Origin of the sequence: Pseudohalocynthiibacter aestuariivivens, from assembly GCF_018457175.1 — a bacterium.
Lineage (GTDB): Bacteria > Pseudomonadota > Alphaproteobacteria > Rhodobacterales > Rhodobacteraceae > Pseudohalocynthiibacter > Pseudohalocynthiibacter aestuariivivens.
In genome coordinates this window covers 169,514-282,511 of sequence record NZ_JAGFNU010000005.1, presented here as the reverse complement: position 1 = coordinate 282,511, position 112,998 = coordinate 169,514, and the positions used below count along the sequence as shown (strand labels likewise).

112 protein-coding genes, 1 tRNA gene and 3 pseudogenes (1 of these 116 running past the window's edge) are annotated in these 112,998 nt (G+C 52.7%); 74 read left to right on the top strand and 42 right to left on the bottom strand.

What is annotated here, in order from left to right; genetic code table 11:
- Positions 1 to 172 precede the first annotated feature (172 nt).
- The 3 genes from J4E70_RS10220 to J4E70_RS10210 all read left to right on the top strand — a co-directional run bounded on the left by J4E70_RS10220 (position 173) and on the right by J4E70_RS10210 (position 1,920).
- A complete protein-coding gene (locus tag J4E70_RS10220; RefSeq protein WP_213889071.1) occupies positions 173 to 937 on the top strand; it encodes a winged helix-turn-helix transcriptional regulator in 765 nt (254 codons plus the stop codon).
- A 199-nt stretch (positions 938 to 1,136) separates the two neighbouring features.
- A complete protein-coding gene (locus tag J4E70_RS10215; protein ID WP_213889067.1) occupies positions 1,137 to 1,580 on the top strand; it encodes a YybH family protein in 444 nt (147 codons plus the stop codon).
- Between the two features lie 67 nt (positions 1,581 to 1,647).
- Complete coding sequence (locus tag J4E70_RS10210; protein WP_213889065.1) at positions 1,648 to 1,920, top strand: hypothetical protein; 273 nt, start codon at positions 1,648 to 1,650, stop codon at positions 1,918 to 1,920.
- A gap of 478 nt (positions 1,921 to 2,398) precedes the next feature.
- On the opposite strand, the gene J4E70_RS10205 is transcribed toward J4E70_RS10210, so the two are convergent.
- Positions 2,399 to 2,665: a hypothetical protein gene (locus tag J4E70_RS10205; protein WP_213889064.1), complete on the bottom strand. Its 267-nt coding sequence runs from the start codon at positions 2,663 to 2,665 to the stop codon at positions 2,399 to 2,401.
- 222 nt (positions 2,666 to 2,887) lie between these two features.
- Positions 2,888 to 3,850 (bottom strand): LysR family transcriptional regulator, encoded by a 963-nt coding sequence (locus J4E70_RS10200; protein WP_213889063.1) that lies wholly within the window; start codon positions 3,848 to 3,850, stop codon positions 2,888 to 2,890.
- Positions 3,851 to 3,870: 20 nt separating this feature from the next.
- Here J4E70_RS10200 and J4E70_RS10195 point away from each other — a divergent pair, with 20 nt between their 5' ends.
- Together J4E70_RS10195 and J4E70_RS10190 are read left to right on the top strand one after the other, a co-directional pair.
- Positions 3,871 to 4,665, top strand: a complete 795-nt coding sequence (locus J4E70_RS10195; RefSeq protein WP_246531690.1) for a HalD/BesD family halogenase — start codon at positions 3,871 to 3,873, stop codon at positions 4,663 to 4,665.
- Positions 4,666 to 4,772: 107 nt separating this feature from the next.
- The gene (locus J4E70_RS10190) at positions 4,773 to 5,981 is read left to right on the top strand and encodes a M24 family metallopeptidase (RefSeq protein ID WP_213889060.1); all 1,209 of its coding nucleotides are present in this window, start codon (positions 4,773 to 4,775) and stop codon (positions 5,979 to 5,981) included.
- Positions 5,982 to 6,038: 57 nt separating this feature from the next.
- Here the strand turns inward: J4E70_RS10190 and J4E70_RS10185 are convergent, their stop codons facing one another.
- The 5 genes from J4E70_RS10185 to J4E70_RS10165 all read right to left on the bottom strand — a co-directional run bounded on the left by J4E70_RS10185 (position 6,039) and on the right by J4E70_RS10165 (position 12,576).
- Complete coding sequence (locus J4E70_RS10185) at positions 6,039 to 8,663, bottom strand: TRAP transporter permease (RefSeq protein ID WP_213889059.1); 2,625 nt, start codon at positions 8,661 to 8,663, stop codon at positions 6,039 to 6,041.
- Between the two features lie 99 nt (positions 8,664 to 8,762).
- Positions 8,763 to 9,734, bottom strand: a complete 972-nt coding sequence (locus J4E70_RS10180; RefSeq protein WP_213889058.1) for a TAXI family TRAP transporter solute-binding subunit — start codon at positions 9,732 to 9,734, stop codon at positions 8,763 to 8,765.
- Between the two features lie 84 nt (positions 9,735 to 9,818).
- The gene (locus J4E70_RS10175) at positions 9,819 to 10,706 is read right to left on the bottom strand and encodes a MurR/RpiR family transcriptional regulator (RefSeq protein ID WP_213889057.1); all 888 of its coding nucleotides are present in this window, start codon (positions 10,704 to 10,706) and stop codon (positions 9,819 to 9,821) included.
- A 283-nt stretch (positions 10,707 to 10,989) separates the two neighbouring features.
- Entirely contained in the window at positions 10,990 to 11,409 is a 420-nt protein-coding gene (locus J4E70_RS10170; RefSeq protein ID WP_213889054.1) for a hypothetical protein, read from the bottom strand.
- Between the two features lie 624 nt (positions 11,410 to 12,033).
- The gene (locus J4E70_RS10165) at positions 12,034 to 12,576 is read right to left on the bottom strand and encodes a CBS domain-containing protein (protein ID WP_246531689.1); all 543 of its coding nucleotides are present in this window, start codon (positions 12,574 to 12,576) and stop codon (positions 12,034 to 12,036) included.
- A gap of 111 nt (positions 12,577 to 12,687) precedes the next feature.
- On the opposite strand from J4E70_RS10165, the gene acsA reads away from it, so the two are divergent.
- From acsA to J4E70_RS10135, 6 genes are all read left to right on the top strand, one after another.
- Positions 12,688 to 14,433, top strand: coding sequence for an acetate--CoA ligase (gene acsA, locus J4E70_RS10160; RefSeq protein ID WP_213889052.1), 1,746 nt, complete (start codon positions 12,688 to 12,690; stop codon positions 14,431 to 14,433).
- Positions 14,430 to 16,433 (top strand): pyruvate dehydrogenase (acetyl-transferring) E1 component subunit alpha, encoded by a 2,004-nt coding sequence (gene pdhA / locus J4E70_RS10155; protein WP_213889049.1) that lies wholly within the window; start codon positions 14,430 to 14,432, stop codon positions 16,431 to 16,433. Before acsA ends, pdhA begins: the two co-directional genes overlap by 4 nt.
- Positions 16,430 to 17,611, top strand: a complete 1,182-nt coding sequence (locus J4E70_RS10150; protein WP_213889048.1) for a dihydrolipoamide acetyltransferase family protein — start codon at positions 16,430 to 16,432, stop codon at positions 17,609 to 17,611. Before pdhA ends, J4E70_RS10150 begins: the two co-directional genes overlap by 4 nt.
- A complete protein-coding gene (locus tag J4E70_RS10145) occupies positions 17,608 to 17,856 on the top strand; it encodes an acyl carrier protein (RefSeq protein ID WP_213889046.1) in 249 nt (82 codons plus the stop codon). The genes J4E70_RS10150 and J4E70_RS10145 overlap by 4 nt, the downstream gene beginning before the upstream one ends.
- A gap of 253 nt (positions 17,857 to 18,109) precedes the next feature.
- Positions 18,110 to 18,547 (top strand): host attachment protein, encoded by a 438-nt coding sequence (locus tag J4E70_RS10140; RefSeq protein ID WP_213889045.1) that lies wholly within the window; start codon positions 18,110 to 18,112, stop codon positions 18,545 to 18,547.
- 462 nt (positions 18,548 to 19,009) lie between these two features.
- A complete protein-coding gene (locus tag J4E70_RS10135) occupies positions 19,010 to 19,666 on the top strand; it encodes a dienelactone hydrolase family protein (protein WP_213889042.1) in 657 nt (218 codons plus the stop codon).
- A gap of 32 nt (positions 19,667 to 19,698) precedes the next feature.
- Here J4E70_RS10135 and J4E70_RS10130 read toward each other — a convergent pair whose 3' ends face one another.
- Together J4E70_RS10130 and J4E70_RS10125 are read right to left on the bottom strand one after the other, a co-directional pair.
- Positions 19,699 to 20,694: a zinc-dependent alcohol dehydrogenase family protein gene (locus J4E70_RS10130; RefSeq protein ID WP_213889041.1), complete on the bottom strand. Its 996-nt coding sequence runs from the start codon at positions 20,692 to 20,694 to the stop codon at positions 19,699 to 19,701.
- Between the two features lie 253 nt (positions 20,695 to 20,947).
- Positions 20,948 to 22,018 carry an aminoglycoside phosphotransferase family protein gene (locus J4E70_RS10125; RefSeq protein ID WP_213889036.1) on the bottom strand — a complete coding sequence of 357 codons (1,071 nt, stop codon included), beginning with the start codon at positions 22,016 to 22,018 and terminating at the stop codon, positions 20,948 to 20,950.
- A 341-nt stretch (positions 22,019 to 22,359) separates the two neighbouring features.
- Here J4E70_RS10125 and J4E70_RS10120 point away from each other — a divergent pair, with 341 nt between their 5' ends.
- The 4 genes from J4E70_RS10120 to J4E70_RS19325 are packed head-to-tail and all read left to right on the top strand — an operon-like array spanning position 22,360 to position 27,454.
- Complete coding sequence (locus J4E70_RS10120) at positions 22,360 to 24,765, top strand: GcvT family protein (RefSeq protein WP_213889034.1); 2,406 nt, start codon at positions 22,360 to 22,362, stop codon at positions 24,763 to 24,765.
- Positions 24,762 to 26,309: a trimethylamine methyltransferase family protein gene (locus J4E70_RS10115; protein ID WP_213889029.1), complete on the top strand. Its 1,548-nt coding sequence runs from the start codon at positions 24,762 to 24,764 to the stop codon at positions 26,307 to 26,309. The genes J4E70_RS10120 and J4E70_RS10115 overlap by 4 nt, the downstream gene beginning before the upstream one ends.
- 3 nt (positions 26,310 to 26,312) lie before the next feature.
- Positions 26,313 to 26,996 (top strand): TetR/AcrR family transcriptional regulator, encoded by a 684-nt coding sequence (locus J4E70_RS10110; protein WP_213889028.1) that lies wholly within the window; start codon positions 26,313 to 26,315, stop codon positions 26,994 to 26,996.
- Positions 26,993 to 27,454, top strand: coding sequence for an FAD-dependent oxidoreductase (locus J4E70_RS19325; RefSeq protein ID WP_246531688.1), 462 nt, complete (start codon positions 26,993 to 26,995; stop codon positions 27,452 to 27,454). Before J4E70_RS10110 ends, J4E70_RS19325 begins: the two co-directional genes overlap by 4 nt.
- 143 nt (positions 27,455 to 27,597) lie before the next feature.
- Here J4E70_RS19325 and J4E70_RS10100 read toward each other — a convergent pair whose 3' ends face one another.
- From J4E70_RS10100 to cuyA, 3 genes are read right to left on the bottom strand one after another with little or no spacing between them, the layout of a single operon-like run.
- The gene (locus J4E70_RS10100) at positions 27,598 to 28,584 is read right to left on the bottom strand and encodes a YeiH family protein (RefSeq protein ID WP_213889027.1); all 987 of its coding nucleotides are present in this window, start codon (positions 28,582 to 28,584) and stop codon (positions 27,598 to 27,600) included.
- 25 nt (positions 28,585 to 28,609) lie between these two features.
- Entirely contained in the window at positions 28,610 to 29,323 is a 714-nt protein-coding gene (gene cuyB / locus J4E70_RS10095) for a cysteate racemase (RefSeq protein WP_213889026.1), read from the bottom strand.
- A 16-nt stretch (positions 29,324 to 29,339) separates the two neighbouring features.
- Complete coding sequence (cuyA, locus tag J4E70_RS10090) at positions 29,340 to 30,353, bottom strand: D-cysteate sulfo-lyase (RefSeq protein ID WP_213889025.1); 1,014 nt, start codon at positions 30,351 to 30,353, stop codon at positions 29,340 to 29,342.
- Positions 30,354 to 30,475: 122 nt separating this feature from the next.
- Between cuyA and J4E70_RS10085 the strand changes: the two genes are divergently transcribed.
- Positions 30,476 to 31,372 (top strand): LysR family transcriptional regulator, encoded by an 897-nt coding sequence (locus tag J4E70_RS10085; protein WP_213889024.1) that lies wholly within the window; start codon positions 30,476 to 30,478, stop codon positions 31,370 to 31,372.
- Here the strand turns inward: J4E70_RS10085 and J4E70_RS10080 are convergent.
- A complete protein-coding gene (locus tag J4E70_RS10080) occupies positions 31,367 to 32,251 on the bottom strand; it encodes a LysR family transcriptional regulator (protein WP_213889023.1) in 885 nt (294 codons plus the stop codon). The two genes, J4E70_RS10085 and J4E70_RS10080, sit on opposite strands and share 6 nt — an antisense overlap.
- A gap of 243 nt (positions 32,252 to 32,494) precedes the next feature.
- On the opposite strand from J4E70_RS10080, the gene dctP reads away from it, so the two are divergent.
- From dctP to J4E70_RS10050, 6 genes are all read left to right on the top strand, one after another.
- On the top strand, positions 32,495 to 33,487 hold the full coding sequence (gene dctP / locus J4E70_RS10075) for a TRAP transporter substrate-binding protein DctP (RefSeq protein WP_213889021.1): 993 nt from the start codon (positions 32,495 to 32,497) through the stop codon (positions 33,485 to 33,487).
- Positions 33,488 to 33,565: 78 nt separating this feature from the next.
- On the top strand, positions 33,566 to 34,075 hold the full coding sequence (locus J4E70_RS10070) for a TRAP transporter small permease (protein ID WP_213889020.1): 510 nt from the start codon (positions 33,566 to 33,568) through the stop codon (positions 34,073 to 34,075).
- A complete protein-coding gene (locus J4E70_RS10065) occupies positions 34,075 to 35,376 on the top strand; it encodes a TRAP transporter large permease (protein WP_213889019.1) in 1,302 nt (433 codons plus the stop codon). The genes J4E70_RS10070 and J4E70_RS10065 overlap by 1 nt, the downstream gene beginning before the upstream one ends.
- Complete coding sequence (locus J4E70_RS10060; RefSeq protein WP_343229456.1) at positions 35,352 to 36,137, top strand: alpha/beta fold hydrolase; 786 nt, start codon at positions 35,352 to 35,354, stop codon at positions 36,135 to 36,137. The genes J4E70_RS10065 and J4E70_RS10060 overlap by 25 nt, the downstream gene beginning before the upstream one ends.
- A gap of 509 nt (positions 36,138 to 36,646) precedes the next feature.
- Entirely contained in the window at positions 36,647 to 37,642 is a 996-nt protein-coding gene (locus J4E70_RS10055; RefSeq protein ID WP_213889018.1) for an Ldh family oxidoreductase, read from the top strand.
- 56 nt (positions 37,643 to 37,698) lie between these two features.
- Positions 37,699 to 38,001: a hypothetical protein gene (locus J4E70_RS10050; protein WP_213889015.1), complete on the top strand. Its 303-nt coding sequence runs from the start codon at positions 37,699 to 37,701 to the stop codon at positions 37,999 to 38,001.
- 13 nt (positions 38,002 to 38,014) lie between these two features.
- Here the strand turns inward: J4E70_RS10050 and J4E70_RS10045 are convergent, their stop codons facing one another.
- Positions 38,015 to 38,773, bottom strand: coding sequence for an IclR family transcriptional regulator (locus J4E70_RS10045; RefSeq protein ID WP_213889013.1), 759 nt, complete (start codon positions 38,771 to 38,773; stop codon positions 38,015 to 38,017).
- 92 nt (positions 38,774 to 38,865) lie between these two features.
- Here J4E70_RS10045 and J4E70_RS10040 point away from each other — a divergent pair, with 92 nt between their 5' ends.
- The 14 genes and pseudogenes from J4E70_RS10040 to J4E70_RS09975 all read left to right on the top strand — a co-directional run bounded on the left by J4E70_RS10040 (position 38,866) and on the right by J4E70_RS09975 (position 51,367).
- Positions 38,866 to 40,215 carry a selenium-binding family protein gene (locus J4E70_RS10040; RefSeq protein ID WP_213889012.1) on the top strand — a complete coding sequence of 450 codons (1,350 nt, stop codon included), beginning with the start codon at positions 38,866 to 38,868 and terminating at the stop codon, positions 40,213 to 40,215.
- Positions 40,212 to 40,577, top strand: coding sequence for a 2Fe-2S iron-sulfur cluster-binding protein (locus J4E70_RS10035; RefSeq protein WP_213889010.1), 366 nt, complete (start codon positions 40,212 to 40,214; stop codon positions 40,575 to 40,577). Before J4E70_RS10040 ends, J4E70_RS10035 begins: the two co-directional genes overlap by 4 nt.
- 2 nt (positions 40,578 to 40,579) lie before the next feature.
- On the top strand, positions 40,580 to 41,044 hold the full coding sequence (locus J4E70_RS10030) for a CoA-binding protein (protein ID WP_213889009.1): 465 nt from the start codon (positions 40,580 to 40,582) through the stop codon (positions 41,042 to 41,044).
- Between the two features lie 24 nt (positions 41,045 to 41,068).
- Entirely contained in the window at positions 41,069 to 41,458 is a 390-nt protein-coding gene (locus tag J4E70_RS10025; RefSeq protein WP_213889008.1) for a rhodanese-like domain-containing protein, read from the top strand.
- A 54-nt stretch (positions 41,459 to 41,512) separates the two neighbouring features.
- A pseudogene (locus tag J4E70_RS10020) lies at positions 41,513 to 42,402 on the top strand (MBL fold metallo-hydrolase).
- Between the two features lie 139 nt (positions 42,403 to 42,541).
- Positions 42,542 to 43,033, top strand: a complete 492-nt coding sequence (locus tag J4E70_RS10015; protein WP_213889007.1) for an Lrp/AsnC family transcriptional regulator — start codon at positions 42,542 to 42,544, stop codon at positions 43,031 to 43,033.
- A 161-nt stretch (positions 43,034 to 43,194) separates the two neighbouring features.
- Positions 43,195 to 44,385 carry a glycine cleavage T C-terminal barrel domain-containing protein gene (locus J4E70_RS10010; RefSeq protein WP_213889005.1) on the top strand — a complete coding sequence of 397 codons (1,191 nt, stop codon included), beginning with the start codon at positions 43,195 to 43,197 and terminating at the stop codon, positions 44,383 to 44,385.
- A 29-nt stretch (positions 44,386 to 44,414) separates the two neighbouring features.
- Positions 44,415 to 44,864: an OsmC family protein gene (locus tag J4E70_RS10005; protein WP_213889004.1), complete on the top strand. Its 450-nt coding sequence runs from the start codon at positions 44,415 to 44,417 to the stop codon at positions 44,862 to 44,864.
- A gap of 23 nt (positions 44,865 to 44,887) precedes the next feature.
- A complete protein-coding gene (locus J4E70_RS10000) occupies positions 44,888 to 45,688 on the top strand; it encodes an enoyl-CoA hydratase (RefSeq protein ID WP_213889001.1) in 801 nt (266 codons plus the stop codon).
- Between the two features lie 4 nt (positions 45,689 to 45,692).
- On the top strand, positions 45,693 to 47,330 hold the full coding sequence (locus J4E70_RS09995; protein ID WP_213888999.1) for an acyl-CoA synthetase: 1,638 nt from the start codon (positions 45,693 to 45,695) through the stop codon (positions 47,328 to 47,330).
- Positions 47,331 to 47,592: 262 nt separating this feature from the next.
- Positions 47,593 to 48,414, top strand: a complete 822-nt coding sequence (locus J4E70_RS09990) for a helix-turn-helix domain-containing protein (protein ID WP_213888997.1) — start codon at positions 47,593 to 47,595, stop codon at positions 48,412 to 48,414.
- A gap of 97 nt (positions 48,415 to 48,511) precedes the next feature.
- Positions 48,512 to 49,093 (top strand): methylenetetrahydrofolate reductase C-terminal domain-containing protein, encoded by a 582-nt coding sequence (locus tag J4E70_RS09985; protein ID WP_213888995.1) that lies wholly within the window; start codon positions 48,512 to 48,514, stop codon positions 49,091 to 49,093.
- Positions 49,090 to 50,079, top strand: a complete 990-nt coding sequence (locus J4E70_RS09980) for a methylenetetrahydrofolate reductase (protein WP_213888993.1) — start codon at positions 49,090 to 49,092, stop codon at positions 50,077 to 50,079. Before J4E70_RS09985 ends, J4E70_RS09980 begins: the two co-directional genes overlap by 4 nt.
- A gap of 655 nt (positions 50,080 to 50,734) precedes the next feature.
- Complete coding sequence (locus tag J4E70_RS09975) at positions 50,735 to 51,367, top strand: tyrosine-type recombinase/integrase (protein WP_213888991.1); 633 nt, start codon at positions 50,735 to 50,737, stop codon at positions 51,365 to 51,367.
- Positions 51,368 to 51,827: 460 nt separating this feature from the next.
- Here J4E70_RS09975 and J4E70_RS09970 read toward each other — a convergent pair whose 3' ends face one another.
- On the bottom strand, positions 51,828 to 53,459 hold the full coding sequence (locus tag J4E70_RS09970) for an arylsulfatase (protein ID WP_213888990.1): 1,632 nt from the start codon (positions 53,457 to 53,459) through the stop codon (positions 51,828 to 51,830).
- Between the two features lie 24 nt (positions 53,460 to 53,483).
- On the bottom strand, positions 53,484 to 54,305 hold the full coding sequence (locus J4E70_RS09965) for a TauD/TfdA dioxygenase family protein (protein WP_213888988.1): 822 nt from the start codon (positions 54,303 to 54,305) through the stop codon (positions 53,484 to 53,486).
- Positions 54,306 to 54,395: 90 nt separating this feature from the next.
- Here J4E70_RS09965 and J4E70_RS09960 point away from each other — a divergent pair, with 90 nt between their 5' ends.
- Positions 54,396 to 55,334 (top strand): LysR family transcriptional regulator, encoded by a 939-nt coding sequence (locus J4E70_RS09960; protein ID WP_213888984.1) that lies wholly within the window; start codon positions 54,396 to 54,398, stop codon positions 55,332 to 55,334.
- Between the two features lie 147 nt (positions 55,335 to 55,481).
- Here the strand turns inward: J4E70_RS09960 and J4E70_RS09955 are convergent, their stop codons facing one another.
- The 3 genes and pseudogenes from J4E70_RS09955 to J4E70_RS09945 form a co-directional block, all read right to left on the bottom strand.
- Entirely contained in the window at positions 55,482 to 56,027 is a 546-nt protein-coding gene (locus tag J4E70_RS09955; RefSeq protein ID WP_213888983.1) for a histidine phosphatase family protein, read from the bottom strand.
- Between the two features lie 345 nt (positions 56,028 to 56,372).
- Positions 56,373 to 56,942: pseudogene (locus J4E70_RS09950) on the bottom strand (IS6 family transposase); the annotation flags it as partial.
- Positions 56,943 to 56,952: 10 nt separating this feature from the next.
- A complete protein-coding gene (locus J4E70_RS09945) occupies positions 56,953 to 57,843 on the bottom strand; it encodes a LysR substrate-binding domain-containing protein (RefSeq protein WP_213888980.1) in 891 nt (296 codons plus the stop codon).
- A gap of 152 nt (positions 57,844 to 57,995) precedes the next feature.
- Here J4E70_RS09945 and J4E70_RS09940 point away from each other — a divergent pair, with 152 nt between their 5' ends.
- From J4E70_RS09940 to J4E70_RS09895, 11 genes and pseudogenes are all read left to right on the top strand, one after another.
- Positions 57,996 to 58,514, top strand: a complete 519-nt coding sequence (locus J4E70_RS09940) for a hypothetical protein (protein WP_213888979.1) — start codon at positions 57,996 to 57,998, stop codon at positions 58,512 to 58,514.
- A gap of 6 nt (positions 58,515 to 58,520) precedes the next feature.
- The gene (locus tag J4E70_RS09935) at positions 58,521 to 60,281 is read left to right on the top strand and encodes an FAD-dependent oxidoreductase (RefSeq protein ID WP_213888978.1); all 1,761 of its coding nucleotides are present in this window, start codon (positions 58,521 to 58,523) and stop codon (positions 60,279 to 60,281) included.
- Positions 60,278 to 60,895: an NIPSNAP family protein gene (locus J4E70_RS09930; RefSeq protein WP_213888976.1), complete on the top strand. Its 618-nt coding sequence runs from the start codon at positions 60,278 to 60,280 to the stop codon at positions 60,893 to 60,895. The genes J4E70_RS09935 and J4E70_RS09930 overlap by 4 nt, the downstream gene beginning before the upstream one ends.
- 38 nt (positions 60,896 to 60,933) lie before the next feature.
- Positions 60,934 to 61,320 carry a RidA family protein gene (locus tag J4E70_RS09925; RefSeq protein ID WP_213888974.1) on the top strand — a complete coding sequence of 129 codons (387 nt, stop codon included), beginning with the start codon at positions 60,934 to 60,936 and terminating at the stop codon, positions 61,318 to 61,320.
- A gap of 5 nt (positions 61,321 to 61,325) precedes the next feature.
- The gene (locus J4E70_RS09920) at positions 61,326 to 62,285 is read left to right on the top strand and encodes a PhzF family phenazine biosynthesis protein (protein ID WP_246531700.1); all 960 of its coding nucleotides are present in this window, start codon (positions 61,326 to 61,328) and stop codon (positions 62,283 to 62,285) included.
- A gap of 221 nt (positions 62,286 to 62,506) precedes the next feature.
- Positions 62,507 to 62,653, top strand: a pseudogene (locus J4E70_RS19710) (recombinase family protein); the annotation flags it as partial.
- A gap of 198 nt (positions 62,654 to 62,851) precedes the next feature.
- Positions 62,852 to 63,475, top strand: coding sequence for a hypothetical protein (locus tag J4E70_RS19320; protein ID WP_246531687.1), 624 nt, complete (start codon positions 62,852 to 62,854; stop codon positions 63,473 to 63,475).
- Between the two features lie 894 nt (positions 63,476 to 64,369).
- A complete protein-coding gene (locus tag J4E70_RS09910) occupies positions 64,370 to 64,780 on the top strand; it encodes a GFA family protein (RefSeq protein ID WP_213888970.1) in 411 nt (136 codons plus the stop codon).
- Between the two features lie 35 nt (positions 64,781 to 64,815).
- Entirely contained in the window at positions 64,816 to 65,010 is a 195-nt protein-coding gene (locus J4E70_RS09905; RefSeq protein ID WP_213888969.1) for a DUF1059 domain-containing protein, read from the top strand.
- Positions 65,011 to 65,350: 340 nt separating this feature from the next.
- On the top strand, positions 65,351 to 65,989 hold the full coding sequence (locus J4E70_RS09900) for a DUF1326 domain-containing protein (RefSeq protein ID WP_213888968.1): 639 nt from the start codon (positions 65,351 to 65,353) through the stop codon (positions 65,987 to 65,989).
- 9 nt (positions 65,990 to 65,998) lie between these two features.
- A complete protein-coding gene (locus tag J4E70_RS09895) occupies positions 65,999 to 66,829 on the top strand; it encodes a DUF2182 domain-containing protein (protein ID WP_213888966.1) in 831 nt (276 codons plus the stop codon).
- 265 nt (positions 66,830 to 67,094) lie between these two features.
- Here the strand turns inward: J4E70_RS09895 and J4E70_RS09890 are convergent, their stop codons facing one another.
- From J4E70_RS09890 to J4E70_RS09825, 14 genes are all read right to left on the bottom strand, one after another.
- A complete protein-coding gene (locus tag J4E70_RS09890; protein WP_213888964.1) occupies positions 67,095 to 68,150 on the bottom strand; it encodes a zinc-binding dehydrogenase in 1,056 nt (351 codons plus the stop codon).
- 314 nt (positions 68,151 to 68,464) lie between these two features.
- The gene (locus tag J4E70_RS09885; RefSeq protein WP_213888962.1) at positions 68,465 to 69,253 is read right to left on the bottom strand and encodes a DUF2182 domain-containing protein; all 789 of its coding nucleotides are present in this window, start codon (positions 69,251 to 69,253) and stop codon (positions 68,465 to 68,467) included.
- 28 nt (positions 69,254 to 69,281) lie between these two features.
- A complete protein-coding gene (locus J4E70_RS09880; protein WP_213888961.1) occupies positions 69,282 to 69,902 on the bottom strand; it encodes a DUF1326 domain-containing protein in 621 nt (206 codons plus the stop codon).
- A gap of 637 nt (positions 69,903 to 70,539) precedes the next feature.
- Positions 70,540 to 70,833 (bottom strand): hypothetical protein, encoded by a 294-nt coding sequence (locus J4E70_RS09875; RefSeq protein WP_213888960.1) that lies wholly within the window; start codon positions 70,831 to 70,833, stop codon positions 70,540 to 70,542.
- On the bottom strand, positions 70,812 to 71,120 hold the full coding sequence (locus J4E70_RS09870; protein WP_213888959.1) for a hypothetical protein: 309 nt from the start codon (positions 71,118 to 71,120) through the stop codon (positions 70,812 to 70,814). The genes J4E70_RS09875 and J4E70_RS09870 overlap by 22 nt, the downstream gene beginning before the upstream one ends.
- Positions 71,117 to 71,554 carry a DUF5681 domain-containing protein gene (locus tag J4E70_RS09865; protein WP_213888958.1) on the bottom strand — a complete coding sequence of 146 codons (438 nt, stop codon included), beginning with the start codon at positions 71,552 to 71,554 and terminating at the stop codon, positions 71,117 to 71,119. The genes J4E70_RS09870 and J4E70_RS09865 overlap by 4 nt, the downstream gene beginning before the upstream one ends.
- Before the next feature lies 1 nt (position 71,555).
- Entirely contained in the window at positions 71,556 to 73,022 is a 1,467-nt protein-coding gene (locus J4E70_RS09860) for a toprim domain-containing protein (protein WP_213888953.1), read from the bottom strand.
- A 17-nt stretch (positions 73,023 to 73,039) separates the two neighbouring features.
- Positions 73,040 to 73,339, bottom strand: coding sequence for a hypothetical protein (locus J4E70_RS09855; RefSeq protein ID WP_213888951.1), 300 nt, complete (start codon positions 73,337 to 73,339; stop codon positions 73,040 to 73,042).
- A complete protein-coding gene (locus tag J4E70_RS09850) occupies positions 73,339 to 74,070 on the bottom strand; it encodes a hypothetical protein (RefSeq protein ID WP_213888945.1) in 732 nt (243 codons plus the stop codon). Before J4E70_RS09850 ends, J4E70_RS09855 begins: the two co-directional genes overlap by 1 nt.
- Complete coding sequence (locus J4E70_RS09845; protein ID WP_213888943.1) at positions 74,067 to 74,246, bottom strand: hypothetical protein; 180 nt, start codon at positions 74,244 to 74,246, stop codon at positions 74,067 to 74,069. Before J4E70_RS09845 ends, J4E70_RS09850 begins: the two co-directional genes overlap by 4 nt.
- Positions 74,243 to 74,449 carry a MerR family transcriptional regulator gene (locus J4E70_RS09840; protein ID WP_213888942.1) on the bottom strand — a complete coding sequence of 69 codons (207 nt, stop codon included), beginning with the start codon at positions 74,447 to 74,449 and terminating at the stop codon, positions 74,243 to 74,245. The genes J4E70_RS09845 and J4E70_RS09840 overlap by 4 nt, the downstream gene beginning before the upstream one ends.
- A 102-nt stretch (positions 74,450 to 74,551) precedes the next feature.
- Entirely contained in the window at positions 74,552 to 75,193 is a 642-nt protein-coding gene (locus tag J4E70_RS09835) for a hypothetical protein (protein WP_213888940.1), read from the bottom strand.
- Positions 75,190 to 76,392, bottom strand: a complete 1,203-nt coding sequence (locus J4E70_RS09830) for a tyrosine-type recombinase/integrase (RefSeq protein ID WP_213888939.1) — start codon at positions 76,390 to 76,392, stop codon at positions 75,190 to 75,192. The genes J4E70_RS09835 and J4E70_RS09830 overlap by 4 nt, the downstream gene beginning before the upstream one ends.
- A gap of 153 nt (positions 76,393 to 76,545) precedes the next feature.
- Positions 76,546 to 76,635: transfer RNA gene (locus J4E70_RS09825), tRNA-Ser, on the bottom strand.
- 269 nt (positions 76,636 to 76,904) lie between these two features.
- Here J4E70_RS09825 and J4E70_RS09820 point away from each other — a divergent pair.
- The 7 genes from J4E70_RS09820 to J4E70_RS09790 are packed head-to-tail and all read left to right on the top strand — an operon-like array spanning position 76,905 to position 83,247.
- Positions 76,905 to 77,768 carry an SPOR domain-containing protein gene (locus tag J4E70_RS09820; protein WP_213888938.1) on the top strand — a complete coding sequence of 288 codons (864 nt, stop codon included), beginning with the start codon at positions 76,905 to 76,907 and terminating at the stop codon, positions 77,766 to 77,768.
- Between the two features lie 15 nt (positions 77,769 to 77,783).
- Positions 77,784 to 78,953 (top strand): D-alanyl-D-alanine carboxypeptidase family protein, encoded by a 1,170-nt coding sequence (locus tag J4E70_RS09815; protein WP_213888937.1) that lies wholly within the window; start codon positions 77,784 to 77,786, stop codon positions 78,951 to 78,953.
- Entirely contained in the window at positions 78,950 to 79,576 is a 627-nt protein-coding gene (gene tmk, locus J4E70_RS09810; protein ID WP_213888935.1) for a dTMP kinase, read from the top strand. Before J4E70_RS09815 ends, tmk begins: the two co-directional genes overlap by 4 nt.
- A complete protein-coding gene (locus tag J4E70_RS09805; protein ID WP_213888934.1) occupies positions 79,573 to 80,700 on the top strand; it encodes a DNA polymerase III subunit delta' in 1,128 nt (375 codons plus the stop codon). Before tmk ends, J4E70_RS09805 begins: the two co-directional genes overlap by 4 nt.
- Before the next feature lie 9 nt (positions 80,701 to 80,709).
- Positions 80,710 to 81,519 carry a TatD family hydrolase gene (locus J4E70_RS09800; RefSeq protein WP_213888932.1) on the top strand — a complete coding sequence of 270 codons (810 nt, stop codon included), beginning with the start codon at positions 80,710 to 80,712 and terminating at the stop codon, positions 81,517 to 81,519.
- Positions 81,519 to 82,316 carry an MBL fold metallo-hydrolase gene (locus tag J4E70_RS09795; RefSeq protein WP_213888931.1) on the top strand — a complete coding sequence of 266 codons (798 nt, stop codon included), beginning with the start codon at positions 81,519 to 81,521 and terminating at the stop codon, positions 82,314 to 82,316. The genes J4E70_RS09800 and J4E70_RS09795 overlap by 1 nt, the downstream gene beginning before the upstream one ends.
- 1 nt (position 82,317) lies before the next feature.
- A complete protein-coding gene (locus J4E70_RS09790; RefSeq protein ID WP_213888929.1) occupies positions 82,318 to 83,247 on the top strand; it encodes an AEC family transporter in 930 nt (309 codons plus the stop codon).
- Between the two features lie 303 nt (positions 83,248 to 83,550).
- Here J4E70_RS09790 and J4E70_RS09785 read toward each other — a convergent pair whose 3' ends face one another.
- The 5 genes from J4E70_RS09785 to J4E70_RS09765 form a co-directional block, all read right to left on the bottom strand.
- Complete coding sequence (locus J4E70_RS09785) at positions 83,551 to 84,483, bottom strand: hypothetical protein (RefSeq protein ID WP_213888927.1); 933 nt, start codon at positions 84,481 to 84,483, stop codon at positions 83,551 to 83,553.
- Positions 84,484 to 84,510: 27 nt separating this feature from the next.
- Positions 84,511 to 85,824: a TRAP transporter large permease gene (locus tag J4E70_RS09780; RefSeq protein ID WP_213888925.1), complete on the bottom strand. Its 1,314-nt coding sequence runs from the start codon at positions 85,822 to 85,824 to the stop codon at positions 84,511 to 84,513.
- A 5-nt stretch (positions 85,825 to 85,829) separates the two neighbouring features.
- Entirely contained in the window at positions 85,830 to 86,360 is a 531-nt protein-coding gene (locus J4E70_RS09775) for a TRAP transporter small permease (protein ID WP_213888924.1), read from the bottom strand.
- A 68-nt stretch (positions 86,361 to 86,428) separates the two neighbouring features.
- Positions 86,429 to 87,421, bottom strand: coding sequence for a TRAP transporter substrate-binding protein (locus tag J4E70_RS09770; protein ID WP_213888922.1), 993 nt, complete (start codon positions 87,419 to 87,421; stop codon positions 86,429 to 86,431).
- Positions 87,422 to 87,619: 198 nt separating this feature from the next.
- Positions 87,620 to 89,311: a thiamine pyrophosphate-binding protein gene (locus J4E70_RS09765; RefSeq protein ID WP_213888921.1), complete on the bottom strand. Its 1,692-nt coding sequence runs from the start codon at positions 89,309 to 89,311 to the stop codon at positions 87,620 to 87,622.
- A 191-nt stretch (positions 89,312 to 89,502) separates the two neighbouring features.
- Here J4E70_RS09765 and J4E70_RS09760 point away from each other — a divergent pair, with 191 nt between their 5' ends.
- From J4E70_RS09760 to J4E70_RS09725, 8 genes are all read left to right on the top strand, one after another.
- Positions 89,503 to 90,201: a GntR family transcriptional regulator gene (locus J4E70_RS09760; protein ID WP_213888919.1), complete on the top strand. Its 699-nt coding sequence runs from the start codon at positions 89,503 to 89,505 to the stop codon at positions 90,199 to 90,201.
- A gap of 25 nt (positions 90,202 to 90,226) precedes the next feature.
- Positions 90,227 to 90,985: an aspartate/glutamate racemase family protein gene (locus tag J4E70_RS09755; protein WP_213888917.1), complete on the top strand. Its 759-nt coding sequence runs from the start codon at positions 90,227 to 90,229 to the stop codon at positions 90,983 to 90,985.
- Positions 90,986 to 91,134: 149 nt separating this feature from the next.
- Positions 91,135 to 92,064 carry a lipid A-modifier LpxR family protein gene (locus tag J4E70_RS09750; RefSeq protein ID WP_213888916.1) on the top strand — a complete coding sequence of 310 codons (930 nt, stop codon included), beginning with the start codon at positions 91,135 to 91,137 and terminating at the stop codon, positions 92,062 to 92,064.
- Between the two features lie 118 nt (positions 92,065 to 92,182).
- Positions 92,183 to 93,247: a Hint domain-containing protein gene (locus J4E70_RS09745; protein ID WP_213888914.1), complete on the top strand. Its 1,065-nt coding sequence runs from the start codon at positions 92,183 to 92,185 to the stop codon at positions 93,245 to 93,247.
- A gap of 182 nt (positions 93,248 to 93,429) precedes the next feature.
- Positions 93,430 to 94,050 (top strand): 30S ribosomal protein S4, encoded by a 621-nt coding sequence (rpsD, locus tag J4E70_RS09740; RefSeq protein ID WP_213888913.1) that lies wholly within the window; start codon positions 93,430 to 93,432, stop codon positions 94,048 to 94,050.
- 228 nt (positions 94,051 to 94,278) lie between these two features.
- Entirely contained in the window at positions 94,279 to 95,367 is a 1,089-nt protein-coding gene (hisC, locus tag J4E70_RS09735) for a histidinol-phosphate transaminase (protein ID WP_213888912.1), read from the top strand.
- Complete coding sequence (locus tag J4E70_RS09730) at positions 95,364 to 96,281, top strand: prephenate/arogenate dehydrogenase family protein (RefSeq protein ID WP_213888911.1); 918 nt, start codon at positions 95,364 to 95,366, stop codon at positions 96,279 to 96,281. The genes hisC and J4E70_RS09730 overlap by 4 nt, the downstream gene beginning before the upstream one ends.
- Positions 96,278 to 97,252: an extensin-like domain-containing protein gene (locus J4E70_RS09725; protein ID WP_213888910.1), complete on the top strand. Its 975-nt coding sequence runs from the start codon at positions 96,278 to 96,280 to the stop codon at positions 97,250 to 97,252. The genes J4E70_RS09730 and J4E70_RS09725 overlap by 4 nt, the downstream gene beginning before the upstream one ends.
- Here J4E70_RS09725 and J4E70_RS09720 read toward each other — a convergent pair.
- Entirely contained in the window at positions 97,249 to 98,232 is a 984-nt protein-coding gene (locus J4E70_RS09720; RefSeq protein WP_213888909.1) for a DUF2125 domain-containing protein, read from the bottom strand. The two genes, J4E70_RS09725 and J4E70_RS09720, sit on opposite strands and share 4 nt — an antisense overlap.
- 64 nt (positions 98,233 to 98,296) lie before the next feature.
- On the opposite strand from J4E70_RS09720, the gene J4E70_RS09715 reads away from it, so the two are divergent.
- The 3 genes from J4E70_RS09715 to J4E70_RS09705 all read left to right on the top strand — a co-directional run bounded on the left by J4E70_RS09715 (position 98,297) and on the right by J4E70_RS09705 (position 102,105).
- Positions 98,297 to 98,836: a gamma-glutamylcyclotransferase gene (locus tag J4E70_RS09715; protein ID WP_213888908.1), complete on the top strand. Its 540-nt coding sequence runs from the start codon at positions 98,297 to 98,299 to the stop codon at positions 98,834 to 98,836.
- An 83-nt stretch (positions 98,837 to 98,919) separates the two neighbouring features.
- On the top strand, positions 98,920 to 100,113 hold the full coding sequence (locus tag J4E70_RS09710) for a biopolymer transporter ExbB (RefSeq protein ID WP_213889096.1): 1,194 nt from the start codon (positions 98,920 to 98,922) through the stop codon (positions 100,111 to 100,113).
- A gap of 3 nt (positions 100,114 to 100,116) precedes the next feature.
- Positions 100,117 to 102,105: a peptidoglycan -binding protein gene (locus tag J4E70_RS09705; protein ID WP_213888907.1), complete on the top strand. Its 1,989-nt coding sequence runs from the start codon at positions 100,117 to 100,119 to the stop codon at positions 102,103 to 102,105.
- 85 nt (positions 102,106 to 102,190) lie between these two features.
- On the opposite strand, the gene clpA is transcribed toward J4E70_RS09705, so the two are convergent.
- Entirely contained in the window at positions 102,191 to 104,509 is a 2,319-nt protein-coding gene (clpA, locus tag J4E70_RS09700) for an ATP-dependent Clp protease ATP-binding subunit ClpA (RefSeq protein ID WP_213888906.1), read from the bottom strand.
- 175 nt (positions 104,510 to 104,684) lie between these two features.
- The gene (gloB, locus tag J4E70_RS09695; protein ID WP_213888905.1) at positions 104,685 to 105,452 is read right to left on the bottom strand and encodes a hydroxyacylglutathione hydrolase; all 768 of its coding nucleotides are present in this window, start codon (positions 105,450 to 105,452) and stop codon (positions 104,685 to 104,687) included.
- Positions 105,453 to 105,553: 101 nt separating this feature from the next.
- Between gloB and J4E70_RS09690 the strand changes: the two genes are divergently transcribed.
- From J4E70_RS09690 to J4E70_RS09655, 8 genes are all read left to right on the top strand, one after another.
- Positions 105,554 to 106,225: a DUF938 domain-containing protein gene (locus tag J4E70_RS09690; RefSeq protein ID WP_213888904.1), complete on the top strand. Its 672-nt coding sequence runs from the start codon at positions 105,554 to 105,556 to the stop codon at positions 106,223 to 106,225.
- 79 nt (positions 106,226 to 106,304) lie between these two features.
- On the top strand, positions 106,305 to 107,051 hold the full coding sequence (locus J4E70_RS09685) for a class I SAM-dependent methyltransferase (RefSeq protein ID WP_213888903.1): 747 nt from the start codon (positions 106,305 to 106,307) through the stop codon (positions 107,049 to 107,051).
- Between the two features lie 260 nt (positions 107,052 to 107,311).
- The gene (locus tag J4E70_RS09680; protein ID WP_213888902.1) at positions 107,312 to 107,872 is read left to right on the top strand and encodes a F0F1 ATP synthase subunit delta; all 561 of its coding nucleotides are present in this window, start codon (positions 107,312 to 107,314) and stop codon (positions 107,870 to 107,872) included.
- Entirely contained in the window at positions 107,872 to 109,410 is a 1,539-nt protein-coding gene (atpA, locus tag J4E70_RS09675) for a F0F1 ATP synthase subunit alpha (protein ID WP_213888901.1), read from the top strand. Before J4E70_RS09680 ends, atpA begins: the two co-directional genes overlap by 1 nt.
- 30 nt (positions 109,411 to 109,440) lie before the next feature.
- Positions 109,441 to 110,310, top strand: coding sequence for a F0F1 ATP synthase subunit gamma (locus J4E70_RS09670; RefSeq protein WP_213888900.1), 870 nt, complete (start codon positions 109,441 to 109,443; stop codon positions 110,308 to 110,310).
- Between the two features lie 17 nt (positions 110,311 to 110,327).
- Positions 110,328 to 111,752 (top strand): F0F1 ATP synthase subunit beta, encoded by a 1,425-nt coding sequence (gene atpD / locus J4E70_RS09665; protein ID WP_213888899.1) that lies wholly within the window; start codon positions 110,328 to 110,330, stop codon positions 111,750 to 111,752.
- A gap of 11 nt (positions 111,753 to 111,763) precedes the next feature.
- Complete coding sequence (locus J4E70_RS09660; RefSeq protein WP_213888898.1) at positions 111,764 to 112,171, top strand: F0F1 ATP synthase subunit epsilon; 408 nt, start codon at positions 111,764 to 111,766, stop codon at positions 112,169 to 112,171.
- A gap of 117 nt (positions 112,172 to 112,288) precedes the next feature.
- Positions 112,289 to 112,639: an H-type lectin domain-containing protein gene (locus J4E70_RS09655; RefSeq protein ID WP_213888897.1), complete on the top strand. Its 351-nt coding sequence runs from the start codon at positions 112,289 to 112,291 to the stop codon at positions 112,637 to 112,639.
- 81 nt (positions 112,640 to 112,720) lie between these two features.
- Here J4E70_RS09655 and J4E70_RS09650 read toward each other — a convergent pair whose 3' ends face one another.
- A protein-coding gene (locus tag J4E70_RS09650; protein WP_213888896.1) for a ribose-phosphate pyrophosphokinase crosses the window boundary here: on the bottom strand, positions 112,721 to 112,998 show its 3' end. Its footprint extends 739 nt past the window's final position; the window shows 278 of its 1,017 coding nt (coding positions 740-1,017); the start codon falls outside the window, past its right edge; the stop codon is at positions 112,721 to 112,723.

The window sequence follows — 112,998 nt, the reverse complement described above, 5'->3', positions numbered from 1 at the left end:
ATCATGCAGATGTACGTCAATCTCGCGCAATATCTTCAGCGCATCCTCATCCGAATACCGTTTCCGAGCCATCCCTTCTTCCTCCTGTGACACTCAAATAGTGGCTCAGTTTTAGGGGGCTAAGACAGATTTGCAAAGAAACGTTACCTTGTCCTTAGGAGGAGGGAGGCTGATGCCTAGTAAACGATACGGTGCTATTTGCCCGATTTCGCATGCCTGTAAAGTTGTGGAGCCGCGATGGACAATCCATGTACTGACCGAAATGTGGGCAGGTTCGACGCGGTTTAACGACATCCGCCGAGGAGTCGGCAACATCTCTCCGGGGCTACTGTCAAAACGACTGAAGGAGTTGGAAGTTGCTGGTATGGTGGATCGCGTCGAGAACAAGGCGACCGGAACAGTAGATTATTTTCGCACACAAAAAGCGATTGATCTGGAACCCGCGCTGAATGCGTTAGGGGTCTGGGCACAACAAAATATCGCTGCCGAAATCGCCCTTTGTGACACAGACGTATCTGCGCTGATGTGGAAGCTACGCCGAGAAATTCATACAGAGAAATTTCCGGCACAGCGTGTCATTTTTCAGTTTCACTTTAATGATGAGAACTTGGCACGCGATACATTTTGGATAGTGTTCTATCCCGGCGGAGAGCGTGATCTTTGCGTCACAAAACCAAGTTATGACATCAATCTTTATATAGAAACCGACCTTGTCTCCTTGGGAGGTATACTGACGGGGCGGACGAACATCGGACGCGAACTTGAAAATGGCTCTTTGTTTCTCAGCGGAGACACAAGGTTGGCGCAGACGATGAACCAATGGCTCCCATTTTCTTACTATATTGACGTTGAAGGGATAGTGCCGCTTCGCGCTAATAATGGGCCCCATGCAGAACGCTTCAGCGATAAACAAGAAAACGTCTGTATGACCGAGTGAATGTCACTTCGGGCCTGCTTATTTACGTCTATTCACGGTTTGGAGTGGAGCGTGAATTTATCAAATGTGCAGCTGAGCAACGGAGAGCTTCCGCGCGCGGAAGCCGAATTTTCTGGGGCAAAGTACCTCCGGGTACATTCTCAATCAGGCAAATTCTAGAGAGCAGTCGTGATTGGCACCTAATAAGGAAGGAAGATTTATGGGACATTTTGTCAAAACCATATTTGCGGTAATCGCAACATCGACAGTTTCTTTTGCATATGCAGGAACGGCCGAAGACATTGCTGCGCGCGTTGAAACATTTGAAGCGGCGTTCAACAGCGGTGATGCTGCTGCTGTTGCGTCGCACTATACGACCGACTCCGCACTTCTTGCTCCTGATACAGCCCGCATCGATGGGCGCGAAGCCATTCAAGGATTGTGGCAAGCTTATGTAGATGCCGGAGTGGTTGACCTGAAGTTGACGACAGTTGATCTTGATGATTTAGGCGGTATTGCAAATGAAATAGGCACATACACCCTCACAGCGCCCGATGGTAACGGTGGAATGGTCCAAGCAGGAGGAAAATACATTGTTGTCTGGAAAGCGGATGACAGCGGTGTTTGGCATCTGCATTGGGATATCTGGAACAGCACTCCTTAAGCTTAGCATATAAGGCGTTTTTAGTTGGCAATTTCAACCGTTTGGTCACGGTCGGCCATTGGTTGAAATGTCAGACGGCAAAGGGGACGTTCTTTGCCATCAAGTGAATGGCGGCTTTAGGCGTGCGTTCTGGATTTCTGAGGGTCGTAAACCAGGCTTTGAACAACGACCGCTGTGGTGTCGACCCCCTCGCCAGAAATTTGGAGAACAGTTACCTGCTCAAACTCGCAAGGACACTTTGATCATCCCTGATCCGAATGTCAGGGTGCAGGCCGTTGTTGATGGCCAGGGCATTGCATTAAATGATGCGATGGTTGTGCGTGAACTCGAGGACGGGTAACTGGTCCTCCTCTCGGATGTCGAACTTACTTCTACGGCTGTTTTCTGGCCAGACCGCGCTCTGTAAATCGCACCAAAAGAGTTGATGCCCTTATCAATTGGCTGCAGCATTTGTGAGGCTTTTGCTTTCACGTCTGATTGGCCCCAGACGCCGAAAGCCTACATACGTTGCAAAGAAGAATTCGGTCAACTTGGCTCAGAGCAGAAATTCGCTGCAATCTGATCAAACGACCGCCATGCGGAACGAACCCGCCGTTTCATTGCGGCCAGGCAGCGACAGAGTTTAGTTCAATGATCAAAACCCACGCACGTGGAAACGACAACCAAGTGGTTTCTCAACATGGCCGTAGGCGAAGTGGTTCAAGAATGAAGAAAACTGAATGGTCTGCCGTCCCAGCCAACTCTAAGCCAGCCCCGTTTTGCCAGATTCTTCCAATGCAGACGAGGCCAAGTGTATGCCCAAAACTGGCGTACTGCGCTCAGCCTCCGGGACCACGCCTAATCGAATACCAGAAGTACCCGCCAACGAATACAACGATAGCAAACCCAACTAGGATAGGAACAGGATAGTGTATACGTATGCCCCACAGGATTACGTAGACGCCACCGCCAAAGACACACAGAAAAACGACATTTCCGAACAGCCAACCCAGCCATTCACTAGCTTCGTAGCCAGCCCTCTTCGAAATAAGGCTACCGATCAAAGCGGCAACTAACAATACAGCAATCGCTGCTAGCGCGATCAACAAAGCTTCCATAATTCGAAACTACATACAATTGACGGTCAAGGAAACAGTGTTCGACACGTATGTATGCGGCGCAGAATTGGTAAGATTGGGCTCACAACAGTCGTTCTCTGCGTGATCATCCAATGACTGTAGCGCGGGACAAGGTTACCACTCACTAGCGACGGACGGTCGGCTGGATTTTTTTCTTATAGCGGAAAAGGATACACCAAGTTTTCTTAGTCAGTTCAGGCCCAAGAAATTCAGGAACATCTTGAATGTCGGGCTTTCTGCCCGAGCATTTGGAAAAACGCAGGCATAATCCTTTTTCATTGGAAGGTTTATTGCGGAAGGTGAGACCAATGAACCGGAGCTGATGTCAGAACTGACAAGAATGGAGGGGATAAGGGCGACCCCGGCTTCTTGTCTTGCTGCTGATACTGCAAGTGACAAATCGCTGACGATTAAACCCGGGTCGGAAGGATCTGAAGTCCTGTTTCCGGCCTTAAGTCGCCAATCCGACCAGTGAGGCTCGCTCGAAAAACTTGGACCCCATTTATTATGAATTAATTTAGCATCGGGAACGTTGACCAGCAATCCCTCTGGGTCCGAATACTGTTCCCAGAAGGCCGGTGCGCAGACCGGAATTGCGATACCACTGAACAAGGGAATTTGGCGGTATTCCGTGTAAAATGTTGAGCCATATGTAAGACGCAAATCGACAGCTTCCCGCTCGAAATCAATAGGATCTTCCTGAACCCGGATATCCAGAGAGACCCCAGTTTGCTCACTGAAGCGCAGCGCTTTTGGAAGTAACCATAACTCTGACAATGCTGGAAGTGTACTGACGACCAGTTGCCGGGTACGCTTGTTTCTGCGCACGATCTGGGCGGCTTCTGAAAGCTCACCAAAAGCGCGCGCAAGCTTTGGATAAATCTCCTCTCCAGCATCTGTCAGGGAAATACGGTTCCCCTTGCGAACAAAAAGTTTCTTGCCCAGATGGTCTTCGAGACTTTTTACCTGAAGGCTTACGGCAGCAGAACTGACGCCCAGTTCCTGTCCAGCCAACACGAAACTTCCGCAACGCGCAGCGACCTCGAAAGCTCTTAGTCCATTCAGAGAAGGGAGAATATGCATGGAGATCCTAGTTTTTCTTATGCTACCTAATAATTGAACTGGTTGTGATCGTCCAGCATTTGCGTTCAATTAGGGGTAATGGAGGACCCATGATGAATCATCTGCTTGATCTCGAAAAATACCCGCTGGACCGCCCGGACAGCCCAGAATACGTCGCAATGGTTAAAAAATGCCGGGCCGATCTTGCTTCCAAAGGCATGTTCAACTTGCCGGGTTTTTTCAAACCGGGTGTGGCTCAGGCCGCCGCGGACATGGCAAAACCCGCAATGAATACGGCCTCGTTTAGACATGCGCGGCGCCATAATGTCTACTTTAAGGATGCAATGCCCGGAGTTGATGACAACCACCCCGCAATGGTCAAGTCCGACACCATCAATCACACACTCTGTGCAGATCAACTGAACGGCAATCCGGTGATTGATGTTTACGAGTGGGAACCCCTTGCCGATTTCTTGGCCGCAACGATGGGCAAGGGCAAGTTGTACCCGATGGATGACAAAATGGCATGCGTGAACATGCAGGCGACACGTGCAGGCGAAGGGTTGAATTGGCACTTCGACCGTTCAGAGTTCACCACGACAATCCTGCTGCAGGCCCCTGAAACGGGTGGCCAGCTTGAATATCGCAAAGACCTGCGAACTGCAGATGACCAGAATTACGACGGGGTTGCCGCTGTGCTGGCTGGGAAAGATCCGGAAATCAAGCAAATCATGCCCGAACCGGGTGCCTTGAACGTGTTTCGCGGTGTCAACACTCCACATCGCGTTGTTCCGGTAGAAGGACGGAAGGATCGTGTGATTGCCATCTTTTGCTACTATGAACAGCCCGGTGTTGCTTTCACAGCTGATGAGCAGATGGGATTTTACGGGCGAACCGTAGCCTAGAGTAACCATGCTTTTTCCGAAGGCACCTCTGGAATGATTCCCTTCTAAACTTTCGGCGCTTTCGCAATCGTTTGCTTATGACATGCATTTCCATATCGGGGCGCAGAATGACCCAGACGCAGAACGCCTTTAAAGACGACCGAAAACTGACCTATCTGAATAGTGAAGGGTCGGACAAGCCTTTGATCAGCCCGGTCAGTCAGATCACATTGGACAAAGCCAGGGCCTATCGTCTGGGGCGGTTTCGCGAACAGATTGAATTGCACGATGTGGCGGGCCTTCTGCTCTACGATCCGATTAACATCCGCTATGCGTTCGACAGTTCTAACATGCAGGTCTGGACCAGCCACAACCCGGTACGCTACGCGATGATCCTGGCCAATGGCCCGGCGATCCTGTGGGAATTTAAAGGGTGTGAGCACCTGAATGGCGGGCTTCCTGGCATTGATGAAATCCGCACGGCCGTATCCTGGATGTTCATGACGAAGGGCGACAAGGCCGTTGAAGGGGTTGAAACCTGGGCCGATGAAATTGCCGATCTTATGCTCCAGCACGGTGGCGGTAATAAACGCATTGCCGTCGACAAACTGGGCGGCCCGGGCCTGCATGCATTGGAAACACGCGGTTTCACCTATGTTGAAGGAACCGAGCTGACCGAACGCGCCAGATCGATCAAGTCACCCGAAGAAATTGAGCTGATGCGCTGGACGATCCAGGTCTGCGAGGCGGGGATGGCGAGGATCTATGAACACTCAGTCCCCGGTGCGACCGAGCGTGAGCTTTGGGCGCATCTTCATTTCGAAAATGCACGGTCTGGCGGAGACTGGCTGGAGACCAAGTTGCTGACTTGCGGGCCAAACACCAACCCATGGTACATGGAATGCTCGAATCGAGCGTGTCGCGAAGGCGAGATGATCTCATTTGATACGGATATGACAGGCCCTTACGGTTATTGCGCTGACCTCTCCCGCAGTTGGATCTGTGGCTATAGGCCGATGACCAACAATCAGCGGCGGGTTTACGGCACTGCGCTTGACCAGATCAATCACAATCTTGATATTCTGAAACCAAGCTTGAGCTTTGCTGAGTTCAACGAAAAGAGCTGGCGCATCCCGATCAGCACGTCGACTATCGCTATTCAGTGGCCGCCCACGGCGTCGGCATGGCGGATGAATGGCCTGTCATTCCGCTTCACGTTGATTTCGATGAGAGTGCAATGTCGGGCCGGGTTGAACAAGGCATGGTCATCTGTGTCGAAAGCCTTGTCGCGGAACAAGGCTCTGAAAGCGTCAAGCTTGAAACGCAGGTTCTGGTAACGGAAACCGGCACCGAGCGGCTGGACAATTTTCCTTGGGAAGACGTTTGATCTCTCCTCAAAACGCTGGTTGAGTGGCACGTGGTCGCTGAATGGTAACGATCATCAGCAACAACAACAACGCTGGAATGAAAAATATCTCTTTTGCCATTCGGTCATTTTCTATCGCTACCGCTTCGATCTGGGCTGGTTCTTCACCGTAAAAATCATAGTCATTCGCCAGGATGTCATAGTAGGGCGTTCCGGGGAAGGGTTCGTCCAGCGTCAAAATACCGTTGTCTTCGACTACGGAGAGTCCAACCGCTTCCAACCGCTCAGCTCCAGTCCCCTCTGCGTCGGGGGTAAAGCTGACCGTTGTAGATCCAACAACGCTGGTGTCAAAGTCAGGAGCCGAAATTCGCAAACGTGCCGAAGAGCCCACAGGCAATGCTTCTAGCGCAGTGAGTGCTTCTGAACCCGTCTTTTCAGTATACTTGTCTTGCCATTGATCAAGGAAGAAATCGGGGCGGAACAGCATAAATACGACCAATAGCATGACCGCACCTTCCCACTTTCGGGATTTGGCGATGAAGTAGCCTTGGGTCACTGCCGCGAATACCAGCATCGCGACGAGTGAGACAAAGAAAACCATGACCGCTTTTGCCGGTCCAACATTGATTAACAAAAGGTCAGTGTTGAAAATGAACATGAATGGCAGAAGGGCCGTACGAATGTCATAGCTGAATCCAACAAGACCTGTCTTGATCGGATCCCCGCGCGATATCGCTGCTGCAGCGTAAGCGGCAAGACCAACAGGTGGCGTATCATCTGCAAGAATGCCGAAGTAGAAGACGAACATATGCACAGCGATAAGTGGTACAATCAAACCTGATTGTGCGCCCACGGATACGATCACTGGTGCCATTAGTGACGACACAACGATGTAGTTGGCAGTAGTGGGAAGTCCCATTCCAAGGATCAAAGACAAGACTGCAACCAGTACCAAGAGAATAATCAGGTTCCCGCCCGAGATGACCTCGATCACTTGTCCGATGATCTGATGTGCACCAGTGAGCGAGATCGTCCCAACAATGATGCCGGCTGCGCCTGTTGCGACGCCTATTCCGATCATATTCCTTGCGCCGCCTTCGAGACCCGCCACAAATTCGCGGAAGCCTTCCATAAATTGGTTTACCAAATCAGACTCACCTCGAAATACCGCCTTTATGGGGCGGTGCGTCAAAGCGACAATGATCATGGTAACAGTCGCCCAGAATGCTGACAGGGCAGGCGAAAGCCGATCAAGGTATTCGGTGCGAACCATCAAGTTCCAAACCAGAACGAAGATCGGGAGCGCAAAATAGGCACCACCCAGAAATGTAGGCGTCAGACGTGGTGCTGACACAGCTTTCGCATTTGGATCATCGACCTCAATGTCTGGAAATTTGGAAGCAACGTAAAGCAGACCCAGATAGGCAAGAGCGAGCAACGCAAGCGCGGGGTACACGGTGGCTCCGGGCATCATGGGTTCCAACATGGCACGGAAACCAACAACCAGAAATGTGATCGCGGCCATGCCAAGGAATCCCGTTATGAACAATATCAGAATCATCAGAACGCCAATTTGACGTCCTGGTTTCTTTAAACCTTCAAGGCCCATCTTTAGGCTTTCCAGATGCACGATGTATAACAGTGCGATGTAGGAAATTATTGCTGGCAGGAAGGCGTGCTTGACGACTTCGATGTAGGGAATATTCACGTACTCGACCATCAAGAACGCTGCTGCACCCATAACAGGCGGTGTTAATTGCCCGTTGGTCGATGATGCGACCTCGACAGCGCCGGCCTTTTCAGGCGAGAATCCGATCCGCTTCATCAGAGGGATCGTGAACGTCCCGGTCGTTACGGTATTTGCGATGGATGAGCCAGATATCATTCCGGTCATCATAGAAGACAATACAGCAGCCTTTGCCGGACCGCCGCGAAGCGCACCAAGCAATGATATGGCAACCTTGATGAACCAGTTGCCGCCGCCGGCTTTTTCCAAAAACGCACCGAACAACACGAAAAGGAAGATCATCGATGTTGAGACGCCTAAGGCGACACCAAAGACGCCCTCGGTTTGCATCCAATAGTGCCCCATCGCTTTACTGAATGACGAACCGCCATAGTTTGTAATGCTTCCTATCCATTCAGAATAACCACCAAAGAAAGCTAGCGCGAGGAACAGAGAGCCAATGATGACAAGTGGCAACCCAAGCGAACGAAAAACAGCAACCATCAGGGCAGCCATCCCGATACCAGACATTACAATGTCAGAGGTCGACCAAAGACCAGGTCGGTCAGCGATCTGAAACCGAAAAACAACAAGGTACAGGCACGCCGCAGAACCAAGCGCCACTAAAACCCAATCATACCAAGGCACCTTGTTTCGATGGCCAAAAATCGGAAATGCCAAAGTCGCCAGTACAAGAGCAAAAGCAAGGTGCACGTAGCGCGCTTGTGCTACGATATTTGCCATCATGCTGATGCCTGTTGCTTGGGCCAGAACACCCGGCAATTTCGACGCGATGTAGAGCTGAAACAACGACCATATGATGCAAAGACTAAAGATCAATTTTGTTACGAAGGGACCTGCGTTACGCGCGCCGGTGTCGGCTTCGGCCACCATATCTTCTGCGGTTCTGGTTGCACTATCGGTCATTCACTAACCCCCGTCGAATTACGTTTACATTATGCAAAACGCCAGCGCACCGAGGCGATGCGCTGGCGTTAGGTTTTACAAGACATCAACAGTTGTCCGCTACTGCATCAGGCCCAGTTCTCTATAGGCGCGTTCAGCCCCTGGGTGCAGAGGTGCGGACAAGCCATCACTAATCATCTGTGCAGCATCAAGGTTTGCGAAAGCAGGATGAAGACCGCGAAAATCGTCCAGATTCGAAAGAACCGCCATTGCTACAACGTATGCAACATCGTCAGAAACATTGGCAGAGGTCACGAACGTCGCACCAACGCCGAATGTTGTGGTGTCGTCATCTGTGCCAGCATACATGCCGCCTGGAATAGTCGCCGTACGGTAATATGGGTTGTCAGCGATCAGCGCATCAATTGGCGCTCCCGATACAGACAACAAATTTACATCGCAAGTTGTCGTTGCTTCCTTGATCGCGGCAGCTGGGTGACCGATGGTGTAGATCATCGCGTCGATGTTACCGTCGCAGATCTCTTTGGCCATCTCTGATCCTTTGTATTCCGTTGCAAGCGCGAAATCATCCATGCCGATACCGAACGCCGCCATGACAGCTTCCATTGTTGCACGTTGTCCGGAACCTGGGTTGCCGACATTCACGCGCTTACCAGCGAGTTCCTCAAAAGAAGTAATACCGCTATCAGCTCGTACGATCAAAGTGAACGGCTCTGGGTGAACAGAAAACATTGCCCGGATTTCAGGAAAGGGATTGTCCTCGAACTTGGATGTGCCGTTATATGCGTGATATTGCCAGTCTGACTGAGCAACGCCGAACTCAAGCTCGCCTGCTTTGATGGTGTTGATATTGTAAACCGAACCACCCGTGGATTCCACTGCACAGCGGATTCCGTGCTCTTTGCGGTCGCGGTTCACCAGACGGCAAATTGCTCCACCAGTTGGGTAGTAAACGCCAGTAACGCCACCTGTTCCGATTGAGATGAATTGCTGGTCTTGTGCAGACACGGCACCACCAAATGCAATCGAAGCTGCGGCCACAAGACCGCAAAATAATTTGCTGTGTATCATGAAATTCTCCCTGAGTGAGACGTTGAAACGCACGTCTTTTACACGGGGAGGGTCCTAAATGTGTTCGAGGATGTCACGAAAAAACTAATGTTTTTTTTGTGCGAACCAATAGGCGTTATTCTCTAATCGAAGTTTTTCATAAGATTTGATCCTGTCGTTGGCCCCAAGACCACCGCGATGCATCAGCAGGGCTAACAGTATCTCTACCACTGCGATCATACCCGAAAAACATCCGAAGTTATGCGTGCTCAGCATTGATGCGATCAATGTGTGGTCAGGATTCAGCTGAGGCGAAACAAACTCAGAATCTGTGATTAACAGGAGTTTTACGCCTTTTTTCTTGGCGAAAGCACAGGCCTCGATCGTTTCCCTGGAATAGGGAGTTACCGTGATTGCAATTAAAACATCCCCTGACTTGGCTTCATTCAAATCGTCGATAGCGCTGTTGCGATGTTGTGGAATGAGTTGCAGAGATGGCAGCGCCATCCGACCAACATAGTGTAAGTAATAGGCGACCGCATAACTTGACCTAACGGCAGTTAAATACACCGTTTTTGCAGAGAAAAGTGTATCTGCAATCAATTCTAGCTCATCTAATTGCTGACGTTCCAATGAATGTGTGACAATTGAAAGCGCATTTTTTGCGGCGTCTGCAAAGACTGGTCCCAATTCCGACTGCACACGAATATCGGTGAGCCAATCAGGGTTATTTCGCAGAGTTGCGCCAGCCACAAGCGCGTGACGAAACGGTTGACGAAATGTATCATAGCTTCGAAACCCGAGTGTTTTAGCCATATTTACAAGGGTGTATGTGCTGACGCGTGCTTTGCGCGCGGTGTCGCGAATTGGATCCAAACCGAAATCCGAGGGATGATCCAGGACATATTTTGCCGCAATTTTCATCTGAGGTGAAAACTGCATAATCCCCTCTTTCAATGCTGCAATAGTCTTGATTCTTAACGTCGGATCCATGCGATTCGTCTTGCTGCTTAGAATATAACATATGTTATATTAGTTAGGGATTGATCAGCAACGTAATTCCTAATTCCAGTGATGTCGCTGGATGTTACTGCTTTCCAACTCAGGAATAACAAAACGCGCGTCCATCGTGCCAGTTCCTAACCACATGTAAAGACGTCCCAAAGCAGCCTTTTACACCCCTCTTAGGGCCGCTGCAGCGCGGTCACGTCATCTCGGTAAATCTGGTAAAACCTCGTTCATACGGCGTGATAGGAAAGCTGTTGCATGTAGGTGTTCATTTGAGTTGCGCGTCGCGCACAAGCGAGGTGAGGCGATAAAACCCGTGCACCATCTTGGAAAATGGCATTAGCAGGAAGAAGGCCAGAATAGCACCAAGATGCAGCGTCAGGAGTGCGGGCATCAAAACTGAGCCTCCAACAGCGTAGAGCATTAGCCCGGTCACCGCGACGGCCAGCAGCAACAGGATGAAGACCATTTCACCCCCCCAGACCCGAACATCGCCAAGGGTCTTGTCTCCTTTGGGTTTGAGCCAAGCAAGCTTGCAGACCTTAACCACTTCCAAGAAACCTTTGGCGCTAACCAAATCACTCTTAAAAGGGATCATTTCTTTCCGTTTGTGAAGTTGGTTTACCAGAGCAGCAAAAATTGTCTTTCGCGCGGCATGAATGGATTTTTTCAGCTTTGTTGCTACCATTTAACTTTCCTATCGGAAGGTAGTTTCTTTAGTGCGGATTTTGATGTTTAGCCTTTACTGATTTTCTTCAGTAAATTCGATATTTTGGCACGAAATGTTAGGATGTCGGCCAACTGCATCCAGGGCATAGGTAGTTGAAATGAAATAACAACCTTCGATAGAAAAAAGAAACATGAAAACCCCCAGGTAGATTTTCGGAGTTGGTATCCGATTGGGTTGAGCGTGTCACCCTTATAAATACAATTTTAAAGAAACTATAAACCAGTAATTCTATCTAAAATAGAATTTAGTATTTGTCTTGGTGCGCTGTCTGAAGGAAATACAATTTAACATGATCGCCTGGTTAAAGGGTTCACATAATTTCGATAATCGCCGGCTTTGAATGGGCGTTACGAAGCACAAGTAAGAAAAGATTACGAGAATTGGCATCGCCAAAAAGTGCCGCATGATTTTGAATCGATACCAGTGCTATAGTGCATTTATCAACCTCGCGCGTGACAAGGACAGTCCTGGTGACCCTCGGCAAAATCATCGTCTAAAGCTCGCGTAAGATCATCCTGATAGTACTAAGTTTTTTTACTTTCCAGAGCGTAGTATTGCAGAACCTCGATCAAATCCCAGGCTTCACGAGTGGTGATCAGAAACAGCGTGCATCAATTCCCCAACCAGTTCACGGCTTACCGAATGTGAAATGTCGCCCACAGAAAGCATTCCAACAACTTGTTTTTTTTCATCCAAAACAGGTAGGCGGCGGATCTTTTTCTGGTCCATCAGATGAATTGCATCTTCTACAGTCTGGTGCGTTTCGCAGTAGATGACATTCTGGCTCATCACCTCTTTGGCACTTGTCTTCTCCGGGTCACGACCCTCAGCAGTTACGCGAAGAACCAAGTCCCGGTCAGTGATTATTCCAACCAACTTATCATTTTCCTGCACCGGAACTGCACCTATGTCGTTCTTCTTTAGTAATTTAGCGATATCGGCTACTGAAGTTTCGGTGCTGACCCAATCAGCATTTCTGTGCATAGCTTTTGAGATTTCCACGACAATTCTCCATCGAAAAACTGCTGCATTATGAACGACAGCAGGGGTTTTGTTATTGACGATGGTCAATTCGTCACTGCGTTCTTTGCCAAATTGATACCTGATTGCAGTGCCAATAGGCATTGGATTCAAAATCTTAGAAATAACGATTTGGCCCGAAATTGACTGATATCATTCACGAAGCTTTCCGATCACGTACACTTCTGCTGACTTGGTAAATTCGAGCCTTCAGCAATGGATAAAAACAAAATCATAAAATCGGAAAATATTCGCCGCTCAGCAAACTTGCCTGACTATGAAACCGCGCTCGCGACATTTTCCTGGTCGGCAGCACACGACGTGTTGGATTTTATGCCGGGTGGCGCGCTGAATATAGCGCATGAAGCGATCGACAAACATCTCATATTGGGCCAAGGCGAGAAAATTGCTTTAAGGTGGATCGCCAAAACCGGAGAGCGGACAGAGTTTACTTATGAAGAACTCGCACACCTGACAAACAAATTTGCCAATGTGCTTCAAGCGCAAGGCATAAAGAAAGGTGATCGCGTCTATTCGCTTCTCGGGCGAAAACCAGAGCTTTTTATCGCAGCCCTAGGAACACTCAAGGCTGGTTGTGTTTTCTGCCCACTGTTTTCAGCTTTTGGGCCAGAACCTATCAAAGCACGTATGGAGATTGGTGGTGCGAACGCTTTGATAACTTCAGCCAGCCTTTACAGACGAAAGGTAAAGGGGATCAGGGCCGAATTGCCAAGCCTCCGCAATGTCTTTCTGATTGACGGGGAAGCGGAAGGCACGAACCTGCTGACCGACCTGATGGACACCGCATCTGATGAGTTTTCCACTGTGCCGATGAAGCCAGAGGATATGGCGCTTTTGCATTTTACATCGGGCACCACGGGTCGGCCGAAAGGCGTTGTGCATGTGCACGAGGCGGTCGTGGCGCACCACGTGACCGGGCGGTTCGCGCTCGATCTGAGGCCGACAGACACATATTGGTGCACGGCAGATCCCGGATGGGTGACCGGTACGTCTTACGGGATCATCGCGCCCCTCGTGATCGGGGTCACGATGATTGTTGACGAAGCCGATTTTGATCCCGCGCGTTGGTATAGCATTCTGGAAACAGAGGGGGTCAATGTCTGGTACACGGCGCCCACAGCAATCAGGATGCTGATGAAGGCTGGGCGTGATATGCCAACGGGACATGAGTTCCCGCATCTGCGGTTTATGGCAAGTGTAGGAGAGCCGCTCAACCCCGAGGCAGTCGTCTGGGGTAACGAGGTTTTTGGACAGCCCTTCCACGACAATTGGTGGCAAACAGAAACCGGCGGAATCATGATTGCCAACTACGCTTCCATGGATGTGAAGCCAGGTTCCATGGGAAAACCACTACCCGGAATTACGGCTGGAATTCTGAATGTGACACCTACGGACGTGCAGGAACTTACAGAACCGCTTGCGATCGGCGAACTCGCGTTGCGCCCAGGGTGGCCTTCGATGATGCGGGCCTATCTGCACGAGGAAGCACGCTACAACAAATGCTTCCGCGGCGGGTGGTATCTGAGCGGTGATCTCGCGATGCGTGACAGTGATGGCTACTACTGGTTCGTTGGACGTAGTGACGATGTTATTAAAAGCGCCGGGCACTTGATTGGACCATTTGAGGTCGAAAGCGCGCTTTTGGAACACCCGGCCGTCGCGGAAGTTGCGGTGGTAGGTTTGCCTGATGAAACTGCGGGCGAAATCGTCAAAGCCTATGTTGCGTTAAAGCCGGGCTATCAAGCGAAGGATGGCTTGCGGCTTGATCTGCTGGGGCACGCTAGAAAAAGGCTTGGCCCCGCTGTCGCACCCAAAGAGATCGTATTTCGGAAAAACCTGCCAAAGACCCGCAGTGGCAAGATCATGCGGCGCCTTTTGAAAGCCCGCGAGCTTGGCCTGCCGGAAGGTGACATTTCAACACTTGAAAGCGATGAACAATGACTGTGACAGATGTTAAGCCACGCCTTGATCACGCACATGTTCGCGGCTTGTTAAAGGGTATGATCCGTATTCGGCGTTTTGAGGATAAGTGTGCCGAGTTGTATACGCAGCAGAAAATCCGCGGATTTCTGCACCTTTATGATGGTGAAGAGGCAATCGCCGCTGGCATCATTCCGTTACTCGAAACGAAGGATCGGGTGGTAGCAACCTACCGCGAACATGGTCATGCACTCGCACGGGGTGTTTCGATGGCAGAGATCTTGGCTGAAATGTATGGCAAGTCTGAAGGTTGTGCAGGGGGGCGAGGCGGCTCGATGCACCTGTTCAATCGTGACACCAATTTCTGCGGAGGTAACGCGATTGTTGGCGGCGGTTTGCCGTTGGCCGTTGGTTTGGGTTTGGCCGACAAGATGCAAGAGAGCGGCGCGGTCACCGCGTGTTTCTTCGGCGAAGGTGCTGTGGCCGAAGGCGAATTTCATGAAAGCATGAACCTTGCAGCCCTTTGGAAGTTGCCGGTCTTGTTCGTTTGCGAAAACAATGGCTACGCAATGGGGACAGCGCTGGGAAGATCTGAAGCAACAACTGATATCAGCGCTAAGGCAAGAAGCTACGATGTCACAGTAGAAGCTGTTGACGGCATGGATGTCGTCGCTGTTGAGGTGGCTGCCCGCCGCGCACTCAAATCAATCTTGGAAACTGGGGAACCTTATTTTCTCGAATGTCGCACCTATCGATTCCGGGCGCATTCAATGTTTGATGCGCAGCTTTACAGACCGAAGGAGGAAGTCGCTGAATGGCGCGCAAAGGGACCTATTGTTCGATTCCAGGGATGGTTAGAACAAAACGGGCTTATCAAAGCTGAAGAGGTCAAAACAATAGAGGCGGAGATTGATGCCGAGATAGAAGAGGCGGTAAATTTTGCCGAAGCGGGCACCGATGAACCGCTCTCGTCTTTGACAAAATATGTCATGGCTGAAGAACGGCCCGCACCACCCGTCGGCGTCGTGCCTGACGAGACCGCGGAAACGACCTATCGGGACGCTGTAAAGGCCGGAATTGTGGATGCAATGACCCGCGATGATCGTGTGTTTTTGATGGGTGAAGACGTCGGTGAATACGGTGGATGCTACGCGGTTAGCAAAGGTTTGCTGGATCAATTCGGGCCAGAAAGGATTCGTGATACACCCTTGTCGGAATCGGGTTTTACGGGTGCAGGGATAGGCGCTGCGATTGCCGGAATGCGACCGATTGTCGAATTGATGACCGTCAACTTCTCGCTATTGGCGCTTGACCAAATCCTCAACACCGCCGCGACACTGCGCCATATGTCAAACAACCAGTTTGGTGTTCCGGTCGTGATCCGCATGGCGACCGGTGCGGGCAAGCAATTGGCGGCACAGCATTCGCACAGTCTTGAGGGTTGGTACGCCCATATTCCTGGCCTGCGTGTTCTGGCTCCGGCAACGTTGGAAGATGCACGCGGAATGCTTTGGACAGCCCTGGAAGACCCTGACCCTGTTCTGATCTTTGAAAATGTCATGCTCTACAACCGAACGGGTCAGCTCGCGGCAAATGCCGGCCCGGTAGACATTGACCGGGCAATGGTCAGGCGTGAGGGAACGGACATCACTCTGATCACCTATGGTGGATCGCTTTTTAAAACGCTTGATGCAGCCGAAGAACTCGCAAAAGGCGGCATCGCTGCCGAGGTTGTTGACCTTCGCAGTCTTCGTCCGCTGGATATGAAAACAATTTTTGCTTCGGTTGCCAAAACTCACCGGGCATTGGTGGTTGACGAAGGCTGGAAAACCGGCAGCCTTGCCGCCGAAATCGGGATGCGATTGGCCGAAGAAGCATTCTTTGATCTTGATGCGCCCCTCGCGCGGGTCTGCAGCGAAGAAGTTCCGATCCCTTATGCAGAACATCTGGAAAGGGCCGCGATCCCGCAATCCGAAAAAATTGTTACGGCTGTTAAAGCACTAATCCGGATAACCCCATGAGCGATTTCCTCATGCCCTCTCTCGGCGCCGATATGGAGGCCGGCACGCTGGTGGAATGGCTTAAGGAACCGGGTGAAACGGTCAAACGCGGCGATATCGTTGCTGTGGTGGAAACCCAAAAAGGCGCGATAGAAATTGAAATTTTTGAGAATGGAGTGCTTGAGTCTTATCTGGTTGAGATTGGCAATAAAGTGCCCGTGGGAACGCCGCTTGCAATAATCCGAGGCAAAGACGCAACGATTGAAGAAGCGAAGCCAGAACGAAAAGCTGAGGCGGCTAAAACCGCTGAAGCAGCCGCACCACAGCCGCCGGAATGCGTTGAAAAAGCTCCAGACGCGCCAGCCAAGTCTTCTAAAACTCCTCGTATAGAAGGCGAAAGGCTACGTATTACGCCCGCAGCGCGACGTCTGGCGGCACAGTCCGGTATCTCTCTGGAGATGCTCTCGAACGCGTCGAATGATATTATCTCGCTCTCCGATGTCGAGGAACGGATTGGTGGCACAGTGGCTTCTGAAAAATTCTCGATGCGCGATGCGATTGCGGCAGCAATGTCCCGATCAAAGCGTGAAATCCCACATTACTATCTCTCACATACGACCGATATATCGGTCGCAGTAAATTTCGTTGCAGAAACAAACAAGAACCGGGCGCCTGAAGAGCGTTTACTGCTGGGTGCCTTATATCTGAAGGCGGTTGCAAAGGCCCTGTCGAAGTACCCGGAATTCAACGGCCATTTCACTGATAATGTGTATCATGAAAGCTCTGCGGTTCATGCTGGCATGGCGATCAATATTCGTGGTGGTGGCCTTGTTGCACCGGCAATCCATGACACAGAAAGCCGTGATCTGAATGAACTGATGACCGCGATGCGTGACTTGATCATCCGTGTACGCGCTGGGCGATTTCGCGCGCGAGAGCTTTCGGATGCGACGATTACGATAACCAGCCTGGGCGACCGAGGCGTCGACCAACTGTTTGGTATCATATACCCGCCCCAAGTCGCGATAATTGGAATTGGGACGCCCGCTCGCCGACCATGGGTGCACGACGGGATATTGGTACCGCGCGAGGTTGCAACACTCACACTTGCTGCCGACCACCGGGTCAGCGACGGACACCGAGGTGCTCTGTTCCTCAGGGCTATTGATAAACAACTTCAATCTCCGGAGGCGCTATGAAACCCGCAGAAATTCAAATTGCTTTGAAAGAAGAACTGCACCGTATCGCGCCAGACATTGAGGTGACAGAGATCGACCCTGCTGCTGATTTGCGAGAGGAATTTGATATTGATTCAATCGATTTCCTGACACTCGTTACCGCACTTGGAAAACGTTTTGATCTTGCAATGCCGGAAGCAGATTATGCGCATATGGGTACATTCAATGATTTACTGACCTATCTTGTCGGCAGTCTGCACAAGTGAATCCGGTGCACAAAACATCTACGAGAAAACAAAAAAACCGCCATTTGTGTCTTCTGTCCCGGCCCACAGGTTCAGTTTGCGACTGTATTACACTTTAGAACACCTCCTGCACTGTATAGAATTTGAATGGCTCAAATCGCTGGTTCAATACTGGGGGTGCAGCAAGTTTTTCGAGGACAATTGATCTAAATCAGCACCGCCTTCGTTGAGTTGGCGCATTTTGTAGCTGCGAGACAACGTTAGGAGAAAGACTATGAAACCGACTGTGACGTGGGTCATTCTTGCAAATGCGGGCGTTGCACGAGTGGTTGTGAACGAAGGGCCGGGCAAGGGGTTTGCAGCACTCGAAGGCATGACTTTTGAAAGCGAACCTCCCGCCGAGTACTCTGATGAACCCGGCATGGGACACAGCCGTTTTGGGCACGGAAAGTCAGCTGTTGCTCAGCCAGACCCGAAACGACAGGCGGAAGCCAGTTTTGCTGCGACGCTCATCGGGCGACTGGAAGATGGCTTGCGCAAGTCCGCGTTTGATCGGCTGATACTCGTTGCTGCACCGCATATGCTCGGAACGTTGCGTGCAGCCATCAAAGGTTCTCTAAAAGACAAAGTGCTTGCTGAAGTCGCCAAAGACTTGACGCATATCCCGATTGAGGACCTCTCGGATCATCTTGAAGACGTTATTGCTGCCTGAACATCAAACAGGAGAACCATAAGAGGGTGGTGAAATGGAAAGGCAATTTGCGAACATGTTAGAATTTGGACAAGATCAAACGGTGGCGTTTGTCGTTGCGCCATCTCGAATAGCTGATGCACACCACATCCTTTTAGAAGCCCAGGAAACGCCGGAGCCTCCTACACCTGAGGCCCCCCAACCGGTAGACCCTGTTCCCGAACCTCAACCTAATGAAGATCCTTCACCTACGGAGCCTTACCCGCAGCCACCAACGCCGGAGATCCCGCAACCAGTGGATCCTCCGCCTGAATTTCGAGAGGTTTGATAAAAGTCAGACCTTGATCGGACGCAGCCAGTAACTTTGTATGCGATTAATTTTTGGCAGGGCGCTGTTCTGAACGCCAATAATTCGCCCGCCGTATCGGAGTAAGCAGAAATAAGTTTCGCAGCTTCATCTGGCCGAGTTAGGAGTAAATCACCTTGAACAATGTAAAAATTGAAAAACGTAATGTTATCCTTGGGAGTAAATCACAGGAAGGCATTCTTAGATTGCCCGATGACGCACTCGGTCTTGTTGTTTTTGCACATGGTGCTGGCAGCAGCCGCCTGAGTCCGCGCAACAATTATGTTGCGGATCGTTTGGCCGAACGCAACATTGCGACTTTGCTTTTCGATTTACTGACTGAAGCGGAGGCGGCTGATCGAGAGAAGGTATTCGATATCCCGCTGCTCAGCGGACGCTTGTTAGAAGCAATTGAATGGGTCCGCGATCAACCCGAGCTTTCACAGTTAAAGATGGGTTTGTTTGGCGCGAGCACTGGTGCTGCAGCCGCGCTTGTCGCGGCGTCTTGGCAAAAGGAGTTGATTGTCACTGTTGTCTCGCGCGGAGGTCGTCCTGATCTTGCTGGTGCGGAGCTTTCTAAAGTCACGGCACCCACATTTCTTATAGTCGGGGGGGCGGACTATCAGGTGATAAAGCTGAATGAAGATGCTGCGCATCAGTTTACTTGTGACCACAAGATGACCCTCGTCCCGCACGCGACTCATTTATTCGAAGAACCGGGAACTCTGGACTCAGTGGTAGATTTGGCTGCCGATTGGTTTGTAAGAAGTTTTGCAAAATCTACGGCAGAATAGTGATTGTTCGTCGTCTGGCAGAATGCATGGATTCATGTGCCAAAGTTCGGGACTAGTACCGCTGCTCCCTGTAATCGACCGTGCTTCAGATCATCGAGTGCACGATTTGCGTCTTCCAGCGGATACGCTTGTGTCACTGTTTGCACACATGCCTTTTCAGCCAGGGGAAAGAACTCTTCACCGTCCTGCCGCGTTAGATTCGCAACAGACATTATATGCCTCTCGTTCCACAAGTCCGTATAGGGAAACGCAGGAATATCGCTCATGTGAATGCCACCACAGACGACGCGCCCGCCCTTGCACAGCGCTTTAAGCGCTTTGGGCACAAGCGCCCCGACCGGGGCGAAGATCAGTGCAGCATCGAGCAATGTGGGCGGTGCTTCGTCTGAGCCTCCAGCCCAGACAGCGCCGATCTGTCTAGCAAAATCCTGCGCAGCAATGTCACCTGGCCGTGTCAGCGCATAGATTTCACGCCCCTGCCAAACAGCTACCTGCGCTATTATGTGCGCTGCTGCCCCAAAGCCATAAATCCCGAGCCGCTTCGCATCGCCTGCCAGCCTGAGGCTGCGATATCCAATCAAGCCCGCACAAAGCAATGGTGCCAGCGCTACAGGGTCCGCATTTTCCGGCAGCGGGAAAACAAACCGCGCATCTGCTATGCATTCTTCGGCGAACCCTCCGTTTAATGTGTACCCCGTAAAACCCGGGTTATCGCAGAGGTTTTCCTTATCGCTAATGCAATAGTTGCAGGTTCCGCACGTGTGGCCAAGCCAGGGAACACCGACGCGCTGGCCAACGCGAACACCGGATGCTTCTTTGCCTATCGCAACAACCCGTCCGACAATTTCATGGCCGGGGATCAGGGGCAGGGTGGGCTTGGTCAATTCACCATCAACAATATGAAGATCGGTTCTGCAAACGCCGCAGGCTTCAACCTTGATTTGAACCTGATTGGGTCTGAGGGATGGACGTGCGACGTGTTCAAGCCGGAGCTTTGAATTTGCAGCGTGTAAAACCATTGCGCGCATAAGTGTTCCCCTAAATCTACCCGGAAACAGATTACATGCTACGCCCTTGCACAAAATTGACGGGGATCAAAATAAACCTAAACCGTTCTTTCTTTCCAAAAGATCGCGTCGGTCGCGCTGGTTACTAATTTGATGTCTGATGTTTTTGATGTAAGTAAGTATATTTCCTGGGCTCTGAAGCGTTAGCGATAGTCGTCCATCTGCAGGCTAAGATCGGCAGTGCGAGGTAAGATTTCGGCTTGGAATTCTGAGATCAGGAATTAATCGTACCCTTTGGGTTTGGCGCCGGTTTGAAATCGCGCCATCCCGGCAGAGAAGTATCCAGAAACTCTTTCAATTCATCCAGACCTGCGGCGTGTAATGCACGGTCAAGCAACCGTAAAACCCGCGGAATATGTCTAAGGTAAGTATCTTTCCCGTCGCGTCGACTAAGCCTCAAAAATATTCCGGCGACTTTTGCATGCCTCTGTGCTGCCAAAATGTAAAAGTCTTGCAGGAACGATTTCTGATCCAGTTCGGGTCGAAGATTGAAGTAGCGTTGAAGCAGATGGCTTTCCAGCCCGTCTGACAAGTCGCGCCGGGCATCCTGCGCCAGTGACATGACATCATAAGCAAATGACCCGATTAATCCGTCCTGAAAATCGAGCAACCCGCAACATGCCGCACCAGAGCGGTCGTTAAGAAGTATCAGGTTGTCCACATGAAAATCACGAAGAACGAGCGTGTCTTGCCGCGCGGCCACATCGCTGAGGGCATCGCGCCATAGCGCCTCGTATTGCGCACCAAACGTAACGAGATTGGCGTCGCGCTGAGCCTCCGGCGCGAACCATTCTGACAGCAGGTTTGCTTCTTTGATCAGGGGTTCCATATCGTAGAAGGGCACTACAACACCGGTTGCTTTGGGGTGCTCGTGCAACGTCGCAAGCACATCGATCGCCAGTTCATAGAGCGCTGCTTCGTCCCAACCGTCATTTAAAAGCTTTGTGTAAGTTTGGTCGCTAAAGTCTTCGATTAACGCCAGTCCGAGCGAGGCGTCTTCAGCATAAATTTGGGGCGCGGACAGCCCAAGATTTTCAAGGTGTCGGCCAATTTGGACATAGGCCTTGAATTCAGGAGCGTCGGCGCCTGTCACCATCAAAAGCGCTGGGCCAAACGGCGTTTCCGAGTTTCGGTAATACCGGCGCGAGGATGCATCAGCCGGTAACTGACGCCAGCCCTCTGCTTTAACACCCATGTTTGCGAGGAATGCAGCGTTTTGCCCAGACAAAGTGATCATCGGATCGTGTAGACCTTCTTGAGAGTTTCGTTGCGCGTGCAAACCCACATCCAAGCCCCTGGAAATTATACTTCTGAATCTGAAGTAGTCTCAACACACTTGCCGCGACCCATTCACAAATACAGCGCCCTTTCTGAAAGACCAAGGCGCAAATGAGGCTTTGAAATGTGAAATTGAAAACCCAAAAGTATCGGTTTCAACCGACGAGTAGTGTCATTTCTAGAATAGTGATTTCAGTCAACTCTCGGGATCATGTGTACTTTGGGACAGTCATAAGAGCGTCTGCGATCAGTTCGTTATCTAAAATTTTGTTGACGAATCTCCAAAATTGACACCCTATCACTTAGAATTGGACACAATTGTCCAGAGTGTTCGACAGGGAGAAAAAAATGAAATCACATTATCGGGTTGTGGTTATCGGCGGTGGGGTGGTTGGGTCTTCCATTCTTTATCATCTGGCGAAAATGGGCTGGTCGGATGTTTGCCTGATCGAACGTTCTGTTCTGACGGCCGGGTCGTCCTGGCACGCGGCGGGTGGTATTCATGCACTGAACGCCGACCCGAATATTGCTGCGCTTCAGGCCTATACGATCGACCTGCTACCAAAAATCGAAGAAGAGAGCGGCCAGAACATCGGCCTGCACATGACAGGCGGCCTAACCATGGCAGGAACGCCTGATCGTTGGGAATGGCTGCAATCAGCTTATCGCGTGTTTCAATCCATCGGTATCGACGACTGCCGCCTTGTTACACCAAAAGAGGCGGGGGAACTGAACCCAATTATGTCGACCGAAGGCTTGCTGGGCGGTATGTGGGCCGACCGCGAAGGTTACATCGACACCACTGGTACCGTGCATGCCTATGCCGGCGCCGCCAAAAAGAACGGCGCCGAAGTGATCGAACACAACCGTGTTCTGGAACTGAACCAGACGCTGGAAGGCTGGGAAGTTGTGACTGAAAAGGGCACGATTTCTTGCGAACATGTGGTCAACGCCGGCGGCCTCTGGGCCAAACAGATTGGGCGCATGGCAGGGGTTGAATTGCCAGTCTCGCCGTTAAAGCACCATTACCTCGTATCCGACACTATACCGGCGCTCGAAGAACTGGACTTCGAAGTGCCGATGACCGTGGATCTCGAAGGTTTCACCTATATGCGTCAGGATCAAAAGGGTTTGCTGCTTGGCATATACGAAATCAACCACGAACATTGGGCGATGGACGGTGCGCCTTGGGATTACGGCATGGAGCTGTTTCAGGAAGATACGGACCGGATAGAAAAAGAATTGATCATGGGGTTTGAACGCTACCCCTGTTTGCAGGATGTCGGCGTTAAAACATGGGTCAACGGTGCCTTCACCTTCTCGCCTGACGGCAATCCATTGGTTGGTCCGGTCCCCGGCAAGCGCGGATACTGGAGCGCCTGCGCCGTGATGGCTGGTTTCCTGCAAGGTGGTGGCGTTGGCAAAAGCCTTGCGGAATGGATGATCCACGGCGAACCCGAAGCGGATGTTTATGGCATGGACGTTGCGCGCTACGGCGTGTTTGCGGAAAACAAGCAGTACATCAAGGAAACCACCGGGCAGTTTTATACCCGTCGCTTCGTGATGACCTATCCTAACGAACAACTTCCTGCGGGCCGTCCGCTGAAGATGACCCCGGCACATTCCGAGATGACAGAAGCGGGCTGCAAGTGGGGGGCAAGCTGGGATCTCGAAGTACCACTTTATTTTGCGGAAAAGGGGTTTGAAGAAACCCCCTCACTGAAACGGTCTAACGCATTCGATATTGTCGCGAAGGAATGCAAAGCAGTGCGCAATGGTGTGGGCCTATTGGACATCTCCGGATTTTCCCGGTTTGAGGTCAGCGGGCCAAACGCCGAAAGCTGGCTGAACCGGATGTTTTCAACGAAATTACCGAAACCGGGGCGCGCAAGACTTGCCGTCATGCTGGGTCATGATGGTCGGCTGAAGGGTGACCTGACCCTGTTCAACTGGGGTGGCGGAACATGGTGGATCATGGGGTCATACTACCTTCGAGCATGGCACATGCGCTGGTTCACCGACCACATGGAAGACGGTGTGACTTTACGTGATTTGGGGGAAGATACCGCCGGGTTCTCGCTGGCGGGGCCAAAATCACGCGCGGTGATTGAAAAACTGACAGAAGGCTCTATCGGCAATCTGGCGTTCATGGGGTGCGGTGCCTTTGACATCGGTTTGATCCGCGCAAAGGTGGCCCGCATGTCCGTTGCGGGCGAACTTGGCTTTGAGATCAACTGCCGGATGGGTGATCATATCGCCCTGCGTCGGGCGCTTTTGCAGGCTGGCGCTGAAGAAAGCATTCGCGAATACGGGTTTAATGCGTTGCTTAGTCTGCGCCTTGAAAAAAGCTTTGGCATCTGGTCGGCTGAATTCACGCAAGGCTACACCCCCGGCATGACAGCGATGGATCGCTGGATCGACTGGGAAAAAGAAGCGTTCATTGGACGGGACGCTGCAATAGCAGAACGCGACGGCAAAGGACCTGCCCAAGTTCAGGTCACTTTGGAAGTTGATACCGGTGATGCTGACGCGAGCGGGTATGAGCCGATATGGAACGATGGTGTCCAAGCCGGTTTTGTAACCTCGGGCGGCTATGGTCATACGGTTGGCAAATCATTGGCCATGGCGCTGGTGAACTCGGATGTCGCCGCTGAAGGTTCAGAGTTATCAGTTCACGTGGTCGGGGTTGAACGCAAGGCACGCGTCATACCTGCTTCGCCCTTTGACCCTGAAGGAAAGGCCATGCGGGGATGACTGAGAGCGCCGCCTTGCCCCCAAAAACGAGACGAAGGCGCAGCCGCCAAGATGGCGCAACACCGCGTCGCAAAGTTAACTATCGCAACCTGCGCAATCCCTTCCCGCCGATGGATATATTTTCGGCGGACCGGATCGCTGCAATGCACGAAGCAGCATTGGAGGTTTTGGAGACTCTCGGTCTCAAAGTGCTGCTGCCAGAAGCCCGGGTGATTTATCGCGGGGGTGGCGCTATTGTGGACGAGAGCACTGAAATGGTGCGCATCGGACGCGACATGGTTTTCGCCGCGCTGGAATCTGCCCCCAGATCCATTCCAATGTCCGGAGGTGCCCCGACACGTGATATAAAGCTGGAAATAGGAAATCTGGTTTTTCAGCCCGGCGCAGGTGCCCCGCATGCGACAGATCTGGAACGGGGGCGTCGCCCCGGCACAGAGCGTGACTTTCGCGAACTAACAAAGCTAACCCAGCATTTTGATGTGTTCCACATGGTTCCGCCGCTTATAGAGCCGCAAGATGTTCCGATGAACCTTCGTCACTATGCGACGATGGACGCGCAGCTAACGCTTTCAGATAAAGTGCCATTTATCTTTTCCCGCGGGACCCCGCAGGTCTTGGAATGCTTTGAAATGCTCCGCGATTTTCGCGGACTTTCTGACGACGCGTTTCACGATGGGGCCCATAGCTATACGATCATCAACACGAACTCCCCGCGCCAGATAGACGTTCCGATGGCACAAGGGATTATCGATTTTGCCCGTGGCGGGCAGGTCTCAATTATAACACCCTTTACATTGATGGGTGCCATGGCGCCGATCACTGTGGCCGGGGCAATTACGCTTAGCCATGCAGAGGCGTTGGCCGCGATTACCCTTGCGCAACTGGCAAGGCCCGGAGCCCCGGTTTGCTATGGTACCTTTACGTCAAATGTCGATATGAAATCTGGTGCACCTGCGTTTGGCACACCCGAACACTTCAAAGCCTCGTTAGCTGCGGGGCAGCTTGCGCGTATGTTGGGGCTGCCCTGGCGCTGCGCCAGCGGAAGTGCGGCAAACCTAAGCGATGTGCAGGCCGCCAATGAAACTCAGTTCGGTATCTGGGGATGTCTTTTGGCAGGTGCCACCGTCGTCATTCATTCAGCAGGTTGGCTTGAAGGAGGGCTAACCGTTTCTTACGAAAAGCTCATTACGGATGTGGAAGTTTTGCAAATGGTAGCAGAGCTTTGCGCAGACACTGGTGCAGATGCGAGCGACATTGCGCTGGAAGCATTGGCAGAGGTGCAACCCGGAGGGCATTTCTTTGGGGTTGCCCACACGCGCGCGCGATACAAGACTGAATTTTATGAACCTCTGGTCAGTGACCTTTCGAATTTTGGCACCTGGACCGAACGTGGCGCTGTTGACACAACAACAAGGGCAACGGGTATTTGGAAAAACATTCTTGAGCATGGAGCAGGCCCCGATGTTGACCTTAGCCGTGCAGAGGCGTTGCGAAACTATATCGAAAAGCGGACGAAAGAAGGCGGCGCACTGCCAGAAAGCTGAACCATGACCAATTCAAAAGTGACGACACTCTTGCATCGGGATGACCCCGGAAAAAAGCCCCTGGTCGGCAATATCAAAGTCACCCGGCAAGATTGGCTGAACGTCGCAATGGATATTCTGGTCAGTGATGGGGTTGAACAGGTTAAGGTGCTAACACTCGGCGAAAGGCTGGGTGTCTCCAGATCAAGTTTTTACTGGTATTTCAAAAGCCGGCAAGATCTGCTTGATGCGTTGCTTGACCATTGGCAACAAACCAACACTGCAGCCATGATTAATCAGGCCGAAAGCCCGGCTGAAACGATTACGGGGGCGGTCTGCAACGTCTTCAAGTGCTTTGTAAATCCAAAGCTTTTTGATCCGCAGCTTGATTTTGCTATTCGGGAATGGTCCCGCAGATCAGGAAAGGTTCGCCGTCTGCTCGACCAATCTGATCAGCAGCGGTTAGCCGCCTTGTCGGAAATGTACGCGCGCTACGGTTACGAAACGAAAGAAGCAACCACGCGTGCGCGTATCCTCTACTACATGCAAGTCGGTTACTACGCCGCCGATTTACAGGAAACGATGGAAGAACGGTCCGATCGCATTGCGGAATATCTGCTTGGTTTCACCGGGCGCGTGCCGCTGCAGTCTGAAATTGAAGGCGCGGTGGCCTATGCGATGGCCGCCAGCAAGGGAGAATTGTCATGAAAGATAGCTATGATGCTCTCATCATCGGGACAGGTGTGATAGGCACTGCCATTGCGTTTGAAATGGCCAAAGCGGGTTGGAAGACCTTGTCGCTCGATCGAAATTCACAGATTGGCCATGGCTCGACCGCTGGATCCTGCGCAATCATCAGAATGCATTATTCAACCTTCGACGGAACGGCCTTCGCCTGGGAAGGCTATCATTACTGGCAGGACTGGGCCGATTATCTGAGGCTTCCGAATGACGCAGATCTGGCTAAGTTCAAAGAATGCGGCTGTCTTGTGATGAAAACTTCCTCCATCCCAAATCAGGGAATTTACAGGAAGTGTCCCGAGAGTCCGTACATATCTACACATTGCTGGGTGAAAGAACGGCCTATGCCAGCCGTTAGATTGGAAATTTGCGCGCGACGACTTCAGTTCGGAAGCGAAGAATTCTGTAGTTCAGTCGATGATTAAAAAATGTCCCCGCCAAAATTTTCGATCAAGCGTCGCTTGCTTTGCTGCAGCGTAAAACATGTGTGCACCTAATAAATTCCGACCAGTGGCATGAACATGTCCGGTTTGTGTCGCAAGCCCGAAGTCTTGGACAAGCTGAAGGATCAAATACCGACCCACGTCACATAACCAAGTGCCACAATCAGTAGGAAAATGGTCTCAATAATCAGAATAGCGCTGTAGCTCGGTTTGACTTTGACAATCTTTGCCAAGCTGGTCTTCACGCCAAGTGCAGAGATGGCAACGACAAGACACCAACGCGAAATATCACCGAAAAAAACTATCACTGTTTCAGGCAGAAGCCCTGAGTTTGCGAGCATGGCGAGAAGCAAAAACATAACCAAAAACCATGGCAAGCTAAGTCTCTGGGTTTGCGCACCTCTAAAACTGAACATGGCGACCAGTATAACCACGGGCAACAGGGCGACACGCAGCATCTTTACAAAAGTAGCGATCACACCCGCTTCATCGCTAATCGAGTAACCCGCACCGACCACCTGAGCCACATCATGAATCGTAGCCCCAATCAGAAATCCGCTTTCTATATCTGTCAGTCCAAGCGCTTGGAACAGCACAGGGTAAGCAATCATTGCGATGGTCGATAGCGCTGTGACGCCGATAACAACAAAGAGAGTGTCCTGCTCGCGGTCCGAACGAGGGGGCAGGACCGCAGTGATCGCCAAGGCCGCAGAGGCGCCGCAGATTGCAACCGAACCGCCAGCCAATAGGCCAAAGGCCATACGACGACCGAGCAGCAAGGACATTAACGCACCACAACCGAGGGTGGCGAGCACGAAACCGACCACGGCCAAAACGGGACCCAGCCCAAGGCTTGTCACGTCGCCGATGCTTAGCCTAAGCCCCAGAAGGCCAACACCAAACCGCAGCAGCGGTTTCGATGAGAACTCAATTCCTCTGACGCAAGACTCATCTTCCGATAAGAAATGAAATGCCATGCCGATAAGAAGTGCAAACAGCATCACTGGTGCACCATAATGCTCGGACAGAAAACTAGCGGCAATGGCGATCACGACAGCGAGGAGTATACCGCTGTAAAAACTGTTCCATCGGGCGCGGATGAAGGGTAACATTCAAAAACCTTTGAATTCAAATAATTCAGGCTGGATCATCGAGCCGAACCCCGGCGAAATTCAACGTTGCGGCCACTAGAATATCCAGCGCATCGACAATAGGGACCGTTGTTTTGATCTGCCCGCTGATCAGGGAAAACTCGGTGCACCCAACAAGGATCGCTGCAGCGCCTTGCTTGACAAGCTCGGCACTTTTTTCGTGCAGCAATGCGATGTCCGCTTCATCAGGGCCATATTGTTTGATCCGGCGGATTGCAGACAGCACGGTCCCTTCATCTTCTGGGAACAGCGCGACAAGACCCACATCATTGAGATGCGTCTGGAAGAGGCCAATCTGGTTTGTGGCGGGCGAAGCGAGGATGCCCACTTTTGAGCCTGGCGCGACTTGGCTGGCCAGTTCTACGCACGTCAGGGCCAACATGCTCAAAAAAGGGATTCGCACACGCTCTGTGACAAAGGAAGCATAGTGATGTGCGGTGTTGCAGGGCATAATCAACGCCTCGGCACCGGCGGTTTCAAGGCGAACAGCCATTTCGGCCATGACGGGCCCCGGATTGGGCCCTGTTTTTTCAATCAAATGCCGGATGCGAGAGGGCACTTGAGGGTTCATATCCACTAAAAGCGGGACATGATCAGAGTCATCTCGAGCAGGAGTGCCCGCTTGAAGGCGCTGCATTAGGGTGACGGTGGCCTCGGGCCCCATACCACCTAATACACCGATCCGTCGCAACCTGGCCATGAAGCCGCCCGCGCGATCAGGACCAACGATCTTTAAAGTCGAAGGCTGCGTCATAACCAAACAGCGCCACGCTGCCGCCGGTATGAAGGAACACGACGCGCTCGCCTTTCTTGAAATGTCCCTTGCGGATCAAATCGATGAAACCTGCTGCGCCTTTGGCGGAATAGACGGGATCAAGCAGGATCGATTCAAGCTCGGCAAATATACGGATCGCTTCAAGCCCGCTTTCAGTGGGGATACCATAACCTTCACCGACGTAATCAGTATTGGCGACGACGTCCTCACGCGCGACCACCCCCGGACAGTCCAGTTTCTCAGCCGTGGCGCAAGCAAGTTTATAGACGTTTTCTTCTTGTTTCAGCCTAGGTGCACGAACGCCGATCCCCAAAAGCGGGATTTGCGCATTAGTTGCCTTGAGACCTGTGATCAGACCTGCCTGGGTGCCCGCGCTGCCCGTGGCGTGCACGATGTGGTCGATCTTTAGGCCACGTTCGTTAAACTGGCAGAGCATTTCTAAGGCGCAGTTAACGTATCCCAGCGCGCCAGTCGGGTTTGAGCCACCACCGGGGATGGTGTAAACCTTTTTACCTTTAGCGCGGAATTGGTCGGCAACTTTTTCCATCTCGGCGTTCATATCCAGCCCGCCAGAGCATTTCTCGGTCGTCGCTCCGTGAAGGTGGTCCAACAGCACGTTTCCGTTGTTGTTGTAATTGGCATTGTTGGAGCCGGTGCGATCTTCGAGCAGGATATGGCAGGCCATGCCCATCTTGGCCGCAAACGCGGCGGTTTGACGGGCATGGTTCGATTGGGTCGCACCTTGTGTCATCACCATATCGGCGCCTTCGAGCTCGGCTTCGGCCATCAGGAATTCAAGCTTGCGAGTCTTGTTGCCACCAGTCGAAAGACCAGTGCAATCGTCGCGCTTAATCCAAATTTCCGGCCCACCCAATTCAGCGGTCAGACGATCAAGACGTTCCAGTGGGGTTGGCAGATGGGCGATAAAGCGGCGGGGAAAGCGGGCAAGATGCATCATAAGCTCCTAAATTAGTATTTATCGCAAGTTAACTCATAGTTGTGAGCAATTCTAATGCGTAATTAAGCATCTAACATGCAAAAATTGCAATTTTTAATATTGTCGGCTAGTTTGCACTTATGCGACTCGATTGGATAGAAGACATCCTTGCCGTGCTTGACAACGGATCATTGGCGCGGGCGGCCGAGAAACGCTTCCTGACGCAATCGGCTTTCACCCGACGCGTGCGAATGATCGAGGATTCGATTGGCGCAACGCTATTTGATCGCAGCCGCAAGCCGGTTGCGCTGATGCCGGGTGTTAAGGCGCTTGAACCAGAAATGCGCAGGTTGAGCATGCAATTACGCCGCCTGAAGCATGATCTCAAACAAACCACTGACCCTCTTAGTAGCGTGGTTTCAATTGCCTGCCAGCATGCCCTAACAACCACGCTTTCGTCAAAAATCGTCGGAGCGCTCACAGCAGGGGATCGGACCGTTCGAATGCGATCAGGTAATCGGGATGAATGCCTTATCCAACTATTTTCTGGTGAAGCAGACATTGCGATCACTTACCAGATACCCGGTGAGCGGACCCCTATTCTAGCGCAGGCGTTCGAGGCTCACGATTTAGGCGCTGACAGGCTCATACCTGTCTGCATTCCTGATTTGGAAGATTCGACGCATAACGGCGAGATCCCCGCTATTGGATATCCATCCGACGTATTTTTGGGGCAGGTTTTTGATCGTACGATTGTCCCCCGGCTCTCGAATAAAGTGGTTCTCTCGCCACGTGCCGAAACTGCACTGACTCTGGCCATGATCCAATTGGTGTTGGATGGGATCGGCGTGGCCTGGTTGCCACAATCCTTGATCCTCGACCATTTGGCCCAAAAAAGGTTGATTAAGCCAAGTCTGAACCTGCCGGAACAAGAACTGGAAATTAAAATGATCCGCCTAGCAGAAGGACAAAGCCCGCAGAATGATGCGATTTGGAGTCTGCTTTCAAATGATGTGTTGAAGCGGAAAACCTTATAAAGCCTCCCAAAGTTGCTGTCCCGTCTTGTCCAGACGATCTAATGAACAGAAAAGCGTTAATTTTAGAGTGGTTTGCCATTCGGGCCCGCCGACGCGTACAAGTTTTCCGCTTTGTAGTTCATCAGCGATAACTCGTTCGGACAACCAAGCTACTCCGCTTCCTGCAATCGCGCTGCGTTTTAACGCTTCGGAGTGGGCATCCATATATCGTAGAACCATCGGGGGTTGTCGGGAGCCAATAATCTGATCGACAATTGTCCCAAGATAACTTGAAGGATCATAACTTAGATAAGGTATATTCTTCACATCCTTGCTCGATATGTCCCATCCGCCTTCGGCTGCGGCCTTGGCTTCAGCAACTGGAACTAGTTTCTCAACTCCTAAGTCCTTTCGCGCCACAAGGTCTTCTTCGAAAAAAGGGGCGCCATTGTTGTGCCGATAGCAAAGTAAGAAATCACAGGTACCGTCGGAAAAAAGTTGACAGCAAGTAGGCAGATAATCGGAATATACACGGACACGCAGGTTAGGCAGTTCGTCCTCAAGCTCTTTTATTCGTTTGGTCAGATAATTTACAGAAATTGTATGCAGGACCGCTATCCGCTGGAAAGCAGTTCTTCCAAATTCTGCTCCACGAATACCTTGTCGAGTGTCAGACAGGTTGTTCACCGTTTCCTGCGCGACAGGCAAAAACAGAATACCAGCTTCCGACAATTGGACTGGATATGTCGACCGTTTAATGAGCGGAACACCCAGCCAGTTCTCCAAAGATTTGATACGGCGACTAAATGCCGGCTGGGTGATATTTCTTTCTTCAGCCGCCCGCGAAAAATTGAGTGTACGACCCAGACAGACAAAATCCTGAAGCCATTTGATATCCACAACAGCCACCTTTCCCTATGAAACCTATTGAAAAATATAAACTATGCAAGATTGGCATGAATATATGCTATGTTTGAATTGGTCTAGCTGCAAGAAGCATGAGTAATCTAGCGATGGGGTTGGAACACACATTTCAAAAGAAATTGTAAGTTGCTGTCAAGGAGCCAACCACAGGAATTAGAAGCGTTCGGGGCTGACAAAACCAGAATGTTCGTCAATCCCGCAAACAACAGGGAGTAAAGAATGAACAAGACATGGAAATGCACAACAACGGCTACTGCGCTAGTCTTTGCGGCATCAATATCTGGCGCGCATGCGGAAACAACGCTTCGTCTTTCTACCTATGTAAATGAAGCGGATATTCGCTATCAGGGCTTTCAGCATTTTGCTGAATTGGTAGCAGAAAAAACCTCCGGAAGCGTCAAGGTAGAGGTCTTCCCGTCGGGCACCCTTCACGGCTGGTCAGAAGGCGTGGATTCAGTTCAGGGCGGCGTGTCAGACATTAGCTGGATTAATGCCGACAACCGTCTGCCTTGCTATGCGGTAACGTCGTTATATCCGGCAGAGATCAGTTTGGAAAATCAGATAGAACTGGATGGTGCTTACGCCGACCTCGTTCGGGATGAAGCGGCCAAAGCCAACTTGGTTCCGCTGCTCAACTCAAACTACACCTATGACCAGGAGTGGTGGTTCGAAGAACCGATTGACGATCTTGGCAAACTTGATGGCAAACTCGTGCGTTCAATCGGACCGCTGGTCAGTCTGATGATCGAATCCTGGGGCGGCGAGCCGGTCTTCGTAGCCCCCAAAGAGGTATTCCAATCCGCCGAACGTGGTGTTGTCGATGGTATCAACATGGGTGTCGCAACTTACAGTTCGTGGAAGCTTTGGACGGTCATGCCCTACATGGTCAATGCCAACCTGTTTTATGGCAATATCAGCTACATGATGAACAAGACCAAGTTCGATGCACTGACAGCTGAAGAACAAGCTGCGCTAACTGAAGCCGCAACAGAAACAGAGACCTGGTTGCAGCCATTGTACGAAGGTTGGGTCGATCAGCAGGTTGGCAACGCCGTGATGAAAGGTGGCGGTGCCGCTGTATCAATCTCGGACGACCAGCGCGAAAGCCTGATTGCCAGTGTCAGAGGCGAGTGGGACGCCGAAGCTGATGAAGCGTGTGGTGCCGATCTGGCCGGTAGCATCCGAGATCTGCTGGCCAACCACGCCCCCTAACTCAAGACGCGTGTTTAGCGTGGCCTCCGGTGTGTTCGGGGGCCATCTACCCTTTTCATAGAACATTATAGGTGCGTCATGAACGAGACACTCGACCGTCTAATCATTGTATTTGACCGCGTTGTGGTCTGGCTAGCCGGGTTTGGTGCGATAATAGTGCTGATCCAGATGGCTTGGATATCTTATGGCGTATTCGTGCGGTATGGGCTTGGAAAACCAGATCGTATGGTGACCGAAGCAACCGCCTTATTGCTGTTTCCGGTAGCCTTTGCAGGGTTGGCCTACGCGATGCGGGAAGATGCTTTTCCCAAGGTTACTATGGCCACTGATCGGCTCAGGCCAAAGGCACGCAAAACTTTTGAGATCATCAATCACGTCCTGATGCTTGGTGTTGGTGTGTTCTTTTCTTATGCGGGTGTAAGCGCGACCATCCGCTCGTTCAATTCGGGTGTCGCCTCGGAAATCCTGCACTGGCCACGCTTTTGGTTTTGGGCGCCAGGTGCCCTCGCGCTTGTTATCTTTTCAATTTACGCAGCGCTGCGTTTGCTCGTCTTGATTCGCACACCCGCAACGTCGGAGGAATTCTAATGGAATGGTATACCGTCGGACTGGGCCTGTTAGGCTTGTTAATGCTGTTTATTGTAATCGGGTTACCAATTCCCTTTGCTTTGGCCGGCGCCGCACTGCCATTTCTTTGGCAAATTCAAGGGTGGAGCACGTCTGTGGTGTCTTCCGAGCTGAAACTCTGGGGCGTTTGGATCGATTACATCCTCTTGGCGGTGCCGTTATTCGTTTTCTTAGGGGAGCTCATAGGCAAGTCCAATATAGGACCGAACTTATACCAGTTCCTGCATCAGGGCGTACGGATCAAGGGCTCGGCAGCCTATGGGTCAATCGGTGCAAGCGCAGGCTTTGGTGCGGTTTGCGGCTCGTCAATGGTGGGCGCACTGACAATTGGTGGAGTGGCTTTGCCCGAGATGCTGCGTTTGGGTTACGGTAAACGCCTATCAAGCGGAGTTCTTGCGGCAGGTGGCACGCTTTCGGTGCTTATCCCGCCCAGCCTGATTCTGCTGTTCTACGGTATTGTCACCGATCAGAGCATCGGTGATCTCTTCATCGCAGGTGTCATCCCCGGCATCATTCTGATCACATGCTTTGTAATCGTCGTGCTTGTTTGGGGCATGCTAAAGCCTGAGGATATTCCGGGCCGTGAAGAAGCGCACAAGATGTCCTTTGTCATGATCCTCAGCACCGTCGGGCCAATTGCTCTGATCGGGTTGGTCATCACGGTGGCAATCTATGCTGGCATTGCGACACCAACCGAAGCCGCTGCCATAGCCAGCCTGTTAACTGTTATTCTGGCCTTTGGCGTGGGTGGCCTGACATGGCAGGGGTTCAAGGACGCGATTTTTGCAACAATGCGTACCATGGGGTATTTAGGCTTGCTTCTTTCGGCCGGTGTGCTTTTTGGTTTTGTGCTGACCTATTACCGCGTTCCTCAGCAGTTTACCGAATTGTTTCTGTCTTTCGATCTGGCACCAACCACCGTATTGGTCATCGTGCTGGTTTTTTACATCATTCTGGGCATGTTCCTTGAACCAGTTTCAATGACCTTCATCACTTTGCCCACGATTTATCCATTAATGAGTGCGGCAGGGTTCGATCTAATCTGGTTTGGGGTTGTTTACACGATCACCATGGAGATCGCAGTACTCACGCCGCCGGTAGGGCTGAATCTCTACGTTATCCAGGCGATCAGCCGTGAACAGGTCACGATCGGTGACGTGATCATGGGATGCCTGCCATTTATTGGCGCCATGGTTCTGCTTATCGCGATTCTCATTATTTCACCGGAGGTTGCGCTGTGGTTGCCAGATCAGATGCGCTAATGATGTCCTCCCTTGCTCCACACCGCCGCGCGGGCAAAGGAACTCCGCTTGTCCTCGTGCACGGTTTTCTTGGCGGGGCAGCGCAGTGGCAAGCAGAGATTGAATATTTCAGCGAAACCCGCGATGTGATCGCCCCGGATCTACCCGGCTTCGGTGATGCAAACGAGCTGCACGGTTGCGATCGTATAGAAGCAATGGCTGACTATGTAATCGACTTGTTGAATGAACTTGAGATCGGATCTTTTGAGCTGCTTGGACATTCAATGGGCGGCATGATTGTGCAGGCTATTGCGGCTAAAATCCCCGATCGAATAGATCGCCTTGTTCTTTACGGGACAGGACCATTGGGGGCTATGCCAAACAGGTTTGAAACCATCGCGCAATCGCGCACGCGCCTCCTTGCAGACGGCGTGGAAACAACAATCCGTCGGATTGGCGCAACTTGGTTTGTGGACCGTGAAGAAGCCCTCGGATTGCCAGTTTTGACACGCATTGGTGAACGCGCTTCACCAGAGGCGGCACTACAAGCTTTTGATGCAATGGAAGTATGGGACGGGCGTTGCTCGTTGGAGTATTTGTTTATGCCGACGCTAGTGTTGTGGGGTGATACAGATCGATCCTATCGCTGGTCACAAATTGAAGTGTTGTGGCAAACCCTTCCTAACGCATCCCTGGCCGTCATTCCGGGCTCTTCTCATGCCGCGCACTTGGAAAAACCAAAGCTGTTCCACGCCATTCTCGAAGATTTTCTTTCGGGGTAAAACACGCAGGTGGACAAAACCTCGCTATCATTGAACTCTGCCCGAATTATCTTTGATGTTTGTCGGTGAAAAAATCGGTCACAACATTATTTGTTGAGATCAGCACCCATTTCATTAATTGGCATCTTAACCGACCTCCCTTTCGATTTTAGTTGTTGCGGTGCCCTAAGCGCAGCCCTTCGACGGTCTAAAGCGAAAGCCCAGGATGTCCTCAAGTTGTCCATCCAGCCACCCAGATGCTGCATCCTCGACGAATGTCTGCAATGCGAAAACTGCACTGCAGCGACCCGTTGAAATCGCACCGCAATGCGGTCATTCGACATGCCTGCGACGAAAGCCTGTTTAAAGCCCCAAAGATACAATCTTTTACTCGATGAAGTGTTGACCGATAGATATTGTTTCGTTCACTTTGAGCCCGATATTAAAATGGGCGATAACTCAGTTCACGTTAGTGACAACAGAACGGCCCAGAACCAGCAAAACACCTAAAATGAAAGCAACGGAACCAGATGAGTACACTCTGCCTCACCCTCGATGAGATATATGAACTCACTCGTAGTACCATGTTGGCGAATGGGTGCGATGAAGCAAACGCCGCAGCGCTTGCCGATATTATAATGCGCGCAGAACGGGATGGATCACATTCCCACGGGCTGTTTCGCGTTCCCGGTTACGTCAAGTCTTTGCGCAGTGGCAAAGTTGACGGCAAAGCAAAGCCCACCGTCGTGAAAAAGACTAGAGCGCTGATCCATGTCGATGGCGGTGGTTGTTTTGCTCCGCTAGCACAGGCAGTTGGACTACCAGTGCTTGCTGAGGCAGCAGCAGAGATCGGAGTTGCGGCGCTATCACTTACCAATATCCATCATTTCGCGGCGCTGTGGCCCGAGACCGAATTCTTGGCCGATCATGGTCTGGTCGGAATTGCCTGCACCGCATATATGCCGATGGTAGCCCCTGCCGGATCGACCGAGAAACTCTTTGGCACCAATCCAATTTCCTTCGCCTGGCCGCGCCCGGGCAAACCACCAGTTTGTTATGATATGGCGACCGCTTCGATGGCGCTCGGCGACGTCCAGATTGCAGCTCGAGAGGGCAAAACGGTTCCGCTCGGAACGGGTCTTGACGCAGAGGGAAAGGAGACCACAGATCCGGCGAAGATTGCCGCGGGCGTATTGCTGCCGTTTGGCGGGTACAAAGGCTCGGCCATCGCCTTGATGGTCGAACTTCTGGCCGCCGGGCTCACTGGCGAAAACTTCAGCTTCGAAGCGGCAGAAAACGACAACCATGATGGCGGCCCGCCACGCGGCGGCGAGATTGTGATCGCATTGTCACCGGCGTTGATTGCCGGTGAAGGATGGAACGCCCACGCCGAGGCCTTCATGGAACGGCTGACGAGCCTTGAAGGTGTACGGGTTCCCGGTGCTCGACGTCATGCTAATCGGATGGACACCGGTTCGAGAACGATCAACAAATCGCTGATTGAGACGATACACGGGTTAAGCTAGAGCAGTTAAAGACACGCTAATCTGAAGGCGTCAGAAAACTGGATTTCCCGAAGCCCATGGTGAGAAGACGGGAGTTTGCTGCGGTTCAGCTCCGCAGCGATGGCCGGGTTGTTCGCAAAGCAGTCATTGGTGCAAACGGTAGCGAACGTCAGGCTCGAGCCCATCTCGGAAGTGTCGAATTTGCGCTGCGTGCGCACGCAGCGCCATTTTCGCTGCATCAGCGCAAATGTTTACGCTGCTCAGAAGAAGACAATGCGGCCATTCAGGTCAAGCGCAGCAAAATCGAAAAGGGCAATAACCGGGTCGCGGAACAAAAGGTGAGTTCGCTGCGTCCGGGCTCTAATTCCGCTTTTCGATAAAAGCGGGATACATTTATCCAGTCTGAGTCACACCATGCATTTGTAAGGCCAGCGCCACTTTGTCGGCGAGCATGCACAAATCATGCCCGATCTCAATGCGGCGTTTGGTGGTAAACCGCCTGACAGGGCCGGTGGCACCGATGCTGAAGGTTGCCCCGATATTTCCGATCCGGATCGGGGCGGCCACCGATGACACCCCCACCTCGATCTCTTCCACACATTCCGCAAACCCTGCCTGCCGGATAGAAGCGAACTCAGCCCGCAGAGCTTCGGGATTTTGCTTGGTGTTAGGAGTGTAGCTGCGCATCGGCCCCGCGAGGATTTCTTCGCGAAATCCATCCTCGGCAAAGGCGGCAATGACCTTGGAACAGGAACAGGCGTGCATCGGGCGAAAGCCAAGGCCCGGATGCACAAACGAGCGCGCGGCGTCCTTTGGGGTCTCGACATGGATGATCTCGACCCCCTTGTTGCGATAGCGCGAGAGGAACATTGCCTCGCCAAACTGATTGGCGGCCTCTTTCAACGCGGGTGCCGCGGCCTGACAGACATCGACATCCGATTGCCCGAGTAGCGCCAGCCGGACCAGCCTTTCCCCCACCAGATAGCGCCCCGGCTCGGGCTCATCCAAAAGCCGGTGTTTCGCCATGGTTTGCAGCAAACGGTAACAGGTCGGGCGGGGTAGCCCTGTCGCTTGTTGCACTTCGGGCGCCGTAACAGCGCGACCGGCGATGGCCACGTTTTCTAAAACGGTCATCAAGCGATCAAGATGCATAAAAAATCTCACTTTACAGACATTTGTCTCATGTAATAATACTTACCAGGCCAATGTCAATGAAACCGAGTCGCGCGGACAGGGAGAACAAGATGGAATGTTGTGGACCAGGCTATGCATCGCCTGCCGAGGCGATCAAGGCCCCGCGTGAAAAGTTGCTTTACACGATTGCAATCTACACCGGGACTGGCATTCAGAAGCCCGATTATCTGGCCACCGTTGATGTAGATCCCGAGAGCCCAACCTACAGCCAGGTCATTCATCGCCTTGAGATGCCCGGCATCGGCGACGAGTTGCACCATATGGGTTGGAATGCCTGCTCGTCGTGTTTCGACGATGGGTCGATGTCGCGCAAGTATCTGATCCTGCCCGGGGTGCGGTCGAACAACCTGCACATTGTCGACACCGCCACTGACCCGCGCGCACCGCGTCTGCACAAGGTGATCGACGGGGCCGAGATCAAATCGAAGACCGATCTTTCCGGCCCGCACACCGTGCATTGCCTGGGCTCCGAGATCATCATTTCCTTTCTCGGGGACGCCAAAGGCGAAGCGCCGGGCGGGTATCTGCACCTGAACAAGGATTTCGAGATTGTCGGCCGCTGGGAGAACTCGATGGGCGACATCAAGTTCGGCTATGATTTCTGGTACCAGCCGCGCCACAATGTCATGGTCAGTTCCGAATGGGCCGCGCCGAATACTTTCATGCCGGGGTTTGATTTGGAAGAGGTCGGCCACCTGAAATACGGTCGCGAGCTGCATTTCTGGGATTTCGAGAAACGCGAGCCGATTGAGAGCATGTATCTGGGTGAGGATGGCCTTATCCCGCTGGAGGTGAAGTTCCACCATGACCCGGACAGCACCCACGGGTTTTGCGGGGCGGCGCTCAGCTCCAACGTCATTCACTGGTGGAAAGACGACGCCGGAAAATGGCAATGGGAAAAGATCATCGACGTGGAAAACGAGCCGCACCCCGAGTGGCCGATTCCGGTGCCGGGCGTGATGTCCGCAATCCTTGTGTCGATGGATGACAAATATCTCTACCTCAACAACTGGCTTCACGGCGACATGCGCCAGTATGACATTTCCGACCCGCATAACCCCAAGCTGACAGGGCAGGTCTGGATGGGTGGCTTGCTGGGCAAAGCGCCGGAAGTGAATGGGGTAAAAATGGCCGGGGGGCCGCAGATGTTCCAGCTCTCGCTCGACGGTCGGCGGCTTTATGTGACAACCAGCCTGTTTTCCACCTGGGATAACCAGTTCTACCCCGAAATCCGTGAACAGGGCGGCGTCATGGTGATGATCGATTGTGATCCCGAAAACGGTGGCATGACCCTCAACCCCGATTTCATCGTGAATTTTGGCAACGAACCGGGTGGCCCTGCGCGGTGCCACGAAATGCGCTATCCGGGTGGCGATTGCACAAGTGATATCTGGCTATGACTATCTATAACGTCACCATCGCCAATCGCGACAACGCGGTCTATGAGGTCGACGCCCGCCGTCCGCTGCTGGACAGCCTGCGTGATCAGGGGGTCGACCTGCCCTATGGCTGCAAATACGGTGGCTGCATCACCTGTGCGGCCAAACTGACCGACGGCCAAGTCGATCAACGCCGGCAGGTTGCCCTGAACAACCGGCAGATCGCGAACGGATATGTCATTCTCTGTGTCGCGCGTGCCACCTCTGACATCACGCTCGAGATTGGCGTCGAAAGCCACGGGCAACTCTACCGCAATCCGTTCCTTGATCCGCTTAAGCCTCATGAACTCAAGGCGGATCTCGCCACACCTAAGGATCACTGATCATGCCTGCCACCGCACTCGATGACCTCTACGATTATGACCCGTCCTATCTGGCGGACATCCTGAAATCGGTCAAATCCATCGCCATGGTGGGGGCCAGTGCCGACAAGACCAAGTTCAGCTACGGCGTGCTGCGTGTGCTGCACGAAACCGGCTATGACATGATCCCGGTCAATCCCAACCCGAATGTCACCGAAATCCGCGGCATCAAGGTCTATCACTCGCTTCAGGAAATTGACCGTCCCGTTGATATGGTGGAGGTGTTCCGCCCCAAGGAGGAACTTTACGGCTTTGCTGAACAGGCCATTGCCATCGGTGCAAAGGTGCTTTGGGGCCAAATCGGCGTATACGACGACAAGGCCGCCCGCCTTGCCGAAGACGCGGGCCTGAAGGTTGTCATGAACCGCTGCCCCAAAATCGAACTCTTCAGACCCTTCTGGAAACCACGGCTTGATCTCAAGATCTGAGCGCCGCATCAAACAGGACATTCCATGGCACAGAACATCACCAAAAGCGCCAAAGACATTGTGAAAGAGACACTGGACACGGTACCCGCGATCAGCGTCGACGACGCGCTGCCGCTGGTGGGCAGCGACGCTCATGTCTTTGTCGACCTGCGCGACGGCTCTGAGCAGGCCAGAACCGGGCTGATCCCCGGGGCCGTGGCCTCATCCCGCGGGATGATGGAATTCCACATCGACCCCGAAAGCCCGGTCCACAAACCCGAGTTCAACCAGGCAAAAACCTATATCTTCTACTGCGCCTCGGGTGGACGATCGGCGCTGGCCGCAAAGGTGGCGATGGACATGGGCCTTTCACCGGTCGTGAACCTCTCGGGCGGCATCACGGCCTGGAAAAAAGCGGCGGGGCCGCTGGAATAGGACTAAACCGTCCGCCTACAGGCACCCGCACCGGCGCAGCCAAGGAGAAACATCATGACCGATTACCTTTTGAACATGGATGTCAAACCCGAGGTCGAAGGGTTTTTCGACCCCGATAGCAACACGATTTCCTATATTGTGAAGGACCCGCAAAGCGACGCCTGCGCGATCATCGACAGCGTGCTGGATCTTGATTACGCCGCGGGCCAAATCGTTACGCAAAGTGCGGACCGGATGATAGAAACCGTTACCACTCAAGGACTGTCACTTGAGTGGATCATCGAATCCCATGTCCATGCCGATCACCTGTCAGCCGCGCCCCATATCCAGGGCAGGCTGGGCGGCAGGATAGGCGTCGGCGCCCGGATCATGGAAGTACAGGAGGTGTTCGGCAAGGTCTTCAACGAAGGGACGGAATTTCAGCGCGACGGCTCGCAATTCGATGCGCTGTTCGAGGATGGCCAGACCTATGCAATTGGCATGATGCAGGCCTTCGCCATCGCCACGCCCGGGCATACGCCCGCCTGCATGGTGCATGTGGTGGGGATGCGGCCTTTGTCGGCGATACGCTCTTCATGCCGGATGGCGGCTCGGCCCGCGCTGATTTCCCGGGAGGCGACGCGGGCGAGCTCTATGACAGCATCCAGAAGGTGCTGGCCCTGCCGGACGATATGCGCCTCTTCATCTGTCACGATTACGGCCCCGGCGGGCGGGCTATCGCGTGGGAAACCACGATTGGCGAGCAGCGGGAAAACAACATCCACGTGGGCAGCGGCAAAACCCGCGAGGAATTCATCCGCTTTCGCACCGAACGCGATGCGCAGCTGGCCATGCCCAGGCTGATCATCCCCTCGCTTCAGGTGAACATGCGCGCCGGCGAAATCCCCCGCGACGAACAGGGCAACCCGGTTCTCAAGGTGCCCCTGAATGCACTAAAGAACTAGCAGATCTGGATTCTGATCGCCGCTTGACTACTGACGCATTGCGATCAGGTTGGCCATAGTACACCGGGGAGTTAAATAAGTTGCTACATAGGCGATGTTGCTCAATGTTGTGACAGGGCTCAAAGAAAGTTTCGATTGGATGAAAAAGAATGCTCTTGATGCAACGGATATTCGTATTCTCAGCGCGGTTCAGAAGCACGGGCAACTGAGCAAGATTAAGTTGGCAGAGATCGTCAATATTTCTGCCACCCCGTGCTGGGCCCGCCTGGACAGGTTGAAGGCTGCGGGTTTCATACGAGGATATCACGCAGAACTCGCGCTGGACCGCATCGTTGACTTTACCCAGGTCATTGTAACTGTCTCTCTGACCCATCACCGAAAGGTGGATTTCGAACGGTTTGAGGCTCATATAATGAGCTTGGACGAGGTCACCGAGTGTATCGCCACGGGAGGCGGGATGGACTATGTGATGAAGACGACGACCCCCAGCCTTGCGGCGTTTCAGTCCTTAATGGACGAACTGCTATCGCTGGACATCGAGATTGACCGCTACATGACTTACATCGCGACTCGGCGCGTCAAATCAAGCCAGCCCAATCTTGCAAAACTGGTGGTCAGGGCCAGTAATTAACCCCGCACGCCCAAACAGTCTGTTGAAGTTCAAAAATTGGTCTGATTGGTTTGTAACGTGCAGTTTTTCAGCCCGCTTTCAATAGCCATTCAAGACTAAACATTCGCCAGGTTCAAACACTCCATGGCCAGTCAGGCCACGTGCTAGCAAGGGCGAAAAACATGACACAAACTGATGACCTGAATACAGACGACCTGCAACAGGAAGATTTCGGCTTTGGTACGCAGATCCGTAAATCTCCCTATTTCGACGCAACCGTCCGTTGGGGCGCGCAGGGTTTTTCGGTGTACAACCACATGTATATTCCGCGCGACTTCGGCGATCCGGAGCAGAATTTCTGGAACCTGGTGAACGACGCGATCCTGTGCGATGTGGGGGTTGAGCGTCAGGTCGAAATCACCGGACCGGACGCCGCAAAGTTCACCCAGATGCTGACCCCGCGCGACCTGTCGAACATGGCCGTGGGCCAGTGCAAATACATTCTGATCACAAATGCCGAGGGTGGCCTTTTGAATGACCCGATCCTGCTGCGTCTGGCGGAAAACCACTTCTGGATTTCACTGGCCGACAGCGACATCCTCCTGTGGGCGCAGGGTCTGGCGGTGCATTCCGGCCTTGATGTCACGATCTGTGAGCCCGACGTGTCGCCGCTGCAATTGCAGGGTCCGAAATCGGGCGAGGTGATGAAGGCGCTTTTCGGCGACAGTATCATGGATCTCAAATACTACTGGTTGCGTGAACTCGATCTCGACGGTATTCCGCTGATCGTATCGCGCACCGGATGGTCGAGCGAACTGGGATATGAGCTGTACCTCCGCGACGGGTCACGCGGCGATGAACTGTGGGAAAAGATCATGGCCGCGGGCAAACCATTTGACCTGCAACCGGGCCACACCTCGACCATTCGCCGTATCGAAGGGGGAATGCTGTCCTACCATGCGGACGCGGACAGCAGCACCAACCCTTACGAGCTTGGGTTCGGCCGGCTGGTGAATCTCGACATAGAGGCCGATTTCATCGGCAAGGCGGCGTTGCGCCGCATCAAGGAGCAAGGTGTCGACCGCAAACAGGTCGGTCTGGTTATCGAAGGCGACCCGCTGAACGGCCCGAACACCTCTTTTTGGCGCATTGAAAAAGAGGGTGTGGTCATCGGCAAAGTCACCTCTGCCGTTTATTCGCCGCGTCTTAAGCAGAACATCGCGCTGGCAATGGTTGCGACAGAGCATGCCAATCTGGGCACACGGGTGAAAGTCGTGAACAGATCCGGCGTTGTGAACGAGGCCGGAACGGAAAATGCCGTTATCGTGGAACGTCCGTTCTATGATCCAAAGAAATCGATTGCTGCATCATGAACGCCACAATCAGACCAAAGGCGCTGAAAATGTCAGAAATTTCTGTTGACCTGCACTGGCACCGCACAGTGCCTGCTTTACAGACAGGCAAATATTCGGGTGAACATGTTGTGCAGTTTAATCACGGCAATGAAGTTCAGGTGGACGCCGCCCCGGATTACGGCGGTGATCCTGCCTGCACCAACCCCGAGCAGGCACTTGTGTCGGCGCTGTCGAGTTGTCACATGCTGACGTTCCTCGCTTTGGCGGCAAAAGCCAGCTGGCCGGTGGCCAGCTATCACGACTATGCCGTCGCTCGTCTGGGCAAGAACCCCAAGGGACAGATGTCGGTGACGCGGATCGACCTGCATCCGGTGGTGCGTTTCGACACCGGCTTTCAGGTCAGCGATGCGGAGATGGCGCAGATGCAGGATCGTGCCCATCGCTATTGCTTTATCGCAAACACGTTGGCCGACAGCGTCGAAGTCAACATTCTGTAGATCTCAAAGAAGGAACTCACCCCATGCAAAAGAGCGATATACTGCTGCGCGATCTGAATGACAGCGGCATCTTGCGCCTGACACTGAACGATGTCGGGCGACGCAATGCCCTGTCTGAGGCGATGCTGGCGGAGCTGGGTGACGCCTTTGCCGAGGCGGGTACTGATGCGTCGGTGCGCGTTATCATTCTCGCGGCCAACGGGCCGGCCTTCTGTGCCGGTCATGACCTCAAGGAAATGACCGCCGGTCGCGCGGGTCCTGATGGCGGCAAAGCCTATTTTACCAAGGTCATGACCCTATGCTGCGGCGTGATGCAGGCGATTGTGAACTGCCCCAAACCCGTCATCGCCGAGGTTACGGGAATTGCGACCGCGGCGGGCTGTCAGCTTGTGGCAAGTTGTGATCTGGCCATTGCGGCGGACACCGCGCAGTTCAGCACGCCAGGTGTTCATATCGGCCTGTTTTGCTCTACCCCCATGGTGGCTCTGTCACGCAATGTGAATAACAAACATGCAATGGAAATGCTGCTGACCGGTGATATGACATCGGCAAGTTGCGCGGCCGAGATCGGGCTGATCAATCGCTCGGTTCTGGCGGAAGAGTTGCACGACGCCACCAAGGAGATGGCTCAAAAGATCGCGGCCAAATCCAGCATGACCGTCGCCACCGGAAAACGTGCCTTCTATGCGCAGCGCGAGATGCCCCTGGCCGAGGCCTATGACTACGCCTCTCAGGTGATGGTCGAGAACATGCTTGCCCGCGACGCCGAGGAAGGCATCGGCGCTTTCATAGAAAAACGTGCGCCCCAATGGCAGGATGCCTGACCTCATGGAAACGAACCCTTACAACACAGGTCTGGACCGTAACCCGGCAAACTATCAGCCCCTGACGCCGCTGACCTTTCTGGAACGCGCCGCCACTGTGTTTCCCGACCACACGGCAATTGTTCATGGCGCGCTAAGACGCAGTTACGCCGAATTTTATGCGCGGTCGCGGCAACTGGGCTCGGCCCTGGCGCGTGCCGGCATAGTGCGCGGTGATACGGTTTCGGCGCTGCATGCAAACACGCCCGCGATGTTGGAATGTCATTACGGTGTACCGATGTGTAGGGGTGTTCTGCACTCGATCAACACAAGGCTGGATGCCTCGATCATCGCGTTTCAGCTTGATCATGCCATGTCCAAAATCGTGATCGTGGACCGGGAGTTCATGCCATTGATGCAGGAGGCGCTTTCTCTGGCCTCCGTGACGCCGCTTCTGATCCAGTACGACGATGCGGAATTCGCCGGGCCGTACATGCCTGTTGACGCGCAAAATTTTGAAGAGTTCCTCGCCGCTGGCGACCCAGATCTCGCCTGGCTGATGCCCGAGGACGAGTGGGACGCGATCTCGATAAACTATACGTCCGGCACGACCGGAGATCCCAAGGGCGTGGTGTCACATCACCGCGGTGCCTATCTTCTAGCGCAGGGCAATGCGCTGACCACGTCGATGGCCAAGCATGCGGTTTATCTCTGGACCCTGCCGATGTTTCACTGCAACGGCTGGTGTTTCCCCTGGACGCTCTCGGCCATTATCGGCACCCATGTCTGCCTGCGTCAGGTCCGGGCCGAACCGATCTGGAATGCCTTGGCCGATGAAGGAGTCACCCATCTGTGTGGCGCGCCTATCGTGATGTCGCTGATGATCTCGGCACCCGATGAGGCCAAACGTGACCTTGATCACACCGTGCAGTTCTTTACCGCCGCTGCGCCGCCGCCTGAATCCCTTCTGGCGGATATGAAAACCGCGGGCTTTGACGTCACGCATCTTTATGGCCTGACCGAAACCTATGGCCCGGCGGTGGTCAATGACTGGCATCAAGGCTGGTCCGATCTGCCCCCGGCCGAGCAGGTGACGCTGAAATCCCGCCAGGGCGTGCGCTATCTTGCTCTTGAGGGCCTTGACGTTCTGGATCCCGAAACCATGGCCCCGGTGCCGCGTGACGGCAAGACCATGGGCGAGGTCATGTTTCGTGGGAATGTCGTGATGAAAGGATACTTCCGTAATCCCAAATCGACTCAAGAGGTTTTTGCGGGCGGTTGGTTCCACTCCGGTGATCTGGGGGTGATGCATCCCGACGGGTACATTCAGCTCAAGGACCGATCCAAGGATGTCATCATTTCGGGGGGCGAGAACATTTCGTCCATCGAGGTCGAGGAAACGCTCTACCGCCATCCCGAAGTGGCCGTAGCTGCTGTTGTTGCCATGCCGCATGACAAATGGGGTGAAGTGCCCTGTGCCTTTGTCGAACTGAAAAAGAACGCAATGGTCGACGAGGCATCGCTGATCGGTTTTTGCCGCGAGAATCTGGCCGGGTTCAAGGCGCCAAAACGTGTGGTGTTTCAGGAACTTCCAAGAACGTCGACAGGGAAGATCCAGAAATTCATCCTGCGCGATCAGGCAAGAAATATTGGCGCAAAATGACATCAGGCAGATGTGCCAAATATTCGCTTAAATCAAGCTGCTCCCGCACACAAAAACTCTGACGACGGAGGCTTTTCCCATGTTTCATTCAATCGATCCAAATGGTTATGTAGCCGTCGTCGTTCTGGACGGGTTCTCAACTTTGAGTCTGGGGTCGATCATTGAGTCGTTTTCTCATCTGGCAAAATCGTTTCCAGCGATTGCACCAAGGATGATCCTTTCTGGGCTGGACGGAAGATCTGTGCGGTCAAAAAGCTGAGTGATGATCGAATGTGATGAGGACGCAGAGGCCCTGATTGTGCGCCTTGGCCGTGGGCGCACACCTGCGTCGATCATCATTTGCAGCGATACCGAGGCTCGTATCGTTGAGAAGACCCGCCTTCTGTCGCTCTTGCGTCTAGCAAACCGAAATGGCGTGCCAATCTACGGCGTAGGCGGTGCAGCCTGGCTGATAGCTGAAACCGGAATCCTCAAAGATGGCAAGGGCACGGTTCACTGGAAATCGCTCGCGGCTTTCGCGGAGCAATACAGTGACGTCTGTACTGAAGATGCGCTTTTGTCTCAAATGGCACGGTGTCGAGTTGCGCCGGAGAACTGGCCACTCTCGACATGGTGCTGGATATTATTGGCTCTATTTCGCCTCAGGCGGCGGAGGCCACGGCAAATCAATTGCTGGTTTCAATACCGCGGCGCGGGAATACCAGCTAACCCGGATCGCAGGCGCATCGGCTGCGGGATGTGCCCCATGATCCTCTCGGATGCGGTGCGGGTGGTGGCGTACAACATCGAGTATCCGTTGCAAGCAACGCAGGTCGCTGAGAAATGCGGTGTGTCTGTTCACCAGCTTGAGCGGTCGTTTCAAAACCACCTGAGCACATCGCCAATGCAGTATTATACGCAGCTGAGGCTGGAGCATGCACATAATCTGACGACGCAGACAAACATGACCGTTCTCGAGGTGGCTGTGGCCTCGGGGTTTGGCTCTACCGGGGCACTGACCAAGAATTTCGCACGCAGGTATGGCGAGACGCCGAAGCAACGCAGACAGAACGCACGACGCCTAAGTGTTGCTGAGGCACTTTGAGAGCCTTTCTTTATCGTCATCCACAAGCTCTGCCGATGCGGGTGGACGGCGCCAATATCTATAGTAACCTGTGCCTGCCGCAGGAAAGGGAACAAAAATGTATCGCATCCGGTTATTCGCTGTTCGCCACGCCCGCAGTTTTGAATGGATCTACAAATGCGTTGAACGGTTGATGGTTGCCCTTGATCCGCTGTTTTCCCGGATCGGGTACAACAGGGTCGAACGCCCCGTTGCTCTGATCGAAAAGGGCGTAAAAACCTTGCTATTCGATTGCAAAATGTGTGGGCAATGCGTTTTGTCGTCTACCGGTATGTCCTGCCCAATGAATTGTCCAAAGCAATTGCGCAACGGCCCTTGCGGCGGGGTGCGCGACGGCGGGTATTGCGAGGTCAAACCCGATATGAAATGCGTCTGGGCGTTGGCATGGAACGGGGCCAGCCGCATGAAAGAGGGTAGGGATAAAATACGCGAGGTTCTGCCTCCGGTAGAGCACACGCTTAAGGGGTCGTCCTCGTGGCTGAGAGTGAGCCGTGAGAAGGCCGTGCAGGTTCGTGAGAGCCGTGATGCGGCGCGTGCTACGCTGGCCAGGGCTTTCCCCGAAGCGCGATTGCAAGAGCCGGCGGCAGCCCCCCTGAGTGTTGAGCCGCCCAAGGCCACACTGGCGGAGGCCGAGCAATGATTGATTCTGGCGGAAACGGGGCCGATCTCCTTGCCTATTCCAGGCCACCGGAGGGCCATGTCTCACACAGCAGACTGGAGCGGGTGTTGCGCTCGGGCCGCTTTGCCGTCACGGCTGAGCTCAATCCACCTGACAGTGCAGATGCTGCGGATGTATATGAGGCCGCGCAGCCCTTGGGCGAGGTTGCGGATGCGATTAATGCGACCGATGCCTCTGGCGCAAACTGCCACATGTCGTCGATCGGGATATGCGCCCTGCTAACGCGCGCAGGCTATTCGCCCGTCTACCAGATTTCTTGCCGTGACCGGAACAGGATCGCCATTCAGGGCGATGTATTGGGGGCGGCGGCGTTGGGTGTGTCCACCGTGTTGTGCCTTACGGGGGATGGTGTGGGCGCAGGGGATCAGCCTGGTGCAAAACCGGTGTTCGATTTCGACTCGCTCACGTTGTTGCGCACGATCCGCACCATGCGTGACAAGGGTGTATTCCTGTCCGGACGCAAGATCACCCGCCCACCGCAGTTGTTTCTGGGGGCGGCCGAGAACCCGTGTATCCAACCCTATGAGTGGCGGCCAGACCGGTTGATCAAAAAGATCGATGCCGGGGCCGAGTTCATTCAGACCAACTACATCTTTGACATTCCGCTGTTCGAAAAGTTCATGGCACGGGTGCGAGACGAGGGCGCAGAGAAGCGCGTATTCATCATCGCCGGTGTCGGCCCGCTGGCCTCGGCCAAGGCGGCGCGATGGATGCGCAGCAATGTTCCGGGCATTCACGTTCCCGACCAGATCATCGCGCGCATGGAAGGAGCCGAAAATCCGTCGGACGAAGGCAAGAAAATTTGCATAGAGCTTATGCAACAATTGCGTGGAATTGAGGGCGTGGCAGGCGTGCACATCATGGCGTATCGGCGCGAGCATCTGGTCTCCAGCATCATCCTGGAATCCGGCGTTCTGTCGGGACGACGCCCTGCAAAACGACGATGAAGCTTGCTTTGGTGACGGCCTCGCGGTCGTCAGAAGTTCTGAGATCTGAGACTAGACTGAGTCGGTCATAGCCGGGTTATGAAGTTTCGTGGTCGTTTGGATGTGCGATCTATGTCTCGCGTAACCTCACCATCGCCCGTACCACTTGCCGCGATTTCGAAAACCTACTGCACTTTGCAAACTTCGACGAATAGCCAATAATTTTCATCGGTGTTCATATTATCAAAGAAACCTGCCTTATCTGCGTAAAACCGGCGTAAGTTTTTAGTGCAGCATACCGTACTTCGGGCTCTTTTCCCTTTTTCGCCGTGCCAGAGAAAAACGGCTGTTATCCCATCCAACGCTTAGAGTGTAATTTCGCCCATCTTGCAAACGACCTCATCTAGGTTTGTTTTCGACACGTCGTTCAGATCCCCCAGATACCTGCCGCGCAGTCGAGGTTATGAAACCCGTGCCGATCATTCAGTTTTCACTACAAGACTGCAGCCAATGATATGTGCAACAATTGGTAGAACGGGCTCGAAACGGCCTAATGTGAGCGCAGCGCTATCTGCTCTGAAGTCAACTGCGAAACCGATACTACGATAGCCGGTAGAATTCTAACGTCAACGCTGTGCTGATGTTTGGGTTTGGAGGGACGGGTGAAGGGCAAATTATGCCAAGAGTCCTATTTCCTGCCGTCACCACGAAACGCAAAGCCTGGAATAAAGGCCTTCTCATCGGACAAAAACGCCCGCTAATGCCAAAACAGGTTTGGGCGATCCGTACGCGGCTCGAACTCGCTGGGAATCTGCGCGATGTCGCACTTTTCAACGTCGCAATCGATAGCAAGCTGCGTGGCTGTGACTTGGTCAAACTCAGGGTGACTGATCTTGTTAAAGCCGAGCGCGTTCGCGAACGGGTGTCGGTGATCCAAAGTAAGACAAAGCGGCCTGTGCAGTTTGAGCTTACTGAAAACACCCGCGGTTCCGTGACCAAGTGGGTAGTGTCGCCGGAAATGATCGGCTGCCGCTTCATGTTCCCCAGCCGGTTTCATGACCGCCCACACATCTCCACCCGTCAGTATGGCCGGTTGGTTAACGATTGGGTAATGTCGATTGGTTTGGAGCCGAGCGGATACGGAACGCATTCACTTCGCCGGACCAAGGCGGCCGAGATATATCGGAAAACAGGAAACCTGCGTGCGGTTCAGCTCCTGCTTGGTCACACGAAGGTGGATAGCACCGTACGTTATCTGGGCGTCGAACTTGAAGACGCGCTGAGCATTGCCGAGAAATTCGACATATGAAAGTTGGGCGGACGACGCTTGCCGTTCGCCCTCCAACACCGGTAATATGTGGGCTACAAAGGCGTTATCTAACCCTCAGGGGAAACCGGTCAAACCCATACGTTTGTGTCACCAGCAAAAACGACCCTTTTGGTAAGACAGTTTCAAAGCAGTCATGGGTGTGCTGGCAACGAACGGCAGTTCCGTCCCGCTCCTCGATTGCAGGGCCAGACCTCGACGAAGAGTTGGTTTGTAAATAGCTTGGTTCGGCGTGATTGAACGACCGGTCTAGGGAACCCCGCTGCATTGCCGAAAATTCATCGCTGCGCTTGCGAAGTCTTTCTGCGTAAGCACTAGCGGCTTTCGCACAGGTCCGGTTTGTCCGTTTAGCTGACATTGGCACATAGAACGACCAATGACTGCTCGGCGGGACAGAGCGGCCTTTAGCACGATTGTCATGAACAGCGGCTAGAACCTCAGGTTATCCGTCAGGTGTTTGCATCTTCCACGCCTGAAGTAGTTTGGGGAGGGCTTCGTTCCAGTTCATGACGCCCACGCGTTTGCCCCATGTTTGGTACTGTCGTATCAGATCCCTTTCAAGCGTCAGGTTGCACCCCGCGAGATCGTACAGCTCAGTGCGATCTGCCTCAATGTCATAAAGCTCCCATGGCTGGTCGTGTAGGCGTACAAGCTTGAATTGCCCCAACCGGATGGCGGCATTGCCTTCATGCTCCCAAAAGATTGGTTGTTCGCGCTGCCAGTCCTCGCCCTGAAACAGCTTAAGCAGAGATTCACCCTGCAGGGGTTGGATTTCATGCCCCCCCACTTCGGTCTGGTAGGGGGCACCGGTGACCTCAAGAATGGTCGGCAGAACATCCACAACATGGCAGGGGGCATGGGCGGTGGTGCGCGCCTCAAACCCATCAGGCCAATGCACGACAAGCGGGGTCGAGATGCCGCCCTCATGTACGTAATGCTTATAGAGCCGGAAGGGAGCGTTCGAAACATTGGCCCAAGGCTTGTCATAGCTCTGGAAGGACCGGGCACCACCGGGCCGCAGGCCTGTGACATTGCCCATGGTGATCTGTTTCCCGTCATGTGTTTGGTCGGGATAGAATTTCGCCCAGCCATCCTCGGCCATAAATTCGGCGCAGCCACCGTTGTCGGACAGGAACATGATCATCGTGTTTTCGAACTGTCCCAGACGTTTCAACGCGGCAATGAGCGTTCCGATTGATTGGTCCATGCAGTCGACCATCGCCGCATAGGTGGCCATTTTGCTGGCCTCCCAGTCCTTGTTCCCCTCCTGCGCCCAACCATGCACAGAGCTGTCACGCGGCGAGATATCCCAGTTGCGCTGAAACACACCATTGCCATTCATCGTTTCGTGGCGGGCGGTGCGGGTGTGGTCCCAGCCCTTGGAATAAACCCCATCATACCTCGCGATGTCTTCGGGATGGGCGTGGAGTGGCCAGTGCGGTGCGGTGTGGGCAAGGTACAAAAAGAACGGCTTTTCATCGGCAACCGCGCCTTCGATCATACCGATGGCCTTATCGGTGATCGCATCGGTGAAGTAGAAATCATCGGGGACGGTTTCGACCCGACTGTCATCTTCCAACATGTAATGCGGTGAAAAGAAATGCGTCGCGCCGTCCATTATCCCGTAGAAGCGGTCAAAACCGCGCTGGCGCGGGGTGGGATGTTCGACGTCGCCAACCCGCCAACTGTCCACGTTGCGGGCTTCGAAATCACCTGCCACATGCCATTTCCCGGACATTAGCGTCGCATAGCCGCTGGCCCTGAGGTGTTCCGCAATCGTTGCGCTGTCATTGCGCAGAAAACCCTGATAGGCAGGTGCGCCCAAATTCGCGCCCATATGCCCAACGCCAGCATTATGCGGGTAAAGTCCAGTCAGAAGCGAGGCGCGCGTCGGACAGCAGCGGGCGCAGTTATACATCGCCGAGAGCATTACCCCGCCCTGTGCTAGAGCATCGATATTCGGAGTGCGAATTTCTGATCCAGTACAGCCCAGATCTGCAAAGCCCATATCATCAGCCAGAATGAGGATGACATTGGGCCGTGACGTCTTGGCGATAGTGGTGGTATCAGACATGGCAGAGCTTTCGAGACAAAGTGGCTATGAGAGCGGAACACCTTCGACGGTGACGCGGTGCATCAGGCGGCGGAACCCGTGATAGTCATTGATCGCCTTGTGCCAGGTTGCGCGGTTGTCCCACATGGTAATGTCTCCGGCCTGCCATCGCACGCGACACTGAAACTCAGGCTGCTGGCAATGGGTGTAAAGCATCTCCAACACTGCGTCGGATTCGGTATCGCTCAGCCCTTCGATATGGGTGGTGAACACAGGGTTCACGAACAGCCCACGCCGCCCGCTTAATGGGTGAGTTATGACAACGGGGTGACGCACGTCCTGCGTCGCAGCGTCAGCGTTTCCCAGCCGTCCGCTTTTGACCGCCTCGCTGTCCATCGCAGCTGCGCCGAATACATGGCGCGACGAATGCACTGCCGTCAGCCCGTCCAGAAACTGGCGCATGGGCGCAGACAGAGTCTCATAGGCGGCTCCCATCGACACAAACAGCGTATCGCCACCAAAAGGCGGCACTTCGATGGCATGAAGAATAGATCCCAATGCCGGTTCTTGATCATAGGAATGATCTGTATGCCAGCCCTCACCCACGGCGTCTGTCTGATCTTTTTCTTTCAAGACCGTGGCGATTTCGGGATGCCCTTCCACCGGTTTGAAGAACCTGTTGACATTAACTGCGCCAAAGCGCCGCGCTAATGCGAGGTGGTCCTTTGGCCCTGCATCTTGCCCTCTCAGAACAATCACCGAGTATTTTGCGAATGCGTCTTGGATCGCTTCGAAATCCGCGCTGCGGCAAATGTCCGCGCCCAATATCTCCGCTCCTAACCCACCGGTCAGTGGTAAAATGTCCATATCACCCTCCGCTATGTTCTGGCGCCATCATATACCTTGTCTAAAACGTAGAATAACTGTTTTAATTTTCTTCAAAGAAAGATTTATTTGATGGTTCGATTTACCCTTCGCCAGCTGACCTATCTGACAGAAACTGCGCAGCGCGGCGGAATAGCCCAAGCCGCCCGACACCTGAATGTCTCGGCGGCGGCCATTGCTGCAGCGATCGACAAGCTTGAAGCCGCAACCGGGCTGACCCTGTTTGACCGGTTTCCAGCGCAGGGCATGCGCCTCACCCGCGCAGGAAAAGAATTCGCGGCACAAGCATCCGCTCTTATGTCCCAGGCCGGAGCACTTGACCGGCATGCGGAGGACCTGACGGCAGGGCGAACGGGCGCGATCCACATCGGAACCCATCACGCACTAGCGCAAAAGATCGTCCTGCCTGCGGTCCTTGCCTTCCGCGAAAGCCATCCCGGTGTTCGGATTGAAGTGATGGAAGCCGATTATCCAAAGCTGATCGAAGCGCTGGACGCCGGGGAGATAGATGCGCTGGTCGTTTTCGACCAAGGTTTCGATTCTTCACGCCACGAAATCGAAGTGCTCACGAAGCTGCCACCCATGGTCCTGTTATCGGCGGCGCACGAGTTGGCGGTGAAAATTCGGATAAGGCTGGCCGATCTGGCTGGCTTACCCTACATCGCGGTTTCTCCCGCAGGTCCCGGCCCGAGTTATCTACAATTGTTGCAAGCCGCAGGCGTGCATCCAGAAGTGCCGTTTCAATCTCAGTCGCGAGAGTTGGTTCAGGCCTACGTCGGGAAGGGTCTTGGGTTTACTCTCGTAGGCTTCCCGCCAAAACAAAACCATACAATCGAAGGTGATCCAGTTGTCGCGCGACCGATCAGGGAGGACATCGGTCACTACAAGGTCGTGATCGCCTGTAGTCGCAAAGCTATTCGCTCAGAGTTGATAAACAAGTTTCTTGCTGTATGCGAGTCGTCGATATCAAGCTCCAGCTTTAAAGGTAACCAAGGATCAGAAGATCCGTGAAGCAGTCGTTCGTCGACACTGCAGCATTTGTTCTAATGGGCTCCAAGAAGTCATTCGCCGCGATCTAGCTAAAGGTCATCTGAGCGGGACAAACTTGCCAATGCCCTAAGCCGCCATTCCGCACCAATGATATGAATGCCCCTGGCCCTAGCGAGGGTCGAATTCTATCACTTCACAGTTTTTGGGTTGGATTCCGGTCAACGCGTGAATGAAGTTACCATGAGAGACGATTGCTGTGGAGTGGATACGTTTGCGCTTGAGAAACTCGGCAAACCCGTTCGCTCTTTCCTGCAAGGTCTCATGGGGTTCGACTGAGATTCCTCTGTGGTCTTTTTCTCCGTCATGCCACCAGCAATCATCTAGATGATCAAAATCAAGATGAGGGTAATCTTTAGCAAGTTCGTGTGGCGGACTTCCAACATCGCAGCTGTTGCAGAGTTGCTCCCGGACCGTGGCATTGATCTGAAACGGTAGCTTGCTTCCAAAAATCAAATGGGCCGTTTGCAGTGTTCTGGTGAACGGCGAAACAATGACGTTTACAAGATCAAGTTGATTGATTTCGGTCCGAGCCTGCTGAGCCTGAGATTCTCCGAGCGTTGTGATCGGTGCATCGAATATCATGGGATCCGGCTTGTTTGGATCGTAAACCGCATTGAAGGCCGATTGAGCGTGTCGAATAAGGTAAATTGTCACTTTGAATATTTCCGAATACTGGAGGTAGTTGAGTTGCCGTTCAATTATTTAGCCAATCTATGCCATTCGCAGTCCCGACTCCATAGAGAGTCGTGGTGAGTGCCTTAACCCTGCATTTGTAGCTAGGTTGATCTGCAAGCCATTTGAAGAAAGCTTTCACCTCGCGCAAGGTTCCATTGATTGCGCTTTGCGAGAGTTTGGCCCCGGTGCGTTGATTTTTCTTGGAAGACAAGCAGCGCTTGAAACTGCGCGCTTGTTCCGAATGAAACGTTCGAAAGTCTTTGCCTGCGAGAAACGCTTGATAGGAAGAAACTGCGGCGGCTGCCTTGTCAATCGAAGCCTCGGAAAACGCTGCCTTGATCCGGGTGATTTGAACCGCCCCGTTTGAGGTTCTCGTCTGCGCGTCGGCTGATGTGAGACCTCGGCTCGATTATTTAACCTGCCACCCGCGACGTGGATGTGGGACAACCCCAAGTCACGCGGGGCAGCCGAACATGAGCCTAGTTTTTCGGTGACGATTTGACCCGGAATGTATTCCTGCTTTTTCATTAGTTTCCGCATAAGTTTAATGGCCGCGCGTTTGTTTCGGCGAGATTGAGCGAGGACTTCAAGAACTTCACCTTCATCGTCAACGGCTCGCCAGAGATATGTCCGCTTGCCAGCAATGCGAACGAACACTTCATCAAGATGCCAGGTTCCCGAAGGCCGAGCCCTGCGGCATCTGATGTTGGCAGCAATCGCCGGGCCGAATTTCAAAACCCATCGGCGGATCGTTTCATAACTGACATCAATCCCGCGTTCGGCCAACATTTCCTCAATGTCTCGAAAGCTCAGCGAAAATCGAAAATACAGCCAGACTGCCCGTTGGATTATTGTCGGCGGAAAGCGGTGGCGTGCGTAGGATCTCTTGCTCATTCAACCGTAACTATTCGTCGCAAGCCGGTTTGTTCTGACAGAGCCCTATCAACCAATCCCGAAATGTAATAAGCGGGCGTTTGGCAATTTTCTGTGGGGTGGAAAGGAAGTGCCAGCTGTAACTGGACTGCATCGTGACATCGAATGGGCGTACTAAACGACCGCGCCGAATATAATCGGCAACCAAAACACTGCGCCCAAGGGCCACGCCAACACCACGACACGCAGCTTCGTACATGATGTTGCTATCAGAGAACCCATGCCCCCGCCCCGGTATAAGCTGAGGCATCCCGACTTCGGAAAACCAACTTGACCAGTTGCAGGCAGCTACCCCCGTCTCCCCCAGAATGTCGTGTAGCAAGGTGTGATGTTTGAGATCATCCAGCGTCCCGAGCCCTTCTGCCGCCAGCTCAGGCGAGCAGACCGGAAAAATATCTTCGGTCATCAAGACATTTCCGACATGGTTGTCAGGGACAGTAGCGCAATATCGCAGTGCACAATCAAAATCCGTTTCATTCAGATCAACGGTCTCTCTGCGGCAATGCAGTTCAATATCGATATCACTGTGTTGTTCAGTAAACTTGTCCAGACGCGGGGCTAGCCAGATCGAGGCCAGTGATGGGCATACAATAACTTTCACACGCCCTATGGGCGGGTCTATCAACCGATCAGCCGCAATGCGTAACTGCTCGAATGCAGGGCGGACCAGATCAAAGAACTGACGGCCTGCCTCATTAAGAACCAGATCACGTCCCTGCCGGTCAAACAACGGCTGGTCAAACCAGGTCTCAAGAGATTTTACCTGATGGCTGACGGCTGACGGCGAAACACCCAGTTCTTCTGAGGCACGCGCCATGTTGCCGCTGCGAACGACAGCTTCGAATGCTTTTACAGCATTCATGGGGGGGACGTTTTTCATCATCTCTATTAGTGAGATATTTTCACGTATTTCGTGAAAATTACTCGCTTTTTTCCATATTATCAACCGTGATAGTGAATTTTATAGAATGCAAGCACCTTAATCAATACACAACGCAACTTGGAGTTTTTACGATGGCCACCTCAGATCTGGAACAATGGCCGACCGGTATCCACCGATCAGACTTTCCAACCTACAAACCCAGGGCTATGGCCTCGCTTGACCTCTGGGTAGATCAGGAGTGGGCAATCAAAGCCTATGGTATCCAGCAGAAACAAACCGCACCAGACGATCCAATAATCGCGCCTGAATTAGTTCAGGCGGCAAAGACCCATGTGCTTGGCCTGTTGCACTTAACGCGCGAGGAAGGGTCATTTTATAAGACCGGTTTCGCTGTTTTGCATCAGGGAGCGCTTGCAAATTGGTTATTGTTTCAGTGGTGGACGCATGAAGACGTCTGGTGTCAGTTTCTGTCTTATTCAGACACCAGCGAACCACTGGTTTTCAATTTCTCCACACGACCAGTCCGTGCCTGCGTCTATGAAACAGCGATCATCTGGCATGAACAGAAATCATGGATTGAACATGTTCTGAATGGCAATGCAGATCGACGTGCATATCTCACTGATTTTATGTCGTCTCAGACTTGTTAAGCAGCCATGGCGACCATACCTGAAAGCCATCCCACACTTTGTGATGTTCTGGTTATTGGCAGTGGCGCGGCAGGCCTGACCGCTGCAATCACGGCAGCAACAGCAGGCTTGCGTGTTATTGTGGCCGAGAAGGCAAGCCTGGTTGGCGGTGCAACTGCATGGTCTGGCGGTTGGGTATGGCTGCCCGGTACATCGGAGGCGGATCGCATCAACGGGTCTGGTGATGGTAATCGGGCCAAAACCTATCTGAAACAGTCAATTGGTTCCGGGTTCGACAACAAAAGAATTGACGCATTTGTTGAGAATTCCCGGCAGTTGGATGCGTTTCTAAAAAAACATACTTCGGTTCGTTTTTTACCAGACACTTCGTTACCGGACTATCAGTCAGACCTTGCCGGGGCCGCAACAGGTGGGCGTTCCCGTGTTATCGCCCCTTACGACGGGCGCAAGCTTGGTAGCGACATACACCGTCTTCGCGCGCCGCTACCTGTTCTTACATTGGCCGGATTGATGCCAGCCGCCGGGCTGGAAATGCGCCATTTCTTTAACGCAACACGATCGCTTGCATCACTTATGTATGTCGGAAAGCGGTTGTTGCAGCACGTAGTAGAATTTTGGAAGGTTGGCCGCAATCTAACCCTTACGAATGGAAATGCCCTTGCAGGCGGGTTATTCGAAGCGGCACTCAATCACGACGTACAGGTGTTAACCAACACGGCAGCGCAATCGCTGACTTTTGAAGATGGCAAAGTCACCGGCGCTACGCTCACCACAGATTCTGGCGTGTTTCCGGTTCGTGCGACCCATGCTGTTATCCTGGCCTGCGGTGGATTTGCATCGCATGAACCCATGCGGAGACAGTATTATCGGCATACATCTAACGGGCGGGGTCATTGGACACTTGCGCCTTCAGAAACCACAGGTGACGGGGTGCAACTGGCCTTGGCGGTTGGTGCTCAGATCACCTCTTATGGAGACGGCAATGGAGCTTGGGTTCCGGTGTCTCTGGTGCCCGGGACAGACGGAACAGAACGGCCCTTCCCGCATTTCGCAGACAGGGCCAAGCCCGGTTTGTTCGCTGTCTTCGAAAACGGCAAACGTTTCACGAACGAAGCCGCGCCATATTTTGATTTCATGCAGGGTCTGTTCAAAGCGACCCCATCACTTGGCGAAGCAACCGCCTGGCTGATCTGCGATCATCGCTTTCAACGAAAATACGGTCTGGGGTTTTCCAAACCATCCCCCTTCCCATTAGGCCGGTATCTTCGCACCGGTTACCTGAAGCAGGCACCTACACTTGGCGCGCTTGCTGCCGCCTGCGGCATAGATCGCACGGCATTCTGTCAAACAGTAGCTGCCTATCACGAAAACGCTGCCAATGGCAAAGATCCTGTATTCGGTCGTGGACAGGCAGCTATCAATCGCGCACAGGGTGATCCAACCGTCACTCCCAACCCCTGTGTCGCGCCAGTCACAAAACCACCCTTTTACGCAGTCAAAATCCACCCCGGTTGTCTTGGTACGTTTGCCGGGTTGAAAACAGATGAGCAGGCCCGCGTTCTAGGCGATAACGAGACACCTATCTCTGGCCTGTTCGCCTGTGGCTCGGATATGTCCAGTATCATGGCCGGACGCTATCCGGCGGGTGGTATATCCCTCGGCCCGGCACTTGTGTTTGGGAACATTGCCGGCCGGATTGCGGCCAAAAATCCAGCCAAACATTCCCAAGACCAAGAGCACCCGGAACAGCGATGGAGCCTGCAATGAGCATATATGAATTTGCTACTTTACAAACCAAGACAAGTGCCGCGCCCATGGCTGCTGAAGTGTTGGAAAAATACCTGCATTCGCCTCATAACCTTGGCCAATTGCTTGGTTGCTGGATTTCTGAAATTGGCGCACTCAACAGAGTTGCCTTATTGCGCCGATATCAGGATAAATTAACCCACGACACGGAACGGCAGATCCTTCTAACAAGCAATGACCCATTTGGTTGCGGCTCGCTATTGATCGGCATGACGCTCGACCGATGCGCACCATTTCCCAATGTGCCAGAAATTGACGCAGGCCATTTCGGCCCATTTTACGAAATCCGGACCTATGAAATGGAAACCGGAGGGCTGGCACCAACCCTTGAAACATGGGCCAAAGCCATACCGATCCGGGCTGAACGGTCTAAACTGGTAACCGTCCTGCATACTGTCGAAGGCGCACCAAAGATGGTTAGCGTCTGGCCCTATCCCAGCATTGAGGACAGGCAAGTAACGCGAAAGCAGGCGATCAACGATGGAATCTGGCCACCAATCGACAGTTTTAAACATCTAAAAACAGAGATGCTCTCAACGCTTTACCTGCCTACAAGCTTCTCTCCGCTTCAATAATGCACAAACCCCAAATTACATATTCGAAAGGAATAGACATGGCTAGGGAATTGATTTCATCAGGCGGAAAATGGGAAGAAATCCTCGGATACTCCCGTGCCGTCGTCGATGGCGACTGGGTTTTTCTTGCTGGCACAGGTGGATTTGAGCCAGGAACCGGCGCCGTTGCCGATAGCGTTCTGGACCAGACTGAACAATGCCTCATAAATGCAGCCACTGCACTGGAGCAGGCGGGTTCATCTCTTGAGGATACCGTGCGCATCATTGTCTACCTTGTGGACATGGATGATTTTGAACGCGTCGCGCCCATTTTTGGCAGAACATTCAAGAATACCAAGCCTGCCAACACAACGGTTGCTTCTCCAGCCCTAATCGATCCGCGGTTAAAGGTAGAGATCGAGATCACCGCTAAGAAACGTTCGTGATCCCGATGCCAAACATATTGGATTTTGTTTTTGTAGATGTCTTTAGTGACCGCCTGTTTGGGGGAAACCAGCTTGCTGTTTTTCCCTTCGCGGGCGGTTTGCCAGATCAAGTGATGGCGGCAATAGCTTGCGAGCTGAAGGTCAACGAAACCGTCTTTATAACAGGTAAAACACGCAATGGTTTTACTGCGCGTATATTTTCGCCCCATGGTGAATTACCCTTTGCAGGCCACCCTGTCGTTGGCGCCGCATTCGTATTGGCGGAGCAATGCCTAAGCAATAGCGGGCGCGGAGCATTTGAACTGGACGTGCCTGCGGGCTCTGTCGCAATTGAAATGACAAACCGAAATCGGGCACTGCATATCATGCTTCAAAGCCCGATTTTGCCAGTAAAAGTTGATTTGGATCTGGAATTGGCTCAGTTGGGAGTTATGTTGGGGCTGGTAAGAGATGATCTGGTGAACAACGGATGGCTGGCCGAGGCTTACTCTGCAGGTGTGCCCTTTCTGTGTATTCCGCTGGCAAGCCGCGCCGCAGTTACTAAAGTTCGGTTGAAAAAGGACAAGTGGTCAAAACTACTCGCTGATAGCGCTGCGCCGCACATCTATATTTTTGCCATTGAAGAGGATGGATCTGTTTTTGCTCGTATGTTTGCCCCAGGCGTCGGCATTGACGAAGATCCGGCTACAGGAGCGGCAGCGGTTGCTTTGGGCGGCTATCTTGCGTCACACGACATGACACAGACCGAGCAATGCAACTATACAATCCACCAGGGTGCAGAAATGGGACGGCCAAGCGTCATTGCCCTTGAAGTTTGTGTTGCCAATAGCGTGCTCAGCTCCGTGAGGATTGGCGGGCATTGTACCTATTTGGGGCGTGGAACGCTTTCGCCGAACATTGTCTCCACGTCTGCAGCCGAACCCAGTCGTAGGGGTCTCTCTCCGGCGGATGCGACGGAATCATGAAAAAACCGAGGTCCATCGTGCGCTCCTGTTTCGAGAAATCATGTTACCAATTGCATCTAACGGTACGTGTTTACGGAGAGTATGCGAAACTGCCTCAACTGAGTGTTGATAAAGATCAATCCGGCTCATTCCAGCCGTTCGTTCCCAATAAACCCGCGACCTTGGATTGGTATAGCTGGCCTGATGGCAATGACCTGTTGCTCTAACTCATTTTATTAAAATTGGCCCGACGCCTTCCTGTCGAACGTCATGTTCATTCAATCCTGACCAACCCGATCTATGCAGGGCGGATCCGGCACAAAGAGACAATCCACGATGGCCGGCATCAAGCCATCATCGCGCCTGATGAGTGGGATGAAATACAGGAGCTGTTGAAGGCGAGAGCGGCTCGCAAGCGTGGGACATCAGGATGCGGGGTATCCTCACCTCTTGCTGGTAAGCTCTTTGACGAAACGCGCGATCGGCTTACCCCCAGCCACAGCAACAAGAAGGGACGGCGACACCGCTACAATGTGTCAAGACGACTTATCCTCAATCCAAAGGCAAACAAAGCAGGAGCCTGGAGATTGCCGGCATCAGAACTGGAGACCGTAATCTCAACTCTGGTAGCTGACAGGCTTAATGATGAGACATTTGTCCTGCGCCTCATACCCGAAATTGAGTCTGCCGATCTCCAAATCGCCCAGGCCACGCTCAAGGATATTTCAAAAAGCTGCCTCGACAATCTCGTTACATTCCTCGGAAACATAAAAATCTCACCCGGAATGTTGACAATCGAGCTGAACCCGACAGCGCTGGCGAGCATGTTGAAGGTGAGCCCGTCAAAGATTGAGACCGACGCGCTCACTCTCGTCTCAACATTCCAACGAAAGCGGCGCGGTGTTGAAACCAGATTGGTTCTCGGCGCCGGAGACATTCGCCATGATCCGACGCTCATTCGTAATATTCTCAAGGCGCGAGACTGGTATGACAAAATTAAGAAGGGTGCGCGCTTCGCTGACATCGCCAAACAGGAAAAAACATCAACCAGGCGGGTCCAGCAGATGATCGGACTGGCATTTCTCAACCCGGACACTCTTAAGCCCATCGCTGATGGAACCCAGCCCGTTGCTCTCACGTCCGAGTGGTTCAAACGCAACGCGTTACCTGACAACTGGGACGCGCAGCGCCAGGCCTTCGCTGAGCTCTGAAACCAGCACTTTCCAGCAAAACCGCTACCGCACGAATCCGCTAGCAGAGATTTGTTAGATATCAATGCCTTAGACGGGCTGAATGTTCAGTCTCACTTGAAACCCACCTTGCGTAAGCGACGGAAATCTAAACAGCAATCAAGGCGACAAAAAATGTTTAATAACAATGCCTTGTAGGTGGCGGAGGAGGTGTCCTTATAAGTAATTATTTAAAATAAAGATTTAAAACAATAAAAAATAGGCGTTCTACAAAGTTACCACATTTATTACCACGCAATGAGTAAAATTCTGGCAAATTGAACTAAATTGCATGTGGCGGATTTCAACCCACACGATACTTGAAGGACAGCCTTCTAGAAATTGCTCTGGCTCGTATCGACGTTCAAAACCGATAGGAGTTCCGGAGCAAAAAATCGAGCATTTGTTACAAATATGCATTTTCCCTCTTAGGCTTTCCCCGAAGAATTGCACTTAATCTGGCGCAGTTCAAAAGCTTAACGGCAATAATCAGGAAGCGCGTAGCTTCTACTAAGTAGTGAACTTCCCGAAGCTGCTTTCCTCTCCGCACCCTCATACCGTCCGCCAGAATACCTCGGACAATCCAAAGCAAAGCCCATAGCAACCTGCTGCTGCCCCAAATCCATTCCGTCGACATAGCAAATCCCTATCCACCGTATTCAGCAACCGCTGCAAACGCTCGAAGGCTGTTCAACGGGGGTAAGTTCATCCAGTCCATATGTTAGCTTTTCTAATGAGTTCTCATGATAATTGAGTCGCATGACAAGATCGTTAAGGCAATAATGATCGTAGGATTCGTCCAATTAGTAGCTAAAATCTTGCTTCCGGAGCAACGAGTTTGGTTGGTTATGAATGAATTTGGGGATGTGTGAAACGATGGAAAAACTTAACGGTGGGTGCTATTGCGGCGCCGTCCGCTATCAGATCGCCAGCAGGCCTGCATGGTCCGGTCATTGCCACTGCCGCTCATGTCAAATGGCCCTGGGAGGCGCCTTTGTCACGTGGGCCAAGGTTGCGGCAAAAGATTTCGCGGTGACCAAAGGCGAGATCAAGACGTTCCAAAAAACGCTGGGAATCACGCGGGGATTTTGCGGGGATTGCGGTACAACACTGACTTATACCGCCGAGACCGAAGTCGAAGGTCAGGACTGGAGCGCGGACGCTTGGTTCACCGCATCTACGCTCGATGATCCATCGATTGCGGAGCCCAAGACCCATGTCTTTGTTTCCCATCAGCAACCTTGGATCAAACTCGCCGATGACCTTCCAACATTTCCCGAATTTTAAAACGTGACCAATTCAAAGCCAAAAAGGAGATCTAGATGAGTACTGCATATTCATACGCCTGCAGGGATTGTGAGGGCATGGAAGACTGCCCGGGCAAGGTTGTTGCCGCGACAGAGGATGAAGTTTGGAAACTGATGGAGCTCCATGCCGTTGTTGCTCATGGCGAAGATCCCAGCTCTTGGGATGGCGGAACACGGGAATACCTAAAAACTTTGATCACACGCGAATAACGACCGAATCGTAGGCACGATCACTAGAAATTGCGTACAAATGTTTGAATTCTCGCCGTTTTTATAGCTTCGGGCCAGTTGGCCTACTACACAGTCCATCTTACGCAAAGAAACCAGCCAGCTCTCAAGGGGACTACCGACGGGTGGGTCAAAACTAGACTGAATGATGTCTAATTGCTATTATAGTAGCTTGATTCTCAGCATTGTTCCGTACAAGTAAACGCTTCTTGACTGGTCAGTAAGAAATCCAGCATGCATTTGTGGCAGACTTCGTTCAGCCCGAACCTTTCGATGACGGACCTTGTGTCCGTCCTTCAAAAAGCGAACAGGGGGTACTGTTATGAAAGACTGGAGCATCCAAGGCGAAGAGTTAGCGAATTGCAATTGCAACTACGGTTGTCCATGCCAATTCAGCGTTCTTCCCACCGATGGAACCTGCGAAGCTGCTGTTGTCTATGATATTAAGAAAGGGCACTACGGTGACGTCAAACTAGACGGCTTGCGGGCTGGCGGTGTCTACAAATGGCCCGGGGCCATTCACGAAGGCGAAGGGCATATGCAGCTTATCATTGATGAGCGTGCGAACGCTGCTCAACGCGCCGCCATCGAAACCATCATGACTGGGGGCGATACTAACGAGATGGCAACAATGTGGTTTGTTTTCAGCGCCATGTGCCCCAACAAGCATGAAACACTATATGCGCCAATCTCAGCAGAGCTAAATATTGCTGAACGTACAGGTAGTGCGAAGGTAGGGGGTATATTTGAAATTACTGCAAAACCTATTGCACATGTTGTAACTGGCGAACCGCATCGGATCAGCATCACGCTTCCAAACGGGTTTGAGTTCGAGAATGCCGAAATGGCGAGCGGTCAGACAAAAACAACTGGCGGCGACATTGAGCTGCTTAAGAACAATGCGACACATGCACATCTTGCCAGTCTACACCTGACAGGTAGTGGGGTTGTACGCACCTAGCTAATGCTCATGCGAACCAATCAAGAAAAAACGACCGGACCAGTCGAAAGGTTGGTCCGAAGCGACCAAAGGATCGTCCTAGGTTCGGTCGCTTTGCTTGTTGTAATCGCGGCTGTCTACACAGTTGCGGGCGTTGGCATGAACATGTCCGCTATCGAGATGACACAGATGGCACGGACAATTGGCGACCCAATGCCTATGGCTACTACGACTCCATGGACGCTGACATATGCTTCGCTCATTGTATTGATGTGGTGGGTCATGATGATTGCGATGATGACACCAAGTGCAGCACCAATGGTTCTTTTGTTCACCGCGTTAAAACGCATGGGACCGGAAAACGATAAAGCGACGATTTTTAGTAGTGTGTTCCTGTGCGGATATTTAATTATCTGGGCGTTTTTCTCCGCTGCTGCTGCAGCTTTGCAATGGGGTCTTGAAGCTCTCTCTTTATCGGAAGGGGCTATGATGACAATCAATTCCCGTGGTTTTGCAGGCACCATTCTCGTCGTTGCTGGTGCCTATCAGTTCACTGGGCTAAAACATGCGTGCCTAACACATTGCCGGTCACCGGCACATTTTCTGTCCAAACACATCAGACCCGGTGCCACCGGCGCGTTTAGAACGGGCGCTCATCACGGAACCTATTGCCTCGGCTGTTGCTGGGCTTTGATGGCGCTACTGTTTGTAGGTGGCATCATGAACCTCTACTGGATCGTCGGGCTTACCATTTATGTTCTGATTGAAAAGCTCGTTCCGAACGGACTGTTAGTTTCTCGGCTTACCGGTGCCGTGTTGGTCGGGGTTGGGAGTTTCTATCTTTTCACTGAACTGCTTTGAACTTCGCAACGAAAAGCCGTCATAGGACCATCGCCCTTGCAACGAATTTACACTTTCCGCTCGAGCAGTTTTTGACTGCAAACGCAAACTTTTGATAGCTGCGATTGAGGCAGCCGCAGCAAAAGTTCACTTTGTCCCGCTCAACGGACATCGGGCTGACGATTTTGCTTCGAAACCTGATTGAAAGCGTCTGATGACCGCTTCGAGCCCAATGCGGACACCCCTGATTTAACAATTCAACGTCTAATCTGGCGCCAATGCGATCCTATGGTATCAATATCAGCTTCCCGACATGTTCCTTGGACTGAAAGTCCGACTGGGCTTTCGCAATTTCTCGCAGCGGATAGGTCTTTGCTATTATTGGGCGGATGGCTCCTGAATTCACCAATTCAATCAACGCTGAGAACGTTTGCTGAGACATAAACGAGCAACCGTGAATAGTGATGTCCCTCAAATATATGTCGCGCAAATCGGCTTCCACAATCGGCCCAGCGATGGCACCGGAAACAGCGTAGTGCCCACCTGGCTTCGTCGCCCGGATCAGGTTGGGCCAAATTGCACCACCGACGACGTCAACGACGGCGTCAAATTCATCAAGGGGAAGTCCTGCAGTCCTTGGCAGGACCCTTTCAGCGCCTGCCCCTTTGACGGCAGGCACCTTTTCCTCAGCCGCAATGCCACTAACGGATGCCCCTAACGACGAGGCAAGCTGGACTGCCGCCAATCCAACCACACCGGAAGCTCCAGTCACCAAGACCTTTTGGCCTTCCCCAACACCGGAACGAGACAACAAATTGAACGCCGTTCCAAATCCACATGGAATTGCTGCAATTTCCTCATCGGTTAAAGGAGATGAACTGACGTCGAAAATGTCCGCCTGTTCAAGAACGCAATACTGCGCAAATGCTCCGTCAACTTCGGAGCCGAGCGCAATGTAGGCGAATTGGTTTTCGGCGGTGGGCCGCGGAATGTTGATTTGACATGTGACCCGGGCGCCCAGCTCGAACTCTGATGCACCCTTTCCCCATGAGACAACCTTGCCACAAATATCGCCGCCCTGAATACGTGGAAAGTCAACAGCGCCGCCCCAACCGCCTTCCTCAACATCGGTGCCGTCGTCGACATCTTCGGTGGCTCCAACCACATCGGATGAATACCAACCAATTCGTGTGTTTATGTCGGTATTGTTAACTCCCGCAGCCAAAACTTTGACCAGTACCTGACCTTCGGCTGGAGCAGGGACGGGGATGTCCTCGCGCCATTCCAGAGCGTCAGGTCCGCCATGCCGTGTTAGGTAAACACCTTGCATTTTCTCTGGCATCAAATCCGATCCCCCGACTTTGCGTTCGTCGCTGACCAATGAACATTAAGTATGATTAGCACTTGGAGGTATTCCCAGCAAATGTAGTTTGTGCGCGGGACCGTATCAAAGAAAAGCAGTTGGCGTCCGCTTCGTCCCGCTCAACGGACATCGGGCTGCCGATTTTGCTTCGAAACCTGATTGAAAGCGCCTGGTGACCGCTTCGAGCCCATATTGACCTCGTTCTGTACAGAAAAGTTTTGCACATGCGGGAGAATCCCATGCTATGGCAGCGCGCTCATTTGCTGCGATCTGGGCGCGCTATCATTGCTTTTTTATGTCCCAACTAGTTCCCAACCAGCGATCAGGGCTATCCCCCACACAACAAGAATTACACCCAAGATACGGCTGATTTGTCGACCGTATGGCAGGGTTTTTTCCGCAAGAACGACAACGGTCAACATGGCTACCCAAGGTAGGTTCATGACACCAAGTACGAACAGCAAAACCATGAGCATCCAGCAGCAGCCCAGGCAATATGCTCCGTGGTGCAGGCCCATCCGAATAGCTCCTGAGAAACCATCGCGCCAGTTCTGTATCAGAAACCCCATGGGTGATCGGCAATGGTTCAGACAGGCATTCTTGGCGGGCGTCCATTGGAACAACCCGGCGATGATCAGCAGAACGCCAGCAATCACCGGAATAACCCTGCCCATCATTTCCGTCATCGCGCCGCCAGCATGCAGGCCCCAATTGACCATTGTAGCAATCAGTGAAAACCCGGCCCAAGCGATTAGATAGCCGGAGACAAAAGCCATTGTGGGCGCAAACGGGCGGCCGGAAGCTTCGCGTTTCTGCCTGACGCGGCCATAGATCATTACCGTTGGTGTGACCGAAGGCAGCATCATGGCAAACATCATGGTGGCCCACATAACGAACATGAATACTAGGTCATCAAGCGACCAGGCCACAGTCATTGGCATGACCATCTTGCTGGCCATAGATGCATTCTGAACGCCCAGATAGACGGTGTACGCCCAAGAAACGGCGGCCAGTGTCGCCAAGGCAGCCAGCACCAAAAGGCGGTCGCGTTTTAGTATAGCCGGGTTGATCATGCTCGACATTCGATTGGGCACGCTGACCTGGGAGTTATCACCCGGCCCAGCTGATCTGGCCTACCACTCCAGAGCGGCCCTTCCAGACCTCGGGCATATCTGGGTCATTCCACGCGGTCCCATCGCTGGGGGCGAGATCGCCAATATGATCATTAAAACCAAACGCCATCGAAAAGACTGAGTTGTGTAAGCTCATCGTCTTGCCCAGTTCGTTGACAAGACGTTTCGAACTCATTTCGCCGATCCCTTCGACATTGGCAGAAATCGCGCCATCAGCTTCACTGACCGTGATTGCCGAGCGTTTGGTTGGAAGCCAGGATGAAAGCAGACTGGCTGGTACCTCCATGCCTCCGCCTGACCCACCTTGCAATATTGCCTCCAGCGCATTCGCCTGTGCGTCACTGGCACCAGTATCGACAAAGATACGGCCCGTACCATTGCCGTCGAAAAGGGTTGGGCCCGGAAAATGCAGGTTGGCGATCGCATTTTGCCCCGAAATATCAACGCCGTTGTGGCTGCCCTCATTTACACGCAGTAAAAGCGAAGTAGCGCAGTAACCCTGATCCAAGAGCATCAAATCTGCCTGACCGAACCAACACGGACACAGCATGTTACAGTTGCATGTCTCGACCAGCTCTCCTGTGAGATTCCATGACATAGTCTTCGCCCTCCCATAGTTTTAAATTTTGGCTAGACTTTTAGTATACATTGAATCCTGAAACTTCTCAATTCTGGCCCAGGGGATAAGCTCTCAACGAGTAAACAATTGTATAGGCTTGGTGACGGCCGGACATCGAATTCAGAGTAGTGGGAAGACCATCAAATAATAGAAGAACGTTCATGAATTGAGACAAATAGCTAGAATACGTGCTGCGCCGTTTGCAAGATGGCCCTCACCTTTTTCAAACAAACAAATGGATTAAGGAAATTGTCCTAATGATCTCACAAAAGCAGAGGATAGTGGCAATTCTCTGCGGGAAATGGCGTGAGTAAATAAGACTCTTAACGTGCCACCGCAGCGAAAGTCGGTTTGTCCCGCGCTGCCGTCATTTGCTCTTCGCAAATGCTGCGCAGAGCACGAATGGCCGGAATGCGAAAGCTGCATCGCGGCGTAAACCGACCCAATGAATGTCTCCTGTAGGCCGTAGTGGGGGTCGCGCCTATTGAGGCCTAGGTCTGGAAAGTCCCGCATAGCAGACCTTGGAGCAAAACCTTGGGGGTTCGCTCACGCGCAGTATAGGTGAGCTCTCCCGGCCTTGAACCGACCTTGTTTTCTAGCTTCTTCACACGGTTACTCAGACGCATGGCTTTTTCTCATAAATAGTCCTGCGAACTATCCCCTTACCCTGTTCCATCGGGATGCCATGCACCCGCTGATGTTCTGCCTCAACGGCGTTGCAGAAAGCCTCGTCGGTTTCGAAATCCTCACGGGAAAAGCTTGAGCCGCCGGAAACGTTAACCCGATGAACACCGTCTTCGCAGGTTATGGTGCTATCGCTGCCAATCACGGCACGGGCTGTATAAGTGAGTTCCCCCGGTTTCGGACCGGCTTTGCTTTCAAGGTTTCTTAGTCGACTGTTAAGGCGCATGGCTTGTCCTCGTAAGTCGTTACAAACCTGCATTCCTCGCCCTGATCCATTGGGATTCCATACGCCTGTTGATGTTCACGCTCTACGGCGGCCCAGAATGCCTTGTCTGAAGCAAAACCTTCACGCTCAAGCCTAACGCTGCCAGCAAGATTGACGGCGTGCACACCGTCTTCACAGGTTTCCAAGCCATCATTTCCGTTAGTTGCAGAGGTTATGTAGGTTAGATCACCTCGTTTTGCCTTGCCCGCATTTTCCAGCTTGTTCAGCCTTGCTTTAACGTTTGTCATTTACTCGCTCTTTCTTCCAATGCTGCCAGTCTTGCTTCAAGTTCAGTCGTTTCCAGCGTTCGCCTGTATTGCTCCACCAACCCCATGACCGCAGCACCTTCGAGTGGGGTGATATCCCCGCCTGAAACAGCCTGTAGGACCGCCTGTGCGGCTTCAGCAGCGTCGTTTGCGCATTTCATGGCTGGCAGGTCGAATTGCACCGGAGAGTCCTTCCTTGGTGGGGCTATGCGTTCCATGCAAAGACGAAGGGCAGGGCCATCTCCCGCCAGCGCCATATCAACCGCTTTTTGGGTAATGGCCTCGGACTGGCCATCCAGCAATTCTTCGATGGCGCGAGTAATCTTGTGCCGCGCTCCGTGGGGTCTTCCTGGATTGCCCTTTGCAAACTTCCCGTGTTTGTCGGTGTAGGTTGTTTCAACGTTTTTACGTGCCATTCTAATGCCTGTTCGATTGCTTAGGGTTTGCTGTTCGGTTTTTCCTGTACCGCGCGGTGCTCTCGAATTTTCGATAGGACATGGTTTCAGGCATGAACGTCAGTCGAACGCTGCCCTTGCCAAAGCCGTAAAGCTGGGTGTTGCGCACCTTCCAAACTGTGACGCGCACGTATTCCTCGCCATCGTTGCTCTGTTCCTGGTGCACCGTGAAGCCAAGCGCGGGTTTGTTTGCAAAAGCGGCTGAATCCGCGATGTCATACCCGGTTGGGCTACGTGGTTTGCCATCCGTCATCATCTTGCGGGGGTGGGCTATGACGCAGATATGCGTGTCGAACTGCTCTGCCCATGTTCTGATTTGTTGCAATGCGAAGTTTATGTAGTTGGTGAGACTTTCCCCCGGCTGCGGCATGTGCTCAAGCTCGTTCCAGGGATCGACAACAATCATCTTGCAGTTATCCCGAACCGCCAGCGTGTAAATCATTTCACGCAGCCAGCCGAGATTGTGCCCGCTTGGGTTATCCTCGTAGGTGCGGTGAACAATCCGAAAGTGCCTGTCCAAGAACAGCGCCGTTTCTTCTTGCTGCCGCTCACTTAGTGTATCCCAAGGCTTGCCTGTTCTGAGGCGGCAAAGCTGGTCGCGGACCTGGTAGGGGTGCGTTTCAAAGGCGAGAACGCCAACCCGCACGTCTTCCGCTACTGCCACGTGATACGCCGCGAATGTGGTGAAGGTAGATTTCCCTGCGCCGGGTGTTCCGGTGCCAACGGACATAGCGCCAACTTCAAAGGCCAGCACGTAATCATAGGGATTCATTCCGACCCGAAGAACGCGGCGATCCGGCAATGGCGGAAGATCTGAAATACCGGTGATAAACCCGCCAATGGGATCAATCGTCTTTGCCTCAGTCAGGCAGCGCGCAACTTCGCCCTCGCCAAATTTTACCAGAACGTCGTTTGCGTCCTTGCAACCTTCTGGCCATTCGACATAGCGGACTTCGTGGCCCAGCAGGATGTTTGCCACCGCTTTTGGCAATCCAGCGCCGGACTTATCCGCATCCCCTGCGACAATGACGTAGGGCGATTTCTTTAATGCTGCTTCAGAAGCAATCAGGCAATCACGTTTGTCGCCATTCTCCGTCCAGCCATCAGGAAGCGATACCGAGCGCGTGTGCCCCGCCTGTATGACGGAGAGGCAATCAATCTCGCCTTCGGTGATAACAATCGGGCCTTGCAGTTCTTTCAGGCAGTCCTCGTTGTAGAGCCCCCGGCTTATGCCTTGGCTGGAACGCCAGTCTTTACCCTCAACGGTGCGGAACTTAGCGGCATAGGGCTCTCCGTTCCTGAGGTATGGAAACGCCACGACCTGGCCAGTCATGCCGGGGTGGTCCTTGCGGGACACGCCCATCGCTTCGGTTAAGGCAGTGTCTAGCCCCCGAACCTCTTGCAGCCATGTCCCTACATCTTGTGTCATCGTAATATTCCCCACCCTCAAACGCGCAATGCCAGCATTTCCAGACGATGCCGTCCGGCAGAAAGCTCACGCTGAGACACGGGTCTTTTTTCTTTCGTCTGCTGTGGCTGCATTCCGGGCAGGTTGCCCTTTGGTTGCCGTGCATCCGTCGCACACTGATGCAGTGCCGATTGAGAATCTCCGTTGCGGATTGCATTCATCACCTCGTGTCTTTTGAAGCCCTGCCGACGTGCCGCCTCTGTCTCTGCATGGAACCGGGGCATGTCTTCGCAATATTCCAGCCAGGCTGCGGTATGCTCAAAACGCTCAATGTCCATCAGCCCACCTCCGGGATGAAGCCAAACGCTCCAGCATGAGTGCCGTTCTCGGAGTGTTGAGAATTGCTTCCGCCGTTGATGACTTTCTGGATGTAAGGCACCGGGTCCTGGGTTCCCGCCTTCTGTGCCGCTTCAATAGCTGCCATAACCTCGGTGGCGGACCCTTTGGACTGTGACAGCCATTTGCCAATCAGAGCGCCAGGATTAGGAACGCCATGCTGGGAAAGATACCGCTTGCCGATATCCCAAAGCGCCGACGTTACAGTGGTAATTTGGGCAGGTTCAGACGGAGGCGAAAATTCGCTCTCCCCTACGGGAATATTGTTACCTTGTTCTTCTTTGATTCCCTTTTGCTTCTCTTTTGACGCTGTTTTGAATCCGTCACTCTGATATTTCTCGTAATTACAAAGGGATATATGCGTCCGTTTTGACTTCATTCCTTGCCCTGTCTTTGCCTCGTCCAATTTAATGGATTTGTGAGCCTCTAGGGTCTTCAGGAACGTCACGACCGCCTTTTGGCTCCAGCGCCATTTTCGAGCCAGAAACCGCTGGGAATAGACCAGTGAACCGCGCCTGACGGTGTAGGGTTTGCCACCTAGATCAATCTCCGTATCCTTGAATACGGCATTCTCAATAAGCCACACCCACGCCTCGAACCGTGACCAGCGGCCTACTGGTTTAAAGACATCGTGCTCCAGAGAACCACGCTTCAATGCGAACCAACCGCTCATTTTTGTTTCCGACGTTTGGCTTGGCGCATCCGGCATTCGGCAGACAGCAAATCGTCTTGGGCTTCAGCAGCATCACCGTCACGGCATTTATAGTAAGCGCGTTCAACTTTCTGCTTAAGTGAAGCGACGGGAATGCTGATGTGCTGGAAGTCTGTGCTTTGGGACCAGTGTTTCATGCTACTAAAACCTCGATGCGCTGAGCTTCTGCCCAAGCGTTTAAGTCAACACCGCGATAGATGATTTTCCGGCCTAAACGGTAGTAGCTTGGAGAGGTTTTGTGATGACGCATTTGGGCTTGCTTGGTTCTGCTGCCCATTACCTCAATGACTTCAGGGTCGTCAGGCAGATAGTTGCGCCCGTCCTCGAATAGCTTATCCATTTTTTTGCCTCAATTCTTCTACAACTCGATAGCTCAATTGCGTTTGAGTTTACTCGCTGAATTAAGGTTGCGGCAATGGTAGCCCGGCGTGCCGACTGTTTGCTAATCCGGCTTTTTAGGTCGGCACGTTTTGTATCTAATAGTTTGTTTTTTATCAGCATTTCGTTGGGTTGGGTGTCGCCAATGAACAGGGCTGTCGTGGTGATACAGAGCATGCTTCACTACACGCCCGTAACTCGTCGAAGGGGGTGCAGATTTGTGTTTCTTACCTCCGTAATGCGCATCAATTTCCAATTCATTAAATGCATACTTAACCGCTTTTGCGATGAGGTCAGCAGGCACGTTCAATCCACCATTGATTGGATTACCCTTGTACCAAATATTGATGCAATCCATGCGAATGAGAAGCTCTTTGCGGATATCCTCAAGCGACGCGCTTTCAATGTCGACACTTGAAATGATGCCCTTGAAATCATCCTTATTTAGATTTTTTAGGATAGCCATTACCGACAATCCCAACAAATGCCCGAACGAGGGCCATGTGTTAATGTCTTCTATCACGTTCTCAAATGCGGTTATTCTTTCAGTGCGTGCCATCTTGTTTCCGTCGTCGCGAAACTGATCTTCCTCATCTCTGAATCGGCTTTCTTCGTAAACCCAACCGAAGGCGTGTTCTAATTCATCACGACTTTTCTCGGGGAATTCCAATTCAAGAAACTCCATAGTTTCTGCATCTAGCGTCATGACTTCGCCAACCTCACTACCTTGCCCTGTTCGCCTGTCACATACGCAGCCCATCGTTCCATGAGTGTGCGTCTACGTTCCAATAGGTCAGACCGGGCATAGGCCCTCTCAACATCGCTTCCTATCTTGTGCGAAAGGCTCATTTCAGCAACTTCGCGCGGCGCATTGGCTACTTCGGACGCCCAATCCCGAAACGTGCTGCGGAACCCGTGAACTGTAACACCTTCAATCTTCATCCGGCGCAACAGCATTAACATTGCCATGTTTGAAAGAGGCCTGTGGCGTTTTTGGCCTTCAAAGACATATTCGCTTTTCATCGCCTGAAGCGGTTCAAGTATCTCAATCATTGCAGCCGTCAGGGGAACCCGGTGCAGGGCCTCGGTTTTCATTCGCTCGGCTGGTACGTTCCATACGGCATTGTTAAAATCTACCTCATCCCATTTCGCACCCAAGACTTCGCCAGTTCGCGAACCGGTTAAACAAGTGAACATCAGCGCCTTTGCCGCCATTGCATTGCGGGTACTTAGGTCTGCGTAGAATATTGGCACGTCTTGCCATGCCATTGCCTTGTGGTGCTTAACCTTGACTTTGACCTTGGGCAGTACACCCGCATCTTTAATGGCGGTGACAGGATTTTCTCCTTCGCGATAACCTTTCGATTTCGCCACGTCCAATATCACCTTCAGACGCTGGGCCACCCGCTTTGCTGTTTCGTGCTTTTCAGTCCAGATAGGGGAAAGGCAGGAAAGAACTTCGGGTTGGCCAATATCTGACACACGCATTTTGCCAATTTTCGGAAATGCATAGTCACGCAGCGTGTTTATGAACTGGTCGCCGTGTTTTACATTTTTCCAGGTTGGCAAGCGTTCAATGTGAACCTGTTTCGCGATTTCCTCAAATGTCGGGATAACCACATCGGCACCCAATCTTGGGTTAACTCCCTGCTTCGCAAGAATCCGATACTTGAGCGCTCGTTCGCGTGCTTCATGCAGTGAAACTACATTTGCACCGCCAAGTCCGAAGTCAGTTCTAAGCGGACCACCTTTCTTACCCGTGTGCCCCTTTACGGTAACGCGAACCATCCAGCTCCGAGACCCGGAAGGCTTAACGAGCAGAAATAACCCGTTCCCGTCGCCATGACGACCGGGTGGTAATGTCTCTACGAGTCTCTTGGTTAGTTTTCCTGTTAGGTGTGCCATATCGGAAAGTTACCACGATAGTTACCACGTCGTGAACACAATCGGGCAAAACCGAATAAAAGGCAATAGTATGCGCGGGTGGGTTAGTGTCTTTAAAATATGGGAAAAAATGCCATTCAATCAAATTGTTCAGTATTGAAGAAAATGGGGAACTGGCGGAGGAGGTGGGATTCGAACCCACGGTAGACTTTCACCTACGTCGGTTTTCAAGACCGGTGCATTCAACCACTCTGCCACTCCTCCGACTGAGCTGTGGTCTAGCGATTTGGAATTGATTCTGAAAGGCTTGATTGTCACAGAAATTTGCTTTGTGAATTGCTGTGCTTTTCAGCCCTTTTACCGCTCAGAAACAGGTTTGCACAACTTGTGGGGTTTTTTGCCGACTGTTGTTGTGACTCTTCCCAAGTGGGCTGCTCGGCGTTAAGATGCGCGTAATCGGGCAAAAGCCCGGCAGAGCAGATAAGACCGAAAATCGGCAAACGCGTGAATTTTTTCACGCAAGGGGGCACGGCATGGGAAATTCAACGCTTGGGCAATTGGCAACCGCATTGGCGCTGACAGTGGTGTTAGCAGGCTGCGAAGAGGGGGCCGGTTTTAACCCGTTCAAACCGGCAGCACAGTCAGACGAAGAAAGCTCTTCACCAAGTTCCACAAGACTTGTCGAACGCGACGTGGAAGCCCCCGAGGTTTTCCAAGTCACGGAAAACGGGCTTTGGGATGGGCGGCCATCGCTTGGGGGCGTTTGGGTCGCGCATCCAGACGTCACTGACCCGGAACGCGTTATCATTCGCAACGAAACTAACGATAAATTTGTGATCGGGGCTTTGTTCCGGCGCGAGCGGGAATCTTTGGGGCCGCGCCTGCAGGTTTCATCGGACGCAGCAGAGGCGCTTGGTATGTTGGCAGGGCAACCCGCACGCATGAACGTAACTGCGCTGCGGCGAGAGGAAGTTACCCCAGAAGTACCCGAAGAAGCGCCGAGCGAGGCCGGGCTTGAAAACCCTGAAGCAATTGAAGAGATCGAGATTGATCCGATTGCATCAGCAACAGCAGCGCTGGACGCCGTTGAGTCAGAGGCTGGATCAGAGGCGGCGCCTGCAACAACCGCGCCCGCTTCGGCGCCTGCAAGGGCTGCAAGCACACTAGAAAAGCCCTTTATACAGATTGGCATTTTCAGTGTTGAAGAAAACGCCAACAGCACAGCGACCAGTATGCGGCTCGCCGGCATGGTGCCAATTGTAACGCAGCATGACAGCAGTGGAAAAATCTTTTGGCGTGTTGTGGTCGGCCCGGCGACCTCGGTTTCCGAACGCGCAGCTCTCTTAAGTAAGATAAAAGAGTTGGGTTTTGAGGACGCCTATTTCGTAACCAATTAGGAAAGTGCAGTTGATATGAAAATTCCAAATCGCCTGCTTTCCTTCGCTGTTTTGGTTTGCACAGCTCTGTTCTTCGGCAGCGCAGTGCAGGCCTTTGAAACGCGCGCAACAGCCGCATTTGTTCTTGATTTGAAAACCGGAACGGTTTTGATGGAAAAGCAGGCGGATGTTCCATTGCCGCCAGCGTCCATGTCAAAGCTGATGACACTGAATATGCTGTTTGAGGCATTGCGCGATGGGCGTGTCTCGATGGATACGCAGTTTGGTGTGTCGACCCGCGCTGCTGCGATGGGTGGTTCTACAATGTTTTTGAATACCCGGGACAGACCGACTGTAGAGGATCTTATTCAGGGAATTATCGTTCAATCAGGGAACGATGCTTGCGTGGTAGTCGCCGAGGGGCTTGGCGGGTCTGAAGATGGCTTCGCCCGCATGATGAATGATCGCGCACGCTCGCTCGGAATGAACAATTCTTCATTTGCAAATTCGTCAGGCTGGCCAAACCCGGCTCAGCGCATGAGCATGCGTGATCTTGGCATTCTTGCACAACGCCTGATTACCGAGTTTCCGGAATACTACGGTTACTTCGGTCAGTCTGAGTTTGGCTATGACGGTCGGTCCCCTGACAACCGGTTCAATCGCAACCCGCTGCTATCGCTTGGCATAGGTGCCGATGGATTAAAAACCGGTCATACAAGCGAGGCAGGTTATGGTCTGGTTGGCTCAGCAACACAGGGAACGCGCAGGATTGTTTTTGTGATCAGTGGTCTTGCAAGCGAAATTGATCGTGCGGAAGAGGCTGAGCGTGTCGTGAACTGGGCCTTTCGCCAATTTTCTGAAAGAAAAATCGCTACTGAGGGTGCCCAATTTGCAGAAGTAGAGGTATGGCTTGGTTCCGAAACACGTGTGGGCCTTGTTGCACCAAAGGATTTCACGTTGTTGGTACCGGCGTTGTCACAAGATGATTTGACGGCTCAGGTAGAATACCGGACCCCAATCGAAGCGCCCATCGAACAGGGTCAGCAGCTGGGCGAGCTCGTTGTTTCGTTGAACGGTTTGCCAGATACACATTTGCCGCTTGTTTCTGACAGAGCTGTCGAGCGAGGTGGTTTCTTGCCTCTTATGCGAACGTCAGCGCGCGTTTTAGTGCGCCAGATTTTGGGCAAGGCGCTAGGCGTGCAGTGAAAGGTTCAGGCGTGTTCATCACTTTTGAGGGTATTGATGGCTCTGGTAAATCCACCCAGGCACGAATGCTGGCTGAGACCTTACGCGCAACTGGGAAAGATGTTGTCCTGACGCGAGAACCGGGCGGGTCTGTTGGCGCTGAACAAATCCGGGGTTTGGTTCTGGAAGGCGATCCGGATCGCTGGTCCGCTGAGACCGAGATACTGCTGTTTACAGCAGCGCGACGTGATCATTTGGAAAAAACCATTCAACCTGCTTTGGATGCCGGAAAAATCGTTGTTTCCGATCGATTTGCCGACTCTACCCGCCTTTATCAGGGAATAACGCGGGGCGATCTTCGAGGTGTGGTCGATACACTGCATGGCCTGATGATTGGGCGAGAGCCGGATATTACCTTTATCATCGACATGGACCCTGCCACGGGTCTTGCCCGTGCGCTTTCGCGTCAGACTTCGGAAGAGCGGTTTGAAGATTTTGGTGAAGAATTGCAGAAAAAAATGCGCGTTGGATTTTTGGCCATAGCCAAAGAATTTTCTGATCGATGTCTGGTCGTTGATGGAAATCGTAACGCAGATGTTGTCGCGGCAGAAGTTGCAGAACTGGCGCTTGAGCGACTGGCATGAGCGACAGGCCTGAACCAGATCGCATTGCGGGGGCAATTCATCCGCGGGATACGAAAGTCTTGATCGGGCAGGTATCGGCAGAAGCTGATTTTCTGGATGCCTATGGGCGTGATCGATTACATCATGCATGGCTGATCACGGGTCCTCGTGGGGTCGGAAAAGCGACACTTGCCTGGAAAATTGCGCGGTTTCTTTTGGCAGAGTCCGCTGCCGGTGAAGGCGGGTTGTTCGGTGATACCCCGCCGAAGCCAACTTCACTGGATATTTCGGATGATCACCCTGTTTCGCACCGTCTTGCTGCGCTATCAGAGCCATGCCTTTACCTTGTTCGCCGTCCTTATGACGAAAAAAAGGACCGTCTTCGTCAGGAAATAACGGTTGATGAGGTCCGGGGCCTGAAAAACTTTTTTGCTCTTTCAGCAGCGGATGGTGGTCGAAGAGTTGTGATTGTGGACGCTGCGGATGAAATGAACACCTCTGCTGCCAACGCGTTGTTGAAACTGCTGGAAGAGCCGCCGAAAGATGCAACGTTATTGCTGATCAGCCATCAGCCTTCCGGATTGCTTCCTACGATCCGGTCCCGGTGCCGCGTGCTCAGGCTGCATCCGTTGTCACCCGAGGATATGGCAAAGGCGTTGGAAGTTGCCGAGGTTCCGGTTGAAACAGACCCGGTAGCCCTTGCAACACTTGCGGCCGGATCGGTCGGTGAGGCGCTTCGACTTATCAACCTTGGTGGTATTCAAACCTATTACGAAATCGTTTCGCTGTTTTCCACTGCCCCGAAACTTGATCGCCAGCGCGCCTTGAAACTTGCCGAATCTGCTGTGGGTAAAAATGCCGAACCACGCTTTGGTCTGCTGCTTGCCTTGCTGGACCTGTTTTTGGCCCGGCTGGCGCGCGCAGGTGTTTCGGGCCGGCCATTGACAGAGGCTGCTCCTGGCGAAGCTGAAATGATGGCACGCCTCGCATCAGGCCCGAATGCAGGGCGCCTTTGGGCAGAACTTCAGCAACACCTTGGTGCCCGCGCACGTCATGGAAAGGCGGTCAACCTTGACCCCGCCGCGCTCATCCTTGATATGGTTCTTAAGATAGATCAGACGGCGGCGAAAACACACGCCCGGTAAGGCGACTTAATGACCAGTATTCCACACATCACTGATAGCCATTGCCATCTCGATTTCCCGGAGTTTGCCGAGGAACTGCCGGAAGTTGTTGATCGGGCAATAGCCGCTGGTGTGACCCGAATGGTTACGATTTGCACCAAGCTAAAGCTTGAACCGCAGGTGCGCGCCATTGCAGAGCGTTTCGCGCCCATTTTTTATGCGGCTGGCACGCACCCGATGAGCGTGGCCTCAGAACCGCTTGTTTCTGTGGAAGAGCTCGTTTCGCTTGCAAAACACCCGAAGTTCGTAGGGATCGGAGAAACGGGGCTCGACTACCACTACACGGCCGAGTCAAAGGCAGTGCAGCAAGAAAGCCTGCGCATCCATATTGAGGCCGCACGCCAGACCGGCTTGCCTTTGATCATTCACGCCCGGGCCGCAGATGATGATATGGTGCGCATCTTGACCGAGGAACACGCTGCAGGTGCTTTTTCCTGCGTTATGCATTGCTTTTCATCTTCCGCAGAATTGGCGAAAGCAGCCCTTGATTTAGGGTTCTACCTGTCGATGTCGGGTATTGCGGCCTTCCCAAAATCACAGGACCTGCGAGATATCTTTGCAAATGCGCCTGTCGAACGCATTCTTGTTGAAACCGATGCGCCATATCTGGCGCCGCCACCGTACCGAGGAAAGCAGAACGAGCCGAGTTATACCGTACACACGGCCCGTGTCGGTGCAGGCGTTTTTGGAATGGACTACGCGGATTTCGCGGTTCAGACCCAACAGAACTTTGACCGGCTTTTTACCAAAGTCGCGAGTTTCAGACAGGTGGCTGCGTAATGGCGAAGCTGCGTTTTACAATACTGGGAAGTGGATCTTCCGGCGGGGTTCCAAGGCTCGGGAATAACTGGGGTGACTGTGATCCAATGAACCCAAAAAACAACCGCAGGCGCTGTTCCATGTTGGTCGAACGGATTTCGGATGAAGGTATAACTCAGGTTCTGATTGATACCTCGCCTGATATGCGTGCGCAGCTTTTAGATGCAGGCGTCAGCCGGTTGGACGCGGTGGTATACACGCATTCACATGCGGATCATGTGCATGGACTTGATGACTTGCGCCAGATCGTTTTCAATATGAAAGCCCGCATTCCTGTTTGGGCTGATGAACCAACGCAAAAGCAGCTTTTGACACGGTTTAACTATGCGTTTGTACGCCCCGAAGGCTCTTCCTATCCGCCAATTCTTGATCTTCATACCATTGACGCTGACATTGTGATCAGCGGCGCAGGCGGTGATATCATCCTGAAGCCCTTTAGGGTCGGACATGGTGCAATTGAATCCCTTGGGTTCCGTATGGGCGGTTTGGCTTATCTGCCAGACGTGGCCGAAATATACGAGGAATCCTGGCCTTTCCTCGAGGGGCTTGAGGTTTGGGTGCTGGACGCATTGCGGCGCGCGCCACACCCAACGCACACCCATCTGGCGCAATCGCTGGAATGGATCGAAAAAATGACGCCCCAACGTGCCATCCTGACGAATATGCATAATGATCTGGATTATGCGACGGTTGAGGACGAAACACCCGACCACGTGACACCTGCCTATGATGGTATGACCATCGTATTAGAAGACTGACATGCAGGCGCTGATCGAGGTTATCCTGCCGGTCTTCTTCGTTATCGGTTTTGGCTACCTTGCGGTCTGGCGTGGCCTGTTCTCCCCGGCAGGCGTAGATGGCCTGATGAAATTCACCCAGAATTTCGCTATTCCCTGCCTTCTGTTCAACGCGATATCGACGCTGGATTTATCGCAAAGTTTTGACGCCCGGCTGTTGTTCAGTTTTTACCTTGGGGCGACATCGGGGTTCATACTGGGTTTGCTCGGGGCAAGGTATATTTTCAATCGGCCCTGGGAAGACGCGGTTGCTATCGGGTTTTGCTGTCTGTTTTCAAACTCGGTTCTGTTGGGCCTGCCAATAACCGAGCGCGCATATGGTGTGGATGCACTTGCTGCGAACTATGCGATAATCGCGCTCCATTCGCCGTTTTGCTATGGGCTTGGAATTACAGTGATGGAGATTGTGCGAAATCGCGGTGGCGGTGGAATGAAGACCTTGCGAGCCGTTAGCCGGGCAATGTTTCGAAATGCACTTGTGATCGGAATTGCGCTGGGGTTTGTCGTAAATCTATCCAACATCCAGATGCCCGGCGTATTCATGGACGCGATAAGCCTGATGGTGCGTGCAGCGCTTCCCGCAGCGCTGTTCGGTCTGGGAGGAGTGCTGGTTCAATACCGTCCCGAAGGGGACATGCGCACCATCGCCTATATATGTGTCGTATCGCTGTTTGTGCATCCGGCAATTGTCTGGACGATGGGCAGCGGACTGGAAATCTCTCAGAGTGCGTTTCGGTCCGCAGTTTTGACAAGTGCTATGGCCCCCGGGATCAACGCCTATGTGTTTGCAAACATGTATGGTCGCGCGAAAAGGGTTGCGGCATCGGCGGTGCTTTTTGCAACGGCCGGGTCGGTGCTATCTGCATGGGTTTGGCTGACATTGCTCGGCTGATTTTCCTGCGATCGAAGTGATATTACCCAAGCGAAGTACTCTTCAAATTTGGAAATGGCTTTGTTTTGTACTTGTTAGCCATAAGTCAGGGCGCACCAAAAAAATTTCTCTCACTTTGATATTTGTCAATGAACTGTCATGTGGCGGCGATATCATGGGGTTGTATTTAGTTATGCCCGAAAAGGCACATAGGTAGTAAGTTACGAAGCTGGTTTTTAGTACGAGTATGGGCGCATTGGGGAATCCGGTGCGCCCAATTTTTTTCGGAACCATTTTTTTTGATAGACCAGACTTTCAGAGACGTTACGTCGATGAAATCCGCCTGAAGACCAACGGCGTTGCATACATTGGGAACTGATAGAGTGCCACAAACAGGCTGAACAGTGGGTCAAACGGCAATGCTGCCAAGTACAATGCAACAGTCCTGTTTCCCCACATCAACCCAAGCGCCCCTGCAACTTCAGGGGACGAGGTGATGTGAGCAATCGTCTTGACGCAATAGTTACTTCCGAAATTCAGGACGAGAACAAACACAGCGACACCAAAGGCAAGCATAGGCCGGGCCAAAATTTCAGGGCCCACACCTTCGAACAGGGGAATAACAAATAGAACCATTCCAATGGCAGACAGTCCATCAAACTCCGTCTTAAGTCCTGCAATTCTGTCACCACCAATGGCAGCTCGGATGGATAACCCAATCGCAAGCCCCAAGGCAATCATCAGGCTTAGTTTCGCCATCAAAGGAAATACCTCGAGCCCCGGAACTCCGGGCATCAAGAAGACCAGCATGGCCGGGCCAATAAGGGGTGTGAGCAGCGTCGCGACAAGCGTGAGTTCAAGTGCGCGGCGCGGGTCATACCCCAGAATAAAACAAAGCCCTGCAGCAGAAGAGATAGGCGGAGCAAGGGCAAACAGAAGGGCGGATTTTGTGAATCCATCAGGCAGACCGAGCAGCGGTATAGTCCAATACAACAAAAGGGCTGTAACGGGCATCAGCAATACGGTTGTTCCAATCAGCAACGCGATGCGACGCGCTGAAAAAATTCCCCGCCAGAACGCCGCCAGATCAAGCCGCGCCACCGACAACCCAAGAACCAGCGCGATGAGGGCAGGAAGCATTGGCCGCATTGCGCTTGAAAGAAAAGGCAGAAGGAACGCCAGAAAACACCCTGCGAGCAAAACCCAGCGGGCGCGTTCGCCGGTCCAGACAAGGACAGCATGTATGGCCTGTACCATGATCGTCCCTGTATGTCCTTTAGTCGGCTACCTGCTCGCGGCGTCACGCATGTTGTCTGGTAAGTAAGTTGCCATTTCCGGAAAGGCGATCAGGATAAAGACCATCAGGACCATGATAGCAAACAGCGGCAAAGCGGTTTTGGCGATGTACCCCATTTCATGCTTTGTCATCCCCTGCATCACAAACAGGTTGAACCCAATCGGCGGCGTGATCTGCGCCATTTCAATGACAACCACAATGAAAATTCCAAACCAAATGAGGTCAATTCCCGCGCTTTCGACCATGGGTTGCACGATTGCCATTGTCAAAACCACCGATGAAATTCCGTCGAGGAACATGCCTAGAACTATGTAAAACAGCATGAGCACTACGAGCAGCGAAAATCTAGATAAGCCAAGGGTATCGATCCACTCAGCCAAGGCGCGGGGCAGGCCGGTAAAGCCCATTGCAAGCGTCAGTGCGGTTGCACCCATAAGAATTAACGCGATCATCGCAGAGGTTCGTGTGGCCCCCAAAAGGCTGTCAACAAAAGCGCGCCAGGATAAAGAACCTTGTGCTCCTGCCAGGATAAGAGAGCCGATAACGCCTATAGCGGCGGCTTCAGTGGCCGTCGCCCAGCCGCCGTACATCGATCCGATCACAATCAGAATTAGCGCGATGATCGGGATCAGAAAGCGGGATTCTGAAACCTTTTCCGAAAAGCTCATCTTGCTGGCAATGACGGGAACTTCGGAGGGGCGTAATATGGACCAACCGGCGACATAAGACATGAACAAAAGAGCCAGGAACATACCGGGCACAATGCCAGCCATGAACAGCTTGGAAATGCTTTGCTCGACCGTAACGCCGTAGACGATCAGCGTGAGGGAAGGTGGGATCATCAAACCCAGCGTTGCTGCCCCTGTTAGAGTGCCGATAATCATGTATTCAGGATATTCTCGTTTTCTGAGTTCAGGAATTGACATCTTGCCAACGGTTGTCAACGTCGCCGCAGAGGAACCCGAGACAGCGGCGAAGATCGTACAGCCCACGATGTTAATGTGAACCAATCCGCCGGGCAGGCGGGCCATCCACGGCGCGAGGCCGCGGAACATGTCTTCGGATAATCGACTTCGGTAAAGGATCTCACCCATCCAGATAAACAAGGGCAGGGCGGTAAGAGTCCAGCTGGAACTCGATGTCCAGATCCGCGTGAGCATTGCATCACCTGCGGGGCGTGAAGTGAACATTTCCAGCCCAAGATAGGCTACACCGAATAGCGCGAGTCCAACCCAAACGCCTGTCCCCAATAGGAAGAACAGGGCAAAGAGGAAAATCGAAATGAGATAGAATTCTTCCATGGCCCTTACTCCGTATGCGCATCAAGCGCTTCTTCTTCGATGTTGTGGCTGCCAACGAAGATCAGTCGGATGAGGTGGTCAACGAATGCAATTGCCAAAATGACAACTCCAACACTCATCGCGAGTTGCGGAATCCATATAGGTGTTGCGTCCTGACCCTGGCTGATGTCGTGCCAACGATAAGATTCATAAGTCGCCTTGACCGCGTAACGTGCGAAGAACAGTGACAGGAAGGTCGCGATCCCAAAGCACCAAATTTCACCAAAACGCCTGAACCGCCCTAGGGCGTTTAACAGCAGGCTCACCCTAATATGGTTGCCGCTGTTCAGCGCGTAAGCAAGTGCAAGAAACGAAGATGCTGCCATGCAATAACCCGCATAGTCAGGCGCCCCGGCAAAGACTTCTCCGGTCCAGCGGGCAATCATCTGAATGACAATAAGAACAAGGATACAAATCAGAAAAAGTGCTGATAGGATGCCAGCAGAAAGATAAAGACCATCTAAAAACCGACGCAACGATTTACCAAATCCAACCATTTTCTGTCTCCCTTTTATGTTTGAAACCCCGGCGACGAGCGCCGGGGGTATTTTGGGATCAGATGTTTTTAGTTGGCGGAGGCGTTAAACGCATCGACAATGGCCTTGCCTGCGTCGCCCGTATTTTCCAGCCACTCATTGGTCATGATGACGCCAAATTCGCGAAGCTCGTCTTTCAGCGAGTCATTTGCAGGACCAACAGTCATGCCATTTGCAGCAAGTTCTTTCAGCGTAAAATCGGTGTATTGAACCGAACGCCAATTGCCTGCGTATTCCGCGAGCGAAGCACAGCCTTGCATAACGTTCTGGGTGCCTTCATCCAGACCGTTCCACGCTTCCATATTCACAAAGACGTAGTTCCGTGGCAGCCAGGCATCCACTTCATAAAAATGCGTCAGGCTTTCCCAGACTTTGCGGTCGTATCCGGTAGAGCCCGAAGAAATCATCGATTCAGCAACACCCGTTGCGAACGCCTGGCTGATCTCAGCTGCTTCGATTTGAACGGGCAACATGCCGGATAGTTCTGCAAGCCGTGCAGTTGCGCTGTTGTACGAACGGAACTTGATGCCTGCCATTTCAGCAACCGAATTGATTTCGCGATCAAAATACAATCCTTGCGGCGGCCAAGGAACAGAATACAGAAGATGAAGGTTTTGCTCTGCCAGCAAATCTGTCAACGGGCCTTTGGCCGCTTCCCAGAGCCGTGCTGAATCATCAAAGGATGTCGCGAGGAATGGAATTGAATCAAAACCAAAAAGCGCGTTTTCATTCTGGTGACCAGACAGCAGCCGCTCCCCGATCAGGGCTTGCCCTGTTTGTACGGCGCGCTTGATTTCGGCACCAGCAAAGAGCGACCCACCAGGGTGCACAACAACCTCAAGATTGCCACCCGTGCCACTTGTTACACAGGATGCAAATTCCGCACCAACCGCTGAGTGAAAGTTGGTTGCGGAATAGGCCATAGGCATATCCCAGGTTTCCGCAGCAACAGCGCTCGCCACCAAAGCAACACCCGCTGAGACCGACAGTGTTGCAGCCATTTTTGTTAGAGTTTTTGTCATTATGTATCCTCCCATGGACTTGGTTTCTTAGTCCGGACCTTCCGTAAAACAGGCAGCAAGGTCCAGATTCGCACATTTAGCTGTGCTTAAATACTCGCGCAGTCGACCCCTTTTAGACCCACCGGTCAAGACTTTACGGTATTTGTTTCTTTCGTTCTGAAATCAGACGACTGCGGTTTCTCCCTAAATAAATTACGTTTAGCCCATCCAGCGACGGACGGGGGCGTTCGATTCTTCAAGCGGTTGACAGATAACATCTATCAAGGTTGGGCCGTCGTGGTTGATTGCCTCTTTCATCACACGCTCAAGGTCTTCGGGGTTTTCGACGCGCCATGATTTTACACCATACGCCGAAGCAATTGCAGCGTGGTCAGTGCGGTTGAAGTCAACGTTGTAGTAACGCGCGTCTTTGTCAGCGAACTGGCTGGCCTTGATCCAACCAAAGTTGGAATTTGAGAATACGATATACGTAATAGGGGCGCGGCAACGCGAGACGGTTTCAAGCTCGCCACATGTAAAGCCGAACGATCCGTCCCCCATCATCGCGACAACCTTTGATGTCGGGCGTCCAAACCAGGCGCCCAAAGCGGCGGACAAAGAATACCCAAGCGCGCCATGTGCCCGGTTGGTTATAAAGTGACGGCCGGCTTTGGGTAGTTGATAGTAGGCAGAGAAATAGGGGCAACTTGTGCCGGGGTCCGAAAGCACTGTTGCGTCTTCCGGTAGGGTTTTCATCATCGCATCAATAACACGTTCGGGCCGCATGGGTGTTTCGTTTGATTGGGCAAGCTGGTCAAATATTTCAAACTTACGTTTTTTTATGTCTGCGATTGCAGCAGTACCACCAAAAGTTGCAGTACCCTGATCGCGTGTATCAAGCACTGCGTTAACTTCGGCCAAAGAAAGCCTAAGGTCGCCGACCACACCGACTTCGGTCTGGTAGTTCGCACCGATCACCATCGGGTCATTGTCAAAATGGACGATCCGGGTGCCAGCGGCTGGTGCCTCCCATCGGGACGTTGTGGTAGAGCCTGCCCGGCATCCCATGAACACGACAAGATCAGCCGCTTCCATCAGTTCCCAGGTCTGATCCGTCCCACCGTTCGAGCCGACAACGCCAAGGCACTGAGGGTTGGTTTCCGCCAGTGAGCCCTGGCCAGAAATAGAGGTGGCAACGGGAATGTCGAGGCGTGTTGCAAGGCGATGAAGTTCTTCCATCGCACGAGCAATCACAACGCCACCGCCGCATATGATGAGTGGTTTTTTGGCTGACAATATCGCATCTGCTGCGGCCTCGGTCGCACCGGGTTCCGGCCCCGTCGGATACGCCGGGTAGGTGCTGAGCTTTGGGTCAGCCCAGATGTCACCCGGATCAACGGCGTCATACTGAATGTCATACGGCAGGCCGAGATGGGCAGAGCCGGAACGGCCAGTCGTCATTGCCCTGAATGCAGATCGCACCATACGGGGAATGTGCTGAGATTGCTTGATGACCGTGTTCCACTTCGTCAGCGGTCTCATCAACGCATCCTGGTCGACTTCTGTCAGGGGGTATTTCCCATAGGAGGCAACTGAAATATCGGTGGTAACTCCAAGAACGGCATAAGAACTTTCGTTCGCTTCGATCAGCCCAGGCAAAATATAGGTTGCGCCGCCACCTGACGGACCCTCGGCAACCCCAACGCGCCCGGTCACACGGGAATAGGCATCAGCCATATAGGTTGCACAGCGTTCGTCCCGCGTCAGAACATGGGTGATCTTGTGATCGAGCCGATGCATCGCATCATAAAACGGCAGTGTTGTATCACCGCAGAGGCCGAAAATGTGCTGAACACCATGTGCCTCCAGCATGCGTACCATTGCTTCTGCGCCATTCGGTTTGTTCGTCAAAGGTCACCTGTCCGTTCCAAAGCTTCAAGATCACCACAGGCGGAAGTTAAGGATCCGTCCGTCGAAAACCGTGTTCCTAAAATTGTATACAGCAATAAATGCAAAAGTGAAGACAAAAATCTTGCGACAACTTGCAAGGCCAGATATGCGTAGGAAATAACCAATTGCTGGTTTGAGAGAGCGAGTCTGAAATGGCAAAGCAGGAAAGTAGCGTCGAACGTGTTTATGAACGCCTGCGTAAAATGGCGGTCAATTTTGAGTTCAAGCCTGAAGAACGGTTGAACGAAAGCGCGCTTTCTGTCGAGTTGGCCGCAAGCCGCACGCCTCTCCGCGAAGCGTTGAACCGTCTTGTCGCCGAAGGCTTGTTAACCTTCCAGAATGGCAGGGGCTTCTTTTGCCGTGCGCTAAGCCCATCGCGCATACAAGAGCTTTATGAAGCGCGCGCGGCTGTTGAAACGGAGGCGGTGATCCGAGCGATTGAACGGGCAACTGATGAAGAAATTCAAGCGGTGGTCAACTATCTTGATCAGACGGAAGACACGTATGACACTTGCGAAGATCTATCAGAGCTTTTGAAGATGGATGAGGCCTTTCACATGCGTCTGGCTGAACTTTCCAACAATGGAGAGCTTTTGAGGCTTCTTGAAAATCTGAACAGTCGCATTCGGTATGTGCGGCTGATCAATTTGCAATTGCTAAGATTAGGGAACCAGAGTCTGGTTGCCGATGGTGCAAAGCTGTCTGCACATCGGACGATCATAGAGGCAGTGTCGCGGCGCAACAAAACAGCAGCCGTGAACGCATTGCGTGGCCACATTGAGCGTCGCCGCGAAGAAACGACCGAAGCGGTACGCATCGCATATTCACAACTTTACGTTCCCTCGCATTAGGCGAAACATGTTTAGGAGAAAGCCAATGTCTGTCGAATACGGTGGTAAAACCATATACGGCGCGAATATCGGAATCCTGATGCTGGAAACCCAGTTTCCACGCATTTTTGGCGATATCGCCAATGCGGCTACATGGCCGTTCCCTGTCCAGTACCGGATCGTGCGTGGCGCTACGCCGGATAACGTGGTTCGCAAGGACCCAATCCTGTTGGTGGATGGATTTATTGCCGCGGCAAAAGACCTTGTAGCACACGGATGTGACGGGTTGACGACGAACTGCGGGTTTCTTGCACTGATCCAGGATAAGATTTCCGAGGCTGTTCCGGTGCCTGTCGCGACATCATCTTTGATGCAGATCCCCGTTGTTCAACAATTGCTGCCAAAGTCCAAACGGGTTGGCGTAATAACCATCTCAAAGGCAAACCTCACAGGGGCGCATCTCAAAGCAGCAGGCGCGCCGCTTGATACCCCAATTGTCGGAACGGACAACGGACGCGCCTTCACGCACGGAATTCTGGACGATCAGCCCAGTATTAATTTTGAGGAGTGCCGCCTTGATTTGCTGGATGCTGCACGGGAGTTGATGACAAAACATGATGACATTGGGGCAATCGTTTTGGAGTGTACCAACATGACGCCCTATGCAGCAGATATTCGCAAGTTGACGAGTTTGCCTGTTTATTCGATCTACAGTTTTGTGAACTGGTTTCATCAAGGGCTTGTTCCGGATCGCTTCGACTTAACGCTGGATGATCCAACACTAAACCTGAACGGTGGTGAATAACGTTCTGGCGCGGGCAGTTTTATCTCTTAAGTAAGCCCGTCGTATTGTTTTTTTGCGTGCGAGCAAGTTGCGGGCTTGCGCAAGTTTCGTTGACGGTGCACAACTCAAAAGAATGCTGCCCGGGGGGGCAATTCGAACTGGAAGTATTGATGCGAACGACCCTCGCCGGAATTTTTTGTGCGTTTTTTCTTTCTGCTTTACCTGTGAATGCGCAGGATTCTACTGTCGTTCCGCTTGAGCGCGAGACGCTTGGATATGGGCGTCTTTTCACCAACGATTTTCTTGGAGACGGTGAAGACCGTTGGCGTACCGGCTCTTATGCAATGAGCCGAATCCGGGGCTATCAATGGGATGGCGAAAGACCCGAAGCATTTAGTGACCTACTGGAGTTTCGACTTAGGGCCGAGATTCTGGCTCCTGACAATCTGGTAACACCTGCAGCCGGTGACCGCAGATATGCGGGCGCATTGTCATTGGGGATGCACACGCATTTTCAACGCGGCCAAACCGAAATGAGCCTTGGTGCTGATTTGGTTGTGACAGGTCCACAGACAGGTTTGGGCGCGTTTCAACGCGAAGCGCACAAACTGCTTGATGTGGATGTTCCAACTGTCTTGGGGAACCAGATCGCCGATGGCTTTCACCCGGGGGTAACCTATGAGGCAGGGCGGCCGTTTCGTCTTTCTGAAACGGCCATGGTTCGTCCGTTTGTTGAGATGCAGGTTGGCGCCGAAGATCTGGTTCGCATCGGCGCAGATATGATTATCGGGCGTTTTGGTCAGCGTGACCTTTTCGTGCGCGATGTCTCATCAGGTCAGCTTTATAGTGCTGTCCGGCAGGGAGACCAAGGTACGAGTTTTGTCGTGGGCGGGGACATCGCAAAAGTGGATAGCTCGATCTACTTGCCGGATGCCAATGGTTACGTTCTCACAGACTCCCGCGACCGGCTTCGTGCCGGCGTTCACTGGCAAGGAGAGCGTACAGGCGTTTTCTACGGTCTGACGTGGCTTGGCCGCGAATTTGAGGCGCAGAATGACAGTCAGATCGTTGGCTCGATCAATCTGAGATTAAATTTTTGAGTCCAATTGGACACAGGATGATCCGGTAGAGACGAGCGGGCGATCGTCCCCCTTTCCAGACTGATTCGTTCCTGTTACCTTCTTGGTAATAAAAAAATAAAAGAGCAGGCATTCAGGCATGATGACGGGCTTTCAGGGCACGTTTGTAATCTCCTGGCAGCAGACAGAAGTTGATGGTCAAAAGGCCACAACGACAGACGAGTTAACCATCGGCGCGACGTGGCGCTGGAGTGGACGACCAGTTCGAGTGGATGGCTCGAGCGACGTTTTATGTCTGGGTATGGCCAATGGAGAGGCAGACTTAAGGAAACGGGCAGCACGTGTTGTCCGCAGGTTGGTAGGCGTCGCGCTGGAACCTACCCAAAACATCAATTCTATTGATATAGACGACCCGCTTTTTGAAAGCAGCTTTGTCGTCACTGATGGCAGACGCGTTTTTACAGTTACGATCATTGATGTTACGAAAGATACACCACCATTGTTGATGATGCTGGATGAGTTGCCACCAACAGACACTGACCTTTGGATTGTTCATCGCATCATGAGCGATCACACGGTGAATTTAGACGAACGTTCGAAAGACGGGGTGATTTGCTTCACACCCGGAACCTGGCTTCGCACCCCTGATGGCCCCAGGCTGATCGAAGACCTGGCCGAAGGCGATAGGGTTTGCACAAAAGACAGCGGTGATCAGGAGATTTGCTGGATAGGACAGCGCCGGATGTCTGGCGCGCGCCTGCACGCACTTCCACATCTGCGGCCCATTCGTATACGTGCCGGTGCTCTTTTGGGCGGTGAGCCTGATCAGGACCTGATCGTTTCGCCCGATCATCGCATTCTGATCAAGGGAAACGAAGCGCAAATCCTGTTCAACACGCCCGAAGTATTGGTAGCTGCTAAAGATCTATTGAATGACCGCACGATATTGATTGATCATAACGCCCGGGAAATTACCTACATTCACCTTTTATTGGACTCGCACGAAATCGTCTGGGCAAATGGTGTTGAGACCGAGAGCTTCCATCCGGCCAACACCTCATTGAGTTCTGTAGAAGAAGAGCAGCGTGCGCGCATGTTGCATAGGTTCCCCGATATCGCGGATGACCCAAACAACTATGGTGGTTTTGCGCGCCGTAACTTATCTGATTCAGAAGCGGCAATCTTAAGGTATAAGGTTGCCTGAAAAGATGGTGTTTGCCATTGACTCTGAGCTGACAGCCCCCTAAACCCCGCTTCGTTCCCGGTCAGCGATGGCCGGGGCATTTATTTGGTGTTGGTGGCCCCCGTAAGGGGATGCCTGTCGGTCAAACCGTTAAGGGGGAGACAAAGGACAACGCCCTTCATACGACTAGAAGGATATCAGCCGTGACGAAACGCACCGCTGCCAAGCATAAACTCGACCGCCGGATGGGTGAAAACATCTGGGGTCGTCCGAAATCTCCGGTTAACCGTCGTGAATATGGCCCCGGCCAGCACGGTCAGCGCCGTAAAGGCAAACTGTCCGACTTTGGCATTCAGCTGCGCGCAAAGCAAAAGCTGAAGGGTTACTATGGCGATCTGACTGAAAAACAATTCCGCCGCATCTACTCTGAAGCCGAGCGCCTGAAAGGCGACACGGGTGAAAACCTGATCGGTTTGCTGGAGCGCCGTCTCGATGCGATTGTGTACCGCGCTAAATTCGTCGCCACAATTTTCGCAGCACGTCAATTCGTGAACCACGGGCATGTCCGTGTGAATGGCCAAAAGGTCAACATCCCTTCATACCTTGTAAAAGAGGGTGACGTTATCGAAGTGCGTGACCGCTCTAAGCAACTCGCGGTTCTGCTGGAAGCCACTCAACTGGCTGAGCGCGACGTGCCTGATTACCTCGATGCAGACCATTCCAAAATGATCGCAACATTCGTGCGGACACCAGGCCTTGGCGATGTGCCATATCCAGTAATGATGGAACCAAATCTCGTCGTGGAATTTTACGCGAAGAACTAATCTTCGCCACACCGAATTCAGAAAGCCGCGCCGGGAAACCGACGCGGCTTTTTTCGTTCAATGTGTTCGGGCAAGTCTATGGGTTCACGAGATGAGCAGAAGATTTTTTAGGCACGGTGGCCGAAAAGAAGAATTACCACAGTCGTTTGGCGCCCGCACAGAAGTTTGTCATTTTGTGTAGTAAAGGCAGTCGCCACCGAATAGAAAAGCCCGAGCAGGAGATTTCAGATGACGACAGAGATTCAGCCACAACCCGGGATTATGGAGATTTCGCTCTACCAGGGAGGCAAGGCCAACATCGAAGGTGCAAGCAGAGTCATTAAGCTTTCATCTAACGAAAATCCGTTTGGCCCGTCTGAGAAAGCGATAGAAGCTTACCGCCGTGCCGCACATGAATTGCACCGCTATCCCCCAACGGATCATCGATCATTGCGTGAAGCAATCGGCGCCGTTCACGGGCTGGATCCTGATAAGATAATTTGTGGCGTCGGTTCCGACGAAATTATCACATTCCTCTGTCAGGCATATGCCGGACAAGGGGATGAGGTAATCTTCACGGAACATGGCTTTTCAATGTATCGTATCTCCGCACTTGCCGCCGGTGCAACACCTATCGAAGTACCTGAACGCGAGCGCGTCGCGGACGTTGAATCAATCCTTGCTGCGTGCAACGAGAAGACAAGGCTTGTCTTTATTGCCAACCCCAACAATCCGACTGGTACAATGATTGGTGGGAATGATGTTGCACGCCTTGCAGCCGGGCTTCCGCCTCAGGCTTTGCTGGTGCTGGACGGAGCCTATGCAGAATACGTCGAAGGTTTCGACGGCGGGGCTGCGTTGGTTGAAGCGCGCGAAAATGTCTTTATGACGCGGACCTTTTCAAAACTTTACGGTCTTGGCGGATTACGGATCGGCTGGGGATATGGCCCAAAGGAAATCATTGACGTTCTCAACCGTATTCGAGGCCCCTTTAACCTTTCACAACCGCAACTGGATGCCGCAGAAGCGGCATTGAAAGATCGGGCGTATGTTGAAAAGTGTCGCACAGAAAACACCCGTATGCGGGCGTGGTTGGCAGAAGCGCTGGCTGAGCTGGGCGTGCCGTCAGACACGTCTTGCGCGAACTTCATTCTTGCCCGGTTTGCGGATCAGGCCGAAGCAGAAGCATGTGATGATTACCTGCAATCACAGGGGCTTCTCGTACGGCGTGTTGCCGGGTACAATTTGCCAAATTGCCTGCGGATAACCGTAGGAGACGAGGCATCCTGCCGTCGGGTTGCACATGCGGTGGCGGGTTTCAAGGCGTTGGAAAAATGAGCCAGATTTATGATCGGGTTGCCCTGATAGGGCTCGGGCTTATAGCATCATCAATGTTCTGGGCGATGAAGCGGGGTGGCTTGGCCGGCGAGGTTACGGGCTACGCGCGCTCTGAAGAGACGCGTGCGACTGCGCGTGAAATTGGATTGTGTGATCGCGTCTGCGAAAGCGCAGCAGAGGCAGTGGAGGGTGCGGATCTTGTCGTGCTCTGTGTACCTATCGGTGCAATGGAAGCTGTTACTGTCGAGATAGCACCGCATTTGGCAAAAGGCGCAACCGTCAGCGATGTCGGGTCCGTGAAACGTGCGGTTATAGAAGCTGTTAAACCCCATTTACCAAAAGATGTTCATTTTGTTCCGGCGCATCCCTTGGCCGGAACGGAGCATTCCGGGCCGAAGTCCGGTTTTGCAGAGCTTTTCGAAAACCGCTGGTGTTTGTTGGTACCAGAAGGCGCAGATACCAAAGCTGTTGCGCGGTTAAGAAAGCTTTGGGAAGCGATGGGGGCCAATGTTGATGAAATGGAGGCCGATCATCATGATTTAGTGCTTGCTGTTACGAGCCACGCACCGCACCTGATTGCATACACGATGGTGGGTGTTGCGGATGATCTGCGCCGCGTCACAGACAGCGAAATCATTAAATACTCCGCAGCCGGTTTTCGCGATTTTACCCGCATTGCGGCAAGTGACCCGACAATGTGGCGTGACGTATTTCTGACAAATAAAGATGCAACATTGGAAATTCTGGGGCGCTTCACAGAAGAACTCTTTGCGCTGCAGCGTGCCATCCGAACGGGGGATGGCGATCATCTGTTTGACTATTTTACCCACACACGGGCGATCCGGCGTGGTATTATTGAGGCAGGGCAAGACACGGACGCCCCCGATTTTGGGCGAGGAGCAGCGAAGGAATGAGAAAAGGCGCAACCGCTTTAGTGCTTGTATTGGCTGGTCTTTGGACCACATCTGCAGCATTAGCGAACGCACCGGAACGTTCTTTACGCCCTTCAGCACGTGCTGTTACCAGCCAATTAATCTTGCCACGAGAAACAACCGTTCCGGTCTATTACAACGCATCTATCCGTCCAATACCGCGCCCTTCAGCAGGTTTGACTGGTTCGAGTGAATCAGCACAGTATATTGTCCGCGCTGCCAGTCTGCCCATGATTGCCGTGCGTATCGCAAGCTCTGTTCCGGGTGTTGCACGCTCGCTCCGGCCTGTTGCACGACCTAGGGACATTGCAGTTCTTGCACGAAACCAGTCGCAAAGCCCTGTTCGGGTTGCGTCCTCTGAACCAGCAGAAACAGCGCCCCGGCGTGAAACACGACGCGACCGGCGTCAACGCACGCGTCAGACACGTCAGGGATCAGTTTGCGGAGACCGCAGCATACGGGGGCAGGAAATCTCGTCTATTCGTGGTCGACTGCGTGGATGCGGGGTTTCGAGCCCAGTCCGGATTACTGAAATTGATGGTGTCAGCCTCACTCAGCCAGCAACAATCAATTGCGAAACGGCACGCGCATTGAAAACCTGGATTAACAATGGTGTGCGTCCTGCGGTCGGCAGGCTTGGAGGAGGCGTTTCCAGTTTGCGGGTAATTGCGCATTATTCGTGTCGCACGCGCAACAACCAACCCGGTGCGCGAGTATCTGAACATGGCAGGGGTAAGGCCGTTGATATCGCTGCTATTAACCTTAACAATGGCAGCTCGCTGACGGTTTTAACAGGTTGGCGGGATCGCACCCAAAGACGTGTGCTGCGCAGAATACACAGTTCCGCGTGTGGTCCGTTTGGAACAGTGCTTGGTCCTGATGCAGATCGCCATCACCGGGATCATTTTCATCTCGACACGGCAAGACACAGGGGCGGGTCTTACTGCCGCTAGCGCAGACGTGGGGCTGTCCCAAAAGAAAGCGGCCCAAAATAGAAAACCTGGTTTTCGAAGGTGAGCGGAATATCAAGCGTTGCCACCCCGGCAACATCTTTTGAGAGCGGTGCCAGTGCGCCTTCCCATGCGGGCTCGACCAGCCCAAGCTTTACAAGAAGCTGAAAAACCTCACGCCAGTTTGCTGCATGAAGATCAAGCGTTCCTTCCGCATATCCCAGATCGTCGGCTTTGAGCGTTCCGCTCAGGCTAAGCTCCATGTCACCCCAATCAAATCGAATGGTTTTAATCGCAACATCAGTCACCTCAGGTGGCTGGCTACCGTCCGATATACGGCCAATAGCGGCTGTTAAGCCAAACGTTGCATCGGCGGTTAGCCCATCGACTAGATTTGGATACTTACTCGTTGGGTCAAGGATATTGCTCAAGGTCTCTGGTAGTTTCAGCATTGAAAGCCGCAGCGACACATCATGCGCGAAGGGACGGGCAGTTGTCTGGCGGGATGCAAAAAAAACGCGCTCCACCTCAAATTGGTCGGTGCCTTCCGGGACAATGGTCAGCTTATCGATTGAATATCTAACTCGATCTATCGCTAGGCTGGTATTGGGTTCGAAAACAACGCTGCCGCGCATATCTTCGGAGGTGATATCAAGTGCAATGCCGGGCAAAATTAAACGTTGTTCATTGGGCCAGGAAGCGATGATGTGGTTTGGTTTGTAGCTTAGCGCAAAAAGGTGAAAGAACGGTGCCTGCCATGTGATGCCGCTTGCTGCGTGCGAAAAAGAAACGTTCTCAATTGTGGTATCAAACCGGTTTGGGAAACCGCGCGTTTCCAAGGCGCTGTACTCAGCAGCAAGGCCGTTCTTAGGTGCCTCTGCCAACCACGTGACAAGACCTTTTTCGACAGCAGTCGATCCGACAAACCAATAACCACCCCAAAGCGATGCAGCGGTCACGACAATGATACTTAGCAGTCGCATTATCACCCCTTCCATGATCTTGCGCCTTGGTGTTTATAGGCGTAAAAAGGAAAGGGCCAGACCAATGGCAGATGCGTCCCTTTGGGTCTTTGGATATGGTTCACTGATGTGGAACCCGGGTTTTCCGTTTGCGGAGCGCCAGATTGCGACTTTGTCGGATTTTCACAGGTGTTTTTGTATGCGGTCCATCCACCATCGAGGAACAGAACAAGAGCCGGGTTTGGTGCTCGCACTTGATCGGGCTGTAGGGGCAAGCTGCGATGGGCTGGCCTTTTGCGTCGCACCCGAACATGCAGACGAAACCTTGGCTGGGTTGCGAGAGCGGGAATTGATTTCTTCTGCATATCTTGAGGCAGAACTTGAAATCAAACTCCGAGATGGTCGATTGGTGACTTCGATCACTTACATTGTTGATCCGGACCACGTTCAATACTGCGGTGGGTTGCCGCTGGAAGAACAGGCCGGGATTATTGCCAAAGCTGTCGGGGGTAGGGGGCCAAATAACGAGTACCTGTTTAACACCGCAGCACATCTGGAAGAACTGGGCATCCGTGATCCAGACCTTTCATGGTTGTCTGGTCATGTCCGGGCATTGTCCGGTTAATCAAATAAGATTGAAGGTTGGCGAATGCTGCGCGACCCCCTATTCTGCCCGAAACAACAACAGCGTCAGGACATGTCCAAATGATGGGCCACCCAGATCGCGAGGCCGAGCCGTACTTTACACAACCAGTGCGTCAGATAATGACGATGCTGATCGTTTTAGGGTTGGTGGGTCTTGGAGCCTATGTGGCCTTTCCTAAGGTCGCCCCAGTCTTTTTAGCAAATCCGTATCTGAATGGATTTATTCTGTTTGTTTTTGTGATCGGGGTTTTCGCCTGTTTTTGGCAGGTTGCTCAGCTTGTATCTTCAGTAGGCTGGATTGAAGGCTTTGCCGCACAAAGACTTGGCCATGAAATGACCAAAGCGCCGCGGTTGCTTGCGTCTTTAGCGGGGCTGTTACGCTCGCGTGGCACAAGGGTGCAAATCAGCTCTTCATCCAGCGCTTCGATTCTGGATTCAGTAGCGACCCGAATAGACGAAGCCCGGGACATCACGCGCTACATCGTTAATCTTCTGATATTCCTTGGTCTGTTGGGTACCTTTTATGGCCTTGCAACGACTGTTCCGGCACTTGTGGAAACCATCAAATCCCTTGCCCCGCAAGATAGTGAAGGCGGGATCGAAGTTTTTGGCCGCCTTATGAGCGGCCTTGAGGCCCAGCTTGGTGGCATGGGCACTGCTTTTGCATCGTCTTTGTTGGGGCTGGCAGGATCCCTGGTTGTCGGGCTGCTGGAATTGTTTGCAGGCCACGGGCAAAACCGTTTTTACCGCGAACTGGAAGAATGGCTTTCGACAATCACACGGGTCGGCTTTTCCACGGGTGAAACCGAAGGTAGCGGTGAACACGGGCAGGTCGCTGTGGTGCTCGACGAAATGTCCAGACAGATGGAGGCCATGCAAGAGATGTTCGGCCAGTCCGATGCGAGCCGCACCTCTCTGGATGAACAACTTGGAAAACTGGTCAAATCGGTTGAGAAGATGGCCGAAACAGCTGGAAAAGGGCAATCCGGCACAGAAACTGTGATACAAGCGCTTGGACAGGTTGCTGAAGGGCAAGCCAGGCTCATCAATACAATAGAAGCTTCATTGGAAGAAGGTGGCGGTGCCCATGTTGATGCTGAAAGCCGCATGCGTCTACGGTCTATTGATGTGCAACTGTTGCGTATCCTGGAAGAGATTTCTGCGGGCAGGCAGGAATCAACTGCTGAGCTGCGCGGGGAACTGGCACAACTAAACCGAACAATCCGAGAGTTATCGACAGAACAGGAACAAGGATAAGTCATGGCGCTAAGTCGTCGAACAGGAAACAGGTTGCAGGCCTCTATCTGGCCGGGCTTTGTTGACGCGATGACTGCGCTGCTGTTGGTGCTTATGTTTGTTTTGACCATTTTCATGGTCGTCCAGTTTGTGCTGCGTGAAACGATCACCGGGCAAGAGTCGGAACTTGATCAACTGACAGAACAGATAATGAGTCTGGCTGATGCGCTGGGGCTCGAACAAAACCGCGCACGTGAACTTCAGTCTGAAGTGACGCGTTTAGGGGCTTCGCTGGAAGGTGCGCAAAACACAGCCGAAGTTCAGGCAGCACTTATCGCGACATTGCAGTCGCAGACTGCATTTCAAACCGAAGAGCTTGCAGCAGAACGTGCGCGCATCACCAGCTTTGAAGCACAGGTCGCAACCTTGCTGGCAGAACGCGACAATGCACTAGAGCGGGGTGATGTACTTTCTGTCGCCGTTGAAGAACTGGAAGCCGCGCGTGCAGAACTGATTAGCGATCAGGAAGCGCTGCAACTGGCACTGGCGCGGGCACGTGATGAAATAGATGTGCAGGTTGAAACGGCCCGCTTAGCAGCCGCCCGGCGCGAGGCTCTGGATGCGCTGATTGCCGATATGCGCCAGCGAAATGCTGAGGCTGGTCAGAAAAATACAGACCTGCAGGCACAACTTGAAACTGCGCAATCGGAGCTTAGCGACGCAGAGCGTTTGCGCCTGACTGAAGCCGCAGCAGCAGAAGCGCTACGCGAAAGACTGCAAAACGCAGATAGCGAGTTGACGGCAATGACGCTTGCTTTGGAAGAGCAACGTAAAAAGGCGGAAGATACGCTGACCCTTCTTGCGGCCGCCCAAGCCGCGCGTGAAGATTTGAGCGTAAGGCTCGCTGCGGCCTTGACGACAGGACAGGAAGCGACCGAGGCGCGAGACGCTTTTCAAACGCAATTGGCTGCAGCCCTGCTTGCGAAAAACAATACAGAAGAAAACCTGGCTGTAGCTGAACAAGCGCTAGAAGCGATGATCGCAGAGGTCGCAGCACTGGGTGACGTTGCTGCAACCAAAGAGGAGATTGAGGCGCAGCTTGTAGCAGCGCTTGCCGCCCAAATGGCTGCTGAACAAGCCGCCGAACGCGCCTTTGCAAGTGCTGATGAGCGTGATGCCGTTCTGGCCGAGGCACTTGCGGCGAAACTGGCAGCAGAAGAAAGAGAAGCAGAAGCGCTGACCAGCGCTGAAGAACACGCCCTTCTTTTGCAAACAGCAAACCGCGAGTTGGAAAAACAGGAAGCACAGTCAGCTGAAAGCCAGCGCCGTATGGCATTGCTCAGTGAACAGGTTGCAGCATTGCGCTCACAGCTTGGGTCTTTGCAAGCTATTCTAGACGAAGCCGCGGCAAAAGATGTAGCTGCAAATGTTCAGATTGAAGCGCTTGGATCACAGTTGAACACGGCCCTCGCGCAAGTTGCAGCTGAAGAACGCCGAAGACGTGAACTGGAAGAAGCGGAACGCAAGCGTCTGGAAGAACGGGCGCTGGACTTGGAGCGCTACAGGTCAGAGTTTTTTGGCCAGTTACGTGATGTTTTGGGCGAACAAGAAGGTGTCAGGATTGAGGGTGACAGGTTTGTTTTCTCTTCCGAAGTTCTGTTTGCGCCCGGCGCAGTTGATCTATCAGAAGAAGGTCGCGGTGAAATCGCGAAAGTCGCCCGGATATTGCAAGAAGTTGTCGATGACATTCCACCCCAACTTGACTGGGTCATTCGTGTAGATGGTCATACGGACGATGTTCCATTGATCAGCACCGGGAAGTACCAGGATAATTGGGAGCTTAGTCAAGGTCGGGCGTTGTCGGTGGTTCGATATATGATTGAAGAACTTGGAATACAGCCAGATCGGCTAGCCGCTGCGGGTTTCGGGCAGTTCCACCCAATCAATCCAGAACCAACGCGCGAGGCCCGTGCGCAGAACCGTCGTATTGAGCTTAAGTTTACAGAGAAATAGGGAATGCGGCGGTTTGGTTGCAAACAAAATCTCCCGCAACGTTGAACGCAGCGGGAGATCTTTCTTGAACATTTGACCTATGTGATCAGTCGGCAGTTAACAGCGGCGGTGTTTTTCCTGAAAGTTGTCGTTTTTCTGGTGCTAACATTGTGATTTTAAGCTCGCCCCCTTTGGTGCCAACTTTGACCACGCCACCTTTCGCCAGTTTACCAAACAGCAGTTCCTCGGCCAGAGGTTTCTTGATGTGTTCCTGAATGACACGGCCAAGTGGGCGCGCACCCATTTTTGTGTCATACCCTTTGTCGGCCAGCCATTCCGCGGCAGAGCGGCTAAGCTCTATCGTAACATTGCGGTCCATCAACTGCGCTTCAAGCTGAAGCACGAATTTCTCGACCACTTGCAGGATCACTTCTTTGCTGAGCGGCGCAAAGCTGACCACCGCATCCAGACGATTTCGGAATTCTGGTGTGAATGTCCGCTCGATCGCTGCGGTATCTTCGCCTTCGCGCCGATCACGACCAAATCCGATAGCCTCTTTGGCTTGTTCGGCTGCACCAGCGTTTGATGTCATGATCAAAATCACATTACGGAAATCAACCGTTCTGCCATTGTGGTCGGTCAGTTTGCCGTGATCCATGACCTGCAACAGAATATTGTAAACATCCGGGTGCGCTTTTTCCATTTCGTCAAGCAGCAGTACACAGTGTGGGTGCTGATCGACGCCATCTGTCAGCATACCACCTTGATCAAACCCGACATAACCCGGAGGTGCGCCGATTAGCCGTGATACCGCGTGTTTTTCCATGTACTCGGACATGTCAAAGCGCAAAAGCTCGACACCCAGGGTATCAGCGAGCTGCTTGGCGACCTCAGTCTTGCCGACACCCGTAGGACCGGTAAATAGATAGTTGCCAATGGGTTTCTCTGGTTCACGCAGACCGGCACGGGCCAGTTTGATAGCCGAAGACAGCGCGTCGATTGCACTATCCTGACCAAAGACCACCCGTTTCAGAGATTTCTCAAGATCGCGCAGAACTTCTGCGTCGTCTTTGGAGACACTTTTCGGTGGGATGCGGGCAATTTTTGCAACCACAGCCTCAATTTCCTTGGTGCCAATCGTTTTGCGGCGTTTGGATTCCGTTAGAAGATGTTGCGCAGCACCTGCTTCGTCGATCACATCGATGGCTTTATCTGGCAGCTTACGGTCCGTAATGTAGCGTGCTGACAAATCCACTGCGGTCCTGATTGCATCAGCCGTGTAGCGGATATCGTGGTGGTCCTCAAAATATGGCTTGAGTCCGCGCAAGATTTTTACAGTGTCTTCTATGGAAGGTTCGTTCACGTCAATTTTCTGAAACCTGCGCGAAAGTGCGCGGTCTTTTTCAAAATGCTGACGGAATTCTTTATAAGTGGTAGAACCCATACAGCGCAACTTGCCACCTTGAAGCGCGGGTTTCAGCAGGTTGCTGGCGTCCATGGCACCACCAGACGTGGCACCGGCCCCGATTACAGTATGTATTTCATCAATGAACAAAACCGCATCTGGGTGCTCTTCGAGTTCAGACATCACAGCTTTCAGCCGCTCTTCAAAATCCCCGCGGTAACGTGTGCCCGCCAAAAGCGCGCCCATATCAAGCGAATAAATCGTCGCCTGAGAAAGGATTTCAGGTGTTTCACCCTGTACGATTTTGCGTGCCAAACCTTCTGCAATAGCAGTCTTCCCGACACCGGGATCGCCTACCAAAAGCGGGTTATTCTTGCGGCGGCGGCATAGCACCTGAATGCAGCGCTCTACCTCGTGTTCGCGGCCAATCAACGGGTCAACATCGCCCTTGCGTGATTTCGCGTTCAGATCGACGCAATATTTTGCAAGGGCAGATTCTTTACCCTCTTCTTCAGCAACCTGCGTCGCTTCCTCAAAATCGGAGGAGCCGGTAACTGGTCGGGCTTCGCCAAAGCCAGGGTCTTTGGCGACTCCATGCGCGATATAGTTCACCGCATCGTAACGTGTCATTTCCTGTTCTTGCAGGAAGTAAGCCGCATTGCTCTCGCGCTCCGCGAAAATAGCCACAAGTACGTTTGCACCCGTTACTTCAGAACGCCCCGAAGACTGAACGTGGATGGCCGCGCGTTGGATGACGCGCTGGAAAGCTGCGGTTGGCACAGCTTCAGACCCCTCAACATCAGTGACGAGCGTGTTCAGGTCATCGTCTATGAATTCGCTTAGAGTCTGGCGCAGTTCTGACAGATCAACACTGCAGGCCAACATGACCTTCGCTGCGTCAGGCTCATCAATCAGCGCCAAAAGCAAATGTTCCAGGGTGGCAAGTTCATGTTGACGTGCGTTCGCTAAGGCTAACGCAGAATGGATTGCCTGCTCGAGCGTATTTGAAAATGAAGGCACGACGTGGTGCTCCTTTCATTTGGTCCGGATGGGAAGCCCACCTTGACCGTGGCCTGTTACTCTTAAAGTTCGGTTGTGTTCCCGCGAGCTTCAAGGTCTTTTTTATCAAATCATGTCACATTTCATGTCATTGGGCGAAATTAATGTGGCTTGACACTGTTCTTTTTTTAAAACCTCAAAAATTGTCCTTTCGACGGCGAATTTCAGCAAAGACAGAGACATCATCGAAATCCGTCATTGAAAGCGCTAATTTCATTGATGGCAAATGCGCCCTGAGAAACGGATTGGTCGCCTTTTCTTCTGTCAGGGTTGAAGGGACCGTTGCGCGGCCCGAGGCCCTGGCTGCGGCAATTGACTGCGCTCTTGATATAAGTGCCTCATTATCCGGTTCAATGGTCAGCGCAAATCTGGCGTTCGCTTGAGTGTACTCATGCCCGGAATACACGATTGTATCATCAGGCAATGCCGCAAGCTTTGAAAGGCTGTTCCACATTTGCGCGGCTGAGCCTTCAAACAGTCTTCCGCATCCAAGCGCCATAAGGCTGTCTGCAGTAAAGACGGCATTGGCAGAGGGGATAAAATACGCGATATGACCAACCGTATGGCCCGAAACGTCTAAAACACGTACATTTTGGCCTGCAAACGTGAATTCCGCTCCATCTGACACAGCGGTATCAAGTGCGGGTAACCGATGCTTATCAGCCGCAGCACCTACGATGACCGGTGCGTAACGCTCCTTAAGCGCAGCGACACCGTCGATATGGTCATAATGGTGATGTGTGAGAAGGATCATGTCGAGCGACCAGCCGCGTCGCTCAAGTTCTTCTATGATTGGGGCTGCTTCTGGCGCATCAACCAAAGCGGTCTGGTTATGCTCCGGACTATGCATAAGGAAAGCATAGTTGTCGGACAGGCAGGGAACGGTGATGATTTCGAGGGGCACGAGGAGGAGACCTTTCTTTTGAGTCCCCAAAGTCTTGCCCAAAGAACTGGCGAGCGCAATATTGAGTGGCAATAAAAACACAGCAAAAATATAGTGATGATATGACAAAAACACCTCTGATCATGCCTGATGCCCCTTTCTTAAAAGAACATAATGAGGATGGTCAGCTGTTTTCCCCTTCTGCAGAGCGCAATCTTGGTCCGATTATTAAGCAGCTCGCGAACCATGTTCCAGCGCAGGGGACGGCACTGGAGATTGCAAGCGGGACGGGGCAACATGTTGCAACTCTGGCTAAACGGTTCCCGAGGGTGAATTGGCAACCCAGCGATATTGCCCTTGACCGGCTGCGTAGCATCGAAGCTTGGCGCAAAACGGTTAGGTTGGACAATCTCTTACCAGCGCTTCAACTGAACGCCGCAGGGAAATGGGACGATCACCTAACAGATTTGAAACTGATTTATGTCGTCAACCTGTTCCACCTGATCTCGGAAAAGGACGCAGTGGCAGTTCTCAAAGGAATGTCCGATTCGTTGGGGAATGATGGGCGTGTCTTTATTTATGGCCCATTCAAAGAACATGAACAGTATCGCAGTGAAGGCGATGCGCGGTTTGATTCAAACCTTACCGCTCAGGACCCGGAAATTGGATATAAAGATGTCGCCTGGATGTGGCGGCAAATGAAGGATTCGGGGCTTGGTCGCGTAGAGCAGGTAGAAATGCCGGCGAACAACCTGTCGCTTGTTTCCCAAAAAATAGTTGAATCCCCGGTTTAACGCTAAACAACGTAATCGTGGCATTTTCAGTCTCATTGAGTATGGTCTGTCCTGACACCACTATACACGGTGAAATTTTATGCACCTCGACGTGTTAGATTTGAGGAACTTTTATTACCGCAGTATGCTGGGACGCACTGCGCAAAAAGCAGTGCGTGATCAGATTTTCAAACTCTGGCCAGAAGCGAAGGGGCAAACCGTTGTCGGTTTCGGGTTCGCAGCACCTTTGTTGCGGCCGTATTTAAAGGATGCACGGCGCGTTATGGCGCTTATGCCCGGCCCGCAAGGTGTGATGCATTGGCCTACGGGGGAACGGAATGTCGCCTTGCTTTGCGAGGAAACGATTTGGCCGTTGCAGACGGGCTCGGTTGATAAGCTTGTTTTGATGCACGGTTTGGAAACCAGTGAACACCCAACCGCATTGCTCGAGGAATGCTGGCGCGTACTCGGACCCGGTGGTCGAGCACTGTTTGTTGTACCAAACCGTGCTGGGTTGTGGGCCCGTCGCGACAAAACACCTTTTGGATACGGGCGCCCTTTCAGTTTGATCCAACTGGAAAACCAGTTACGCCGTCACAACTTTGTTCCGGAACGCCACGTCGCTGCATTATTCGCCCCACCGAGCGATCGACGCTTCTGGCTGCGCACCGGACAAATCTGGGAGAAAGGGGGGCGAAAAATATCGTCGTACCTTGCAGGCGGGGTATTGATTGTAGAGGCGACGAAGCAGGTTTTCGCCCCAACGAAGCCCGGATTGCCGGAAGCGATCCGTCGTCCGTTGAATGTTCTTGATGGTTTAACGAAACCCGAAGTGAAACCAATCTAGTCAATAGGAATCGCCTAGAGACAGGGATTCTTTAATTTTTTTCGATGTTTTTCGTGACGCATTCCGTCGCACCCGGCCTAAACCCTTGTTTTACAGGCCTAGAGAATGAACGGAATAACATCAAAGGCAGTTGATAGGTGAGAATGCGTCTGCTACACCCCTGCCGAATTTGGCGCTTACATTCGTTTGCGCTTATAAGCCGCCCTGCCATGCATCCTGAGAAGATGTAAGTCGGGGCTCGTGACATCGGAAGGGTGGACGTGTCAGAACCAGCTTCGATCTCATCAGGCATTGCTAAGCGCTATGCCACGGCCATTTTTGAATTGGCCAAAGAAGGCAAAAGCCTTAAAGCGCTTGAAGGCGACCTTGATACGCTTGAGGCCGCGATTGCCGAAAGCAGCGATTTTGCTGCATTGATTTCTTCGCCAGTTTATTCTCGCGAAGATCAGGCGGGGGCCCTAAGTGCGCTTGCCAAAAAAATGAAACTATCGCCAATGGTGTCTAATTCGCTAGGTCTTATGGCAAGCAAACGCCGCCTGTTTGTGCTGCCTTATCTGGCCGCCGAACTGCGTCAGCAAATTGCTGATGAAAAAGGTGAGGTGACAGCAGACGTGACGGCAGCAAAAGCGCTGACCAAAACGCAATCGGACAAACTTGCCAAAACGCTGAAAGCGTCAATCGGAAAAGATGTCAAAATTAACGTGGCCGTCGATGAAAGTCTCATCGGTGGCCTTATTGTTAAGGTGGGCTCGAAAATGATCGATACGTCGATTCGGGCCAAGCTAAACACCCTCCAGAATTCAATGAAAGAGGTCGGATAATGGGTATCCAAGCAGCCGAAATCTCTGCGATCCTCAAGGAGCAGATCAAAAACTTCGGGCAAGACGCTGAAGTCGCAGAAGTGGGCCGCGTGCTCTCTGTTGGCGATGGTATTGCGCGGGTCTACGGGTTGGACAATGTTCAAGCCGGTGAGATGGTCGAGTTCCCGGGCGGAATTCGGGGCATGGCCCTGAACTTGGAAGCAGACAACGTAGGGGTCGTGATCTTTGGCTCAGACAGTGACATCAAAGAAGGCGATGTCGTTAAACGCACAAAATCGATTGTGGACGTTCCGATTGGTGACGAACTGCTTGGTCGCGTTGTTGACGGCCTTGGGAACCCAATTGATGGCAAAGGCGCTGTCAAAACAAAGAAACGCGCTGTTGCTGACCAGAAAGCGCCTGGCATCATCCCGCGTAAATCGGTTCACGAGCCAATGGCGACGGGCCTGAAATCTGTTGACGCTATGATCCCGATCGGCCGTGGCCAGCGCGAGCTGATCATTGGTGACCGCCAAACCGGTAAAACTGCCGTTGCGTTGGATACGATCCTGAATCAGAAAGCTTACAACGACGCCGCTGGCGACGATGAGAGCAAAAAACTCTATTGTATCTACGTTGCTGTTGGTCAAAAACGCTCAACCGTTGCGCAGTTGGTCAAGAAGCTCGAAGAAACCGGCGCGATTGAATATACAATCGTCGTGGCTGCAACCGCATCTGATCCGGCACCAATGCAGTTCCTTGCACCTTATTCGGCGACTACTATGGCTGAGCATTTCCGTGACAACGGACGCCACGCGCTGATCATTTACGATGACCTTAGTAAGCAAGCTGTTTCCTACCGTCAGATGTCTCTGTTGCTGCGCCGTCCGCCCGGACGTGAAGCTTACCCAGGTGACGTTTTCTACCTTCACTCCCGCCTGCTGGAACGTTCTTCTAAATTGAACGAAGACAATGGTTCCGGTTCTTTGACCGCCCTGCCGATCATTGAAACCCAAGGTGGTGACGTTTCTGCGTTTATCCCTACCAACGTGATCTCGATCACTGACGGTCAGATCTTCCTGGAAACCGAACTGTTCTACCAAGGCATTCGCCCGGCTGTGAACACCGGTCTTTCGGTTTCGCGGGTTGGTTCTTCGGCACAAACCGATGCAATGAAATCTGTCGCTGGACCGGTTAAACTAGAACTGGCTCAGTATCGTGAGATGGCAGCTTTTGCGCAGTTCGGGTCTGACCTTGATGCATCAACACAAGCGATGCTGAATCGTGGTGCGCGTTTGACCGAGCTTATGAAGCAATCACAGTATTCACCTTTGACCAACGCCGAGATTGTTTGCGTGATTTACGCAGGCACCAAAGGCTATCTGGACAAGATCGATGTGAAACAAGTTGGTCGTTTCGAAGCAGGCCTGTTGAACCACCTGCGTCAAAACCACGCCGATTTGCTGAAAGACATCACCGACAATGACCGTAAGGTTAAAGGTGAGCTTGAGGATAAAATCAAAACGGCACTCGATGAATTCGCCGCAGATTTCGCTTAATTAACGTGGCCAGGGGATAGGATTGGATACATGCCAAACCTGAAGGACCTTAAGAACAGGATCGCGAGTGTCAAATCGACTCGCAAGATCACGAAGGCCATGCAGATGGTCGCCGCGGCAAAACTTCGCCGTGCGCAGGACGCTGCTGTAGCTGGACGCCCATACGCGGAGCGGATGAATGCCGTTCTGAGTGGGTTGGCAGCTTCAGTTGGCAAATCAGACTCCGCGCCTAAACTGCTCGCAGGGACCGGTTCCGACCAGAAGCACCTATTGGTGGTGTTGACGGCGGAACGGGGGCTTTGTGGCGGCTTCAACTCGTCAATTGTTAAACTTGCACGTGCCAAGGCAGAACAGCTGATCGCTTCCGGTAAAACGGTGCAGATTTTGACAGTTGGCAAGAAGGGTCGAGAGCAGCTTAAGCGTGAATACAGCAGTCATTTTGTCGATCACGTTGACCTTTCCGAGGTCAAACGTGTTGGTTACGCCAACGCCGATGGGATTGCGAGCGGGGTTATCGACCGCTTTATCGCAGGCGAATTTGACGTGGCAACCCTTTTCTACAACCGTTTTGAGAGTGTGATCAGTCAGATACCGACTGAACAGCAGGTTATCCCTGCAACTTTTGAAGATACGGGTGAAACGGGTACGGTTTACGACTACGAGCCTGATCAAGAAGAAATCCTTGCTGATCTTCTGCCGCGTGGAATTGCCACCCAGATTTTCGCCGCTCTGCTAGAGAATGGCGCGTCTGAGCAAGGCGCGCGTATGTCCGCTATGGACAACGCAACACGCAACGCTGGTGAAATGATCGACAAACTGACGATCATTTACAACCGTTCGCGTCAGGCAGTTATCACAAACGAGCTTATCGAAATTATCTCGGGCGCTGAAGCGCTCTAAAGAACCGGAGAAACGACATGGCAAATGCAAAAGGCAAAGTGACTCAGGTCATCGGCGCCGTTGTCGACGTTCAGTTCGAGGATGCACTTCCCGAAATTCTGAACGCGCTGAACACAGAAAACAATGGCAAGAAACTGGTTCTTGAAGTGTCCCAGCATCTTGGCGAAAGATCAGTACGCTGTATCGCGATGGATGCGACTGAAGGCTTGGTTCGCGGTGCAGAGGTTGAAGACACTGGCGCTCCGATTCAGGTGCCGGTCGGCAATGCAACGTTGGGCCGTATCCTTAACGTTACCGGCGATCCGGTTGACGAGAAGGGTCCTGTAAAGGCGGATGAGCACCGTTCGATCCACCGGGACGCCCCTGCGTTTTCGGAACAGTCGACAGAATCTGTGGTGCTGGAAACAGGCATCAAGGTGATCGACCTTCTGGCGCCTTATGCGAAGGGCGGTAAAATCGGCCTCTTCGGTGGTGCAGGTGTGGGTAAAACCGTTCTCATCATGGAACTGATCAACAACATCGCGAAAGTGCACTCAGGCTTCTCTGTGTTTGCTGGGGTTGGAGAGCGGACACGTGAAGGAAACGACCTTTACCACGAGATGATCGAATCCGGCGTTATCGTTCCGGATGATCTGGAAAAGTCCAAAGTGGCGCTGGTCTATGGCCAGATGAACGAGCCTCCCGGAGCGCGGATGCGTGTTGCTCTGTCAGGTCTGACTTTGGCGGAACAGTTCCGCGACCAATCTGGTACAGACGTTCTGTTCTTCGTTGATAACATCTTCCGCTTTACACAGGCGGGTTCCGAGGTGTCAGCACTTCTGGGCCGTATTCCATCTGCTGTGGGCTATCAGCCAACACTGGCAACTGACATGGGTGCGCTGCAAGAACGGATTACATCGACCAAAGCTGGTTCGATTACTTCGGTTCAGGCGATCTACGTACCTGCGGATGACCTTACCGACCCTGCACCAGCGACATCGTTTGCGCACCTCGATGCGACAACCGTTCTGTCGCGTGCGATTTCAGAACTTGGTATTTATCCTGCTGTTGACCCACTTGACTCAACTTCGCGGCTTCTTGACCCGTCTGTTATCGGGGATGAGCATTATAAAGTGGCAACTGACGTTCAGGAAATTTTGCAGCGTTACAAGTCGCTTCAGGATATCATTGCCATCCTTGGTATGGACGAACTGAGCGAAGAAGATAAACTGACTGTTGCACGTGCGCGTAAAATTCAGCGGTTCCTCAGCCAACCATTCGACGTTGCGAAAGTGTTCACTGGTTCTGACGGTAAACAGGTTCCGCTGGCAGATACGATTTCTTCGTTCAAGGCTGTTGTTGCCGGCGAATATGACCACTTGCCAGAAGGTGCATTCTATATGGTTGGTGGCATCGACGAAGTTGTCGCTAAAGCCGAGAAAATGGCAGCAGACGCAGCCTAAGGGAGGGCCTGATGGCCGATACGATGCAATTCGACCTGGTGTCGCCCGAACGCAGGCTTGCCTCTGTTCAGGCGACGGAAATCCAGCTTCCGGGAGCCGATGGCGACATGACCGCAATGCCGGATCACGCACCTGTCATTACGACATTGCGTCCCGGAATCGTGCGGGTTGTCAGTTCTGAGGGAACAACAGAGTACGTCGTCAGTGGCGGTTTTGCTGAAATTACCAGCGGTGCGGCCTCTGTATTGGCAGAACACGCACTACCAGTGTCTGAGATGACGCAGGACATTCTGAACGGGTTTGCTGCCGACGCAGCTGAAAAGCAACAACAGGCAAGACCTGAGGAAAAGGATGTGACTGCTAAGCGCGTTGCCGATATTGCGGCGCTAGCATCTGAAATCGGGCTAGCCTCAAGCTGATATTCGGTTTTCTGAACAGATTTCAAAGCCCTGCTACTTCTTTGCGGGGCTTTGACGTATTCGGGGCAATGTTTTGCCAATTTCTCCGGATAAGGTTCAGTCCGAAAGGTATTTTGAATGAAGCGATTGCACAGCCATCTGGTTGGTGTCGACCAAGGGGAAAAAACGCTGTTCTCTGATTTTGAGGATGGCGGTGACATGTGGACCGGAACCGGCCCGCGTGCATCGCGTGCAAGAGTGAAATTCTCATCTTCATTTCAATCAATTCCTGTTGTGCAGGTATCCATGTCGATGTGGGACATGGACCGTCTCACAAACAAGCGCGCAGACATACAGGCAGAAAATATTTCAAAAACTGGCTTTGATCTTGTTTTTCGTACATGGGCTGACAGCAGGGTCGCCCGTATTCGGGCGTCCTGGATTGCGATTGGCGATTTGCCTGACGAGGAAGAATGGGAGCTTTACTAAAAAAGCCCCGTTGGTGCGAAGAAACGCACGCCAAATCTTCTAAGTTTCGGCATGACGAGGCATCAAAGCCTTTAGGCTTGGTTAGCTGCTGTACATGCCTTCATAAATTGGCCCGAGTGTTTTTACGTCAAATAGAGACGAAACCGAAGTGCCGTGCCAGATGTTCAGGATTGCCTGCGCAAACATTGGCGCAGTTGGTACAATACGGATATTTTTGGCAGCTTTAACTTGTTTAGTTGGCTCGATCGAGTCTGTGATCACCAGACTTTTCATGACTGAATTGGTAATACGCTCTACAGCCGGGCCAGACAGAACGCCGTGCGTGATATAGGAATGTACTTCTTTTGCGCCGCTTTGAA

Bases quoted from the DNA above. Each gene is read 5' to 3' on its own strand.
- J4E70_RS10220 (WP_213889071.1), top strand. From the start codon at position 173: ATGCCTAGTAAACGATACGGTGCTATTTGCCCGATTTCGCATGCCTGT.
- J4E70_RS10215 (WP_213889067.1), top strand. From the start codon at position 1,137: ATGGGACATTTTGTCAAAACCATATTTGCGGTAATCGCAACATCGACA.
- J4E70_RS10210 (WP_213889065.1), top strand. From the start codon at position 1,648: ATGTCAGACGGCAAAGGGGACGTTCTTTGCCATCAAGTGAATGGCGGC.
- J4E70_RS10195 (WP_246531690.1), top strand. From the start codon at position 3,871: ATGATGAATCATCTGCTTGATCTCGAAAAATACCCGCTGGACCGCCCG.
- J4E70_RS10190 (WP_213889060.1), top strand. From the start codon at position 4,773: ATGACCCAGACGCAGAACGCCTTTAAAGACGACCGAAAACTGACCTAT.
- J4E70_RS10185 (WP_213889059.1), bottom strand. From the start codon at position 8,663: ATGACCGATAGTGCAACCAGAACCGCAGAAGATATGGTGGCCGAAGCC.
- J4E70_RS10180 (WP_213889058.1), bottom strand. From the start codon at position 9,734: ATGATACACAGCAAATTATTTTGCGGTCTTGTGGCCGCAGCTTCGATT.
- J4E70_RS10175 (WP_213889057.1), bottom strand. From the start codon at position 10,706: ATGGATCCGACGTTAAGAATCAAGACTATTGCAGCATTGAAAGAGGGG.
- J4E70_RS10170 (WP_213889054.1), bottom strand. From the start codon at position 11,409: ATGGTAGCAACAAAGCTGAAAAAATCCATTCATGCCGCGCGAAAGACA.
- J4E70_RS10165 (WP_246531689.1), bottom strand. From the start codon at position 12,576: ATGCCTATTGGCACTGCAATCAGGTATCAATTTGGCAAAGAACGCAGT.
- acsA (WP_213889052.1), top strand. From the start codon at position 12,688: ATGGATAAAAACAAAATCATAAAATCGGAAAATATTCGCCGCTCAGCA.
- pdhA (WP_213889049.1), top strand. From the start codon at position 14,430: ATGACTGTGACAGATGTTAAGCCACGCCTTGATCACGCACATGTTCGC.
- J4E70_RS10150 (WP_213889048.1), top strand. From the start codon at position 16,430: ATGAGCGATTTCCTCATGCCCTCTCTCGGCGCCGATATGGAGGCCGGC.
- J4E70_RS10145 (WP_213889046.1), top strand. From the start codon at position 17,608: ATGAAACCCGCAGAAATTCAAATTGCTTTGAAAGAAGAACTGCACCGT.
- J4E70_RS10140 (WP_213889045.1), top strand. From the start codon at position 18,110: ATGAAACCGACTGTGACGTGGGTCATTCTTGCAAATGCGGGCGTTGCA.
- J4E70_RS10130 (WP_213889041.1), bottom strand. From the start codon at position 20,694: ATGCGCGCAATGGTTTTACACGCTGCAAATTCAAAGCTCCGGCTTGAA.
- J4E70_RS10120 (WP_213889034.1), top strand. From the start codon at position 22,360: ATGAAATCACATTATCGGGTTGTGGTTATCGGCGGTGGGGTGGTTGGG.
- J4E70_RS10115 (WP_213889029.1), top strand. From the start codon at position 24,762: ATGACTGAGAGCGCCGCCTTGCCCCCAAAAACGAGACGAAGGCGCAGC.
- J4E70_RS10110 (WP_213889028.1), top strand. From the start codon at position 26,313: ATGACCAATTCAAAAGTGACGACACTCTTGCATCGGGATGACCCCGGA.
- J4E70_RS19325 (WP_246531688.1), top strand. From the start codon at position 26,993: ATGAAAGATAGCTATGATGCTCTCATCATCGGGACAGGTGTGATAGGC.
- J4E70_RS10100 (WP_213889027.1), bottom strand. From the start codon at position 28,584: ATGTTACCCTTCATCCGCGCCCGATGGAACAGTTTTTACAGCGGTATA.
- cuyB (WP_213889026.1), bottom strand. From the start codon at position 29,323: ATGGCCAGGTTGCGACGGATCGGTGTATTAGGTGGTATGGGGCCCGAG.
- cuyA (WP_213889025.1), bottom strand. From the start codon at position 30,353: ATGCATCTTGCCCGCTTTCCCCGCCGCTTTATCGCCCATCTGCCAACC.
- J4E70_RS10085 (WP_213889024.1), top strand. From the start codon at position 30,476: ATGCGACTCGATTGGATAGAAGACATCCTTGCCGTGCTTGACAACGGA.
- dctP (WP_213889021.1), top strand. From the start codon at position 32,495: ATGAACAAGACATGGAAATGCACAACAACGGCTACTGCGCTAGTCTTT.
- J4E70_RS10070 (WP_213889020.1), top strand. From the start codon at position 33,566: ATGAACGAGACACTCGACCGTCTAATCATTGTATTTGACCGCGTTGTG.
- J4E70_RS10065 (WP_213889019.1), top strand. From the start codon at position 34,075: ATGGAATGGTATACCGTCGGACTGGGCCTGTTAGGCTTGTTAATGCTG.
- J4E70_RS10055 (WP_213889018.1), top strand. From the start codon at position 36,647: ATGAGTACACTCTGCCTCACCCTCGATGAGATATATGAACTCACTCGT.
- J4E70_RS10050 (WP_213889015.1), top strand. From the start codon at position 37,699: ATGGTGAGAAGACGGGAGTTTGCTGCGGTTCAGCTCCGCAGCGATGGC.
- J4E70_RS10045 (WP_213889013.1), bottom strand. From the start codon at position 38,773: ATGCATCTTGATCGCTTGATGACCGTTTTAGAAAACGTGGCCATCGCC.
- J4E70_RS10040 (WP_213889012.1), top strand. From the start codon at position 38,866: ATGGAATGTTGTGGACCAGGCTATGCATCGCCTGCCGAGGCGATCAAG.
- J4E70_RS10035 (WP_213889010.1), top strand. From the start codon at position 40,212: ATGACTATCTATAACGTCACCATCGCCAATCGCGACAACGCGGTCTAT.
- J4E70_RS10030 (WP_213889009.1), top strand. From the start codon at position 40,580: ATGCCTGCCACCGCACTCGATGACCTCTACGATTATGACCCGTCCTAT.
- J4E70_RS10025 (WP_213889008.1), top strand. From the start codon at position 41,069: ATGGCACAGAACATCACCAAAAGCGCCAAAGACATTGTGAAAGAGACA.
- J4E70_RS10015 (WP_213889007.1), top strand. From the start codon at position 42,542: ATGAAAAAGAATGCTCTTGATGCAACGGATATTCGTATTCTCAGCGCG.
- J4E70_RS10010 (WP_213889005.1), top strand. From the start codon at position 43,195: ATGACACAAACTGATGACCTGAATACAGACGACCTGCAACAGGAAGAT.
- J4E70_RS10005 (WP_213889004.1), top strand. From the start codon at position 44,415: ATGTCAGAAATTTCTGTTGACCTGCACTGGCACCGCACAGTGCCTGCT.
- J4E70_RS10000 (WP_213889001.1), top strand. From the start codon at position 44,888: ATGCAAAAGAGCGATATACTGCTGCGCGATCTGAATGACAGCGGCATC.
- J4E70_RS09995 (WP_213888999.1), top strand. From the start codon at position 45,693: ATGGAAACGAACCCTTACAACACAGGTCTGGACCGTAACCCGGCAAAC.
- J4E70_RS09990 (WP_213888997.1), top strand. From the start codon at position 47,593: ATGATCGAATGTGATGAGGACGCAGAGGCCCTGATTGTGCGCCTTGGC.
- J4E70_RS09985 (WP_213888995.1), top strand. From the start codon at position 48,512: ATGTATCGCATCCGGTTATTCGCTGTTCGCCACGCCCGCAGTTTTGAA.
- J4E70_RS09980 (WP_213888993.1), top strand. From the start codon at position 49,090: ATGATTGATTCTGGCGGAAACGGGGCCGATCTCCTTGCCTATTCCAGG.
- J4E70_RS09975 (WP_213888991.1), top strand. From the start codon at position 50,735: ATGCCAAGAGTCCTATTTCCTGCCGTCACCACGAAACGCAAAGCCTGG.
- J4E70_RS09970 (WP_213888990.1), bottom strand. From the start codon at position 53,459: ATGTCTGATACCACCACTATCGCCAAGACGTCACGGCCCAATGTCATC.
- J4E70_RS09965 (WP_213888988.1), bottom strand. From the start codon at position 54,305: ATGGACATTTTACCACTGACCGGTGGGTTAGGAGCGGAGATATTGGGC.
- J4E70_RS09960 (WP_213888984.1), top strand. From the start codon at position 54,396: ATGGTTCGATTTACCCTTCGCCAGCTGACCTATCTGACAGAAACTGCG.
- J4E70_RS09945 (WP_213888980.1), bottom strand. From the start codon at position 57,843: ATGAATGCTGTAAAAGCATTCGAAGCTGTCGTTCGCAGCGGCAACATG.
- J4E70_RS09940 (WP_213888979.1), top strand. From the start codon at position 57,996: ATGGCCACCTCAGATCTGGAACAATGGCCGACCGGTATCCACCGATCA.
- J4E70_RS09935 (WP_213888978.1), top strand. From the start codon at position 58,521: ATGGCGACCATACCTGAAAGCCATCCCACACTTTGTGATGTTCTGGTT.
- J4E70_RS09930 (WP_213888976.1), top strand. From the start codon at position 60,278: ATGAGCATATATGAATTTGCTACTTTACAAACCAAGACAAGTGCCGCG.
- J4E70_RS09925 (WP_213888974.1), top strand. From the start codon at position 60,934: ATGGCTAGGGAATTGATTTCATCAGGCGGAAAATGGGAAGAAATCCTC.
- J4E70_RS09920 (WP_246531700.1), top strand. From the start codon at position 61,326: ATGCCAAACATATTGGATTTTGTTTTTGTAGATGTCTTTAGTGACCGC.
- J4E70_RS09910 (WP_213888970.1), top strand. From the start codon at position 64,370: ATGGAAAAACTTAACGGTGGGTGCTATTGCGGCGCCGTCCGCTATCAG.
- J4E70_RS09905 (WP_213888969.1), top strand. From the start codon at position 64,816: ATGAGTACTGCATATTCATACGCCTGCAGGGATTGTGAGGGCATGGAA.
- J4E70_RS09900 (WP_213888968.1), top strand. From the start codon at position 65,351: ATGAAAGACTGGAGCATCCAAGGCGAAGAGTTAGCGAATTGCAATTGC.
- J4E70_RS09895 (WP_213888966.1), top strand. From the start codon at position 65,999: ATGCGAACCAATCAAGAAAAAACGACCGGACCAGTCGAAAGGTTGGTC.
- J4E70_RS09890 (WP_213888964.1), bottom strand. From the start codon at position 68,150: ATGCCAGAGAAAATGCAAGGTGTTTACCTAACACGGCATGGCGGACCT.
- J4E70_RS09885 (WP_213888962.1), bottom strand. From the start codon at position 69,253: ATGTCGAGCATGATCAACCCGGCTATACTAAAACGCGACCGCCTTTTG.
- J4E70_RS09880 (WP_213888961.1), bottom strand. From the start codon at position 69,902: ATGTCATGGAATCTCACAGGAGAGCTGGTCGAGACATGCAACTGTAAC.
- J4E70_RS09875 (WP_213888960.1), bottom strand. From the start codon at position 70,833: ATGCGCCTTAACAGTCGACTAAGAAACCTTGAAAGCAAAGCCGGTCCG.
- J4E70_RS09870 (WP_213888959.1), bottom strand. From the start codon at position 71,120: ATGACAAACGTTAAAGCAAGGCTGAACAAGCTGGAAAATGCGGGCAAG.
- J4E70_RS09865 (WP_213888958.1), bottom strand. From the start codon at position 71,554: ATGGCACGTAAAAACGTTGAAACAACCTACACCGACAAACACGGGAAG.
- J4E70_RS09860 (WP_213888953.1), bottom strand. From the start codon at position 73,022: ATGACACAAGATGTAGGGACATGGCTGCAAGAGGTTCGGGGGCTAGAC.
- J4E70_RS09855 (WP_213888951.1), bottom strand. From the start codon at position 73,339: ATGGACATTGAGCGTTTTGAGCATACCGCAGCCTGGCTGGAATATTGC.
- J4E70_RS09850 (WP_213888945.1), bottom strand. From the start codon at position 74,070: ATGAGCGGTTGGTTCGCATTGAAGCGTGGTTCTCTGGAGCACGATGTC.
- J4E70_RS09845 (WP_213888943.1), bottom strand. From the start codon at position 74,246: ATGAAACACTGGTCCCAAAGCACAGACTTCCAGCACATCAGCATTCCC.
- J4E70_RS09840 (WP_213888942.1), bottom strand. From the start codon at position 74,449: ATGGATAAGCTATTCGAGGACGGGCGCAACTATCTGCCTGACGACCCT.
- J4E70_RS09835 (WP_213888940.1), bottom strand. From the start codon at position 75,193: ATGACGCTAGATGCAGAAACTATGGAGTTTCTTGAATTGGAATTCCCC.
- J4E70_RS09830 (WP_213888939.1), bottom strand. From the start codon at position 76,392: ATGGCACACCTAACAGGAAAACTAACCAAGAGACTCGTAGAGACATTA.
- J4E70_RS09820 (WP_213888938.1), top strand. From the start codon at position 76,905: ATGGGAAATTCAACGCTTGGGCAATTGGCAACCGCATTGGCGCTGACA.
- J4E70_RS09815 (WP_213888937.1), top strand. From the start codon at position 77,784: ATGAAAATTCCAAATCGCCTGCTTTCCTTCGCTGTTTTGGTTTGCACA.
- J4E70_RS09805 (WP_213888934.1), top strand. From the start codon at position 79,573: ATGAGCGACAGGCCTGAACCAGATCGCATTGCGGGGGCAATTCATCCG.
- J4E70_RS09800 (WP_213888932.1), top strand. From the start codon at position 80,710: ATGACCAGTATTCCACACATCACTGATAGCCATTGCCATCTCGATTTC.
- J4E70_RS09795 (WP_213888931.1), top strand. From the start codon at position 81,519: ATGGCGAAGCTGCGTTTTACAATACTGGGAAGTGGATCTTCCGGCGGG.
- J4E70_RS09790 (WP_213888929.1), top strand. From the start codon at position 82,318: ATGCAGGCGCTGATCGAGGTTATCCTGCCGGTCTTCTTCGTTATCGGT.
- J4E70_RS09785 (WP_213888927.1), bottom strand. From the start codon at position 84,483: ATGGTACAGGCCATACATGCTGTCCTTGTCTGGACCGGCGAACGCGCC.
- J4E70_RS09780 (WP_213888925.1), bottom strand. From the start codon at position 85,824: ATGGAAGAATTCTATCTCATTTCGATTTTCCTCTTTGCCCTGTTCTTC.
- J4E70_RS09775 (WP_213888924.1), bottom strand. From the start codon at position 86,360: ATGGTTGGATTTGGTAAATCGTTGCGTCGGTTTTTAGATGGTCTTTAT.
- J4E70_RS09770 (WP_213888922.1), bottom strand. From the start codon at position 87,421: ATGACAAAAACTCTAACAAAAATGGCTGCAACACTGTCGGTCTCAGCG.
- J4E70_RS09760 (WP_213888919.1), top strand. From the start codon at position 89,503: ATGGCAAAGCAGGAAAGTAGCGTCGAACGTGTTTATGAACGCCTGCGT.
- J4E70_RS09755 (WP_213888917.1), top strand. From the start codon at position 90,227: ATGTCTGTCGAATACGGTGGTAAAACCATATACGGCGCGAATATCGGA.
- J4E70_RS09750 (WP_213888916.1), top strand. From the start codon at position 91,135: ATGCGAACGACCCTCGCCGGAATTTTTTGTGCGTTTTTTCTTTCTGCT.
- J4E70_RS09745 (WP_213888914.1), top strand. From the start codon at position 92,183: ATGATGACGGGCTTTCAGGGCACGTTTGTAATCTCCTGGCAGCAGACA.
- hisC (WP_213888912.1), top strand. From the start codon at position 94,279: ATGACGACAGAGATTCAGCCACAACCCGGGATTATGGAGATTTCGCTC.
- J4E70_RS09730 (WP_213888911.1), top strand. From the start codon at position 95,364: ATGAGCCAGATTTATGATCGGGTTGCCCTGATAGGGCTCGGGCTTATA.
- J4E70_RS09725 (WP_213888910.1), top strand. From the start codon at position 96,278: ATGAGAAAAGGCGCAACCGCTTTAGTGCTTGTATTGGCTGGTCTTTGG.
- J4E70_RS09720 (WP_213888909.1), bottom strand. From the start codon at position 98,232: ATGCGACTGCTAAGTATCATTGTCGTGACCGCTGCATCGCTTTGGGGT.
- J4E70_RS09715 (WP_213888908.1), top strand. From the start codon at position 98,297: ATGGCAGATGCGTCCCTTTGGGTCTTTGGATATGGTTCACTGATGTGG.
- J4E70_RS09710 (WP_213889096.1), top strand. From the start codon at position 98,920: ATGGGCCACCCAGATCGCGAGGCCGAGCCGTACTTTACACAACCAGTG.
- J4E70_RS09705 (WP_213888907.1), top strand. From the start codon at position 100,117: ATGGCGCTAAGTCGTCGAACAGGAAACAGGTTGCAGGCCTCTATCTGG.
- J4E70_RS09690 (WP_213888904.1), top strand. From the start codon at position 105,554: ATGACAAAAACACCTCTGATCATGCCTGATGCCCCTTTCTTAAAAGAA.
- J4E70_RS09685 (WP_213888903.1), top strand. From the start codon at position 106,305: ATGCACCTCGACGTGTTAGATTTGAGGAACTTTTATTACCGCAGTATG.
- atpA (WP_213888901.1), top strand. From the start codon at position 107,872: ATGGGTATCCAAGCAGCCGAAATCTCTGCGATCCTCAAGGAGCAGATC.
- J4E70_RS09670 (WP_213888900.1), top strand. From the start codon at position 109,441: ATGCCAAACCTGAAGGACCTTAAGAACAGGATCGCGAGTGTCAAATCG.
- atpD (WP_213888899.1), top strand. From the start codon at position 110,328: ATGGCAAATGCAAAAGGCAAAGTGACTCAGGTCATCGGCGCCGTTGTC.
- J4E70_RS09660 (WP_213888898.1), top strand. From the start codon at position 111,764: ATGGCCGATACGATGCAATTCGACCTGGTGTCGCCCGAACGCAGGCTT.
- J4E70_RS09655 (WP_213888897.1), top strand. From the start codon at position 112,289: ATGAAGCGATTGCACAGCCATCTGGTTGGTGTCGACCAAGGGGAAAAA.